We start from the raw sequence: 112,771 nt of genomic DNA on the forward strand, positions 1-112,771 counted from the left end.
TGTGGCGCGGCGGCGGGCTGAGCCGTGACGCAGGACCATTCCCTTCCGCTTGATCTTCCGGCGAATGAGATCGCGTCGGGCGTCCGCGGCGGCCGGTTCTCGGCCGTCGACGTCATGCGGGAATCGCTGAAGCGGGCTCACGCGGCCCAGGACTTCTTCAACGCCTTCGCGCTGATCCGGGAGGAGGCGGCGCTCGCCGCAGCCCGCGAGGCCGACGAGGCGGTGCGGGCAGGCCGCCCGACTGGCTTCCTGCACGGCGTGCCGTTTGCGGCGAAGGACCTGACGCCGACTGCCGGTGACTTGACGACGCTCGGCTCGTGGAGCTCCGGCGACGTCGTTCCCACCGAGACGGCGTTGTGCGTGCGACGCCTTCAACAGGCCGGCGCCATCCTGATGGGAAAGACGACGACGCCGGAATTCGCGCATTCGAGCTTCACCTGGAGCCCGCGCTTTGGAGCGACCCGGAATCCGTGGGACCCGAGCCGGACGTCGGGCGGGTCGTCCGGCGGTTCCGCCGTCGCGGTCGCGACTGGCGTTGTTCCCTTCGCCGAAGGCTCCGACATGGGCGGCTCGGTCCGCATCCCGGCCTCGTTCTGCGGGGTCGTGGGGCTGAAACCCAGCCTCGGACGGATTCCCATGACGATCCTGCCGAGCGTGTTCGACGACATCTCCCATTTTGGGCCGCTTGCCCGCACGGTGGACGACGCCGTCGCGTTTCTTCAAGCGACCGCCGGCCCGAGCGACGAGGACATCCTATCGCTCCCGCTGACGTTCGCTCCCGAGCGCACCCACGACGGGAACCTTAGGGGCAAGCGCTTCGCCCTTTCGATCGATCTCGGCTTCTACGCCGTCGAACCGCAGGTCGAGTCGGCCATCCGGCGCGCGGCAGCCGCAATGGCGGAGGCCGGCGCGGTCGTCGAGGAGGTGGCGCTGCCCTGGACGCGCGCCCTGGTCGACGAGTGGTACGAGATCTGGTGCGTGTTCATGTCGGCCTACTTCGGCGACCGGCTCGACGCCTTTCGTGAGCGCATGGACCCCGCCATGGTCGAGATCATGCGGCGCGGCTTCGCCAAGGACGCGACGTCCTACAAGCGGATCGAGCTGCTCCGCACCGCGATGTGGCGCGACATGGCCCGGCTGTTCGAGACCTATGACGCGCTGCTCTGCCCGACTTGCGCGGTGACGGCCCCGCCGGTGGCGATGAAGGACGGCGACTACTTCGGCGAGGACGCGGCGGGGCGCCTGATCGGCCTCGACATGACGTGCCCGTTCAACCTTACGCCGCAGTGCCCGGCGATTTCCGTTCCGATCGGCCAAGCCGATGACGGACTGCCGGTCGGCTTGCAGATCGTCGGGCGGCGTTTCCAGGACGAAGCCGTCCTCGGCGTCGCCCGGGGCGTCGAGAGACTGCTTGCTGACAGCGCCGGGAGGTCTGAGGCTCGCTGACTCCAGCGCTCCGCCAGGCCGGGCCTTGTCCCGGGCGAGCAGTGGCTGAGACGTTCGTGCAGCGAGCCGCCCGCTTAGGGCGCACGAGGGCGGCCGTGCGCCTAGAGGATCGCCGCGACCTTGTCGACGAGATCCTCGAGCCTGAAAAGCGCGACGACGACGATTGCGACGCCGTCCCGCTCGAAAGATCGCCGATCGAACATCAAACGCTCCAGGTTCAAGTGAACCTGCCAGCGCTTCCTCGAACGGCGGCTAGACCCTGGGAAAAATGGTGCCCGAAACAGGGATCGAACCTGTGACCCCACCCGTGTGAAGGGTGTGCTCTCCCGCTGAGCTATTCGGGCGCCGATGCGGAACGGCCGTCGTTTACGCCGTATCGAACCGGATTTCAATCGCCGTCGCGCGCGAAGGCCGCGATCGATCGCCGGTCCCCATCGACGGGCTGTTCGGCGGCGGCCTCCCTTATGCGGGCCGTCCGTCGAGGGGAGGAGCGCTTGGCGGCGGATCGCCGCACGGCTAAGAGACGGGCATGACCACGCCCATCGCCCTCACCATCGCCGGCTCCGATTCGTCCGGCGGCGCAGGGATACAAGCCGACCTCAAGACCTTCTCGGCGCTGGGCGTCTACGGCGCGTCGGTGATCGTCGCGCTCACGGCGCAGAACACACGCGGCGTGACGGCGATCCACGACGCTCCGGCGGCCTTCGTCACCGCGCAGATCGACGCGGTGTTCGACGATCTGGCGGTCGGCGCGGTGAAGATCGGGATGGTGTCGCAGAGCGCGACGATCGAGGCGATCGCCGCCGCTCTGGAAGCCCGCGCCGTGGCCGAGGTGATTGCGGATCCCGTCATGGTCGCCGCCTCCGGCGCCAGGTTGCTGCAGCAAGACGCGGTCGAGACGCTGAAGCGCCGCCTGATTCCCCGAGCGCGTCTCCTGACGCCGAACTTGCCGGAGGCCGCCGCTTTGCTCGGCGGCGCGGCGGCCGGCGATGAGCGGGAGATGGCGGAGCAGGGCAGGGCGCTTCAGGCGCTGGGGGCTCGCGCCGTGCTCGTGAAGGGGGGGCACGCGGAAGGAGCCGACAGCGTTGACGTCCTTGTGGACGAGGACGGCGGCGTGACGCGTTTCGTCGCCGAGCGCCACGTCACGCGCAACACCCACGGCACGGGCTGCACCCTGTCCTCCGCCATCGCCGCTGAGATCGCTAAAGGGAGCAGCCTGATCGAAGCCGTGGCGACCGCGAAGGCCTACGTCAGCGCGGCGATCGCCGCCGCCGACGACCTGACGATCGGCGCCGGCCACGGACCGGTGCACCATTTCCACGCGTGGTGGCCCGAGCGCAGCTGATCCGCCGTCCGCGACAGGCCGGCCGTTAGCCCCCTGCCGGGGACGGCCGCTGTCGTGCCTCGAAGTCTCACACCACGAGGATGTCGGAAGCCTCGACCGTTGGCTTGCCGGTCAGCGTCGCAATCAGCACCGCGGCCTGCGTCTCGTCGGAGCCGTCCGCGTCGTAGAAGAGGCTCCCGGTGCGCGCGTCGTAGAGGATCCGCTGCTCCGATGTCGTCGCCTCGGACCCGACGCCGAAGGCGTCTTCGGTCAGCGCGCCGGCGGATAGGGCCGTGAAGATCGTCGAGTCGAAGGCGAGGACGTCTTCGGCATGGGCGAAGTCGACCACCCGATCCTGTTCGCCGACGGGCGAAGGGAAGTCGAACGCGAAGGTGTCGGCGCCGGCGTCGCCCCGCAGAACGTCCGCGCCTGCCCCGCCGATGAGCGTGTCGTCGCCCGCGCCGCCGAACAGCCGGTCGTTTCCGTCCTGGCCGAAGAATGTGTTCGCCGCAGCGTCGCCGGTGATCGTGTCGCCGAAACCGGAGCCCGCCACGGTTTCAAAGTTGGTGACGCCGCCCGTCCCGATGGCGCGGCCGGTCTCGAGGTTGACGCGGGCCGCAGCGCCGTAGAGCGAGTAGTCGAGCGCGTCGTCGCCGGCGCCGCCGTCGCTCAGGCCGCGGATGCTGGAGCCGGCGTCGATCGCAAGCACGTTGTCGCCGGAGCCGAACAGGATGGCGTTTCCGCCGCCGCCGAGAATGCGCCCGCTGTTGATGATGACGTCGTCGAAGTCGCTGACGATCTTGATGGCGTAGCTCGATCCGCCCTGGATCGTGCCGGCGTTCTCGATCGTGGTCTCGAACGGCGCGTCGCCCTGGGAGCTGTCGTCGATGAGAATGCCGAGGCCTGCGCCGTAGATCCGCGCGCCGGCGAAGTTCGTGATGTCGCCGCCGCCGGCTGCGATGCCTTCGGCGGTGTTCGGCAGACCGTCCGATCCGGTTCCGCCGGCGCCAAGGCCGCGGATGACTCCGTAGTTCTGGATCGTCGCCTCGCCGTCGATGTCGATCCCGTCGCCGTCGCCGTCGTTGACGCCATCCGGGCCGCCGCCGTTGTCGGCGCCGCTTGTCGACCCATTGATGTCCGAGCCTGCGGCGTCAGCGAAGAAGCCGGTGATCACGCCGTAGTTGACGACCAGCCCCGTGCCGTCGGACCCCACGCCGGAACCATTCCGGCCCACGATCGACCCGCTGGCCTCGTTGATCACGCCGACGGAGCTGTCCAGCCCCGCGTTGATCCCGTGGCGGTCGCCGACGATGACGCCGCCAGCGGCGTTAAAGATGAGCCCGCTCGCTCCATCCTCGATCTGCACGCCGTCGGCGCCCTGAACGTAGCTCGCCGCAGCACCCCCGCGGATCGCGCCGCTGTTGACGAGTTGCATGCCCCCGCCGATCCGGATGCCGTCGGAGATCTGGGAGACGATGGAGCCCGCGTTGTCGACGTTGGCGACAAACTCGCCGCTGGCGGACGCCAGATCGAGGGCCTGGCCTTCCGCGGAAACGATCTTGCCGTCGACCCCGTTGGTGATCTCCAGCGTGCCGGCGCTCACGGCGCCGGCCTGTATCTGGATCGCATCGTCGACGGCGACGATCGTGCCTTGGTTGTCGATGAGCGCTGTGAGATCGGCGCCGACCCCGCTTTCGAAGCGGATGGCGCGGCCACCCGAGGCCGTGTTTTCGATCAGGCCGTCGTTGTGGATCTCGGCGCCGTCCGGCGCGCTCGAGAAGCGCACGGTCTGGGCGTTGGCTGCGACCGAGAAAATCCCGTCGACCTGCAGCGTGTCGCCGCCCGTCATGGTGAGGCGGGCGGCGAGCGTTTCGCCGGCCGCGACCGAATAGGCCGTCATGAGGTGTCCCCGTGCGCTTACGCCGTCGGAGCGACGAGCGTCGATTCTCTAAAGCGCTGCGGACGTTAGTCTTGCCCCATGACGCGCCGGCGACAAAGCGGGTCCGCGCCGCCGCCGTCCTCGTCGGGCTTCAGCCGCCGTAAGGGACGACGGTCTGGCGCTGCTCGCCCAAGAGATCGATGCCAAGGGACACGACGTCGCCAGCCTTGAGGTACTGCGGCGGCTTCATGCCCATGCCGACGCCGGGGGGCGTGCCGGTGGTGACGACGTCGCCCGGGTCCAGCGTGAGGAAGTCGCTGATGTAGCTGACGAGATATTCGATGTCGAAGATCATCGTCGACGTCGAGCCGGTCTGCTTCCGCTCGCCGTTCACGTCCAGCCACATGCCGAGGTTCTGAAGATCCGGGATCTCGTCGAGGGTCACGAGCCAGGGCCCGAGCGGACCGAAGGTCGGGCAGCCCTTGCCCTTCATCCACTGGCCGCCGCGCTCCACCTGGAAGTGGCGCTCCGAGACGTCGTTGCAGATGCAGACGCCGGCGACGTGGGACAGCGCGCCGTCCTTCTCGACGTTTTCCGCTCTGTCGCCGATGACGAAGGCGATCTCAACCTCCCAGTCCACCTTCTGGTGGGTCTTGGGCAGGATCACGTCATCGTTCGGACCGACGATGCAGTTCGGCGCCTTGTTGAAGAGGATCGGCTCCTCGGGGATGGGAAGGCCGGTCTCGTGCGCGTGGTCGACGTAGTTCAGGCCGACGGCGACGAAGTGGCGAACGCCGCCGACGCAGGGGCCGAGCCGCGCGCCCGCGGGCGCGAGCGGAAGGGAGGCGGGATCGACCGCGCGGATCCTATTAAGTCCGGCGGCGGTCAGAGCCTCGCCGGCGATGTCGGGAACGATACCGCTGAGGTCGCGGATCGCGCCGTCCTTGTCGATGATGCCGGGCTTCTCAGCGCCTGCGGGACCGAATCGCACGAGCTTCATGACGTCTCCTCATTTCATCGGCGCGCGTTGTGCGTGACCTGAACTTTTGCGCGCGGATCATGCGGTCCGACCCGCGCCGCGGCAAGCCATAGCGCCGCAGGCTTAGACTTTCGACACCTAAACCTCGCGGAACGTTGCAAAATGTGGTGCCCCCGCGCCACTCCCGCGGCGAAACGGTGGCGGAATCTAGCGCGATGGTTGTTCGTTAGAATCCGCCGCGTCACGGTCGACGGACGCCGTCCAGCGAGACGGAATCAACGACCGGCTCTTTCGCAGGGTCGGCGCGCGTCGAGGGGAATGTTCATGGTCGCGACCTCCATCCGCCGTAGACGGCTCGTTTTGGCCGGCGCCGCCACAGCGCTGTTGGCGGGCGCCTCGTCGACCGCGTTCGCGGGGGCGTTCGGTCTGCGCGAGCAGAGCACGACCGGACAGGGGATGTCGTTCGCCGGCATGGCGGCGGGCGGCGGCGACTCGATCTCGGGGATGTTCTGGAACCCGGCGGTGGTGAACCAGGTCGCGACCTTCCAGAGCGAGCAGCACGTGACCGGCGTGTTTCCGTCGTCGAAGATCGACGTGAGCGACGCGACCAAGCGGAACATCGGCGCGGTGACAGGCGGGACGGGCGCCACCGGCGACTCCGGCGACATCGGGCAGGGCGCGCTGCTGGCGGCCGGCTACAACGCCTATCGGATCAGCGACAAGGTCGCCTTGGGTCTCGCCGTAACGGCGCCGTTCGGCCTGGTGACCGACCCGCACCAGTCTTGGGGCGGGCAGGTGCTCGCCCGCTCGTCGAAGGTCATGTCCGTCAATGTCTCGCCTACGCTCGGCGTGTCGGTCACCGACTGGCTGTCGATCGCCGGCGGCGTGCAGATCCAGTACTTCGATATCCGGCTGCGGCGCGCGACCGGCCTCCTGCCGACGTCGCCTTCGGCGACGCTGACCGGAGACGACGTAGGCTTCGGCTTCACCGCGGGCTTCACCGTGACGCCTGCGGAGGGCACCTCGGTTGGCGTCGGCTTCCGTTCGGCGATCAAGCACAAGCTCGAAGGCAAGCTCAAGACGCCGCTTGGCGATTCGAAGATTGACGCGGACGTCACGCTGCCTGAGACGGTCTCCGTCGGCGTGCGGCAGGCGATCACGCCCGAGCTCACGATCCTCGGCGGCGTCGAATGGACCAACTGGAGCCGTCTGAGCACGATTCACGTCAAGGCGCGGAACGGCGGCGCGACCTTGACCTCGCTTCCGTTCGAGTACGAGGACGGGTGGTTCTTCTCGGCCGGCGCGGAGTACGCCTTCTCGCCTGAGTTCACCGGGCGCGCCGGCGTCGGCTACGAACTTTCGCCGATCACCAACAAGAACCGTGACGTCCGCCTGCCCGACGCCGACCGGTGGTGGCTGTCGGCGGGCGGGACCTACAACTATTCCGACCGCCTGTCGTTCGACCTCGGCTACTCCTACGTCTTCGTTCCCGGCCGGTCCAAGATCAACGTCGACCTTCCGGCGCCGCTGCCGTTCGATTTCGAGGCGACCTCGAAGTCCAACGTGCACATCGTCTCTGCGTCGGTGCGCTACAAGTTCGGCGCAGAACCGGCTCCGGTGCTCGTCACCAAATACTGAGACGGATCAGCCGCCAAACTGAAAAGGCCCCCGGCGAAGCGCCGGGGGCCTTTTCAGTTTGAACGCCAAAACGGCAGCGCTGCGCGACCGTCAGAAAAAGGAAACGGCCCGAAGCTTGCGCTTCGAGCCGTCGCCGTCAGTCTTACTTACCAAATAAGATCGCGGCCAACCGCTGGAGCAGGCCTGGAGGCTTTGCTGCAGGCGGAGTCTGTCCAGGGTGGTTTCCGCTCTACGCGTTCGAAGCGAAGGGGTGCTTCGCGGTCGCCGACTGGGCGACGACGTCCTTGGCCTTCGGCTCGCCGGCGACGGCGCGCTTGAGGGCTTCCTTGGTCGCTTCGTAGTTGTACTGCTGGATCTTGGCGTCGTCCGCCGCTTCCCAGTGAATGAAGACGCCGACCGAAATGAACAGGTCGTCGGCCTCGTCCTCGGGGATCGTGCCGTCGGCTACGCAGTCGACGACAGCCTTAGCGACGCCGTACTGCGCCGGGCCAAACATCTGAACGGCCTGACGGGCGTCCTTGATGGTGACCTTGTTGAACAGGATCGTGTTCGGCTTGGCCAGCAGGTTGGGGGTCACCACCGCGAGAAGCGAGGTGAAGCCGTCCTTGTTGTTGGTCAGAGCGTTCACGAACGCCGACTCGGCGGTCGAGCCGCGCGGTCCAATGATCAGGTCGATGTGAGCGACCTCGTTGCCGTCGCCGACGAGCGACTCGCCGATCAGGGTCTTGGTGATCTTCGCCATAAGCATCCTCCCAGGTTAAGCCATGGTGTTGCCGGCGCACCCGATGAGCGCGCCGACCGATGCCCTAGGCTATCTTTGCGTCTGCGTTCGGTGGGAGCCGAACCGGTTGACCCGATAGCGCCATGCAGGGGCATGCGGCGCGCACACTAGTCGGGACTTCCCGGCGACCGCAAGCGCTTCTTAGGGAGCGCTCCATATGCCGCACGCGACGACCTGCCGCTTCGAGCGCCCTTGAAATCGTCGTCCGGCTGTCACTGCAATGCAACATAACGTTGTTGCGACGCAAAATAATAAGCGTAGGCTTAGGGTGCCCGAGGGGAGCCCTCTTGGGGTTCTCGCGCGCATGGGCGGCGCTGTGGCGCGCCGCGTCCAAAGGGAGCCTGACCGATGGATCTCGTCCTGATGGTGTGCCTTCTTGCGTCCCCGGAAACCTGCCGTGAAGAGCACGTGGCTATCGGCTACGAACTGGCCGATCCCCGCATGTGCATGGCCGGCGCTGTTCCCGTAATTGCGGAATGGTCCGAGACCAACCCGGACTGGCGCGTCGCGCGCTGGAAGTGCGGCCGTGCGTCGCGCGCCGCGGCGCTCGATAGCAAGATCGGCGCAAACTGAGCCGTAAGCTCTTCATCATAAGAAAAGAATAATACTTAGAAGAGTGGACGACGTACTTTCTCGTGTTTAGTCTTGCAGGCCAAGACTGGGACGGGATGCGCCCGATGCTGCGGTCCTTCGTTGTGGCGTCTTGGTCTTTTGACTGAGAACGTCGCGATGGGCGACGCGGCTCATCCGGGCGGCGCGGCGCGTCGGACCTCCGCGGAAGGGTGACGTTTCGTCTCCGGTCTTGGCGACGGATCTTGGATCCCAACGACATGTCCGCATCTCAAGCGGACCAACGCGGAGAGAACGATGCTCAAGAGATTGGCGGGCGCGGCGACTGCGGTCGCACTCGGCCTCGCGGCCGCGCCGGCGAGCGCGGCGGACCTCGCCAAGGGCCGCACGACCCTTCCGGACCTGGTGCTCGGCGAGGAAAACGGCAACGACTACGCCGTCAGCCAGAAAGACTACGAACTTGAGTCGGGCAAAGCCTATCAGCTCGACATCGTCTCGAAAGGAGGCAAGGAGTATAAGTTCTTCTCGCCCGAGTTGTTCCGTCATATCTGGATTAACCAGATTGTGATTAACCATCTCGAGATCCACGGGCCCGGCGCGCCGCACCATCTGGAGTGGGACGACGCCGGCGCGATCCGCATCGAATTCGTCGTGATTCGGCCCGGGGACTTCAAATGGTGGATCGACGGTCTCGAGTCGCGCGGCATGACGGGGACCTTCAAGGTCAAGCCGTGACGGCCGCTCAGAACAAGGCGCGCCAAGCGCCGATTTGCGAGAGGGAAGGAACGACTGGCATGACGAAGATGACGGCTCTGGCCGCGGCGTTTGCGGTGATCACGCTCGGCGCGGGCGCCGCCCACGCAGACGACGCGTCCACGTGCGATCAGGGGATCGCGATGATCGAGGCCGAACAGGCCAAGACGCATCCGGCCCCCGTCGCCGAGGCGCTCAAGACCGCGTTGCGGGTCGCGAAGCGCGAGAAGGGCGAGAAGGAATACGACGAGTGTCTCGACGCCGTCGCCGACGCCAAGAAGGCGCTCGGAGCCAAGTAAGTGACGCGTTCCACAGGGACGGCGGCGTCCGCGCCCCGTCCCATCGCTCCCCCGGACCGTCGACGGCCCCGCGCCGCCGGCTCTCCAGAAGGCGTTCGCCGGATGTGGCGCTCGATCTTCAGATCGCTTCGGGTCCGCATGGCCCTGCTGCTCGCAACGGCGGTGCTGACCACCGCCGCGGCGGGGCTGGCGGTCGCGCTCACCTTCAAGGTGGCGGACGACCACGTCGAGGAGCTCGCCTCCGCTCAGCGCCGGCTCGAACTGCTCTCGGCGATCTCCAGCCGCGTGGGCGACTATGCGCTCGTCGCGCTGCAGACCACGGAATCGCAAGGCCAGCCCGACCGGCTCTCGCTGCCGCGCAAGCGCGTGCAGGAGACCTTCGTGCGGCTGGACGAGGAACTCGCGCGCGCGGTGGCGAGGGCGCGTGACGAGCAGGGCGCGACGATGGTCGCGGCCCGCAGCCGCGTGTTCGCGCAGATGCGCGGACGCTTCGACTTTCTCGACCGGCAGGCCCTGCAGTCGATCCGGGAGGCGCGGGAGGGGCAGGGCGGCAACGTCGAGCGTCTGCGCGTCGCCCTCGACAGCTTCGCCGCGAGCTTCGGACCCGGGCTGTCCCAGGCGATCGGCGAGGAACGCGCCACCGCGCGCGAGGCTGAGGCCGCGATGGCGGGCCTGCGCTCCGCGCTGGTTCCCGGAGCGGTGATCGCGGCCGGCCTCGCGGCCTTGCTGGCCTTCGTCCTCTACCGCGCCATCGCACGGCCGCTGGTTTCGCGGATCTCCGACGTTGCGGCCGCTGCGGGCGAGATCGCCCGCGGCGACAGCGGGATCAGGCTGAAGGTGCGCGGTCACGACGAACTCAGCCTCGCCATGATCCGCTTCAACCGCATGGCCGCGCAGCTCGCCCGCCGCGAGCGTCGGCTGATGGAGGCGCAGGCGCGGCTGCAGGAGATCGTGGACGAGCGGACGGCGGAGCTGCGGGGCGCAAACGAGCGGCTAACCGACGCCGACCGTGCGCGCCGACGTTTCTTTACGGACGTCAGCCACGAGCTTCGCACGCCGTTGACGGTCATCCTGGGCGAGGCGGACGTGACGTTGCGCACCAAGGGCGGCGTCGAAGAGCTTACCGCTGCGCTGACCAAGATTAGGGGACGCGCGAAGGGCCTTCACCGACGCGTCGAGGACCTGCTTAGGGTCGCGCGTTCGGAGAGCGGGCAGCTCGAGCTCGAGCTCGAGCCGCTGTCGGTGAACGACCTTGTCGCCGCCGCGCGGGCCAGTCTCGAGCCTAACGCGCGCGCCCGCGGCGTGGCGCTGACCGCCGAGCTTCCGCCCTTCGATCTGCAGGTCGAGGCCGACGCCGACTGGCTGCGTCAGGTCGTCGAGGCGCTGATCGCGAACGCGTTGCGTCACACCGCCTATGGCGGCACGGTCCGCGTCATCGGCGGAATCGATTCGGAGGGAGCCGTCACGGTCGCGGTCGCGGACGACGGCGAGGGCATCCCCGAAGCCGATCTTCCTCATGTCTTCGAACGGTTCTACCGCGGCGCGTCCGAGCGCGAGGGCTCCGGTTTCGGCATCGGCCTCGCCTTGGCCCGCTGGGTGGTGGAGCGTCACCAAGGGACGATCGCGATCGAGAGCCGCACCGCCTCGCCGGAGCGCGCCTCCGGCACCACCGTTCTCATCCGCCTTCCCGCGCTGACCCATCGCCTCGTGATCGGAGCACGCTCATGACCATCCTGATCGTTGAAGACGACGCCGACATCGGCTCGGTCCTGCGGCGGGGCTTCGCGGCCGAGAGCTACGACGTCGAGCTGGTCGCCGACGGCGATTCCGCGCTGGCGGCGGCGTCCGGCAAGCCGCTCGCCGCGATCATCCTCGACGTGATGCTCCCCGGCCGGTCGGGCATCGAGGTCTGCAAGGCGCTGCGCGCCGCAGGCCAGACCGCGCCGATCATCATGCTGTCTGCGCGCTCAAGCGTTTCCGAGCGCACCGAAGGCCTGCTCGCCGGCGCCGACGACTACATGGTTAAGCCGTTCGATTTCGAAGAGCTGCTGGCGCGCGTGAAGGTGCAGGAGATGCGCCGCGAGAACGACGGGACGGACCAGCGTCACCTCATCGTCGGCCCCTTGGACCTCGATCTCGAGACCCGGGTCGCGACGAGCGCCGAGGGCTCCACCCGTCTCACCGAACGTGAGGTCGACCTGCTCGCCCTGCTCATGCGCCACGCCGGCGAGCCGCTGGCCCGCGCCGACATCTTCGCGGCGCTGTGGGCCGGGCACGGCGGCGCTTCGCTTAACGTAGTCGACGTCTACATCGGCTATCTACGCCACAAGCTCGCGGACGCGACGCCCGACGGCGCCCGGCTGATCGTCACCGTGCGCGGCCGCGGCTTCATGTACGCCCCGGACTGACCGCGCTCCTCCCATCTGCCGAGCGCCGCCGGCATGGCGCCGGGGCGTCCGCCGGGCCATAATGAGCGTATTCTGAGAACACGGAGCCCGCCGGTTGACCGCGCGAGAAGCTCCTTGGCAAGGGAAGCGTTCAAAATGTTGAAGTCAGTACGTCGGCGTGTCGCCGGCGCCGCGGCGTTGGCGTTGGTGCTCGCTGGGACGTTCGGGCCAGCCGCCCAGGCCGCGCCGACCCCCGAACAGTTGGTGTTCGAGCAGCCCTTCCTCGCGGCGTTCGAACCGGGCGCGTCGATCTCGTACCGGTTTTCCCGGGTCGCCGACGACGCCAACCTCGCGCCTTCGTTCGAGGACGTCGTGACGCTGAACGTCGTGAAGCCGGACGACGCGCGCGACGGCGGCAAGGCGGCCGTGGTCCAGCTGTTCTCCGGCCGAAAGGCCCGCTCGTTCGGCCCGATGCCCGTCACCTACAATCCGGTGGTGCTGGTCCTGCTCGAGCAGGACGTGGTCGAGATGCAGAAGGTTTTGGGCGGCAGCCCTTATTACATCCGAGGCCGGATCCGTGACGCGCTCACTTCGGCGGAGAAGGTTGACGAGGTGAAGGTCGACTACAAGGGCCAGTCGATCGACGCGTGGTCGATCAAGGTTTCGCCGTTCGTGAAAGACCCCAATCGCGCCAAATTGAAGGACTTCGCCGACCGGACCTACGAGATCACGTACTCGGACAAGGTGCCGGGCGGCCTTTACGCCATCCACACGGTCACGCCCAAGGCGGGCGCAGCGACGCCGCTGCTCGTGGAGACGCTGACCGTCACCGGCGAGAGCGAAACGGGAGCCAAGCCATGACGTTGAAGGTTTCGCTGATCGCGGCCGCGCTGTTCTGCGCGGTCGGAGCCGGCGCCGCGCAGGCGGCGGTCGGCGAGGATTACCCAACCGCCGAGAAAGCCGACTACATCTTCGGCTGCATGGCCGCTAACGGACAGACGCGCGAGTCGCTCGACCGCTGCTCATGCTCGATCGACACTATCGCCACCATCCTGCCCTTCTCCGAGTACGAGCAGGCCGAGACGGTCCTGCGCATGAACAAGGTGGCCGGGCAGTCGTCGGAAGTGTTCCGCTCGACCGGCCAGTTGCGCGACGTCGTCTCGACGATGCGGCGCGCGCAGGCCGAGGCCGAGGTGAAGTGTTTCCCTTGAGCCTCGCCGGCCGCCGGGTCGGGGCGGCGGCTGACGCCGCCGGCCTCACGACCGGGCCAAGTACGCTCCGATCGACGAACAAATCATCAGGTCGCGGGGACGCGCGCGCCCCGCGACCTGATGTTGGGAACTACGCTAAGCTCACGAGCCCGGCTTCTTCTGATCGAGCGCGCCCGAGAACTGCACGCCCTCGGTGTCGCTCGCGGCCACCGTCACTCCGCCTTTGCCGGCGGGATAAGTGAACGAGATGGCCGGGTCTTCGCTGAGCGAGATGCCGCCCTCCATCGTGAACACCGTTTCCTCGCCCTGCTTGACCACAATGTGATTCACGAAGCGAGCGGGAACGTAGGTCCGGTTGATAGGATCCATCTGCAGACCGGAGAAGTTCGGATGGCGGATCATGAGCTGCGCCTGCGACATGCCGGCGTTCGCTTCCGACGGCTTCTCCGAAGCCTTCTCGGTCACGCGGCGGAACTTCATCTCGCCGAGATGGGCCAGCGCCTGGTCCTCGTCCTTGAGCGCGGGGGCGGAGCAGCCGCCGCTCGCCTTCACGAAGCGGGCGGCCATGTGAAGCTTGCCGTCATCCGTCTCGACGACGGCGCGGACGGAGGAGTAGGCGTTGACGCGCAGCCGCGTCGACAGGGCGAACTCCTGGCGCTTCTGGCCGAGCGTGAACGTGGCGGCGACCGGCGACGGGTTTTCGTCGACGATCAAGGTCAGCTTCGCGATGCTGCGGGGATCGTTCTCGGGGAGCCTCACCTGCACGTCGATCGGAACCACCGCGGCGTCCTCCGCGCGCTTGGGCGCGTCGAGAATGACGAACGGGCTATCGGCCTCGATCGGACGAGCGCCGAACGCGTCCTCCTTGAAGGTCGCGAACGTCTTGTCGGTGTCCTCGGCGCGCGCCGGGGGCCCTGCCAGCGTGGCGGCGCAGCCCAAGGCTGCAAGCGCAAGAGCGCCGCGACGAAGGGCGCGAGCGGACGACGAGAAAGGCGACAGGCGCGTGGACATTGAGGTCTCCCGGATCGAACGCACGCTTCGCGTGTGTCTTGGTCGGTTTCCCAAACCATTGTACTACGAAACCATGCGTCCTGTCGGATGACTGGCCGAAGTGCTTAAAGCGCCTCTCAACGCACGACGGTGACGCGCTTCGCGGCTCGCGTCAGGCCGGTGTAGAGCCACCGGGCGCGGTGCTCCCGGAAGGCGTAGCTCTCGTCGAAGAGCACGACGTCGTCCCATTGCGAACCCTGCGCCTTGTGAACGGTGAGCGCGTAGCCGTAGTCGAACTCGTCCGACCGCCGGCGCTGGGCGAAGGGGATCGCCTCAGCGTCGCCCTCGAAGAAGGCCTTCAGCACCGTCACTGAAACGGAGCGGCGGCCGAGGTCGTCTTCCGGGCTCAGGTCCATCTTCACCTTGGTGGCGTCCGATGACTTCAGCCGCTGCACCTGGAACACGCCGCCGTTCAGCAGACCCTTGGTTTTGTCGTTCCGCAGGCAGACCAGCTTGTCGCCGACGGCGGGAAGGGGATCGAGCAGCCCCTTCAGCTCTCGCAGACGGCCATTGTAGAGCTTTCGCGTCTTGTTCAGACCCACCAGAACCTGATCGGCCGAGGTGACGTCCTCGGTCGTGATCTCCCGTCGCGACACGACGCGGCTTTCGCCGTAGGGGCCGTAGTCCAGCGTCCCGCCCTCGCGGATCGCGAGCGACATCCGAATGATGGGGTCGTCGACCGCCTGGCGATGAACCTCGGTCAGCATGGCGTCAGGCTCGGCCTCGGTGAAGAAGCCGCCGCCCTTCACCGGCGGCAACTGCGCCGGGTCGCCCAGCACCAGCACTTTGGTGCCGAACGACAGCAGGTCGCGGCCGAGCTCTTCGTCCACCATAGAGCACTCGTCGACCACGATCAGGTCGGCCTTGGCGGCGGCGCCGTCGCGGTTGATCGCGAAGGAAGGGCCCTCCTCGTCGCCGCCGCGCGGACGGTAGATCATGGCGTGGATCGTGGTCGCGCCTTCGCACCCTTTCGAGCGCATGACGAGCGCAGCCTTGCCGGTGTAGGCGCCGAAGGCGACGTCCCCGTCGAGATCCTCGGCCAGATGCCGGGCGAGCGTGGTTTTGCCGGTGCCGGCGTAGCCGAACAGGCGGAACACCTGCTGCCGCGGCCGTTTCAGCCAATCGGCCACGGAGGCGAGCGCCTCATCCTGCTGGGGGGACCACCGCACGAACCTTGCGACTCCTCGAGGGTGCTGACGACCGACGCCTTGTAGCAGAGTCGGCCGTCCCGGCGAGCGCAGCCCTTGCGCGTTCTGGTCCGCGCCGAACGAACCGGGGTATGGCTGGGCCGCGAACAGACGCGCCGCCGGTCGACGGCGGCGGAGGGGGAGATCTGGATGCCGATCCCGAAGGTGCTTGAAGGACGCCTCGCGCTGCCGGTGGTCGCGGCGCCAATGTTCATCGTGTCGGGGCCGGAACTCGTCGTCGCGCAGTGCAAGGCGGGAGTCGTCGGCTCGTTTCCCGCTTTGAACGCGCGACCGCAGGACCAGCTCGATCTCTGGCTTACGCGCATCCGCGCCGAGCTGGAGGCCTATGCGAAGGCGCATCCCGACCTGCCGGTCGCGCCCTTCGCGGTGAATCAGATCGTCCATGCGTCCAACGCTCGTCTGCGGCAGGACATGGAGACTTGCGCCAGGCATCGCGTCCCCATCGTCATCACCTCGCTGCGGCCGCCGAACGAGGTCGTCGAGGCCGTCCACGGCTGGGGCGGAATCGTCTGGCACGACGTGATCTCCGTCCGCCACGCGCGGAAGGCCCTGGAGGCGGGCGTTGACGGGCTGATCCTGGTCTGCGCCGGCGCGGGCGGCCACGCCGGCGCCCTCAGTCCCTTCGCGCTGCTGCAGGAGGTGAGGGCCTTCTACGACGGGCCGCTGCTGCTGTCCGGCGCGCTCGCGACCGGCCGCGCGGTGCTGGCCGCCCAGGCGGCGGGCGCCGACCTCGCCTACGTCGGCACCCGCTTCATCGCGACCGAGGAGGCCAACGCGGCCGAGGCTTACAAGCGGATGCTGATCGACGGCGCCGCGAGCGACATCGTCACCTCCTCGCTCTTCACCGGCGTGAGCGGCAACTATCTCAAGCCCTCGATAGCTGCCGCCGGCCTTGATCCCGACGCGCTGCCGGGCTCCGACAAGACCGCCATGAACTTCGGCGCGATCGACGCGAAGGCTTGGCGGGACGTTTGGGGCGCGGGCCAGGGTCTCGGCGCGATCACGGACGCGCCATCGGTCGAGACGGTCGTCGCCCGCATGCGGGCGGAGTACGCCGCAGCGCGAGCCGATCTGGCGGCGCGCTCCATTTGGTGATGCTCGTTAGCCACACTGCCGACTTTCGCGTCGGGCGGTGCTCGACTTTTCATCCTCCGTCGCTCATTTCACCGCCTAAGCGCGGGGGTCACCCGCGTCCCACTCACGTTTGGGGGGAAGCCATGCTTCGTCACCGTCTCGCCGTCGCCGTCTCGGCCGCGGCTCTCTCCGCCCTCGCCACCGGCGCTTTCGCCGCCGACCTCCCGGCCTACGAGCCGGCTCCGTCCATCGCCGTGCCGTCCTTCACCTGGACCGGCGCCTACGTCGGCGTCCAGGCTGGCTATGGTTGGGGCGACAGCAAGTCCCGTGCGCTCGGCGGAAGCGTTAAGACGAGCCCCGACGGCTTCGTCATTGGCGGCTACGCCGGCTACAACTATCAGTTCGACGGCTCGCCGGTCGTGATCGGCATCGAGACCGATTTCAACTACTCCGACGCGGACGACAAGCGGACCGTCTTCGGCTTCCGCGGCCGCAACGAGGTCAACTGGACCGGCGCCACCCGCGCTCGTCTCGGCTACGCGTTCGACCGGTTCCTCGTGTACGGAGCGGCCGGCGTCGCCTACGCCGACCGTGAGCTGCGCGTCGCTGGCGTGGGCAAGGACAGCAAGACCGCCATCGGCTGGACCGTGGGTGGCGGCGTTGAGTCGGCCGTTACGGACAACGTCGTCGTTCGCGCTGAGTACCGCTACTCCGACTTCGGCAAGGATAAGTTCCGCATCGCTGGTGTTCGCGCCAGCAGCGACTACACCGAGCACCGCGTGATGGCTGGCGTCGCTTACAAGTTCGGCTGGTAATCTCTCAGTCGGCTGAATTAAAAGGCCCTGCAGCGCGAGCTGCAGGGCCTTTTTCTATTCAAAGCAGTCAGCGCTGAGGTGCCGTTAGGCGCGCCCGGCCTTGCGCGGCCCGCGCTGAGACAGGGCAGACTTGATGACGCGCGACGCGGCGTCGACCTCGCGGGTGAACGCGGACTGGAGGCCCGCCAGCCAGGCGTCGATCACCGCCTCGGACTCGCCCGCGATCTTGAGGCTTGCGGCGCCCGCCTTGACGCGGCGGTTGATGCCCGCCCGAAGCTGAGCCCTCTGCTCGTCGGTTGGGTTCTCCCGGCTCTGGCGGATCGCGGCGCGCGCGAGCTCGAGTCCGACCGTCGCGCCTTCGGCGCGCGCCTCCGTCTCGCGATCTGTCGTCACCGCCGTCTCCCGAAGCCCGACTCGGGCAGACGCAGTCTTCGCTGATTCCTTCCCGGATCGCACGCGGCGGGCGCCGTGGTCGCCCCCGATGGCGCAGCCGGTCGGTCAAACGCGCGAGGTGGGACGTCAAATATTGGCCGCGTCGCGAAGCCGGTACCAGGATTCGACCAGAGGGACCGCGGGCTTCGCAAGCTTATGGAAGCGGTGGCTCGGGAAGGCGATGTCGCTGAAGGCGCTGGCGCCCTCGGGGCGCCCGAGCATCTGGAGCGCGATCTTCCGCCCGAAGTGCGTGGAGCGCGACACGCCGGTCCCGCAGTAGCCCATGGCGTAGTGCACGCCCTCGTCGGTCCGGCCGAGATGGGGAAACTCGTCGAAGGTGTAGCCGATCTGACCGCTCCACGCATGGCTGACGGCGACGTTCTCGAGCGCCGGGAACGTGCGCAGCAGATCGCGCGCGAGATGGGCGTAGGCGGCCGCCGAGGTCTTCGACGCCAGATGGTTCGACCGACCGCCCCAGATCAGGCGGTTTTCGCCCGGCGCGGGGCGGAAGTAGAAGAACACGCGGTTCGAGTTCCCGAACATGCGCTTCTTCGGGAAGATCGCGTCGAACAGCTCTTGCGGCATGGGTTCGGTCGCGATCTGCGCCGAGACGATCGGCACGATGCGCTTCGCGAAGAAGGCGCCGACATTCCTGGTGTAGCCGTTGGTTGCGACCAGAACGTCACTGGCGTCGATCGTCAGGTCGTCGAGGCGGACGGAGCGCCGCCCGTGTTCGGAGACGATGTCCCGGACAGCAGCGTTCCCGCAGATCACTGCTCCGGCCTTGATCACCCTGTCCATCAGGCCGGCGTGATAGCGTCCGGGATGAAGCCCCGCGTCCTGGGGCAGGAGGGCGCCGCCGTGGAACAGGTCCGAGCCGATCTCGCTCGCCTGCTCACACTTTGGGATCATGGCGGTCTCCACGCCGGCCCAGCGCGTGAGATCGGCCATGTCGCGGGCCATGCTCTCGTAATGCTCGGGCCGCATCGCGCCGCGGAAGCGACCGCAACGCGTGAAGCCGCATTCGATCTTTTCACTCGCGATCAGGGCTTCGATGCCGTCCAGCATCTCGACGCCTTCGCGCAGCAGGTCGACGGCCTTCCGTTCGCCCATCATCGCGATCAGCGTGCGGACGCGAAACTTCTGGTTCCCGCTGCCGACCTGGCCGCCGTTCCGGGTGCTCGCCCCGAAGCCCGGGACGCCGGCGTCGAGAACGACCACCTGACGACCGGCCCGGGCGAGAACCAGCGCCGCTGACAGGCCGGTGAAGCCGGAGCCGATGACCACGACGTCGGCCTTCGCCGGTGGTCGCGAGAAGCCGGACGACATCGGCGGGGCCGCAACCCACCAGTAAGGGGTCGCGCCGACCTGCCCGCGGGCGCGCCCGCGCGCGAGATCACCCAGGGTTGGGCCCTGCGCGCTGAACGCTGCGCTTGCCTGACTCCCAGACGTCGACATGCCCGCTCTCCCGCGCCACCCGAGCGGCCTTGATACACCGAAGACGCCCGCGTAGCGCCTGCCGCGCGGCGCTATCTCGCGTCGTCGAGCCGCCTCTCAAACGTTTCGGCGAGACCTATGATCCGGCCATCAGCCGCCCCCAGGCCGACCATGCTGAGCGCGGACGGCAACCCGTCCGTCCGAGGCGCGCCTGGGACCGACACGGCGCAGAGGTTCATCGGGTTCACATAGTAGGTGTAGGTCCCCATCACCGTGTTGCGCGCCATTGGGTCGGCGAGCAGCTCGTCGATCGTGAAGATCGTCGGAACCGTCGGGGTCACCAGCGCCGCGAAGCCGTCAAGGGCCATTTCGGCTGAGCGGGCGAGCGCGCGCATCCGGTAGATCGCCTCGAAGGCTTCGCGTGCGGAGTAGGCGAGGCCCGGCTCGATCGAGGCGCGCACGGCGGGGTGAACCCCGTCCGGCCGGTTGGCGAACACCTCGCCGTAGTCGACCAAGCGCTCGGCCACCAACGCCGATTGGAAGACGAGGCGCCCCGCCTCTTCGAACGGCGCGAAGTCGATTTCGACCAGCTCGAAGCCCAGCGCCTCCAGCGCGGCCAGATTGGCGTCGTGGGCGGCCCCCGCGGCGGCGTCGCCGAAGAAGCGAAGCTGGTCGCGGCGTGGAACGGCGATCCGCGCGCCGGGTTCCGGCGGCGTCGACGCCAGGTCGACGGCGTCGGCGTCGCGCCGGCTCCAGGGATCGACGGGATCGAAGCCCGCGATCGTGCGCAGGATCTCGGCGGCGTCGGCCACCCGCTTCGCGAAGACCGGCACGCAGTCGAGGAAGCGGCTGTTGTAGACAAGCCCCTGCGTGCTCACGAGGCCGAGCGTCGGCTTCAGGCCGACGACGCCGTTGCAGGCGGCCGGCACGCGGCCCGAGCCTCCGGTGTCGCTGCCGAGCGAGAACGACACGATGTCGCGCGCGACCGCCACCGCCGAGCCGGAGCTGGAGCCGCCCGGGATGTAGGCGGGGTTCACGGCGTTGCGGCAGAGCGGATCCGGCGAGCGCGTCCCGTTCAGGCCGGTCGCGAACTGGTCCATGGTGTTCTTGCCGATGAGCACAGCGCCGGCGCGCTCCAGCACGCCGATCAGCGGCGAGCCCGCGCCGGGATCAAGCGCCAAGGCCGGGCAGTTCGACGTCGTCGTCATGCCCGCCACGTGGATGTTGTCCTTGACCGCGAAGGTCAGGCCCAGCAGCGGCAGGTCCTCGCCGGCGCGCGCGCGGGCCGCCGCGTCCTGAGCGCGAGCGCGCACGGTCTCTTCCCGCACAAGGGCGGTGAAAACGCCTTCGTCCGCCACCGCCGCCGCGCGCCGCCAGCTTTCGAGCGCGAGCGCGACAGGATCGGCGCCCTCCGCGAGAGCGGCGCGGACGGAGGCGAAGTCGAACGGCAACGCGTCGAGATCGGTCGGCGCGGGGCGCGTCTGCGGCGAGGCGAGGATCATCGCCGTCCCTCCCAGTGAACGATGCGGCGGCCCGCCCAGGCGAGGCCGCGGTCGGTCGCGAGGCCGATCAGGCCGATCACCGCGACGCCGGCGAAGACATAGGTCGTGCGGAAGAAGCTGGAGGCGTCGAGGATGAGGAAGCCGAGGCCGCGGTCGCCGCCGAGCAGTTCGGAGGCGACCAAAATGGTCAGCGCGGTTCCCATCGCGACCCGGAGACCGGTCATGATCTGCGGCAGCGCAGACGGCAGCACCACGAAGCGGAACACCTGCCAGCGGTTGGCCCCCATGGACTGCGCGGCGCGCAGCGAGTCGAGGGAAGAGGCGCGGACCCCGGCCTGGGCGTTGACCATCATGATCAGCAGGACCGACAGGAAGATAAGCAGGACCTTCGAGGTCTCGCCGACGCCGAACCACAGGATGAACAGCGGAATGAGCCCGAGAGGCGGGATGGGACGCAGCAGCTCGGCCGGCGCCAGCAGCACGGCGTCGATCAGCCGGGAGCGGCCGCGCAGCAGGCCAAGCCCGACTCCGAGCGCCGCGCCAGCGACGTAGGCCACCGACACGCGGGCGAGGCTCGCCGCGACATGCGTCCAGAGCGAGACGCCGGAGTAGCCGTTCGCAGCCATGTCGAGAAAGCTCGCCCAGATCGCGGAGGGCGGCGGCAGGATGATCGGCGAGGTCCAGCCGCGCGCGGCCGCGAACGCCCAGAGGGCCAGGATCGCGAGCGGCGACAGCGTCGCGACCAGAACGTAGCGCAGGCGCTCGCGGCGCTCGTCCGACCGGTTCAATGCCGCATCCTCCGGTAGATCGTCTCCCGCAGGCGCAGGAACGAGGGGTGAAGCCGGTTATCGGGCGAGGCGCGCGGCGTCGGCAGATCGACGTCGAAGGTGTCGTAGGCCCCGGCCTTGAGGTCGTTCAGCAGGAAGATGCGGTCGCCGAGGAACGCCGCTTCGTCGATCGCGTGCGTGACGAACAGGATGGTGCATCCGGTGCGATCCCGAATGCGCAGCACCTCCTCCTGCAGGCTCTCCCGGGTCTGAACGTCGAGCGCCGAGAAGGGCTCGTCCATCAGCATGACCTTGGGCTTTGCAGCCAGCACCCGGGCGAGGCCCACGCGCTGCCGCATGCCGCCGGAGAGCTGGTAGGGATAGGCGTCCTCAAACCCAGTGAGGCCGACGAGGGCCGCCATCTCCTCGGCGACCGCGCGGCGCTCTCCCTTACGGGCGCCCGCGCAGCGCAGCGAGAAGGCGATGTTCTCGGCGACCGTCATCCAGTCGAACAGCGCCGCGGCCTGAAACACCACGCCGCGGTCGGGACCGGGCCCCGTGATCTCGCGGCCGTCCACCACCGCGACGCCGGCCGTCGGCCGAAGGAAGCCCGCCACCATGTTGAGGATCGTCGTCTTGCCGCAGCCGGAGGGCCCGAGCAACGCGAGGATATCCCCCGGGGCGACCGCGAACGAGACGTCGCGCATGATGGTTCGGCCGTCGTAGGAGAAGCCGACCTTCTCGAACTTCAGCACCGGCGGCGCGCCGTCCGCCTTGGCCTGAAGCAGGGCGTCGGGAGGTTCGTGCGAAGGCAGGGGACGCGCCGCGGCCGTCACTGCGACGCGCTCGCGAGGTAGGCCTGGATCGGCTTGGTGTCGAACAGCCCGGCCCAGTCCTTCGGCTCGGCCTGAATCCGCTTCTGCTCAAGAAGGAAGCCGCCGATGCCCTGCAGGTGCTTCATCAGGCGGGAGTCAAGCTCCTGGCCCGGCGCGCCGAGAAAGTCGGCGGTCAGGGTCTCCCGGAAGGTCGGGTGCGCGACGCTCTGGCCTTCGACGAGCTTGTCGAACTGCTCCGCCGTCATGCCCACGCGTTTCGCCTCGTAGGCGCGCACCGCGGCGGGGTTCGCCTTGTAGTCCTGCTGCGCCTGGTCCCAGGCTTTCAGGAAGCGCCGCATGGTCTCCGGCTCTCCGTCCATGAAGGGCCGCCGCCCGACCCAGACGCCGCCGGTGATCATGCCGAGGCTCCTGGTGTTCGCGATCGGCTTCGCGCCCTCGCGCTCCATGGCGCCGACGTTCGGCTCCCATACGAAGGCGGCGTCGATCTGGCCGGCGACATAGGCCGGCGGCATGTTCGCGGGGGTGAGGTTGACGAGGGTGACGTCCTCAGACTTCAGCCCCGCCTTCGCGAGCGCCCGCAGCGTGTGGTAGTGGCTGGTGGAGCCGATCGCGACGCCGAGCCGTTTGCCCTTCAGGTCTTCCAGCTTCTCGATCCCCGCCTTCGGGTTGACGACGAGCCGGACGTTGGTGGCGTCGATCCGCTCCATGAACAGGATCGCAATCGGCAGCCCGTTGGCGTAGCCGGTGACGGACGGGAACTCGCCCATCCAGGCGAGGTCGATCTCCTCGCCCGCGAGCGCCGGCAGCATCGCAGGGCCTGCCGGGAACGGCTTGGTGGAGACGTCGAGCCCTTCCTTCTTGAACAGGCCGGAGCCGAGCGCGTAGCTCAGCAGCACGTTGATCTCGCCGGTCTGAAAGCCGAGGCGGATCGGTTTCGCGTCCTCAGCCGCGGCGGGGGCGGCGAGGCCGAGCGCGAGGCCGGCCAGAAGCACGAGACGGCGGCTCACGCCGATGGCTGCGCGGATCATCGAAGGTCTCCTGGAGGGGCGGGGCAGGGCGGCGCTCATTCGGCGACGCCGAGGATGTCCAGCATGGCGAGCGCGATCACCTTGGTGGCCGCGACCGCCTTGCCGATGTGGATGCTTTCGTTGATCGGAGCCCAGCCGTCGTCGCCCGGGCCGAAGGTCACGGCCGCCTTGCCGCGCTCGGCGAAGCGGATCGTGTCGTTGAAGGCGTTCTTGCGGTAGAGCTTCGGCTCGGTGCCCAGCGTGCGGACATAGGCCCGCCGCAGCGCCGCCGTCGGTTCAGCGTCGCCGTCCTGCTCGAGCGTGCCGTCGACGAACAGCGCTTCGGGGTAGGGCCGCGCCGAGGCGTCGAGCTCCGGATCGTCCCGCATGGCGTTCGCGATAACGGCCTCGATGTCGGCCATGACGCTCTCCGCCGTCATGCCGGGCAGGATCCCGACGACGCCCAGCACGGCGCGGCAGACGTCGGGCGTGAACTGCATCTCGCGCGGAACGCCGCCAGCGATGCGCAGGATGGTGGTCCGTGGGGGCGTGCCACCCGCAAGCTTCGCCGGCGTGTGAGCGAAGGTCATCGTCTCGAGCGCCGGCAGCAGCCGGGCCATCTTCGCGACGGCGTTGACGCCGGTGTCCGGCCGCCAGAGATGGGTCTTGGTCCCGCGCGTCTCGACCTCGACGAGGAAGTTGCCGCCGTTCGCCACCGCGACGCCGAGGCCCCAGCTTCCGTCCTCCGCCGTCCATCCGGTCGGCTCGCAGACGATGACGCAGTCGGCGTCGAGGCCCTTTTCGTCGAGCAGGAAGATCGAGCCGTCCGGGCCGTTTTTCTCCTCATCCGCGGTGTAGACGCAGGAGAGGTCGCCCTTGAGCCGAACGCCGGCCGCGAGGATCGCGCGCGTCGCGAGCAGCGTGCAGGCGAGATTCCCGCGGGTGTCGGATGTGCCGCGGGCGTAGAGCCGGTCGCCGTGGCGCTTCGGCCGGAACGGATGGCCGCCGGTCATGGTCCAAGCCGACCAGTCGCCCGCGGGGTAGGTGTCGAGATGGTCGTTCAGGATCAGCGACACGCCGCCGCCTGCGCCGGGCAGCGACGCCACCACGTTGGGCCGGCCCTCGCGCTTGGTCGGCAGCTCGACCGCGAAGCCCATGTCCCTCAGCAGGTCGGCGATGAACAGCGCCGCGCCCTCTTCGCGCCCTGACGGCTGGTCTGGGTCGAGGGGGTTCTCAGCCTCCGGCTGCCCCGCAGGGATGAGAGCGCAGGCCAGGTCTAGCCAGGCCTCCTCGGTGACGCCGTCGAGAACGCGGCGTTCGAGATCGGTCATGGCGGCTGGGGAAACGAGGGCGGTGGTCATGCTGGAGCGATCTACCAGATTCAATCGATCGGTTGAGTCGATTAGTTTCCTTGTTCGGCAATAAGGGCGATCGCCGACTTCCGCGCCCTTAAGCGCAAGCCCCGTGCCACGCCTTCGCAGGCGGTCGTTCGCCGAGGCGCGGCGCCATCGCCTCCTGGGAATCAGGGGTTTCGACGACGGTGGGCGAAGTGTCAGAAAATTTCCTCAGGGGGCGGGATGGCGCCTGGACGGGCGCCCGCTGGACGCAATCCGCGATGTTGCGCGCCGCCTCAGCCTGCGCGGTCGCCGCCGGTGGCGAGCGCCACGATCGCGTCCGGCTTCAGGATCCGAAGCACGCCTCGCTTCTGGCTGAGCGTCCCGTCCTTCTGCAGTCGGTTGAGGCTGATCGTGACCCATTGCCGGGTGGCTCCGATCAACGCCGCGATCTCCGCATGGGTGAAGGACGCCGCGATGGCGACGCCCTTCGCGGGGTCGTCGTCCGGCACGCCATGGATCTGCATCATGTGCAGCAGCACATGGGCCAGCCGTTCGCCGAGCGAGCGGGTTCCGAGCATCTGGGCCAGCGAGGAGTAGCAGCGGGCCTTATAGGCGAGCGCATCGATGATGCCGAGGGCGAGGTCGGGCACCTCGCGCGCCAGCGCCCGCAGGCCGGCGCCGGGAAGGTGCAGCGCTTCGGTGGGGCGAGCCGCTTCCGCCGCCCAGATGTGGCGGCCGCCGCCGAAAACGTCGGGTCCGCCCACGAAGGCGCCGGGCCGCCAATAAGCCAGCGTGATCTCGCGGCCCTGCGGCGCGGCGTAGAAGCTGCGGACCAGCCCGCGCTGGATCAGCATCACGCCGTCATGCGCGTCGCCCTGCCGGAAGATGGCTTGGCCGCGCTCATACGCGATCCGCCGCCCGTGCGCCTCGACCCGCGCGCGATCCTCGGGCGCAAGAGGCCCCAGCATGCCCGGCGCGGCAGCCGCGTCGGCCTGCTCCTCGGAGAGGAGCATGTCGCCGGAACTTTGCTCGGTGCCGTTCATGCGAACCCGTCCTCGCCGCAGACGATCCCGCGACGGCGCCTCATGACTATCGGCGGCGGCGCAGGGCTCATCAAGCTCGAGCGCGTCAGCCGCGAGCGTCGATCCAGGGCGGCAGGACGAAGCGATCGGTGTTGAAGGGCTCTGGCGCGATCAGCGCAAGCGGTTTGCGGTAGTCCTGGATCTGGAAGAACAGGTGCGGCAGGCCGAGCGACGGGTCCTGGGAGACCACGGGGTAGGGCGCCGCTGCCTGCCACTGCTCGTCGTAGCGGATCGTGCCGGAAACGCTGCGGTAGATCACCGCCTTCAGCGCCTTCGCCACCTTCCGGTTTTGCTCGAAGCCCCCCGGCCCGGCCGAGCCGCCGGCGAGGGAGGCGGCGAGCACGTAGTGATGCAGCGCGCTGTAGGACTGGCAGCCGATGTGCGGCGTCGAGCCCTCGCCGAAGCGGGCGACGTAGCGGGAGGCGAAGCTCCTGCCCATCTCGTCGCGCAGCAGGCCGATGACCGTGCTCGTGAGCACGCCGACGCCTTTGCTCTGCGCGACGTCCGAAAACGACTGGTGCATGGCGCCGTACTGCAAATAGACGAGGCTGTCGGTCGGCCGCTCCATGAACTGCAGCTGAAAGCTTGCGAGATCGCCCGAGTAGAAGTGGGTGTTGGCGATCACCGCGGGCTTCGTCGCACGGATCGCGTCGAGCGCTTCGCGCCAGTCGGAGGTCGGCGTCTGCACGAGCTCGGGGCCGAAGCACACGCGCCAGCCGAACTTGGCGGCCGATGAGGCCATCGCCTGGGCGATCACGATGCTGTAGGGCTTCGAGCCGGAGACGATGGCGATGCGGTTCGACGACGGCTTCCACTGGCCCGTGTCCCGCAGCCACGAAATGAACTTCAGGAAGCCGGGCCCGTACCAGTAGTCGGCGGGGTCGGTCATGAAGCACCCGAAGTAGCGTTCGGGGTCGCTCATCACCGTGTCGTGGTGCTGCAGCAGCGTGTTGGCGTGGATGTAGATCACGCCGGCCTCCGCCACCGGCTCGTACTCCGAATTCTGGGGGCCAATGTTGTAGCCGTTGACGATGGCGTGGACCTTATGCGTCCCGATCAGCGTGCGGGCCGCCGCCACCACGTCCTCGGCGCCTTGGCGTCCGGTGTCCGCGAAGATCGGCTTGATCGGGCGGCCAAGAAGTCCGCCGCGGGCGTTCACCTCTTCGGCCGCAAGGATGACGCCCTTGCGGAACTCGGCGCCGTCGGCCGCGGAAGGCCCGGTCAGGGGGACCATGCTGCCAATGGGGATGAAGGCGTCGACCACGGCGTTCGTCCTTTGGCGTTTCGGTGTTCAGGCGGGGTCTTGTTCGAACAGCAGGTGGTGCATCATCACCCTGAGCCGGGGCGGGCTGACGGGCTTCACCATCAAGGGGAGACTCGCGGCGCGGACCCGCTCCACCACGCCGGGCTCGGCGTCGGCTGTGATGATGCAGGCGGGGATTTCCGCTTCCGACACGCCGCGGACGTGGGCGATCACGTCGAGGCCGGTGCTTTTGCGGATGCTGTAGTCGGCGATGATGAGCCGTGGCCGGAAGCCGCCGGCGACGATCGCCGCAGCCTCCTCGGCCCCCGCCGCGGAGCGCCGGTCGACGCCCCAGCGGTCGAGGAGCTGGCCCATCGCCTCCCGGAGCGCGTCGTCGTCTTCGACGAGCAGGATCGGCGCTCCGACGAACTCTCCGGCGACCGCCTCGTTCACCTCGGTCTCCACGACCTCGCTATGCCAGACGTTGCCGAGCGGCACGAACACAGAGAAGCGGGACCCGACCCCCGGCGCGGACTGCAGCTGGATACGGTGACCGAGCAGGTCCGACAGGCGCTTGACGATGTTGAGGCCCAGGCCGAGGCCTGTTTTCTCCAGCCGCCGGTCGTCCGCCGCGCGGAAGAACTCGTCGAAGATCCTTTCCTGGTCCTCCGGCGCGACGCCGCGCCCGGTGTCCACCACGTCGATGCGCAGCCCGTCGCCCCGCCGGCGGCAGCCGACCAGCACCCCGCCGACATCGGTGAAGCGAAGCGCGTTGGCGACGATGTTGCTGAGGATTCGTTCGAGCAGCGCGCGGTCGCTGGACACCGCGGCGCGGGCGCCCACGATCCGCAGGCGCAAGCCCTTGTCCGCGGCCTGATGCCGGAACTGAATTTCAAGACGCTCGAACAGGGTCGAAAGCTGGAACGTCGCGATCCGCGGCTTGATCCGGCCGGCGTCCAGCTGTCCGATCTGCAGCAGCGCGCCGAGCAGGTCCTCCATCACGGACACGGACACGTCCATGCCGTGCAGCAGGTCGCGCCGGCGGGCGTCGTCCGTCTCCCGCATGCAATTGAAGATCATGATCTTCAGCGCCGCGAGAGGTTGCCTCAGGTCGTGGTTGGCGGCCCGCAGAAAGCGCGACTTCGCCTCGTCGACGGCCTCGGCCTTCTCCTTCGCGGCGAGAAGCGTCGCCTCCCGGCGCTCCGCGGCCGTCACGTCTGAGAGCATGGTGGCCGCGCCGCCGCCGTCGATGGGGGCGACCGACATCCGGACGACCCGCCCGTCCGCCGACTTGTAGTCGGCTTCGCTTTCTTCGCCGAAGGCCGCCGCCTGTTCTGTGATCCAGATATCCGGCGGGACTGGCAGCCTCCACTCCCGGGAGGCCGCGACGGCTGTCAGGAAGCGGGCGTAAGGCAAGCCGACGGGCAGCGCGAAGTCGAAGCTTTGGCGAAACGCACGGTTCGCGAAGAGGAGGGCGCCCGCCTCGTCCCAGACCGCGGCGCCGTTCGGCAAAGCGTCGAAGCCGGCGAAAACGCGACCGGGGTCCGTCTCCGCCGCGCCGTCTCCGTCAGCCACGGCCGGGGTTGGCGCCGCCGAACAGGCTCATGGCGTAGTGCAGAGCCGCGGATCTGTCCGGGAGGTTCAGCTTCTTCATCGCGTTGCGAAGGTGGACGCGAACGGTCTGCTCCGCGACGCCGCAGGCTTCTGCGATCTTCCGCACGGAGGCCCCGCGTCCCAGCAGCTCCATCACCTCGCGTTCCCGTTCCGTCAGGGCAGGTCCGTCCGACGCCGGCTCGGGGGTCGCGGCGGCTGGCGCTCCGGGGGCCGACCGCTCGATGATGCGGCGCGGGAACGAGACCTCGCCGGCGAGGACGCGCTCCAGCGCGCGCTCCACCTCGGGCGCGCCGGCGGACTTCGGAATGTAGCCAATGACGCCGTGCTCGACCGAACGCATGACGTGCTCGACATCCTCGTGCACGGAGACGACCACCAGCGGGACGGTCGGGAATTCTTTGCGCAGCCGGCGCAGCCCCGCGAAGGCCTCGAATCCCGGCATCACCAGATCGACGAGCATGAGGTCGACGTCGGGATGGCGCTCCAGCGTCTCCGCGGCCTCCGCGAAGCTCTCCGCTTCGTAGATCTCGATCGTCTGCTCCAGCCGCTGCATGACCTGCTTGAGCGACTGCCGGACCATCCAGTGATCGTCGGCGATGACCACTTTCAGCCGCCCGCCGGCGGGGACGGCGCGCGATGCGTCGGGACGTGGCGCGCGGTCGAAGTCGCCCGCGCCGCCGCGGCGCCTCGGCTTGGGGTCGACGCTCTCGAAGGAGTTCAGCATGAGTCTCGATCTAAACGAATTGGCTAGCTTACTCAACAGCCACTTTCGGCGATGTCTGCCTCATACATGGGCAAGCCACAGCCCCGATACAAAGGCGGAGGAGCAGTCACCACCAGAAAATTCGTTTCGTCAGACGAAATGCGGTTGACACTCCAAAATGGCTCCGCCTAGCCTCTAGCCCAGAGAGCTAGACGTAATGCGTAGTGATCTCGCGATCGTTTAACGCGACCCATGGGGCGGCACGATGAAAGACATCACGCGGCGGACACTTGTGAAGGCGACGGCGGCGGGCGGCGCCGCGGCGGCGCTCTCGGCTCCCTTCATCTCGCGGGCCTGGGCGGCGGAGCCGATCCTGCTCGGCGTTCCGACGTCGCAGACCGCCGCGGCGGGCGTGGCGGACGACCTCGATCACCTCAACGGCACCACGCTGGCGATGGAGGAGATTAACGCCGCCGGAGGCATCCTGGGGCGGCCGCTCAAGCTCTATGTGACCGACGTCGACAAGCTCTCTCCCGAGAGCTGCCAGCAGGCGATCGCCGCCTGCGTCGACGCCAAGGTGCATGCGATCTCGAACGCCTTCGTGTTCGTGCCGATCCCCGCGATGGACGCCTCCGCCAAGTACAAGTGCCCCTATCTCAACGGCAACACCCAGCGCGCCGCCACCGAGGCGTTCAAGAAGAACCCGGACAAGTACAGCCATGTCTTCCAGACCGACCCGTCGGAAGTGCACTACGGCTACACATACCCGATCTGGCTGAAGGCGATGGAGAGCTCCGGCGCCTGGAAGCCGAAGAACCGCAAGGTGCACATCGTCCAGGAGCAGGTCGCCTACTGTCAGACGATCTCGCGGGCGGCCCAGGAGGCGTTGAAGAAGAGCGACTTCGAGGTCGCAAAGATCACCGACATCCAGTTCCCGGTGCAGGATTGGGGTCCAGTGATCCAGGAGCTCAAGGAGGTCGACGCCGGCGCGATCATGATCGACCACTGGGTCGCCGCCGAATACGCCGCCTTCTGCAAGCAGTTCCAGGCCGACCCGGTGCCCAACTCGCTAGTCTACCTGCAGTACGGCCCGTCACAGCCGGAATTCCTGACGCTCGCCGGCGAGGCGGCAAACGGCTTCTGCTGGTCGACGGTGCTCGGCGTCTACGCCGACGAGAAAGGCAACGCCTTCCGCGCCAAGTACAAGAAGCGGTTCCCCGGCATCATGGGCCTCGTCTACACCGGCAACGGCTACGACATCGCCTACTACCTCAAGGCCGCCTGGGAGGCGACCGGCGACCCGTCCAACTTCAAGGCCGTGTGCGACTGGATCCGCACCCACCCCTACCGCGGGGTCTGCGGCTACATGGACATGAACAACAAGTACCAGGAGTCCGGGCACTTCCCGGACAACGGTTTCGCTGTCACGGCGACCGAACTCGAGAAGGGAATGAGCCAGCTCTACGTCCAGGTCCAGGACGTCGAACATAAGATCATCTACCCCTACGAGATCAAGGAATCGGCGCTTAAGCCCGCGCCGTGGTGGAGCTGATGGCGGCGCCTGCGGCGCGCGTTTCGGACGCGCCGCTCTTCGCCTGCGAGGACATCACGCTCGATCTCGGCGGCCGCTCGATCCTGCATGGGATCAGCTTGGACGTCCGACCGGGCGAAGTGCTCGGCGTCATCGGACCGAACGGCGCCGGCAAGACCAGCCTGTTCGAGGTTCTTTCCGGCCGCATGCGGCCGAAGAGCGGGCGGGTGACCTTCAAGGGCGAGGACATCACCAAGCTGCCGCTGCACGCCCGCGCGCGCCTCGGCGTGGGGCGCACCTACCAGACCCCCGTTGTGCCGGATGAACTGACGGTCGGCCAGACCTTTAAGGCCGCCCGTCAGGCCTACCGCCCTTACCTGACGCGCCTGGACGCCGAGTACGGCGCCGAGCTCGTGCATCTGCACGTCGATCACGACGAGGCGACTGCGCAGCTTGAAACCATGAACCGGCGGAAGCTGCTGCTGGCGTGCCTCCTCATGCGGCGACCGGCGGTCCTGCTGATGGACGAGCCCGCCGCCGGCCTCATCAACTCCGAGGTCGACGAGATCGACCACCTCATCCGCATGCTCTCGAAGGAGATGAACGTGGCGATCGTCATCGTCGAGCATCGGATCGAGCTGCTGGAGACCATCGCCGACCGCGTGATGGTCATGGACGCGGGCGCCGTCATCGCATCGGGGTCGCTCGCGGACATCCTGACCGACCCCAAGGTCCACGCGGCCTACTTCGAAGGTCCCGGCGAAGGGGACGACGCGTGAGCGCGCCCGCGGCCGTCTCCCCGGCGGCGGCGCCGGAGCGGCGCGAGATCCTGAGGGTCAAGGGCCTGTCCGCCGGCTACGGCCCGATGCGCGTCATCCACGACCTCGATCTGTCGGTTTATTCGGGCGAGCGGGTCGGCATCGTCGGCCTGAACGGCCATGGCAAGTCGACACTGTTCTACGCCATCGCCGGGCTCACGGGCTGGCAGCGCGGCTCGATCCTGCTGAACGGCGTCGAGGTCGGCCGCACGCGCAGCCAGGGGCCGGGCCGCTACACCCACCTCGTGGTCCGCCAGGGCCTCGCGCTCATCCCGCAGGGCGACGAGATCTTCCACGGGCTCACCGTCGAGGAGCACCTCGACTCCGGCGCCTTCACGCCCCGAGCTTGGAAGGAGCGGAGAGAGCGCAAGGAGAAGATCCTCAAGATCTTTCCGCCGCTGGTGAAGCTGATGAAGACCCCGGTCGGCCGGCTGTCCGGGGGAGAACGGCGCATGGTCTCGATCGGTCGCGGGCTGATGGCGGAGGCGTCGCTGTTCCTGGTCGACGAACCCTCGCTCGGCCTCGCTCCCAAGATCGGCAAGGGCGTGATGGAGGCGCTGTTCGATGTGGAGCTCGGCCAGTCCGCGATGATCATCGCCGAGCAGAACGTGGCGCTGCTCGAGGGCCGCGTCGACCGCGTCATCGGCATGCATGTCGGCAAGCTCAAGGGCGAGGCCTCCGCGTCGCTGTCCTTCCAGACCCGCCGGGAGCTCTGATCCCATGGACGTCGGTTTCATCCTGAGCAACGCGATCGTGCTCGCCTGCATCTACGGCACGCTCGCGATCGGGCTCTCCATCACCTGGTCCAGCGTCGGCCTGATCAATCTCGGCTACGGCTTCATCTTCGCGCTGTCAGGCTACGGCGCCTGGCTCGCCTCGCAATACATCTCGACCAACGGCGTCGTGGTCCTCACCGCGGGCGTCCTCACCGGCGCGCTCGGCGGGCTGCTGGTCTGCGCGCTCGCCTTCATCCCGATCCACGACAAGCCGAACTTCACCGTCCGCGGCCTGATCGCGACCCTCGCCATCAGCCTCATCGGCACACAGGCGCTGCTCTACTTCTTCGGGCCTCGCTCCAAGAACCTCCCGGACATCTTCGGCTTCTGGAAGGTGAACGTCGCCGGGATCGTGCTGACCTCCGACAAGATCGGCAACGTCGTGGTCTCCATCGTCGTGGTGACCGCGGTGCTGCTCTGGATGCGGTCGAGCCGGCGCGGGCTCGAGATCCGGGCGATGATGATGAACCCGCACGCCGCCTCGATCGTCGGCATCGGGGTGCGCAAGACCGGCTTCTACGTGATGGCGATCACCGGCGGGCTCGCCGGCCTCGCGGCGGTGCTGCTGTCCCAGACCTACTACATCTCGCCCTTCGGCGGCCTCGCGCCGATGATCAAGGGCGTCAGCATCGCGCTCTGCGGCGGGCTCGGCAGCGTCCGGGGCGCGGTGATCGCGGCGATCATCCTCGGTCTGAACGAGGCGCTCACCGCCCGCCTGCTTGGCGGTCAGTACGTCCTCATCACCCAGTTCCTCCTGATCATCCTGATCCTGCTCGTCCGTCCCCGCGGCATTGCGGGCATCCTCGACCGCGCTCGGGAAGCTTGAGCATGACCGGCCATATCTGGCGCAATCCGCTTTACTTCTGGGGCGTCGAAGGCGCGGAGAAGGAGGTCCCCTCCATCCCGCACAAGAGCCCGCAGGACGTCTGGGACGAGACCACTGCGTCCAAGGCGAAGATGCTGCCGGTCGGACGGCTGCGGTACTACTACAAGTGGCCCGGCCACGGCGGCCTGACCTGGCCGCGCTTTCGCTACTGGGGGACGCGCCGGCGGGCGCTGAACATCCGCAGCGTCTACAATCCGAAGACGATGCGTCTCGAGAAGACCATCGTCGACAAGCGGCCGATCTGGTGGGTGCTGGGGCTGCTCGCCTTCATGCTGGCGCCGCTGGCGATGCCCGCATCGTTCCAGAACACGCTGCTGACCGCCGGCGCGACCTTCTCGATCTACGCCGCGATCAACCTCTGCTGGATGCTGATCATCGGCACCGCCGGCATCTACTCGCTGGCGAGCTACGCCGTGGTGGGCGCCGCCGCCTTCGGGACGTCGTGGCTCTCGATCAACCTCGGGCTGCCGTGGTGGACGCTGCCGCTGGTCGGCGCCGGCGTCGGCCTGGTGTTCGGGATGATCATCGCCGTGCCGGCGATCCGGCTCGACGGGTTCTACTACGCGCTGCTCACCATTGGCCTGAACGAGCTCTGCCGGGTCTACGCGCTGCAGTCCAAGCAGTTCGGCTCGTCGACCGGCGGCCTCTACGGCGCCGACACCTACATCCCGCAGGGGTGGGACCAGTACGACCAGTCGCTGCTCGCCTACTACGCCTGCTTCGGCGTGATGTTGGCGGGCCTTGCGCTCTACCGGTTCATCGACGGCCGCAGGCTCGGCCGCATCCTGAAGATGGCGCCCGAAAAGCGCGAGGCCTTCGCGGAGGCGACCGGCGTCGACTTCCGGCGCGCCCGCATCTGGGTGTTCGTGATCTCGTCGATCGGGCTCGGCTTCATCGGCGGCTTCTACGCCGCGCATTACCGCGGCGTGTCGTTCTCGATCTTCAGCTTCGACACGGTGCTGCTCGGGCTCGCCATGCTCGTCATCGGCGGCATCGGCCGGGCTGAGGGCGCGGTCGTCGGCACCGCGATCGTGATCCTGCTCGACAAGGTGCTGCTCTCCACCGGTCCGCTCCGGCTGATCCTCATCGGCCTGATCATGCTCGGGGTGGTGCTGTTCCTGAAAGGCGGGCTGTTCGGCATCAAGGCCCAGTTCCGGGCCTGGCGCGACAAGAAGAAGAGCGAACGCCGGTCCATGCGGGCCGAGAAAGGAGGCGAGATGTTGCCTGAGGAAGCCACCGAGACGAAGGATAAGGATCTCCTTTACTGGCGCCGCTACGACAAGATGCAGCGCGAGTTCCTGAAGACGGTGATCTCGCCCGAGCTGATCGAGGAGCACCGCAAGAAGCCGCTCGGCCAGCACAGCGAGCCGCTGGAGCGCCTCCTGCTCTACTTCCGCCGCGCGCCCCAGAACGACAAGTACGCGATCGTGGCCGTCGAGCCGTTCAAGGCCTACCGCATCGTCGCCCTGTCAGGGCAGCGCGGCGTCGCCCCGCGCATCGTCGAGGACAAGATCTACACGTCGACGGACGAGGCCTATCACGGCGTCTTCCTCCGCCGCGTCCAGGATCTCCTCGAGTCCTGAGATCTCCTCGAGTCCTGATCATCGCCGCCGACGGCGCTCGGCGATCGCGTTTCGGAGCATGATATGGCCCAGGTGAAATTGTTCGGCTACGCCGACAAGATCTCGGTGAAGCCGGGCGACACCATCGACATTCACGTCTCGGCCGACGGCGTGGACACCGCCGACGCCAAGCTCGTGCGCCTGATCCACGGCGACGAGCATCCCGACGGCCCCGGCTTCATCGAGGAGGAAGTGGCTTGCGAAGCCGACGGCCCCTGGGCCGTGCGCAAGCAGTACACCCAGGTCGGCTCCTACCTGAAGGTCGACGACCCGACCAACGTGCTCGCGCTCGACGGGCCGATCACGCTGTTCGCCTTCATCTACCCCGGCATCCCGGACGCAGGCCTGAGACAATGTCTGCTCGCCCGCTGGAACAACGACCGCAACTTCGGCTACTCGCTCGGCATCAACCAACGCGGCCACCTGGAGTTCTGGGTGGGGCAAGGGGGCGAGGTCGATTACATCCAGGCGGAGGCCCCGCTGCTGGTGAAGATGTGGTACTTCGTCGCCGCTAGCTACGATCCCAAGACGGGCCGGACGGAGATCTATCAAGAAGGCGTCGCCAACCGGTACAACAGCCTGCTCGGCAAGGTCTGTCCGATCGAATACCGCAGCCATGTCACCGAGACCTTCCGGTTCCGGCCGAAGCACCTCGCCGAAACGCCGTTCCTGATCGCCGGCTCGCAGGATTTTCACGAGACCCGCGGCGCCTTCGTGTCCGAGACCTACTGCGGGAAGATCGACCGTCCCGGCGTCTACGGCCGCGCGCTGACCCGCGTCGAGCTGGACGAGATCCGGGACGGCAAGCCGCCGAAGCCGGACGGCCTCGTCGCCTATTGGGACACGACGGCGGGCTACACCGACCGGGGAATTGGCGACGTCGTGATCGATGTCGGCCCCCACAGGCTGAACGCCCTCGGCTTCAACCGCCCTGTGCGCGCCCAGACCGGCTGGAACTGGAACGGCCGCAACGACTGCTTTCGTCTGGCGCCGGAGGAGTATGGCGGGGTCGAGTTCCACTACGACCAGGTGGTGGACTCGAACTGGGACAAGACGCGCACCGTCCGCCTGCCGGACGACCTGAAGAGCGGCTGTTACGCGATCCGCCTGAGGGCGGGTCCGGGCAAGGGGCTTTCGGAAGAGCACGTCGTGTTCTTCGTCCGGCCGAAGACGCCGAAGGGCAAGGTCGCGCTGCTGTTCCCGACCGCCACCTATCTCGCCTACGCCAACGAGCATCTGAGCTTCGACGCGCAGATCATCCAGCCGATGACGGGGCAGCCGCCGATCGTCACCGAAATCGACATCGAGATGTACAAGAACTGGGAGTTCGGCTTCTCGACCTACGACAGCTGGGCCGACGGCAACGGGGTTTGTTACACGTCATACCGCCGTCCGATCCTGAACATGCGGCCCAAGGCGCGGATGTCGAGCATGGGCGTCACCTGGGCGTTTCCAGCGGACCTCTCGATCCTCGCCTGGCTCGAGACCAAGCGCTACGACTACGACGTCGTAACCGACGAGGACCTGCACCGCGAGGGCCTTGCGGCGATCGAGCCCTACGCCTGCGTGCTGACGGGATCGCACCCGGAATACACCTCCGAGCCGATGCTGGACGCGATGGAGGACTACGTCGCCGGCGGCGGGCGCTTCATCTACATGGGCGGCAACGGCTTCTACTGGAACGTGGCGTTCCGGGAGGAGGAGCCGTGGGTGATGGAGGTGCGGAAGCTCGACTCCGGTATGAGGGCCTGGCAGGCGCGGCCGGGCGAGCACTATCTCGCCACCACCGGGCAGAAGAGCGGGCTCTGGAAGAACCTCGGCCGCCCGCCGCAGAAGACCTTCGGCGTCGGGTTCATCGGCGAGGGCTTCGAGACCAGCCGGCCGTTCCGCCGGATGCCCGACAGCTACCACCGCACGGTCGACTGGATGTTCGACGGCATCGAGGGCGAGATCATCGGCGACTTCGGCCTCGCCTACGGCGGCGCGGCGGGCCTCGAACTCGACCGCTACGACCTCACGCTCGGCACGCCTCCGCATGCCAAGATCATCGCGTCCTCGGGCGGCCACAGCGACAACTACATGCTGTCGATCGAGGAGATCCTCTACCCCTATCCTGGACTCGCCGGCTCGCAGGACTACCGGCTTCGCGCCGACCTCGTGTACTTCCCGACGCCCAACAACGGCGCCGTCTTCAGCACCGGCTCGATCGCCTTCTGCCAGGCGCTGCCGATCAACGGCTTCGACAACAACATCTCGAAGCTGCTGAGCAATCTGGTCGACGCCTTCACCAAGCCGGGACTGCTGCCGGGATCGTTCTGGGTGAACGAGGAGAAGCAGTGGAAGTGAGGGCGGGCACAGGCCTCCGATCCTGCACTTCTTGAACGCTGCTCGGAAGCGTCGCCCTCAAGTCCAGCCATAACGGAAGGACGAAGCGGAATATCGCATCGACGCAGAGCGTCGCTTCGTTCGGCGTTGCCGGCGGGCGGCGCTAGAACTCGACGCCGGCCTGCGCCTTCACGCCGTCGCGGAAGGGGTGCTTGATCTGGGTCATCTCGGTCACGAGGTCGGCGATCTCGATCATCTCGTCCTTGGCGTTGCGGCCAGTGACGATCACGTGGCAGCCCTCGGGCCGCGCGGCGATGGCGGCGAGCACTTCCTTGAGATCGAGGTAGTCGTAGCGCAGCACGATGTTGAGTTCGTCGAGGATCACCATCTTGATCGAAGGGTCCGCGATGAAGCGCTTCGACATCTCCCACGCCTCTCGCGCGGCGCGGATGTCGCGCTCGCGGTCTTGCGTCTCCCAGGTGAAGCCTTCGCCCATGGCGTGCACCTCGACCTGCTCCGGGAACTTGCGCAGCAGGTCGCGCTCGCCGCTCTCCCACGGGCCCTTGATGAACTGCACCACGCCGACCTTCTGGCCATGGGCGATGGCGCGCATCGCCATGCCGAAGGCGGCCGTCGACTTGCCCTTGCCCTTGCCGGTGTGGACGATCAGCAGCCCTTTCTCGACCTGGCGCTCGGAGACGATCTTGTCCTGATGCTCCTTGCGCTTTTTCATCTTCTCGGCGTGGCGGGCGGGATCTTCGGTCATCGGGCTGGCTCCGTCGTCAGGCTGAGAAGATCGTTGTGGGCGCTGTTGCGGGTCGGTCGCCAGAAGCCGCGGCGCTCCGCCTCCAGAAAGGCGCGGGCCATGGCGGCGAGCGCCGCGGGATTCGCCTCCGCGATGAAGCCGCGCACCGCCTCGTCGCCGAGATAAGCGCCGTAGAGCGCGTCGAACTGGTGGGAGCCGACGGCGTCGGTAGTGGCGGCGAACCCTGAGAGGTTCGTCACGGTCGCAAGCATCTCCGCCGCGCCCTTGTGGCCGTGCTCGCGCATGGCGTCGATCCATTTGGGGTTCGTCGCCCGCGCCCGGACCACAAGGGCGATCTCCTCCTTCAGCGAGCGCACCACCGGCGTTTCAGTCCTGGAGGTGTCGAGGTGGTAGATCGCAGGCGCCGCGCCCTTCAGCGCCTCCACCGCCGCGGAGAGGCCGCCGGCGAACTCGTGGACGTCGTCGCTGTCGAGCAGGTCGAACTCGCGGGCGTCCTGGGTCTGCACCACGCCGTCGACCCCTTGCGCGATCGCGTTCAACTCCGCCCGCGCTGCCGTTCCCTCGACGCCCTGGGCGTAGGCGAAGCCGCTCGCCGTGAGATAGGCCTCGGCCAGATCGTCGCGGGTCTCCCAGGCGCCGGCGTCGAGCAGCGGCGCGAGGCCCGTCCCGTAGGCGCCGGGCGCTGCCCCGAACACGCTGTGGCCCGCGCGGCCGGCGGCGGCCTCGGCGCGCAGGCGGGCGCGGACCGGATTGGCCTCGTCGTCCTCGTCCAGCGCGCCGACGAGCCGCACGGCCTCGTCGATCAGGTCGATCTGGAACGGAAAGGCGTCGCGGAAGAAGCCGGAGATGCGGAACAGCACGTCCACGCGCGGGCGCTGAAGCTCGGCGAGGGAAAGCGGAACGAGCCCCACCACGCGCGACGAGCCCGCCTCCCACTGCGGCGCCACGCCCATCAGCGCGAGCGCCTGGGCGATGTCGTCGCCGCCGGTGCGCATGTTGGCGGTGCCCCAGGCGGAGATGGCGAGCCGGCGCGGCCACTCGCCCTGATCCTGAAAATGCCGGCGGCACAGCACGTCGGCCGCCGTCCGCCCCAGCCGCCACGCCGCCTCGGTGGGGGCCGAGCGCGGATCGAGCGCGAAGAAGTTGCGGCCCGTGGGAAGAGCGTCGAGCCGCGCGCGCGTCGGCGCGCCCGACGGCCCCGGCGCCACGAAGCGCCCGTCGAGCGCCCGCAGCAGGCCGTCGATTTCGGCCGCGCCTGAGACGTCGACGCGCGGCGCGACGAGGGTAGCGAGTTCATGGAGGACGGCGGAAGCGGCTGGGTACTGACCGAGATCCCACCCGCGCCGTCGTCCTCCGGCTTGACCGGAGGACCCGCCGGCGCCGTCGAGCTTAACGTCGGACGTGGATGGTCCGGTCAAGCCGGACCATGACGGCGGGGAGGAGGCTGACGGCGCGGTGATGAGATCGGGCGCGCCGGCCTCCACCAGCCGCAACGCCAGAAGCTCCAGCCGCTCCACCGTGTCTCCGGTCGTGCGCCACGCGTCCTCGGAAAGTCCGATCAGCGCCGCCGGCCGCGGACCGGTCCAGGGCGCGGCGAAATCCGCTGCGAGCGGGTCGAAGCCGCCGAGCCCAAGGTCGCTGGCCAAGGCCCGCGTCAGCGAGGCGTCCTCCGGGCGCGCGCCGCGGGGGGAGCGCACCAGCGCCGCCAGCAGCTCGGCGCGCCTCGCGCCGGTCGGAGAGCGGCCGAACACGTGCAGCCCGTTGCGGACCTGAAGCTCCTTCACCTCGCACAGGAAGGCGTCGAGCTTGGTCAGGGCGTCGTCCGGGTCGTCGGCGATCGAGAATCCGCAATCGCGGTCGAGGCCGAGGCTCGCCGCGCGGGCGAGGATCTCCTTGCCGAGACTCGCCGCCCGGCGCGGGTCGAGCCCCTGCGCCTCGGCGTACTCGTCCACCAGCGTCTCGACCTCGCGCAAATCCGCGGTTCCCTCCGCGCGGGCCAGCGGCGGCGTGAGATGGTCCACGATGACGGCGGCGGCCCGGCGCTTGGCGGCGGCGCCTTCGCCGGGGTCGTTCACGATGAAGGGGTAGACGTGTGGCAGGGGCCCGAGCGCGACCTCGGGGTAGCAGGTTTCGCTCAGCGCCAGCGACTTCCCCGGCAGCCACTCCAGATTGCCGTGCTTGCCGACGTGAACGACCGCGTGGACGCCGAAGACCTCGCGCAGCCAGACATAGAACGCGAGGTGGCCATGGGGCGGCGGCAAGTCCGGATCGTGGTGGGCTGCCTTCGGGTCGACGTCGAAGCCGCGCGAGGGCTGGACGCCGACGATCAGGTTGCCGTAGGCGCGCAGCGCGAGGCGGAAGCCGCCGGCCTGCGCGTCGAAAGTCGGGTCGCTCTCGGGCGGGCCCCAGCGGTCAAGCATCTTGTCCCGGGCCGCGGCGGGCAGGGCCGCGAGGAAGCGACGATACGTGGCGACAGGAAGGAGCGTCGCTTCCGAATAGAGCGCGTCATGCCCCGGCTTGTCCGGGGCATCCAGGGTCGCTGAAACGCTCGGCGCCGAAACTGGATTTCCCGGACGAGCCGGGGAATGACGAGCCTTCCTTTGACCCGTCGCGCCGACGGAAGCTGCAAGCGCCGCCGTCATCGCCTGCACGACGGCGGCGCCGGTCTCCGGCGCGCCGTCCGCGGCGTAGCCGGCGGAGCGCAGGGCGTCGAGCATCACGGCCGTGCTCTGGGGCGTGTCGAGACCGACACCGTTGGCGAGGCGCGCCGCGCCGGTGGGATAATTGGCGAGTATCAGCGCGACCCGGCGGTCGGCCCGCGGCGTGGTCCGCAGCCGCGCCCAGTTCGCCGCAAGATCCGCGACGAAGGACACGCGATCCTCCGCGGCCTCGAAGGCGACGATCTCGGTCTCGGTCGCGGCATCAACGCGGCCAGCGGTCTTGAAGGCGACGGCGCGGGTGAAGATGCGGCCGTCGATCTCGGGCAGCGCCACGCCCATGGCGAGATCGCGCGCCCCGAGGCCTCGGGGGGAGGCCTCCCAAGTCGGGCGGTCGATGGCGGCGAGCGCGACCTGCAGCACGGGCGCGTCCGCCGAATCGAGCGGCGTCGCAGCCCAGACCGCGCCGGGCTTCGACACCGCGAACACCGTCGTGTTGAGCACCACGGCGGGCCGGACCGTCGCGAAGGTCTCGCGCACGAAGGCGGCGGCTGCGGCCTCCTTCAGTGAGGACACGAAGATCGGCAACGGCCCGAGGCCGCGGGCGAGCAGCGCCGCGATGAGCGCGTCGATCGCGACGACGTCGCCGGCCTGATACTGCGCCCTGTAGAACACGATCGGCGCCGCATGCGCGCTTGACCAAGTCGGCTGTCGCCGACTTGGTCCTCCAACGTGTGCCAACTCGGGAACACGCGGGTTGGCCGGCCACTGCGCGGCGATTGAGTCGAGGCTCGGCGCGGCGAGGCCCGGCCAGTAGAAGCCGGCGGCCGGCGTCGCGACGGGCTCGGCGGCGACTGGCGCTCCGTCCACCCAGGCGCGGCATGCCTGGAGCGCGGCGGCGAGGTTCGCAGGCCCGCCCTCCACCAGCAGCCGCCACAGCCGGTCGGCCTCGTCCGCCGGCACGGTGGAGCGCGCGATCAGGTCGGGATCGGCGTTGTGGCAGCCGGGCATGACCGCGAGCTTGATGCCATGGCGCCGCGCGATGCGGACCGCCTCCTCGACCCCGTAAGGCCAGTAAGAGGCGCCGCCGAGCAGCCTGAGCACGAGCAGCTTCGAGCGCGCGGCCGTCTTCTCGAGGAAGAGGTCGACCGACAGGTTGTGGCGCAGCTTCTGCAGGCTCGCGAGCCGAAGCGACGGCGCGTCCGCTCCAAGGCCGGCGTGCGCGCGGGCGAGGCCGGCGATCTCCGTGTCGGCCGCGGACACGATCACGACGTCAGCCGGCGTCAGGTCGAGATCGACCGCCTCCGTCCCGTCGCCGATCGGCTGTCCCTGCGCCTTCAGGAGGTGCATGCGTTTGGAACTCCTTGTTCCGAGGCGCGGGTCAGCCCGAGCCTGGCAGCGGTTCGCCTCGGCAGACGCATCGTCATGCCCCGGTTTATCCGGAGCATCCAGACCCGGCGTTCGCACGCGGGCGCGGAACCGTCGGCGGCGACGTGGATCTTCCGGACAAGCCGGGGGATGACGGCAGAGCCCTGCCGCGGGTCGCTGACGCTCAGTTCACCGCCAGCGCCCGGGCGATCGCGGCTTGGTCCACGCCCTTCTCGCCGATCACGACGAGCCGGCCCAGCCGCGCCTCGCCCGGCTTCCACGCCCGGTCGAAATAGGCGTCGACCCGCGTCCCGACCGCCTGCACCACGAGCCGCGCGGCCTTGCCGGCCACCGGCACGAAGCCCTTCAGCCGCAGCACCGGGTGCGCCTCCAGAACGCGGCGCACCCGCGCCTCGAGTTCGCCCGCGTCGGCGGCCTCCGGCGTTTCGGCGATGAAGCTCTCGAAGTCGTCATGGTCGTGTTGCACCTCGCCCTCAAGCTCATGGGTCGTGGGGCGGGCGTCGATCTTGTCCTCGACGCCCGAGGCGAGGCCGAGCAGCACGTCCGCCGGCAGGTCGCCGTTGGCGGCGGAGACCACCCGCACGCCGGCGCTGGAATGCGCCAGCACGTCGGTCTTCACGGCTTCGATCTCGGCGTCCGACAGGCGATCGGCCTTGTGCACGATGATGAGGTCGGCGGAGCGGACCTGGTCCTGGAACAGCTCCTCGATCGGGTCCTCGTGGTCGACGTTGGGGTCGGCGGCGCGCTGGGCGGCGACCGCCTCCTCGTCATGGGCGAAGCGGCCGTCGCGGACCGCCGGGCCGTCGACCACGGTGACCACGCCGTCCACCGTCACGCGGGTCGCGATTTCCGGCCAGCGGAAGGCGCGCACCAGCGGCTGGGGCAGGGCGAGGCCGGAGGTTTCGATCACGATGTGGTCCGGCTGCGGCGACCGCGCCAGGATCTTCTCCATGGTCGGGATGAAGTCGTCGGCGACGGTGCAGCAGATGCAGCCGTTCGCGAGTTCGACGATGTCCTCCTCGCGGCAGGCCTCGCTCTCGCAGGCGCGCAGCACGTCGCCGTCGATGCCGACGTCGCCGAACTCGTTGACGATCAGCGCGATCTTCCGGCCGCCGGCGTTCTGCAGCAGGTGGCGGATCAGCGTGGTCTTGCCGGCGCCGAGGAAGCCGGTGACGACGGTGGCGGGGATCTTGTGGGACGCGGTCATGAAGTTGGCTCCTTCGGGAGCTTGAGATCGAGAGGGAGGCCCGCCGCCACCAGCGTCACGCGGTCCGCGATGGCGGCCACGCGCTGGTTCAGCCGGCCCTGATGGTCACGGAACGCGCGGGCGAGCGCGTTCTCGGGGACGATGCCGTAGCCGACCTCGTTGGAGACCAGGACGACGGGACCTCGCGCGGCGTCGAGCGCCGCGAGCAGGCCGTCGGCTTCACGCTCCACGTCAAGGTCCGCCAGCATCACGTTGGTCAGCCACAGCGTCAGGCAGTCGACCAGCAGCGCCGTCTCGGGCGCGGATTCGGCGACGACGACGTCGGCGAGCGCAAGCGGCGCCTCGACCGCGCGCCAGCCCGCGCCTTCGCGGTCGGCGCGGTGACGGGTGATCCGCTGCCGCATCTCGTCGTCGAAGGCCTGCGCCGTCGCGAGATAGACGAGGTCGAGCCCGGTCGCCGTCGCGAGACTCTCGGCGAAGCGGCTCTTTCCGGAGCGCGCGCCGCCGAGGACGAGGGTGACGGTCCCGCGGCGCGCGGGGGCGGGCATCGGCCCGTCAGGCCGCGGCGAAGCGCCCGCGCAGGGCGCCGGCGAGGACGCCGATCGCCGCCCAGAACACGAAGCCCGTGACGATCACCGCCACCACGAAGTCGTGCTCGAGGTCGCGCGGGATGGCCGGGGCTTCGGTCGCCTGCGGCGCGCCGATCACGTGCGGGGCGGCGATGAGCACGATGGCGCCGAGCGCCGTTAGGGGCGAGCGGCCGTAGGCGAGCAGGGCGAGGCCGGCGGCGGTCGCGACCGCCGTGCCGATCCACCAGATCTGGCGGTCCATCAGCGGCGCGCCCTCGACGCCGGGCGCCTCCGGCGGCAGGCCGATGGAGGGCGCGAGCGTGAACACCGCGAAGCCGGCGAGGCCCCAGAACAGGCCTTCACGCCACGAGGTCAGCCCGCCCTTGAGCTCGCTTGCGGCCACCAGCAGCAATGCGAAGCCGACGCCGCTCACGACGTTGGCGGCGAGCGTCCAGAGGAAGCGCTCGGCCCCGTCGGCCGGCGCCCAGCCGTCGCCGTGGTCGTGGGCTTCGTGGGCCTCGGCCGCCGCGACGTCGGCGGCGGACGCCGCGAGGTGGTCGTGGGCGCCCATGGCGTCATGGTGATGAGGTTTCGGGGCAGAGGCCTCGGTGCGCGCCTGCTCGAAGCCCTCCGCCTTCACGATCAGCGGCTGGGTGCCGAACTGCTGGACGACGGTCAGGACGACGCCCGCGCCGAAGCCCACCAGCGCCGCGAGAAGGACGATGGTGCGAAAGAGGGTCATCTCGGTCGTTCCCTCAGTGGCAGGGAAAGCCGATGGAATGCCTGTGGTCGTGCGCCGCGTTGTGGGCCGCGGCCATCTGCGCGAACCCGGTCCCGCCGATCACGACCACCCCGAGGAGAAAGGCGCAGACGATCGGCAGCGCGCGGGTCGCCGAGAGGGCTCCGGCGCGGGTCGGGGAGCGGGTCAGGTCGGTCATCACAGGCCTCATGTGCCCTCCCACCGAGGGCGTTGGCGGTTGCTCGCGGTTCCGGCAGGTGTCCTGGCTCGCGGGTCGCGGCGGTCGCGCCGGCCTTCCCAGGTCGAAACCCAGTGGCCCTGGTCCTTGGCGCGCCGCTCGCCGCTCACAGTTGCGGGGGCAGCTCCGGATTCGGAACGCGCCTAGCGCTCCCCACCGGATTCCCTCAGAGGTCCCGAAGGACGCCGAAGCGAATGTCCGAGGCGTAGCAGACGGCGGAGGGCGGGACAACGGAAAGCGCAGCCGCCGTTCGTAGGATGAGCCGTTGCGAGCCCCGACTCACCCGAACTTCCGGTCGTAACGAAGAGCCGCGTCGAGCAGGACCTGGGCGCCTGCGGCGCACTGCTGCAGCGTCGAGCTCTCGGCCTCGTTGTGGCTGATCCCGTCCTTACAAGGGACGAAGATCATCGCGGTGGGCGCCACTCGCGCCACGTAGGCGGCGTCGTGTCCGGCGCCGGACACCATCCGCCGGCAGCCCTGGCCGAAGGCCTCGGCCGCGGCCTCGACCGCGGCCACGCATTCGGCGTCGAAGATCGTCGCGGGCTGGTCCCAGATGCGCACCGGCGCGCCTTCGAGCCCGAGGTCGGATGTGATCTCCGCGACCGCGTCGATGAGGTCGGCCTCCATGGCCGCGACCTTGGCGTCGTCCGGGGAGCGGAAGTCGACGGTGAGGAAGACCTCGCCGGGCGAAACGTTGCGGGAGTTCGGCTTGACCTCCATCAGCCCGACCGTGCCGACGCAGTCCGGCCGCGCCCGACCGATGCGGTCGACCGCCGCCACCACGCGCGCGGCGCCGACCAGTGCGTCGCGGCGGAGCCGCATCGGCGTCGCGCCGGAATGGGCGTCCTGGCCGACGAGCGTGATCTCGTACCAGCGGATGCCCTGAACGGCCTCGACCACGCCGACCATCTTGTCCTCGTCCTGGAGGATCGGGCCCTGCTCGATGTGGAGCTCGAAGAAGGCGGAGAACGCGCGCGCCCCGCAGGGCTCCTCGCCGCGATAGCCGATGCGGTCGAGCTCGGCCCCGAAGGTCGCGCCCTCGCGGTCGGTCTGGGCGAGCGCCGTCTCCTTCGCGATCGCGCCGGCGAACACGCCCGAGGCGAGCATCGCGGGAGCGAAGCGCGAGCCTTCCTCGTTGGTCCAGTTGACCAGCTCCAGCGGCGCGTTGGTCTCGTATCCGGCGTCGTGAAGGGTGCGGAGCACCTCGAGCCCGGCGAGAACGCCTAGGACGCCATCGAATTTGCCGCCGGTCGGCTGGGTGTCGAGATGCGACCCGAAGGCGATTGGCGCGAGGTCGTCGCGGCGACCTGGGCGGCGGGCGAACATGTTGCCCATGTCGTCGACCGTCACCGCGCAGCCCAGGGCCTCGCAGGCGGCGCGGAACCAGTCGCGCACCTGCCGGTCCTCGTCGGACAACGTCAGCCGCCGCACGCCGCCCTTGGGCGTGCCACCAAAGGCCGCCGTCTCGTGAATCGCGTCCCAGAGCCGCCGGCCGTCGACGGCGAGATTGTGGGTGGTGGGCGTCGCCATGGGATGCGCCTCCGAAAGGTCAGTAGCCGAGCAGGGCGGCGACGATGCCGACCGGCGAGGGCGATAGCCCTCGACCGACCGCGACCGCCTCCCAGACGAACAGGACGAGCGCCGTCGCGCCGAAGGCGACGCCGAAGCGGCGAAACGCCTCGCCCGACCGGCTGGCGGAGGCGGAGCGGGCGAGCATGACCGTCGCGGCGCCGAGCGCAGCGGCCACGAGGACGACGACGATGGCGTAGCGCAGGTTCGCCGCGCCGCGGATCTGCGGGCTGTGCCCGAGGCCCACGACCGAGAGCGCGATCAGGCTGATGAAGCCGAGACCCCAACCGAAGAAGGCGGCGCGGCTCAGAGGGCGGTCGTCGGAGGGACGAGGCGCCGGGGCGCCGTTGGGGAGCGTCATTTCAATCCAGCGTACGCAGCACGTCGGCGAGCGTGCCGACCAGTTCGTCGATCTGCGCTTCCGAAATGATGAGCGGCGGGGACATTGCGATGATGTCGCCGGTGGTGCGGATCATGATCCCCTTTTCATAGGCCTTCAGGAAGGCGGAGAAGGCGCGCTTGGTCGGCTGCCCCGGGATCGGCTCGAGCTCCACCGCGCCGACGAGGCCGATGTTGCGGATGTCGACGACGTGGGGGAGGCCCTTCAGCGCATGCAGCGCGTCGGCGAAGCGCTCTCCGGTCTCGCTGGCGCGGGTCAGCAGGCCTTCTTCGGCGTAGGTGTCGAGCGTCGCGAGGCCCGCTGCGCAGGCGAGCGGGTGCGCCGAGTAGGTGTAGCCGTGGAACAGCTCGATGACGTGCTCCGGGCCGTTCATGAATGCCTCGTAGATCGCCGAGGACACGAACACTGCGCCCATCGGCACCACGCCGTTGGTGACGCCTTTGGCGGTCACCATGATGTCCGGCGTGACGCCGAACCAGTCGGCGGCGAAGGGCGCGCCGAGGCGGCCGAAGCCGGTGATGACCTCGTCGAAGATCAGCAGCAGGCCGTGCTTGTCGCAGAGCGCGCGCAGGCGTTCGAGATAGCCCTTGGGCGGCAGGACAACGCCGGTCGAGCCCGCGACCGGCTCGACGATGACGGCCGCGATGGTGGAGGCGTCATGCAGCGCGACGAGGCGCTCCAGGTCGTCGGCGAGCTCCGCTCCGTGCGCCGGAATCCCGCGCGAATAGGCGTTGCGCTCGCGGTCGTAGGTGTGGCGCAGGTGGTCGGTTCCGGGCAGGCCGGGGCCGAACGCCTTGCGGTTGGTGACGATGCCGCCGACCGAGATGCCGCCGAAGCCGACGCCGTGATAGCCGCGCTCGCGGCCGATCAGCCGGAACCGGCCGCCCTCGCCGCGCACCTTCTGGTAGGCGAGGGCGATCTTCAGCGCGGTGTCGACCGACTCCGAGCCGGAGTTGGTGAAGAACACATGATCAAGGCCCTTCGGCGCGAGCGCGGTGAGGCGGCTCGCGAACTCGAAGGCCTTGGGGTGGCCCATCTGGAAGGCGGGCGCATAGTCGAGCTCCGCCACTTGCCGCTGCACCGCCTCGACGATCTTCGGCCGCGCGTGGCCGGCGTTGACGCACCAGAGCCCGGCGGTGCCGTCGAGAACCTGCCGGCCGTCCGCGGTCGTGTAGTGCATGTCCTTGGCGCCCACGAGCAGGCGCGGCGCGTCCTTGAACTGCCGGTTGGCGGTGAACGGCATCCAGAAGGCGTCGAGGTTGTTGGTCGCCGCGGGGGCGAATGCGGCGGCGGAACTCGGGGACATGACGGCTGATCCGGTCTCGAAGACAAGCGAAGGCGGCAGGGTGGGCCGCCCGCGCCCGCCGGGTCAAGGCGCGGGACGGCATGGCTCCCGCGCCGGCCTCGCGCCGGTTCGGTTCCCGATCGCGTGATCGCCGCGCACGGAGCGAAGCCTCGCGTCGTAAGAGGACGGACCGGGCGACGATGGCGCCGCCGCTCGCGCTGGATTATGGTTGTTGTCAGGAGATCGCATGCGCACGTCGTTCATCGCCCTCGCGGCCCTCGCCGCGGTTGGAGCCGGCGCCTACGCCGGATTGAACGAGCTGCTGCCGTCTCCCGTCCAAGGCGCTTTCGACAAGGTCGCCGTGGCCGCAGGCCGTTCCGGCTCCAGCGCCGCCGCGAAACCGGCTCCAGCCTCGGCGCCCGGCGTCGCCGTGGAGGCCGTCCCGGCCAAGCCCCAGACGGTCTCGTCGCGCTTCGCCTCCGTCGGCTCTCTGGTGTCCGAGGAGTCGGTGCAACTCGCGGCCGAACAACCCGGCCGGCTCGTGTCGATCAACTTCAAGGACGGCGACCGGGTGGCGGCGAACGCGCCGGTGCTCAAGTTCGACGACACGCTGCTGATGGCGGAGCTGCAGGATCTCGAAGCGCGCCTGGCGCTCGCCGAGGCCAACTACAAGCGCGCCCAGTCCCTGTCGAAGTCGGGCTACGCCACCGACACCGCCCGCGACCAGGCGATCGCCGACCGCGCGATCGCGAAAGCGGCGGTGGAGCTGGTGAAGGTGCGGCTCGGCAAGACCGAGATCCGCGCGCCGTTCGATGGCGTCGTCGGCTTCCGCCTCGCCTCGATCGGCGCCTATGTCCCGGCGGGCCAGCCGATCGTCAATCTCGAGAGCATCGACACCCTGAAGGTCGATTTCCGCGTGCCCGAGACGCGGCTCGCCGACGTCAAAATCGGCTTGGCCGTCTCAGTGTCGGTCGACGCATATCCTGGCCGGACCTTCAAGGGGAAGATCTACGCGATTGACCCGCTGGTCGACGTCAACGGCCGCGCGCTCAAGGTCCGCGCCCGTCTCGACAACGCGGACCGTCTGCTGCGCCCCGGCCTGTTCGCCCGCGTCGACGTGACGGCGGACGAGACGCAGTCGGTGGTGGTGATCCCGGAAAGCGCGCTCGTGCCGCGCGGCTCCGAGAATCTCGTCTACCGGGTGAAGGACGGCAAGGCGGTCGAGACGACCGTGAAGCTCGGCGAGCGCAGGGTGGGCGAGGTCGAGATCGTGGACGGGGTCTCGGGCGACGAGATGGTCGTCGTCGCCGGCCAGCAGCGGCTGAAGGACGGCGCCGCGGTGCGGGTCGTCGATCCGGCCCGGCAGGCCGCCGCGGCGCCCGCCAAAGCCGCCCGCTGAGGCGGGGGCCGCGCCGCCATGAAGATCGCCGAAACCTGCATCCGCCGCCCCGTTTTCGCGACGGTGCTCAGCCTCGTCATCCTGCTGGTCGGCTTCGTGTCCTACCAGCGGCTGGCGGTGCGTGAGTATCCGAACGTCGACGAACCGACGGTCTCGGTCACCACCGCCTATCCCGGCGCCGCGGCCCGGATCATCGAGAGCCAGGTCACCCAGGTGCTCGAGGACTCGATCTCCGGCATCGAAGGCATCGACGTCATCGAGAGCCAGAGCCGGCAAGAGTCGAGCCGTATCACCGTGCGGTTCAATCTCAACGTGAACCCGGATGTGGCGGCGAGCGACGTGCGCGACCGCGTGGCGCGCGTGCGCCAGAACCTGCCCGACGAGATTGATGAGCCGGTCATCGCCAAGGTGGAGGCGGACGCCCAGCCGGTCATGTATCTGGCGTTCCGGTCCGACCGGATGAACCAGCTGGAGCTCACCGACTACGTCAACCGCTACGTGCTCGACCGCTTCAAGATCCTGCCCGGCGTCGCCGACATCCAGATCTTCGGCGAGCGCAAATACGCGATGCGGATCTATGTCGACCGCAACCGCCTCGCGGCCTACGCGCTCACCGTCCAGGACGTCGAGACCGCGCTCGCCCAACAGAACGTCGAGATTCCCTCGGGCCGGATCGAAAGCGCGGACCGCGAGTTCTCGGTGCTGTCGCGCACCGGGCTGCAGACGCCCGAGGAGTTCGGGAACATCATCGTCAAGGTGGCGGACGGCGCCCAGGTGCGCCTCCGCGACGTCGCCAAGGTTGAGCTCGGCGCGGCCGACGAGCGGAAGCAGTCCCGCTACGATTCCGGCCCAGCGGTCGCGATCGGCGTCATCAAGCAGGCGACGGCGAACCCGCTGGAGGTATCGCAGGGCGTCCGCAAGGCGCTGCCCGAGATCCAGGAGGCGCTCCCCGAGGGCGTCACCGTGCTGCTGAACTACGATCAGGCCGTCTTCATCGACAAGTCGATCGAGGCGGTGTGGCACACGATCGTCGAGGCGATCGTGCTTGTGGTCCTCGTGATTTTCTTCTTCCTGCGCACAGTCCGCGCCTCGCTGATCCCGGTGGTGACGATCCCGGTCTCGCTGGTCGCGACCTTCGCGATGATGCTGGCGTTCGGCTTCACCGTGAACACGCTGACGCTGCTCGCGCTGGTGCTCGCGATCGGCCTCGTGGTCGACGACGCGATCGTGGTGCTGGAGAACATCTACCGCCACGTCGAGGAGGGCATGAAGCCCATCGACGCCGCGATCAAAGGCTCGCGCGAGATCGGCTTCGCCGTCATCGCGATGACGGTGACGCTCGCCGCCGTCTACGCGCCGGTCGCCTTCTCGCCGGGCCGTACGGGGCGTCTCTTCACTGAGTTCGCGCTGACGCTCGCGGGGGCCGTGATCGTTTCGGGCTTCGTCGCGCTGACGCTGACGCCGATGATGTGCTCGCGCATGCTGAAGCACGATCCGAACCCCGGCCGCGTCTTCATGGCGATGGAGCGCGGCTTCCGGGCGACCGAGCGCGGCTACAAGCGGCTCGTCGGCGCGGCGCTGAAGGCGCGGGTGCTCGTCGTGCTGTGTGCGCTCGGCGTCGCGGGCGGGGCGGGGCTGCTGTTCACGAGCCTCACCTCGGAGCTCTCGCCGGTCGAGGACCGCGGCATCCTGCAGATCCGCGGCCAGGCGCCCGAAGGCTCCACCATCGCCTACAGCACCCGGTACACGGAGCAGCTCGAGGCGATCCTGCGCGCCACGCCGGAGGTCGACGGCTATCTCACCATCATCGGCCAGCCGCTGATCGCGAACGTGCTCGGCCGGGCGCCGCTGAAGGATTGGAGCGAGCGCGACCGGTCGCAGCAGCAGATCATGGCGGAGCTGTCGAAGAAGCTGCGCGACATCCCCGGGCTTGCGCTGTTCACCACCAACCCGCCGGCGCTCGGCCAGCGCGGCGGCGCGCGGCCGGTGCAGTTCGTGCTGCAGACCTCCGGCGCCTACGAGGATCTGGACCGAACCGCCAAGGCCTTCGTCGCGAAGATCTCCGAAAATCCCAACCTCACCAACATCGAGAGCGATCTCGAGCTGAACGCGCCGGAGCTCAGGGTGGAGCTCGACCGCGCCAAGATCGCCGATCTCGGACTGGACGTCGCGATGGTGGGCCGAACGCTCGAGACCATGCTGGGCTCGCGGCAGGTCACCCGCTTCGAGCGCGACGGCGAACAGTACGACGTCATCGTGCAGCTCGCCAACGCCGACCGCGCGACGCCGGAGACGCTGTCGACGATCTACGTCCGCACGCCCGATCGAGACGGGCGGGGCGCGCAGATGATCCAGCTCTCGAACCTCGTGAAGGTGGCGGACTCGGTCGCGCCGCGGGAGTTGCGCCGCTTCAACCAACTGCGCTCCGCGACCATCGAGATGAACCTCGCCGGCGGCTACGCCATGGGCGAAGCGCTGGCCTATCTCGAACGGATCGCGACCGAGACGCTGCCGGAGACCGTGCAGACCGACGTCAACGGCCAGAGCCGCGAGTACGTCGCCTCCAACCAGAGCCTCGGGCTGATCTTCGGCCTCGCCATCCTGTTCATCTACCTCGTGCTCGCCGCGCAGTTCGAGAGCTTCGTCGATCCCTTCATCATCCTGCTGACCGTGCCGCTCTCCATGACCGGGGCGCTCGGCGCGCTCTGGCTGACGGGGGGCACGCTCAACGTCTATTCGCAGATCGGCCTCGTGACGCTGATCGGCCTGATCACCAAGCACGGCATCCTGATCGTGGAGTTCGCGAACCAGCTTCAGGAGCAGGGCAGGGGCCGCCGCGAGGCGGTTGTGGAGGCCGCGGCGCTGCGGCTGCGGCCGATCCTCATGACCACGGGCGCGATGGTGCTGGGCGCCGTGCCGCTGGCGCTCGCGACCGGAGCCGGCGCCGAAAGCCGGGCCCAGATCGGCTGGGTGATCGTCGGCGGCATGACTTTCGGCACGCTGCTGACGCTGTTCGTGGTGCCAGCCGTCTACAGCTTCCTTGGCCGGAAAGCGGGTGTTCCCGAGGCGCACGTCGCGCCGGCTCTGCCCGCGGCCGCTCCCGCCGAGTAGGGCCCGCGCGCTTGCGGCCCTGGGCGGGGAGGGCTACAGGCTCGCTCCGAACCCCCGCACGCCGAAGAGCTTGAAGGACAGCATGTCCGTCCCCGCGCCGCAGACCGATCCCGATCGGATCAGCGACCTTTCGCGTCGCGAGACCCGCATCGACGAGCCGTTCCGCTCCCGCGTCGGTCGTCTGAAGCGGTTCGGGCGGGAGTTCCTGCTGCCGCATGCCCGGAATCTCGTCGTAGCGGTCCTCGCGATGAGCGTTTTCGCCGGCACGGTCGTGGCTTTGCCGTGGCTGTTCAAGTCGCTCGTGAACGACATCCTCGTGCGGCGCGACGCGGGCGCGCTCTACGAGATCGTGGGCGTCGTGCTCGTGCTGTTCGGGTTGCGGGCCGCGGCGGGCTATCTGCAGCAGTACATGCTGTCGCGGGTCTCCAACCACGTCACGACCTCGCTGCAGAACCGGATCTCGAACCACCTCCTCGGCCTCGACCTGGCGTTCTTCCAGAAGAACAGCGTCGGCCAGATCATCGCCCGCGCCACCGACGACGTGAACGTGCTGAACAACACGTCCACCAACATCGTCGTCACGCTCGGGCGCGACTTGGTCACCTTTGTGGGCCTGGTGATCTACGTGCTGTGGGCGAGCCCGCAGTGGTTCCTGCTGGCGCTCGCGGGCGGCCCGCTGATCGCCATCCCGGCGGTCATCGCCAACCGCAAGCTCCGGGCTCTGATGCGGCACGGCCAGCAGCTCGGCGGCGAGATCCTCCAGGCCTTCGAGGAAGCGCTCCACGGGATCCGCGGCGTCAAGGCCGAGAACCACGAGGACGTGGAGCGGAAGCGCCTGCGCGACGTCATCGTGGGCCGCCGGAAGATCGGGCTCAAGGTGGCGCGCACCCGTGCGGCGCTGTCGCCGATCGTCGACGTCGTCACCGCCCTAGCCCTCGTCGGCGTGTTGCTGGTAGGCGGATCCCAGGTCATCGACGGCTCCAGCGACGCCGGCGAGCTGATGGCCTTCGTAAGCGCGCTGATGCTGCTCTACGAGCCGCTCCGCCGCCTGCTGCAGGTGAACGCGCAGCTGCAGATCTGCGGCGTGTCGATCGCGCGCATCTACGAGATCCTCGACCGCCGGCCCCGCATCGTGGATGCGGCCGGCGCGGTCGCGCTCGCCGATCCGTCCGGGGCGATCGTCTTCGACGACGTGAGGTTCGGCTACGATCCGGCGAAGCCGGTTCTCGACGGCTTCTCCGTAACGATCCCGGCGGGCGCCTCCATCGCCTTCGTCGGCCCCTCCGGCTCCGGCAAGACGACGGTGCTCAACCTCGTCGCGCGGCTCTACGAACCTTCGGGCGGCCGCGTCACGATCGGGGGCCAGGACATCGCCGGTGTCACGCTCGCCTCGCTTCGCGAGTCGATCGCCCTCGTCAGCCAGGACGTGCTGCTGTTCGACGCCAGCGTGCGGGCGAACATCGCCTATGGGCGGCCTGACGCGACCGACGCGGAGATCGAGGCGGCGGCGCGAGCGGCCATGGCCCACGAGTTCATCGAGCGGCTGGAAGGCGGCTACGGGTTCCGCGTCGGCCCGCGGGGAACGCGCCTCTCCGGCGGCCAGCGCCAGCGCGTGGCGATCGCGCGGGCGCTGCTGAGGAACGCGCCGATCCTGTTGTTGGACGAGGCGACCTCCGCGCTCGACGGCGCGATCGAGGCTCAGGTGCAGGCCAACATTTTCGCCGCGCGAAAGAATCGAACCACGCTGATCATCGCCCATCGGCTGGCGACGGTTGTCGCCGCCGACCTCATCTGCGTCGTCCGCGACGGCCGCGTGGTCGAACAGGGCGATCACCGCACGCTCCTCGGGGACGACGGCGAATACGCTGAGTCGCACCGCCTCCAAAGCGGCTGAATCCGGGCTCCTCCGCGTGCGCCGCGACTTGCGAAAGCGCACGAATCCTGTCCTCGCCCCGGCAAAATCCCGCGTTCGGGGGCCGGCTCATCCCAGTTTCGTGTTCTTCCAGCCACAGCGTGTGGCAAAGGCCCGGCGGGGAAGCGTCACAATCGTGATCGCGCTTGCATGCCACCAGTCCGTGAATATGGTCGGAATGCGACGTCGGGGGGGCGCCCCGGCCGCATTTACGGATCGTCCGCAGCGGGCGATCGCTTCCGGGGCGACCGGCGAAGAGGCCAAACGGTTTCGACGCTTACGGGCCTTCCAGATCTGGGGTTGGAGGAACGACATGAAACTGGTCAAGAGCCTCGTGCTTGGCTCTGCCGCCGCCTTCGTCGGCGTGACGGGCGCTTCGGCGGCCGACCTGCCGCTCGCTGAGCCGGTCGAATACGTGAAGGTTTGCGACGCCTACGGCGCCGGCTTCTTCTACATTCCGGGCACGGAAACCTGCCTGAACATTGGCGGCTATGTCCGCGCCGAGTACTCGGTCGGCGAAGTGTCCAAGACGCTCGGCGGCGTCCGTCCGAACAACGCAAGCGGTTTCCGCGCTCGCGCTCGCTTCTGGTTCGACGCTCGCACCGAGACCGAGTACGGCACCGTTCGCACCTACATCCGCGCGCAGTTCCAGCGCGACTCGGGCAGCGTGAACAACGTCGCCACCACGGCGACCGGTTCGGACGACTCGATCTTCGACAAGGCCTTCGTGCAGTTCGCGGGCTTCACCGCGGGTCTCACGGACTCCTTCTGGGACTTCAAGCCGTACCCGACCTTCACGAACCCGTTCGTGTCGGACCGCACGCTGGCCCTTATCGGCTACACCTTCGACTTCGGCGGCGGCTTCTCGGCTAGCGCGGCGATCGAAGACGGCACGGCCCGCCGCTCGAACGGCGGCGCGGTCTACCAGGAGCAGACCTACCCCGACTTCGTCGGCAACATCCGCCTTCAGCAGGGCTGGGGTGAGGCTCAGCTGTCCGGCTTCGCGCACCAGATCAACTCGTCGGCCGTCAACGACAGCGAGTGGGGCTACGGCGCTCAGATCGGCGCGAAGATCAACCTGCCGTTCCTCGCGAAGGGCGACTATCTGTGGGGCACCGCGGCCTACACCGAAGGCGCACTGTCCTACATTGGTCTCGGCAGCTCGGGCGACGCCGGCTTCGCCTCTGGCAATACGCAGAACATCGTCGGCGGCAACTCCGCTCCGGACTTCGTCATCAACGGCGGCGACATCGACAAGACCAAGGCCTACGCGTTCAACCTCGGCGTCCTGCACTACTGGTCGCCCAAGTGGCGTTCGGCCCTGCAGGGCACCTACGCCGACGTGAACGTCAAGGCGGCCGGCGCGGACTTCACCGCTTACGCAGTCACCGGCAACCTGATCTGGACGCCGGTCAAGAAGCTCGACATCGGCGCCGAGCTGAACTACATCAAGGTCAAGGACAAGGCCTCCAACTACACGCTGCGTGACGACGACGCCTTCATCGGCCGTCTCCGCATCCAGCGCGACTTCTGATCCTAGACGATCTGAAAAACGCTACGACGACCCCGCTTCGGCGGGGTCGTTTCGTTTGTGGTGGCCCCTTGGATGACTCGGAGCCGCTCGGATGGCTCCTCGCCCGGCGGAGGCCCATGAGATCTCGCCTCCGCGGACAAGCGCCGCGCGGATGAGACCGTCGACCCGCCACGAGAGCGCGACACAGATCAAGCATCGGAAAGCCGAGGCGCGTTTGGATGACGCGCGCGAGTTACGCGACGCCGAGACCGACTTTGGCGATAGCTTCGATCGGTGTTTGGTTCGCGTCTCCCACATCCAAGCGGAGACGTCGCATCAGGCGGCGATCGCGGCGCGGGTCGAGATCTAGCCCGCGCCTCGTACAGCGGCGGCGACGGATCCGGATCGCGGCCGCCCGTCCGAAGGACGCCACGCTAATAGGCTTTCGGACGACGTCGACCTCTATTTGACGGTGCGATCGGCAGTCAGCGGGAGCGGCGGGCGCGCCGGGCCGCCTTCATATGAAAAGAAGCGATGCTCAGCCGGCTAGAGACCGCCGGCCCGGCGTCTCGCTCGCGGCGAGAAACGCCGTGACGGCCGCGAGCGTCAAAGGGTCTCCGAGCTGTGGCGCGTGACCTTGTCCGGGCACGTCGAGGACCACGAGATCCGGCCTCCGCGCCTTCATGGCTCGCAGCGTCTCCCTGCTCAGGATGTCGGACGTCTCACCGCGGATCGCCATCAGCGGGACGCCGGCCATCCCGTCGAACAGCGGCCACAGGGTCGGCAGAGGCTTTTCCAGATCGAGCGACTCGAGCGAGCGCATCAGCGCCGGGTCCGTGAGCGGGGCGAGACCGCCCTCCGCCGTCTCCCGCCATGTGCGCCGCGCCATGCGCCGGAACTCGGCAGGCCCGAGCGCCGGGAAGCGCGCGCCGAACAGGTCGACCACCGCGCTCTCCGCTTCGTCCCAGGTCTTGGGCGCGGTCGCCGCGGCGAGGTAGCTGCGGATGCGGAGCAGCCCCTGCGGCTCGATCACGGGGCCGACGTCGTTGAGGATGACCGCGTGGCCGAAGCCGGGGCGCAGAGCGCCGAGGGCCATGGCCTGCAGTCCGCCGCGGGAGGTCCCGATCAGCGCCGCGTGAGCGAGGCCGAGCGCGTCGGCGACGGCGAGCACGTCGCTGGCCTCGACCCGCACGTCGTATCGCGCAGGTTTTGGGTCCCGATCCGAGAGGCCGCGCCCCCGCGCCGAGATGGCCACGACGTGGCGGCCGCCCCCGGCCGGAGAGGCGAGATGGTCGGCCAGTTCGTTGAAATCCTCGAGGCCGCGGGCCAGACCGGGCAGGCACACGACGGGCAGGCCGTGCGGCTCGGGGGGCGACCAGGCGCGGACATGCAGCCGCAGGCCGTGCGTCGTCGCGATCCGGCGATCGACGACCTCGGTCGTCATCGCGGGACGTTCGTCACTGCGCTCCGCCTGCCGCCATGTCGCGCTCGATCAGAAGCGCGGTGCGACCGTTGAGGCGCGTGCGATAGACCTGCGTGTTCTCCATCACCCGCTGGACGTAGTTGCGGGTCTCGGTGAAGGGAATGCGCTCGACCCAGTCCACCGCGTCGGTGTCGGGTTTGCGGGGATCGCCGTAGCGCTGGACCCACTCCATCACGCGGCTCGAACCGGCGTTGTAGGCGGCGAACACCATGACGTAGGAGCCGCGGAAGTCGCGGTTCAGCTCGCCGAGGTGAGCGGCGCCGATCTGGGCGTTGAACGCGGCGTCGGTCGTCAGGCGGCGGGCGTCGAACGCGACGCCAGCGTTCTTCGCGGTCTTGGCCGCCGTCGAGGGCAGCAGCTGCAGCAGGCCGCGGGCGTTGGCGTGGCTGACCGCCTTCGGATTGAACGAGCTTTCCTGCCGAGCGATCGCGTGCACCACCGGCGGCTCGATCGAGGGGCCGACGGGGCGGAAGCTCGGCACGCCGCCCGTGGGATAGGCGAGGGCGTCCATGGGATAGCCGTTGTTGATGCCGGCCTTGCCGACCACAAGCGTGGTGCGGGGGTCCTTGTAGCGCTGGGTCAGCTCGCCAAGCAGGGTGAGTTCGCCGGGGCTGCGGAGGTCGTCGGCGAGGCCCGCCGCCATCGGCAGCGCAAGCTCCGGTTCGCCTGCGCGGTAGAGTAGATCGATCGCGCGCACGGCGACGCGCGAGCCGAAGGTGGCGCGGTCGGTGGAGGTCGGGCTCGGCAGGGCGCGGATGGGCAGGTTCTGCAGGCCGAGCCGGGCGCGCGCGATCTGGCCGTAGTAGCTGGTGACGTGGCGGGCGGCCTTCTCATAGGCGGCGCGGGCGCCGCCCTGGTCGCCGGAGGCCTCGAGCGCCCGTCCCTGCCAGTAGAAGGCGCGCGACAGCGTGCCGGGGATGGTCGCCTCGGCCTGCACGCGGGCGAAGTGCCGGTACGCGGTCTTTGGATCGCTCAGCGCGCGGAGCGCGATGAAGCCCGCCAGCATGTCGGTCTCGACGCGCTCGCTGTCGCTGGAGGCCTCGGCGTGGCGGATCACCTCGTAGGCCATGCGCGCGTCGCCGATGTCGAGCAGGTCGCGGGCGACGACGCGCCGCTCCACCGACCAGGCGTCGGAGTCGACGAGGGCGGCGGCGCTGGTCGGGGCCTTGGCGAGCGCGGCCGCCGCCTCGCGCGGGCGGTCGGCGCGGCGGTTGAACTTGGCCACGGCGAAGAGATAGCCCGGGTCGGACCGACCGGCGCTGGGCACGGCGGCCAGCGCCGCCGCGGCGTCGGGTCGCTTGCGGATGACGGCCGCGCGGGCCTTGGCCACAGCCACGTAGGGGCCGCCGACGCGGGCCGCGGCGCGCAGGCCCGCATCCACATTGTCGTTGAGAAACTGCTGCTCCGCGCGGGCGCGGTGGTCGGACGCGCTGAAGAACGAGCCGAACGTCGACAGCGCCTGGCCTTCGAGCGCGCCGTCGAGATCGTCGCGGCGCCAAGCCTCGCGGGCGAGCGCCGCCCCGGCGTCGCGCTGGCCGGCGGCGACCAGCGCGCGGGCGAGCGCGAGGCGCCCCTCGGGGCGCTGCGGCTTGCCGTTGGCGGCGAAGAAGCCGCGCACCGTCGGCGCGGCGACGTTCTCAAGCCAGAGCGCCTCTTCCGCCCGTCGGCGCACCATGCTCGCCTGCGGCCAATCGCGATGGGCGCGCAGGAAGGCTTCGATGCGGGGATAGCCGACCTGCCGAGACGAGAACCGGATCGACAGCCAATCCAGCAGCGCGATCGCGCCGGGATCCCGCAACGAGCCGCGAACGCTCATGGCCCCGCCGAGGTCGCCCTTCTGGAACGCGGCGATCGCCGTCTTGATCGCGGCGACGTCGCCCGCCTGCACGCTGGCGGTCGGGGCGGAGCGGCTGGCGGAGGGTATGGCGCCGGTGGTCGGGGGATCGTAGGCGACCAGGAACTCGCCTTGAATCTGCCCGCTGGAAGCCGCGGCTTCGTCCCCGCTGCCGACTTCGGCGAGCGCGGGCAGGGCGGCGAACAGGCTGACGGCGGCTGCGCCGCGAAGGAGGGCTCTCAACGCGAACATGGCTCTCGACTTCGGGTGTTCCGCAGGCGGCTGTCGCCAGCGGTGTCAGGTCTAACTCGCTTCAATTTCGCCGGATTAGGCTTTACGAAGACCTAACTTTGGCGCCGCTGGTGTGGCGAAGACGCGTCCCCCGCGCACGATCGCGCGAGCGACCACTTTGCGCGAAGCCCCGTCGCTTGTATCAAGAGCGCCCGAATGCGAGGCGCGTCCCGCCTCATGCCCGCCTGGCGCGGGCTTTCCGCCTTGAGCCGTGAAAGCCGTCCCGCATGACTTCGACCCCGATTTTCCGCGGCTCCATGCCGGCCCTCGTCACCCCGATGACGGACGACGGCGGCCTCGACGAAGGCGCGTTCCGCGCGCTGGTGGATTGGCAGATCGCCGAAGGCACCCACGGCCTCGTGCCGGTGGGCACCACCGGCGAAAGCCCGACCCTGACCCACGACGAGCATAACAAGGTCGTGGAGTGGTGCGTGCAGGAGGCTCGTGGCCGCGTCCCAGTGATCGCGGGCGCAGGCTCGAACTCGACCGCCGAGGCCGTCGCCCTGGCGCGCCACGCCGCGAAGGCCGGCGCGGACGGCGTGCTGGTCGTCACCCCTTATTACAACAAGCCGACGCAGGAAGGGCTCTACGCCCACTTCAAGACGGTCGCCGAGGCGACCGACCTGCCGCTGATCATCTACAACATCCCGGGCCGCTCGGTGATCGACATGTCGGTCGAGACCATGGCGCGTCTCTACGAGATCAAGCAGGTCGTCGGGGTGAAGGACGCCACCGCGAACCTCGCGCGCGTCACTCAGCAGCGCGAGAAGCTGGGGCCGGACTTCATCCAGCTGTCGGGCGAGGACGTGACGGCGCTCGGCTTCATGGCGCACGGCGGCCACGGCTGCATTTCGGTGGTGGCGAACGTCGCCCCGGCGCAATGCGCCGCGCTGCAAGAAGCCTGCTTCAAGGGCGATTACGTCACCGCGCTCGCCTATCAGGACCGCCTCGGCCCGCTCCACAGCGGTCTGTTCTGCGAGACGAGCCCTGGTCCCGTGAAGGTCGGGCTGGCCATGCTCGGCCGCTGCTCGGAAGTCATGCGCCTGCCAATGGTGCCGGTCGCCGACAAGTCCCGCGTCATCGTGCGCGCCGCCATGGTTTATGCGGGCCTTATCGCGGGGAACGCGTGACCCCACATTCCCGCCCATGAACGCCAAGGCCCCCAATCCGCGCTACAAGATCGCCGCCGAGAACCGGAAGGCTCGCCACAATTACGAGATCGGCGAGACGTTCGAGGCCGGCATCGCGCTCGCCGGAACCGAAGTGAAGTCGCTGCGCCTGGGCAAGGCGACGATCGGGGAGGCATACGCCGCGGAGTACGGCGGCGAGCTGTTCCTCTATAACTCCTACATCCCCGAGTACCTGCAGGCGAACCGTTTCAACCACGAGACGCGGCGCCCGCGGAAGCTCCTGCTGCACAAGAACCAGATCAACAAGCTGGCCGGCGCCGTGACCCGTGAAGGGCTTACGGTGGTTCCGCTCAAGATCTACTTCAACGAGCAGGGCCGGGCGAAGGTCGAGATCGCGCTCGCCCGCGGCAAGAAGCTCCACGACAAGCGCGAGGCCGACCGCGAGCGGAGCTGGAACCGCGACAAGGCCCGCATCATGCGGGCGCGGGGATGACGCCGCACGCGGAACGCTGGGCGTTCCGCGCGGTCGTGGGCCTCGCCGGCCTCGTCCCGGTGGGCGGCGGTCTCTACGGCGTCCTTTCCGGCGCGGCCGCCTTCGACGGCGCGTCGAGCGCTGCGCTCGACAGCCACGTCCGCTATCTCTCAGGCTTGCTGCTCGCGATCGGCGTCGCCTTTTGGACGACGCTCGGCCGGCCGGAGCGTTATGGCCGGCGCTACTGTCTGCTCACCGCGATCGTCGTCGCCGGCGGCCTCGCCCGCCTTTACGGCGCCGTCGTCGACGGAGCGCCGCCCCCACCGATGCTGTTCGGGCTGGCGATGGAGCTCGTCGTCACTCCGGCTGTGTGCTGGTGGCAGACGCGGATTGCGTGTTCGGCGGCTCAGGTGAGGTAGGCTCGCACCCGCGCGAACACAGCCTCGAACATCTCGGTCGTGAGCACGCCCGTGTTCGTGTTGTAGCGGGAGCAGTGGTAGCTGTCGAAGAGCGTGACGCGGCCGAGCGCGTGCTCCGCGCCGTGCCGGAAAGGCGCTGCGGCCAGCCGCACGCCGAGCGCCCGGAGCGTGCTGTCGTGGGCGATCCGCCCAAGCGCGACCACTGCGCCGCCCTCCGCCACCGCGGCCAGCTCGCCCGAAAGATACGGTCGGCAGGTCGTGATCTCAGGTCCCGTCGGCTTGTTCTCCGGCGGCACGCAGCGCACGGCGTTTGTGATCCGCGCCCCTGAGAGCCTCAGGCCGTCGTCCGGCCGCTCATCGTACACGCCCTCGGCGAAACCGAAGGTCAGCAGGGTCGCGTAGAGCAGGTCGCCGGCCCAGTCGCCGGTGAACGGGCGCCCCGTGCGGTTCGCCCCCTGGAGGCCGGGAGCGAGGCCCACGATCAGCAGGCGCGGGCGCTCGGGCCCGAAGGATGGGACCGGCGCGTTATGCCACTCCGGCCGGCGCGTGCGTTGCTCCTCGCGGAACGCCACGAGGCGCGGGCAGGCCGGGCAGTCGCGCGGCGGTGCGAGGACGGAATTTTCGGGCATGGAAGAAATCGCAGGTTGGAGATCGGCCGACGGTTTGGGGCGGGCCGGCCGGCTTAGTTCAGTCTGGTCGTTTTGATGAGAAGATGGGGCGACGAGATCGTAACATTCTCCCCCCATCCCCATAACGCGATTTCGTCCGAAGCCAGCAGCCGGAGGGCGTCTGGAAGAACGCGAACGGATCCAATTTTGGCTACCGCCATATTGTGAATTTGACGTTGCAGCTTGCGGAAAGTCGAGGTGAACATCTTCCAGTCTACGTCATCGAGGTATTCGTCAGAATAAATTGAGCGGCTGCGTGCGCCGGCCGGATTCCAGGCGCTGAAGACGGAGTTCTGAAGACATTTCGGAGAAGTTCTCATCCATCCATACCACGTGCAGTTGATCAGCGCGGGGCCGATCAGTTGCTGAAGTAGTATGTTGCCCGGCTCCGGAGGGTTACGATCGTCGCGGGGCGTGAGATCAAGAACGGGAGCGCCACCGGCCAACGAGGGGTGCAGCTTTAGAGAAATGTACGGCTCCGCGGCCCGGGCCTCTCGGACTTCCTCGGCCGAGAAGAACTCTCGGAGCGGCCTATCTCCATGAACCGCAGCTTCGTAAACGCGCATCCCGGGCAACGCGAACGCCAACTTCCAGACCTCTAACTCGTCGATCTCCGTCGCAAAAAAGCTGATCTGCATCCTGCGGAGCTCCGCCCGGGTGCGGCCGCCCTTACGGCTCCGGCGTGGTGTCGATCGGCGGATGCCGGCGGGCCTCGCGGGCTGCGCGTTCGCCCGGGTCGCGGCCGATCTTGGCGCCGAGGTCGGCGAGGTCGAGGAAGTGGTCGGCGCGGCGGCGCAGGTCGTCGGCGATCATCGCCGGCTGGGTCGTCACGGTCGAGACCACGGTGACGCGCACGCCCCGGCGCTGCATCGCGGCCACCAGCGGCGTGAAGTCGCCGTCGCCGGAGAACAGCACCATGTGGTCGATGTGCTCGGCCATCTCGAGCGCGTCGATCGCGAGCTCGATGTCGAGGTTGCCCTTCACCTTGCGCCGGCCCTGACTGTCGGTGAACTCCTTGGTCGGCTTGGTGACCACGGTGTAGCCGTTGTAGTCGAGCCAATCGATCAGCGGGCGGATGGTCGAGACCTCGAGGTCTTCGGCCATCGCCGTGTAGTAGTAAGCGCGAATCAGGTAGCCGCGGCCCTGGAACTCGCGGAGCAGGCGACGGAAGTCGATGTCGAAGCCGACGCCGCGCGCCGTCGCGTAGAGGTTGGCGCCGTCAATGAACAGGCCGAGACGCTCGTCGGAATAGAACATTGTCGGGCAATCTTTCCAAAATGGCGTGCGAAGCCCGCGCCGGGAAAGGTTCCGGAGTCGCAGGGTGTTCGACGCAGCGCGGGGGATGCTGCGGAGCAAAACGCTCTACGTTATGGTCCTTGCCACAGGAACGGGCTCACGGTAAAGACCGCGGTCAATCCAGAAGCACAGTCATCAAGAGGAGCGGACGCCCCATGGCCCGCGTCACCGTCGAGGATTGCATCGACAAGGTCGAGAACCGGTTCGAGCTCGTTCTGCTCGCCGGCCATCGCGCCCGGCTGATTTCGTCCGGCTCGCAGATCACGGTCGATCGCGACAACGACAAGAACCCGGTCGTCGCGCTCCGCGAGATCGCGGAGGAGACCGTCGCTCCGGTCGACCTCAAGGAAGACCTGATCCACTCGCTGCAGAAGTACGTCGAGGTCGACGAGCCCGAGGCCGAGACCGTGCCAGCGCTGACCAGCGCAGCCGGCGGCTCCGAGGACGACGGCAACGTCTCGTTCGACCGCATGACCGAGGAAGATCTGCTGCGCGGCCTCGAGGGCCTGGTTCCCCCGGCGGAGACCGACGACGAGGAGTGAGCCGGCCCGCGCCTGCTTCCCACCGTCGAGTTTGCGCCGCAGCGTCCTCCGGACCTGCGGCGCTTTCGCGTTTTGAGCCATCCGAAACTTGTGCGCGGCGCGTAACCCGCCGATATCTCACGTCGTCGGCGCGGCTTAGCGTCTTACCAGTCCTGGCGTACGCTCCATGATGCGGCAATACGAGCTCGTCGAGCGCGTAAAGGCCTACAACCCAAACGCGAACGAGGCGATTCTCAACCGCGCCTACGTCTACGCGATGAAGGCGCACGGCTCGCAGAAGCGCGCGTCGGGCGATCCCTATTTCTCGCATCCGCTCGAAGTCGCGGCGATTCTCACTGACCTGCGGCTCGACGACGCGACGATCGTCGCCGCGCTGCTGCACGACACGATCGAAGACACCGACGCCACGCGGGACGAGATCGACGCGCTGTTCGGCAAGCAGATCGGCGCGCTGGTCGAGGGTCTGACCAAGCTCAAAAAGCTCGACCTCGTGACCAAGGAGGCCGCCCAGGCCGAAAACCTGCGTCGGCTGCTGCTCGCGATCGCAGCGGACGTGCGCGTGCTGCTGGTGAAGCTCGCGGACCGGCTGCACAACATGCGCACGCTGCATTTCGTGCCGCCCTCGAAGCGCGCGCGCGTCGCCCAGGAAACGCTCGACCTCTACGCGCCGCTCGCGGGCCGCATGGGCATGCAGGGCATCCGCGACGAGCTCGACGACATCTGCTTCCGCACCCTGTTCCCCGAGGCCTACGAAACCATCGTGGGGCGGCTCAACCGGCTGCGGGAGCGCAACGTCGACGCCATCGCGGACATCCAGAGCGGCTTCGAGGAGCGCTTCGCCGCCGCCAAGATCCCGGCCGCGATCACGGGCCGGGCGAAGAAGCCCTATTCGATCTGGCGCAAGATGGAGCGCAAGTCGGTCGCGTTCGAGCAGCTGTCCGACATCTTCGGCTTCCGCATCCTCGTCGCCGACGTGCCGACCTGCTACCGCGCGCTCGGCGTCGTGCACTCCGGCTGGCCGACCGTGCCCGGCCGCTTCAAGGACTACATCTCGACGCCCAAGGAGAACGACTACCGGTCGATCCACACGACGGTCGTCGGACCCGGCCACCAGCGCGTCGAGCTGCAGATCCGGACCGAGGCGATGCAGCGCTTCGCCGAATACGGCATCGCGGCGCACGCGCTCTACAAGGACGGGCTCGGCGGCAACAACGACGCGCTCGCTCGCGAAAGCCGCGCCTACGGCTGGCTGCGGCGCACCGTCGAGCTGCTGGCGGAGGGCGACAATCCTGAGGAGTTCCTCGAGCACACCAAGCTCGAGCTCTTCAACGACCAGGTGTTCTGCTTCACCCCGAAAGGCCGCCTCATCGCGCTGCCGCGGGGCGCGACGCCGATCGACTTCGCCTATGCGGTCCACACCAACGTCGGCAACGGCTGCGTCGGCGCCAAGATCAACGGCCATGTGGAGCCGCTGGTGACCGAGCTGAAGAACGGCGACGAGGTGGAGATCATCCGCTCCGACGCCCAGGCTCCGCCTGCAGCTTGGGAGTCGGTCGTCGTCACCGGCAAGGCGCGCTCGGCGATCCGCCGTGCGACGCGCGCGGCGGTACGCGCGCAGTACGCCGGCCTCGGCCGGCAGATCGTCACCCGCGCCTTCGAGCGCGCCGGCAAGACCTACGCCGACGAGAAGCTGAAGGCCTTCCTGCACCGGCTCGCGCGCGCATCGGTGGACGACGTGCTGGCGGCGGTCGGGCGCGGCGAGATGGCGTCGCTCGACGTGGTGCGCGCGGTGCATCCGGAGGTGAAGGACGACCGTCCGCCGCCAACCTCGCTCGGCATGCCCGCGCCCGCGAACGGCTGGTTCGGCCTGGAGCAGGCCGGCGCGCTGCGGTTCAAGGCGCCGGGCGTGGAGTCGGCCGACGCGCCGCAGCCCTCGATCCCGATCCGCGGCCTGCGCGGCGACCTGCCGGTGCGTTTCGCGCCGGACGGCGGCGCCGTGCCCGGAGACCGCATCGTCGGGATCCTGGATCCGGGGCAGGGCATCACGATCTACCCGATCCAGTCGCCCGCGCTGAAGGACTTCGACGACCAACCCGAGCGATGGCTGGATGTCCGCTGGGACGTGGACCTCTCGCGCCGCGAGCGGTTCCCGGTGCGGATCAAGGTGACCTCGATCAACGAGCCCGGCTCGTTCGCGCGGATCGCCACCGTGATCGGCGCCTATGAGGCCAACATCGACGACGTGCGGATGATCTCGCGCTCGCCGGACTTCCACGACATCCTGATGGACCTCGGGGTGTTCGACGTGAAGCATCTCGGCGCGATCATCGCCGACCTGCGCGAAGCGCCGTCGGTCAGCAACGTCGAGCGCGTGAACGGCTGAGCGGCTCGTAAACGAAGAAGAAGACTGTCATGGCGGAAACGATCAGGCTCGGCGTCAACATCGACCATGTCGCGACGGTGCGGAACGCGCGCGGGCGCGCGCACCCCGATCCGGTGCGCTTCGCCAAGCTGGCGGTCGAGGCGGGGGCCGACGGGATCACCGCCCACCTGCGCGAAGATCGCCGCCACATCCGCGACGCCGACATGGACGCGATCCGCGCGGAGATCGCCGCGCCGCTGAATTTCGAAATGGCCGCCACGCCGGAGATGCTGGCGATCGCGCTCAGGGTGAAGCCGAACGCCGCGTGCCTCGTGCCGGAGAAGCGCGAGGAGCGCACCACGGAAGGCGGGCTGGACGTCATCGGCCAGAAGGCGACCGTCGCCCCCGCCGTGAAGGAGCTGACGGCCGCGGGCGTCCGCGTCTCGCTGTTCGTGGAGCCGGACGAGGGCGCTCTGGAGCAGGCCGCCCTGATGGGCGCGGCGATCGTCGAGCTTCACACCGGCTCGTGGTGCGACGCGCTTGCGGCCGGTGAGACGGAGCGCGCCGTTCGTGAGTTCGAGCGGTTGCGGGCCGGCGCGACGCTGGCCGCAAGTCTCGGGCTCGAGGTGCACGCCGGCCACGGGCTGGATTACGCCAGCGCGGAGCGGATCGCCGAGCTGCCCGAGATCGCCGAGCTCAACATCGGCCATTTCCTGATCGGCGAGGCGATCGCGGTCGGACTGGGCGAAACGATCCGGGAGATGAAGGCGGCGATGGCGCGGGGCCAGGGGCGGAGGTCCGCGTGATCCTCGGAATCGGCGCCGACCTCTGCGACATCCGGCGGATCGAGCGCACGATCGAGCGCTTCGGGGAGCGGTTCCTCGCCCGCGTCTTCACCGACGAGGAGCGCGCCCGGGCGGAGGCCGGCAAGACGCCGGCGGCCACCTACGCCAAGCGCTTCGCGGCCAAGGAAGCCTGCGCAAAGGCGCTCGGCGGCGGCATCGGCGACGGCGCGGCCTGGCGCGACATGGGCGTCGAGAACCTCGACGGCGGGCGCCCCACGCTCGTCCTCACAGGCCAGGCGAGGGCGACGCTGGCGCGGTTGACGCCGGCCGGCTGCGACCCGGTGATCCACCTGACCCTGACCGACGAACACCCCATGGCCCAGGCCTTCGTCGTCATCAGCGCGATCCCTCGTCCGGGCGCATGCCCGTCCGTCCAGCAGGCTTGATTGCCACCGGCCGCGCCGGGGGCTATCACCACCGCGGCCGCGGCCATAGTGCGCCTGCGACTCTTCACGGAAAAGCGATGAGCGTGACGACCGACAAGAAGCAGAACGCCGAGGGCGGATTCCTCGAGATCCTGAAGATCTGCGCGCAAGCGCTCCTCATCGCGATCGTCATCCGCACGCTGGCCTTCCAGCCGTTCAACATCCCGTCGGGCTCGATGGAGAAGACGCTGCTGGTCGGCGACTATCTCTTCGTGTCGAAATACGCCTACGGCTACAGCCGGTACTCACTGCCGTTCGGGCCGCCCGTCGGATCGGGCCGCCTGTTCGGCTCGATGCCGCATCGCGGCGACATCGCGGTGTTCAAACTGCCGACCGACAATTCGACCGACTACATCAAGCGCGTCATCGGCCTGCCCGGAGACCGCATCCAGATGCTGGACGGCGTGCTGCACATCAACGAGAAGCCGGTGCCCAAGGTCCGGATCGACGACTACGTCGTGACGGCGCCCGACGGCTCGCCGCAGCGCATCCCGCGCTACCGCGAGACGCTCGACAACGGCGTGTCCTACGAGGTTCTCGACATGGTCGAGAACGGCTTCCTGGACAACACGCCGGTCTACACGGTGCCCGAGGGGCGCCTCTTCATGATGGGCGACAACCGGGACAACTCAACCGACAGCCGCGTGCAGTCGGCCGTCGGCTACGTGCCGTTCGAGAACCTCGTCGGCCGCGCCGAGCTGATCTTCTTCTCGGTTGACCGTGGGGAGGCGGCCTGGGCGTTCTGGCGCTGGCCGTGGAGCGTGCGCTGGACGCGCCTCGGCACGTCGCTGAGATGACGAAGCGCGGCGTCGCGCACGCCGAGGTCGAGAACAACCTCGGCTACGTCTTCCACGACAAGGCGCTGCTGGACCGCGCGCTGACCCACATTAGCGGGGCGCGTTCGTCCGAAGGCCGGCTTGGAAGCTACCAGAGGCTCGAATTTCTCGGCGACCGCGTGCTCGGCCTCGCCGTGTCCGCGATGCTGCTCAGGGGCTTCCCGAAGTCCGACGAGGGCGAGCTGTCGCGCCGGCTGGCGGAACTGGTGCGGGCCGAGGCCTGCGCGGAGGTGGCCGCGGCGATGCAGCTCGGACCGCACATCCGGCTCGGATCGGGCGAAGCGAACTCCGGCGGGCGCAAGAAGAAGGCGATCCTGTCCGACGTGTGCGAAGCTGTGGTCGGCGCCGTGTTCCTCGACGGAGGCTACGAGCCGGCGGCCGCGCTGGTGGAACGCTATTGGAGACCGCGGATGCTGGCGCCCAGCCGGCCGCTGCGCGACCCGAAAACCGGGTTGCAGGAGTGGGCCCAGGGCCGCGGCCTGCCGACGCCGGTGTACCGCGAAGTTGGGCGCTCCGGCCCCGACCACGACCCGCATTTCCAGGTTCTGGTCGAAGTCGAGGGGCTTGGCGAAGCCGAAGGGGAGGGGCGCTCCAAGCGCGCCGCCGAACAGGCCGCCGCAGAAGCGCTGCTCGCCCGTGAGGGCCAGGGAACGACGGAGACGACGCATGGCTGAGGACGACCGGGCCAACGAACCGGGTTTTGCGGGAGCCGACGCCGAAGGCGCCACCCGCTGCGGCTTCGTGGCCCTCGTCGGCGCGCCGAACGCCGGGAAGTCGACGCTGCTGAACGCGCTCGTGGGCGCCAAGGTCTCGATCGTCAGCCACAAGGTGCAGACCACGCGGGCGCTGATCCGGGGCCTCGTGATCGAGAACGGGGCGCAGATCGTGTTCGTGGACACGCCCGGCATCTTCGCTCCCAAGCGCCGGCTGGACCGCGCGATGGTGACGACCGCCTGGGGCGGCGCGGGCGACGCCGACGTGGTCGCGCTGCTGCTGGACGTCCGCAAGGGCCTCGACGACGACAACAGCGCGATCCTCGCTCGGCTGGCGGACACCAACCGCCCCAAGATCTTGATCCTGAACAAGATCGACCTGATCAAGCGCGAGGCGCTGCTCGCCCTCGCCCAGGAAGCCGCCGCGCGGGTCTCGTTCGACCGCGTGTTCATGGTCTCCGCGCTCAAGGGCGACGGCGTGCGCGACATGGTCGCCTATCTCGCCGACGAGATGCCGGCCGGCCCGTGGCTCTACCCTGCCGACGACATCTCGGACCTGCCGCTCCGGGCGCTCGCGGCCGAGATCACCCGCGAAAAGCTGTTCCACCGACTCCACGACGAGCTGCCCTACGCCTCGACCGTCGAGACGGAGAAGTGGGAGCAGAAGACGGACGGGTCGGTGCGCGTCGAGCAGACGATCTATGTCGAGCGCGAGAGCCAGAAGCGGATCGTGATCGGTAAGGGCGGCCAGACCGTGAAGCAGATCTCGACCGAGGCTCGCAAGGAGATCTCCGAGATCGCCGAGACCACCGTGCACCTCTTCCTGTTCGTGAAAGTGCGCGAGAACTGGAGCGACGATCCGGAGCGCTACCGCGAAATGGGGTTGGAATTCCCCAAAAGCTGATCAGGGCCCTTCGCGGCGTCTGAGCTCGGACACGGCGAATAAACCGGGAAGCGACGAGCCGCCCCGCCCGGACCACGCTCGCGTCGTCCTCCGGCTTGACCGGAGGACCCACCTTAAGCGCAGAACTCCACGTCGGACGTGGATGGCCCGGTCAAGCCGGACCATGACGGCGCTTGGGTCAGACCCGCTCGCGCTGGATCAGAACGCTCGACGCCGTCGCGAACCAACGGCCCGAATAGTACGGGCCTTGAGCCGAGGCTCTTGGTTCACCCCCGGTAGGGCGCGAACCAGCCGAGGCCATCCTCGGTGACGCCCGCGGGGCGGTACTCGCAGCCCACGAAGCCGTCGTAGCCGAGGCGATCGAGCGCCGCGAAGATCGCGGTGTCGTTGAGCTCGCCGGTGTTCGGCTCGTTGCGCTTCGGCACCGAGGCGATCTGAACGTGGCCGACGATCGGCATCATCGCCTCGAGCGAGACCAGCACGTCGCCGTGCAGGATCTGGCGGTGGTAGACGTCGTACTGCAGCTTCAGGTTCGGAAGCTTGAGCTCGGCGATCAGCGCCGCGGCCTTGTCGAAGTCGTTCAGGAAGTAGCCGGGCATGTCGCGGCCGTTGATCGGCTCCAGCACCAGGTCGAGGCCCTTCGCCGCGAGCTTCTCGGCGGCGAAGATCGCTGCGCGCCGGTAGGCGGCGTTGGCTGCGGCGTCGTCGGCGGCGATCAGGCCGGCCATCATGTGCAGCCGCTTCACGCCCGTCGCCTCGGCGTAAGTCAGAGCCACGTCGACGTTGGCGTCGAACTCCGCCTCCCGGCCCGGCAGCGCCGCGATCCCGCGCTCGCCCGCCGCCCAGTCGCCGGGCGGCATATTGAACAGCGCCTGGGTCAGGCCCGCGGCTTGGAGCTTCGCCGCCACCACGTCGGGTGCGAAGTCGTAGGGGAACAGGAACTCGACCGCCGTGAAGCCGGCGTCGGCCGCGGCGGCGAAGCGGTCGAGGAACGGCCGCTCGTTGAACATCATGGTCAGGTTGGCGGCGAAGCGGGGCATTGGGACCTCCCGAAAACGAACTGCGCGTGGATGCCTGTCGCGCGTCATGCCCCGGCGCGTCCGGGGGATCCAGGCCTGTTTTGGCTAGCGGCCCGAGGACTGGATGCCCCGGACGAGCCGGGGCATGACGAGGAGCTTGTCCCCAGGGCGACGTCGAGAGACCCTCAGCGGTTCACGAGCTTCGCGGGCGTCAGGTAGATCGCCAACGCCCCGAGCGCGAGCGAGCCAGCGAGCATGTACATGCCGGCCGCGGTGCTCTGGGTCGCGTCCCGCAGCGCGCCGATGGCGTAGGGGCTGACGAAGCCCGCAAGGTTGCCGACCGAGTTGATGATCGCGATGCCGGAGGCGGCGGCCGCGCCGCTGATGAAGGCGGTCGGCAGCGACCAGAACAGCGGCGAGCAGGTCAGCACGCCGGCGGCCGCGGCCGAGAGCGCGATGATGCCGATGAGCGGGCTCCCCGTGGTGGCGGACACCACGAAGCCGGCGGAGGCGATCAGCGCCGGGATGATGAGGTGCCAGCGGCGCTCACGCATCCGGTCCGCGCTGCGGCCGCACAGGATCATCACAACGACCGCGCAGAGGAACGGGATGGCGCTGACGGCGCCGATCATCAGGTTGCCCTGGATGCCTGCGCCCTTCACCAGCGTCGGGAGCCAGAAGGTCAGGCCGTACTGGCCCATCACGATGCAGAAGTAGATGAAGGCCATGCCCCAGATGCGCGCGTCCCTGAACACCGAGCCAAGCGAGGCTTCCTGGACCTTGCCCTTCTGGTCGGCCGCGATCTCGCGCTGCAGCAGCGCCTTCTCGTCGCTCGTCAGCCACTTCGCGTCCGAGATGCGGTCGTCGAGGTAGAAGTAGACGACGGCGCCGAGGAGCACGGCCGGGATCGCCTCGATGACGAACATCCACTGCCAGCCCTGGTGGCCCGCGACGCCGTTGAACGCGTCCATGATCCAGCCGGACAGCGGATTGCCGAAGATGCCGGAGATCGGGATCGCGGCCATGAACACCGCGATGATGCGGGCGCGCCGGTGCGAGGGGAACCAGTAGGTGATGTAGAGGATGATGCCGGGGTAGAAGCCGGCTTCGGCCAGCCCCAGCAGGAAGCGCAGGACGTAAAACTGAACCGGGGTCTCGACGAACCAGAAGGCGGCGGAGACGAGTCCCCAGGTCACCATGATCCGGGCGATCCAGACGCGCGCGCCAAGCTTGTGCAGCAGGATGTTCGACGGCACCTCGAACAGGAAGTAGCCGATGAAGAACAGGCCGGCGCCGAGGCCGAACACCGTCTCGCTGAAGCCGAGGTCGCCGGACATCTGCAGCTTGGCGAAGCCCACGTTCACGCGGTCGAGGTAGGCGATCACATAGAGCAGCATGAGGAACGGCACGATCCTCATGAACACCTTCTTGTAGGTGCGGGCTTCGAAATCGGCCGTCGCGGCGGTCGCGCCGGGGAGGGTGGCGTCAGTCATTCGTCGTCGTCCTTAGGCGGGAGGCGCCGGCGCGTCGTCGTTCGCGCGGCGGTTCGCGGAAACAGGGCGGATGTCGGGGGATCAGGTCTTGGCGCCGGGCAGCTCGAGGCCGGCGATCTGGGCGAAGAGGCGCGCCACGGAGGCGTCGTCGTCGCGGCCCATGCCGGCCGCGGCCGACATCAGGAACAGCTGGAGGCCGGCGCCGGCCATCGGCGTCGGGAACTTGGTCGCCCTCGACATGTCGGCCACGATGCCGAGGTCCTTGACGAAGATGTCGATCGCGCTGCGGGGCGCGTAGTCGCCGTCGAGCACGTGGGGGATGCGGTTCTCGAACATCCAGGAGTTGCCGGCCGAGGCGGTGATGACCTCGTAGACCTTGGCGATGTCGAGATCGAAGCGCTTGGCGAAGGTGATGGCCTCGCAGGCGGCGGCGATGTGCACGCCGGCCAGCAGCTGATTGACCATCTTGAACGCGGCCCCGACGCCCGGCGCGTCGCCGAGCTCGTAGAGCTTGGCCGCCATGGCGTCGAGCGCTGGCCGGGCGGCCGCGAAGGTCTCAGGGGAGCCGGAAGCGAGAATGGTGAGCGCGCCTTCGGCCGCGCGCTGGGCGCCGCCGGAGATCGGAGCGTCGAGGTAGAGCAGGCCGAGCGCCTCGGCGTCCCTTGCGAGCCCCTTGGCGTCGTCGGGCGACATGGTTGCGGAGGCGATGATCACGGCGCCGGGCTTCGCGGCCTTCGCCGCGCCGTCGTCGCCGAACAGGACCGCCCGGGTCTGCGCGGCGTTGACCACCACCACGACGATGATGTCGGCGTCGGCCGCGGCTTCGGCGGGGGAGGCGGCGCCGGCGCCGTGCTCGGCCGCGAAGCGCGCCACCGCGTCCGCGTTGACGTCGAACCCTGTGACGGCGTGACCGGCGCGCGCAAGCGAGGCGGCCATTCCGAAGCCCATCGACCCCAGGCCGATGAGACCAATCTTCTTCGCCGACGCAGACTGAGCGCTCATGCCGTTTCCTCCACGTTTTTGGTTGAAATCGTCTTATGACAGCGCTGTCATGTCTGCAACAGTGATAATGACAGCGCTGTCATTTCGCTATAAGCGGATCTGAATGCTTCGCGCGTCCCTTTAAGGACCTGCCCATGTCCGACCACCGCCGCCGCGCCAGACCGTCGTCAGCCGTCACGCTGGCCGACGTCGCGCGCGCCGCCGGCGTCAGTGAGATTACCGTGTCGCGGGTGGTCCGGGCGCACGGGCCGATCGCGCCGGAGACCCGCGCCAAGGTCGAGGCGGCGATCGCGCGCGTGGGCTACGTGCCGAACCGTCTTGCAGGCGGGCTCGCGTCCGCGGGCTCCGATCTCGTCGGCGTCGTGCTGCCCTCGCTCTCGAACAGCGTGTTTCCGGACGTGCTGCGCGGCCTGACCGCGGCGCTCGGCGCCGGAGGCTTGCGCGCCGTTATGGCCGTCACCGACTACGACCTCGACGCCGAGCGCGACGCCGTGGCGGCCCTGCTTGCCTGGCGGCCGGCGGCGCTCGTGGTGGCGGGGCTTGAGCATCGGCCCGAGACGATCGAGATGGCGAAGGCCTCGGGCGTGACCGTGATCGAACTCATGGACATTGAGGGCCAGCCGATCGACCTCGCGGTCGGCATGTCCCACACGGCAGCCGGCGCGGCCATGGCGCGAAGGCTGGTCACGCGTGGGCGCACCCGCATCGGCTATGTCGGCCACGGCGCGCGAGACCTGCGGGCGGCCAAGCGACGGGCGGGGCTCGAAGCCGCTCTCGCCAAGATCGACCTGCGGCTCGAAGGCGCGACGGTGGTTCCCGGCCCCTCGTCGGTCGCGGCCGGCCGGGACGCGCTCGCCGCGCTGCTGGCGGAGCGTCCGACGCTCGACGCCGTGGTGTTCTCCAACGACGACATGGCGCTCGGCGGCGCCTTCCACTGCATGGCGGCGGGCGTCCCCGTGCCCGAGCGGCTCGCGCTGATCGGCTTCAACGGGCTCGATCTCGCCGCCGCTTTGCCGCGCCCGCTGACCACCGTCCGCACCGCGCGCGAGCGCATCGGACGGATCGCCGGCGAGCACGTGCTGGCCCGTCGCCGCGGCGAGGAGCCGCCGCCGGTCACCGACACCGGCTTCGAACTCGTCGCGGGCGGAACCGACTGAACCCGCCCCGCGGACAACAACAAACTCTGGAGGCCCAAAGAATGCTGCTCGGATGCATCGCCGACGACCTGACCGGCGCGACGGATCTCGCGCTGATGCTCGCCCGCGAAGGCCTGCGCACGGTCCAGACCACCGGCCTGCCGGCGGACGACCTCGCGCTCGACGACGTGGACTGCGTCGTCGTGGCGCTGAAGTCGCGCACCATTCCGGCCGCGGAGGCGGTGGAGCTTTCGCTCGCCGCGGCCGACCGCCTGCTGGCGCTCGGCGCCAAGCGGCTGTTCTTCAAATACTGTTCGACCTTCGATTCGACCGACGAGGGCAACATCGGCCCGGTCGCCGACGCCCTGCTGGAGAAGCTCGGCGCGACCTTCACCATCGCCTGCCCGGCCTTCCCGGCGAACGGCCGCACGATCGAGCACGGTCTGCTCTACGTGAACGGCGTGCCGCTGGCCGAGAGCAGCATGAAGGACCACCCGCTCACCCCCATGCGCGACAGCGACCTCGTCGCCGTGCTCGGCCGCCAGACCAAGCGCACGGTCGGCCTGGTCGACGCGGCCGACGTCGCGAAGGGCGCCGACGCGATCCGCGCGGCCTACGCTCGCGAGGAGGCGGCCGGCCGATCCTACGCCATCGTCGACGCGGTGAAGGACGAGGACCTGCGCGCGATCGGGGAGGCTTCCGCCGATCTCCCGCTCGTCACCGGCGGCTCGGGCGTCGCCATGGGCCTGCCGGCGGCCTGGGCGAAGGTCGGCCTCGTCGCCGAGCTTTCGACGCCTGCCGCAAAGCTCGACGCGCCTGAGGGCCGCCGCGTGATCCTCGCCGGCTCCTGCTCCACCGCGACGCGCGGCCAGGTGGCGGCCGCCCGCGAGGCCGGCGTGCCCGACTTCAAGGTCGACCCGCTCGCCATCGCCTCGGGCGCGATCGCGGCCGAGGACGTCGCGAAGTGGGTGATCAGCCAGAAGCCCGACGGCCTCGCCATGGTGTGGTCGAGCGCGGATCCGGAAGAGGTCAAGGCCGCGCAGGCGAAGCTCGGCCGCGACGCCGCGGGCGCGCTTGTCGAGCATCTGCTCGGCGACGTCGCCGTCATCCTGGCCGACAGCGGCTTCACGCGCTTCCTGGTCGCCGGCGGCGAGACCTCCGGCGCTGTGGTGCAGGCGCTGAAGGTTTCCGCTCTCGCCATCGGCCCCGAGATCGATCCCGGCGTGCCCTGGACGCTCGGCCTCGGCGGCCGTTCGGTCGCGCTCGCGCTGAAGTCAGGCAACTTCGGCGCGCCGGACTTCTTCCTCAAGGCCTGGGAGAAGCTGGCGTGAGCGAGGAAACCAAGCTCCGCGACAAGCTCTGCGCCTGCGGGGCCTCGCTGTTCCGCCGCGGCCTGACCTTTGGCTCCACCGGCAATCTCTCCGTGGCGCTGCCGGACGGGGGCTGGCTGATGACGCCGACCAACGCCTCGCTCGGCGATCTCGACCCGGCGCGGCTTTCCAGGATCGACGCCGACGGCCGGCATATCGGCGGCGACAAGCCGACCAAGGAGGCCTTTCTCCATCGCGTCATGTACGGCAAGAGGGAGGAGGCGAAGGCGGTCGTGCATCTGCACTCCACGCATTCCGTCGCCGTGTCCTGCCTCGACGGGCTCGACTGCGCCAACTGCCTGCCGCCGATCACCGCCTACTACGTCATGCGCGTCGGCCGGCTGCCTCTGGTTCCCTACCACGCGCCCGGCGACGAGGCGCTGGCCGCCGACGTCGAGAAGCTGGCCGGCGAGCACCACGCCGTGCTGCTCGCGAACCATGGCCCCGTGGTCGCCGGCACCAGCCTGGACGCGGCGATGTACGCGACCGAGGAGCTGGAGGAGACAGCCAAGCTGTACCTGCTGCTCCGCGGCCAGCGCGTGCGCCCGCTGACCTGCGAGCAGGTCGAAGAGCTGCGCGAGAAGCACGCGCTCTGGTGAGAGCGGTCGGCCGCGGCCGCCTTCGCCAGCCTCCCTCATTCCCCGGTTTGTCCCAAGGCTCCAGGCAAGATCGCCGGTGGCTGCGTCAAGGATCTGGATGCCCCGGATAAACCGGGCATGACGGGCAAACCCCGAGTTCGACCTGCACGCCTCCCTCCGCTCAAGTCATGATCACGCGCGCGTTAGTCGAGTGCGCGCCGTCTTCACGTTCGCGTAGACCAATTGTTCCCGGTCGCGTTTTACCTAAGTCTAGTTTCAGCACAGACCTCGAGATAAACTTAAGCGCCTGCTAAGAAGGGGCGCCTCGCGACGGTCTGCGCATGCAACGACCAGAGGAGGGACGAACCCATGAACATCCGGAAGACCACCGCCCTGACGGCCGTCGCCTTCGGCGCGCTGACGCTGGCCGCGGCGCCTGCCTTCGCGGTGACGGTCACGAACGGCGCCGAGAAGGCCCATAAGGTCACCGTCGATCTCGGGAACGAAGAGCCGGTGACCGAGATCGCGCCGGGCAAGTCCGCGAAGCTCGACTGTCCCGAGGGATGCGAACTGCGCGTCGACGCCCTGAGCTACGGCTACCCCGCGTCGTCCGGCGACAAGCTGACGATCGGCAAGGATGGAACCATGGCCTACGCCGGCCAGGAGGACGCCCAGGAAGCCCGCAATGAAACGGGCAAGGCGGGCAACAAGCCCCAGTAAAGACGTCCGAGCTTCGAGCCACTACCCCGACTTCAACGCCGGCCGCTCCCCGCGGTCGGCGTTTTTTGTTCAAGCGCCGTCGGGACCCTCAGCCCAGCAGGTCGGCCAGCGTGAGCGCGACCACCTTGGTCGCCTTGCGAAGATCTTCCAGCACGAGCTTTTCGTCCGCCCGGTGGCCGTTGGCTTCCAGCAGGGTGCGGGGGCCGGCGCCGTAGAGCACCGTCGGGATCCCGGCCGAGCTGTAGAGCCGCGCGTCGGTGTAGATCGGCACGCCGTTCGCGGGGATGTCCTCGCCGATGACGGTCCTCGCGTGCCGTTGCAGCAGCTCGACCAGCCGCTCGTGGCCCGGCTCCGGCGTCAGCGGCGTCGCGAGCAGGATGCGGCGGGTCTCCACCGTGACGCCTGGCAGATCCGCGGCTGCGGCCTCGATTGCGGCGACGAGGTCGCGCTCGACCGCCGCAGGCGTCTCCTCGGGGATCATCCGGCGGTCGATGCGAAAGCGCACCTCGTCGGGCACCACGTTGGTGTTGATGCCGCCCTCGATCAGGCCAACCACCAGCGTTGGACTTTCGATACCGGGCACGGTCGAGCGCGTCGCCTTGTAGTTCTCGCGCAGGGCGTAGATCGCGGTGAGGAGCTTGGTCGCCGCCTCCAGCGCGTCGACCCCGGTGTCAGGCCGGGCGGCGTGGGCGGAGCGGCCGCGCACGACCACCTCCAGGTGCAGGCAGCCGTTGTGCGCGATGACGACGTTGTAGGCGAAGCCCGCGCTCAGCGCGTAGTCCGGCTTCGACAGGCCCTGCTCGAGGATCCAGCCCGGGCCGACCGCGCCGCCGGTTTCCTCGTCGTAGGTCAGGTGCAGCTCGACCGCGCCTTTGAGCGGCGCCTTCTCCTCGATCAGCGCCTTCAGCGCGAAGGCGTAGGTCGCGAAGTCCGACTTCGAGACCGCGACCCCCCGGCCGTACATCACGCCGTCCCGAATCTCCGCGCCGTAGGGGTCGGTCGTCCAGCCGGCCCCGGGCGGCACCACGTCGCCATGGGCGTTGAGCGCGACGGTCGGGCCCTCGCCGAAGACGTGCCGCACGATGAGATTGGTCGCGGTGATCATGCCGGCGGCCTCGACGACCGCCTGCGGCACGACATGCCGCTCCACGCTGAAGCCCAGCGCCTCCAGCTCGCGCGCCGCCATCTCCGCGTGCGGCGCGCAGTCGCCGGCCGGGTTGTCGGACGGCGTCCTCACCATGGCGGCGAGAAACGCGACCTGCGCTTCGTGAAGGGCGTCGACGCGGGCGACGAGAGCGTCTTCGGAGGCGACAGCGGCTTGGGACATGCGGGCTCCTCAAACGGGGCAGGGAGGGCGATCACAGCTCGCCCGGCGACCGGTGCAAGCGTTGGATTCAGCCGAGCCTACACTAGCCTTGCGCCCCAAGCCGCCCGATGACGACGCCGGCGAGCGCATGGCGGGGCGGGAGCAGAGCGACGTCGTCGGCGAGCGGGCCCGCGCGCGTCACGTCAACCCCGCGTCATCCCGGAGGTGCCCGTCGGGGATCAACCGCCGCTGATAGCCGTCAGGATGAAGACGTCCGCGCCGGGCGCGAGCGGCGTGTCCAGGCGAACCCGTCGGCCGTCCACGAACACGTTGATGTGCTTGCGGATTTCAGGCCGCGAGTCGCAGATCCGGTCTCGCATTCCGGGCCATCGCGCCTCGAGCGCGTCGACCAGCTCCGCCACCGTCGCGGCCTCGACCTCCAGGCGCCGCTCGACTCCGGGAAACAACGCGTCGAACAGCGCCGGCAGGCGGGCGCAGACCGGGCGTGGCAGGGCGTCGCGCATAGGTCGCTCCGGGCCTCAGACCGTCGCCACAAACGTTTCGACCGAGGAGATCGTGGGCAGATGCTCCGCGATCCGCTTCCAGGCGGCGCCTTCGTCACGGCTGGCGTAGACCTCGCCGGAGCCGGTTCCGAAGTAGACGCCGGCGGGCGCCAGCCGGTCGGTCGCCAGCGCCTGCCGCAGCACGTTGAAGAAGGCGTTCTGCTGGGGCAACCCTTCCCGCGCCGCGGTCCATGCCCCGCCGCCGTCGTCGGTCCGCCAGACGGCGGCCTTGGCGTCGGGCATGTAGCGTCCAGCCGTATCGCCGTTGAGCGGGACGAGGAACAGGCGCTCGGGGTCGCGTGGATGGACCGCGGCGGGAAAGCCGAAGCTTGACGGCAACCCTTCCTCGACGCTCGCCCAGGAGCGGCCGCCGTCGTCGCTGCGATACATCCCGCAGTGGTTCTGCTGGTAGAGCCGTGCGGGCCTTCCGGGCGCCATGACGAGACAGTGCACGCACTGGCCATGCTCGGGGTAGTTCTGGCCCTCGGGCATGAAGTCCGCCCGCGTCCCCCGGTTGCGCGGCTCCCAGGTCGCGCCGCCGTCGGCGGTGTGGAACACGCCCGCGGCCGATATTCCGACCCAGATCTGCTTCGGATCGTCCGGGTGCAGCACCAGCGAATGAAGAATGAGCCCCGCGCCGCCCGGATTCCACTCCGGCCGTGAGGGGGTGTTCTGCAGGCCCTCTACATGCGACCACGTCTCGCCGTCGTCGTCGCTGACGAACAGCCCCGCGGGCTCGACGCCCGCGTAGAGCCGCCCGTGTCCCATCGCGAGGCTCCAGACCGAGGCGACCGGCTCTTCGCCGGCGGCGTAGGCCAGGCCGCGGCTCGAATGCGTCCACGTCGTCCCGCCGTCGGTCGACCGCCACACCGCCGGCCCGAACCATGCGTTGCCGCCCGCGCCGTAGAGCGCGCCCGTGGCGGGATCGGCGATCACATGGTTGATCGGCCAGGTCTCGCAGTAGGGGCCGCGCAGGTCCCAGGCGACCCGCGCCGCGTCGCTTTCCAGGATGAACACGCCTTTCTTGGTGCCCAGCAGCACCTGTACCGTCCCTGTCATCCGAGCCTCCTCATCCCTCAGGCTGCGCGTTGATCATCCACGCGACGCCGAAGCGGTCGGCGACCATGCCGAAGGCGGGCGAGAAGAACGTGGGGCCAAGCGGCATCCGCACCTCGCCGCCCGCGCTCAGAGCCGCGAAACGGCGTTCCGCTTCGGCCGGGGCCGCGACGGTCAGAGACAGCGCCACGCCCTCTAAGCGCGCGGCCTTGGCGCAGTACCCGTCGGACATCATCACCACGCTGTCGCCGATCTTGAGGCAGGCATGCATGACGTTCGCCTCTGCGCCCGCGGGAATAGCGCCCGGCGGCAGAGGCTCGGGACTGTCGGAGAAGCGCATCATCGCGACCCGCTCCGCGCCGAGAACCTCTTCGTAGAACGTCATCGCCTCTTCGCAGCGGCCTTCAAAGAACAGGTAAGGCTGTATGTGCATCGCGCGTCCTCCCGAGACGTCGGCTCCGATGCGACAAGGACGACGCGGCGGCGCGGCCGCCGACACGGCGCGCGAGTTTTTCAGGAAGTAGCGACGGGTGAGGGTTCCTGGGCGGCGAAGATGCTTGGTCCGCGCTGACGCTGCTTCGCGAGCGCGAGCGGCCGCACAGACAACGCCACAGGCGCGAGCGGACCATGTTGCTGAGGGCGCAGGGTTTGAAGAGTTGGCTGGGGGACCTGGACCTTAAATACGGGTGTTACGACTCGCTAGAAGCGCTCGGAATTGAATGATTTTTATTGTGCTTCATGGGACACACTGTTACGACTCGGTGTCACGAGTTGCAGTCCCGAGCACCTTCCATGAGCGCCGACACGAACATCGTTCGCCGACAAGGATCGTCGGTCTATTACGCCCGAACGGCCGTCCCGCTGCACCTGCGCGAGCATTACCGCGGGCCGGACGGGAAGCCTCGTCGCGAGCTGTGGAAGTCGCTCGGCACGAAGGATCGCCACGAGGCCCGCCGGCTCGGCCTACGCGTTCTCTCAGCGTGGGCAGACGAGTTCGCGGTGAAGCGGACAGAGCTGGAACACCGCATCCCGATGACCGACGCCGACCTTCAAGAGGCGGTTTGGTCCCGCTACTGCGCGTTGGTCGAAGCTGACGAGCGCTTCCGTCATGCGACGCCGACCCCGGAGCAGCTCGACGAGCTTTGGGATCAGCTTCAGCACGAGTTCGGCGGATCACCCGGCGACGAGAGCGCGACCGCTCATCGTGTTTGGGAGCTGATCCGCGACCGCTTCGAGATTGATCAGGCGGAACGGGAAGCTCGGCGGCAGGCGCTGGCGGCGGGACTGGCGCGGGGGCAGACGGCCGCCGTCGCCAAAGTGGCTCGCGACGTCGCGACCAAGATGCGGCTCGACGTGAAGTCGGGGACCGCCGACGAAAGGAAGCTCGGCGCGGGCCTGATGCGCGCCGAGCTGGAAGCTCTAAAGCGCAGCTCCGAGCGCGACGTCGGCGACTTCACCGGAGAGCCGCGCGACGCGCTTGTGCGCCGGCCGTCGATTGAACGGGCGAAGGCCGGCGAAGGGATCATGGACCTCTTCGAGAAATACGCGAATGAGAACCCAGAGAACTGCCGCGCGGATACGCTTCGCCAATCACGGCAGTCCGTCGAGCTGTTCGTCTCAACGCTTCCGCCGGGCTCGCCGGCGAGGGCCATCACGAAGAAGGCAGTGCGCGAGTGGAAGGAATTGCTGCTCGACACGCCCGTCCGCGCGAGTGACACGAACATATTTCGCGGCCTCGCGCTGCGCGAGATCGTGGCGAAGAATAAGGCGCTCGGGAAGGGCGCAAAGCCGAAGATTGCGCCCAAGACGATCAACCGCCATCTGAGCGCGCTTGGCGCATTCTCGACGTGGCTCGACTTTCACGAGCATATCGACGGCAATCCGACCGTCGGTCATTACATCAAGATCGACAAGGACACGCCGCCGGAAACCTACACGCCCGAGCAGCTTCAGACGATCTTCTCGTCGCCCATGTTCGCCGGCGACGTCGAGCGCGACTACCGCTTTTGGGTGCCGTTGGTTCAGATGTTCACGGGCATGCGACAGGGCGAAGTCGCGCAGCTCTTGGTCAAAGACGTGATCGAGCAGCACGGCCGAGCGACCGTCTTCATCACGAAACGGGGCGGCGGGGGCAAGACGCTGAAGACCGCGGGAAGCGAGCGCGTGATCGTCCTGCATGACGAGTTGAAGCGGCTTGGTTTCTTGAAGCATGTCGAGGCCATGCGCGAGGCTGGCGAGGAACGGCTCTTCCCGACCGCGACGAAGAACGACCGGGGCCAGTGGATCGACGCTTTCAGCCGCGAGTTTCCGCGCGAGTTGACCCGCCTCGGAGTGAAGCAGGGCAGGGGGCTTAGCCTTCACACCTTCCGCCACAACGCGACGGACGCCATGCGTGCCGCAGGTTTCGTAGATGAAGAGATCGCCCCCGTGCTCGGGCACGCGAAGAAGAAGCTCATGACGTCCGGCTACGGCCGCGTGCCCGAGGATAGGCTGTTGCGCGACGCAAAGCTCGTCGATGCCATCGCTTATCCCGGTGTTGATCTCAGCCACCTATACTCCGTCTAACAGGAAATTTTCCTATATAGCTATTTTTTCCTAGACGCAGGAGTCGCCGTCAGTCACACTTAATCCCAACAGATTTTGGGATTGAGATCGCGTGTCTAAAAGCGAGAAGAGGAAGTCGAAGAGCAGGGGCGTCGAGCGCAAGAGCGCTCCGAGCGTCCTCAATCTTTGGGGACTCGACGCCTTCCTCGCAGCGAACACTATCGCCGGCCCTGTCATTACACCCGAGACCGCGATGCAGTGCACGGCTGTCGCCTGCGCCGTCTCGCTGATCGCCGACACGGTCGGCAACCTGCCCGCCAAGCTCTACGTCCGCGATGACAAGGGCGGGAAGCTTCCCGACGCCGACCATCCTGCCTATGCGCTCGTCCATGACGACGCCTCGGCGGACGTCTCGGCATCTGCGCTGCGCACCCAGCTCACGACTGACGCCCTACTGCACGGCAACGGCTACGCCTTCGCGAACCGTCTTGAAGACGGCCGTGTCGTCGAGTTCGTGCGCCTCGATCCCCGCGCCGTCACCGTCCATCAGGACACGCTCTCGGGCGAAGTCAGCTATCGCCTGTCGTCCGGCTCGGCGCACCGCATCCTCGCTCGCGACGAAGTCCTGCACATTCCGGCCTTCAGCCTCGACGGCGTGAAGGGCACGTCGCCGGTCCATCTCGCCCGTGAAGCCATCGCCCTCAGCCTGATCATGGAGCAGCACGCCAGCCGTCTGTTCGCGGCCGGCGGGCGTCCCTCGGGCATCCTGACGACCCCGGAAGACCTCGGCGACGACGGCGTGAAGAACATCGCCGAAAGCTGGCACGCCGCTCATGGTGGGCAGCAGTCCGGCAGGACCGCGATCCTCGAAAAGGACATGAAGTTCCAGCCGCTCGCCTTCAACAGCGTCGACAGCCAGTTCCTTGAGGTGCGCACGCATCAGCTCGACGAGATCGCGCGGGCCTTCCGCGTGCCGCCGAGCATGCTCTTCAACCTCGGGCGCGCGACCTGGGGAAACACCGAGCAGATGGGCGCGCTGTTCCTTCAGCTTACCCTTCTGCCGTGGCTTCGCACGTGGCAGGACGCCTATCGCCGGCTGCTGCTGAGCGAAGACGAACGCCGCACCCATCTCGTCGAGTTCGTCATTGACGACCTGCTGCGAGCCGACGCCGCCACCCGCGCGACGGCCTATGCGCAGTATCGCGCCATGGGCGCAATGACGAAGAACGAAGTCCGCGCCGGCCTGAACCTCCCGGCGCTCGACGGCGGCGACACCCTCGACAATCCGAACATCACCACGGCCCCGGCCGCCAACTCGGCGCAGGAGGTCGAAGCCGCGTGATCCCGTTCCGCGCCACCCTCGACGTCGAGCGCGCCTTCGTGCTCACGCCGCACGCCATCGGCGAGCTTGAGAAGGCGACCGGCGTCGGTATCGGCTCGCTTATCCATCGCGTTCCGACCGGCCACTTCGCCCATTCGGAGATCGTCGAGACGCTGCGCCTCGGGCTCATCGGCGCAGGCACGCCTGCCGAAGACGCCGCGAGCATCATCGCCGGCTTCATGGTGACCAAGCCGCTCGCCGCCGCCTTCCTGATCGCGGCCGACCTTCTCGCCGCCCTCTACAGCGGGCCGGCCTCTGACACCCCGGAACAGGACGACGCCGATGGAACGGCTTGAGATCAAGGCCGCGCTGTCGGTCGACGAAGCCGGCACGATCACGGGCATCGCTTGGCCCTTCAATGAGGGACCGGACCAGCTCGGCGACTTGATCGCCCCCGGCGCGTTCACGATCGCGCCCGACATGCCGATGCTGTTCGCGCACGACCCGGAAGACCTCGTCGGCATCTGGACCGAGGTGAAGGAGACGCCCGAAGGGCTGCTCGTCGCGGGCCAGCTCGACGTCAAGGAACGTCGCCGCGCCCGCGCTGTCCGCTCGCTCATCACATCCGGCCAGATCGGCGGCCTGTCCATCGGCTACCGCACGAAGGCGTTCACGCCCCGCGCTGGCAAAGGTCGCGTCATCTCGGCGCTCGACCTCGTCGAAGTCTCCGTCGTCCGCAACCCCGCCCATCCTCGCGCTCGGATCACCGGCGCGAAGTCCGCTTCGTCCGCTCTTGCGATCGCCGAAGCCATCTCCCGCGCCGCTTCGGCGCTTCGCATCTGAAAAGGAACTGCCTGAAAATGACCTCGCATGTTCGCGCCCTCGCCGGCGCTATTGAACTGAAAGACGCCGAAGGCGACGCCGCCGGCATCGTCAACGCGGCGCTCGCCGAGCTGCGCAGCACGATCGACGACCGTCTGAAGGCCGTCGAGACCAAGTCCGACGCCACGGCGCTCATCGGCCGCCTCGACAAGCTCGAGGCCAAGCTGAACCGCCCGGCGATCGTCACCGGCCGCGACGAGCTGTCCGCTGAGCGCAAGGCGTTCACGGGCTACGCCCGCCACGGCGATCAGCGCCCCGACCTCGTCGAGGTGAAGACGCTCACCGTGTCGGCCGACGCGAACGGCGGCTACCTCGCGCCCGACGAGTTCGCGAACGAAATCCTGAAGCTCACGACCGAGTTCAGCCCGATCCGCGCCTACGCCAACGTGACTACGGTCGGGGCCGACAAGATCCTGTTCCCGCGCCGCACCGGCTCCGTCGCCGCGTCGTGGGTGGCCGAAATTGATCCGCGCACCGCGTCTCAGCCGAGCTTCGAACAGGTCGCGATCGAGAACTTTGAGCTGGCGACCTACACCGACGCCAGCGTGAAGCTGCTCGAAGACAACGCCTACAACCTCGAAGGCTTTCTGTCCGCTGAGTTCGGCGAGCGCTTCGGCATGGCTGAGGGCCTCGCCTTCGTGAAGGGCACGGGCGCCGGACAGCCGAAGGGCCTGCTCACGGCCGCGGGCATCGCCGAGATCAAGACGGGCGTTGCGGCCGACTTCCCCGCCACGAACCCGGCCGACGTGCTTGTGAAGATGTTCCACGCTCTTCCGACCGTCCACTCGGCGCGCGGCTGCTGGATCATGAACCGCAAGACCCTTGGCCTCGTGCGCCTCTGGAAGGACGCGCAGGGCCGCTATCTCGTCAACGATCCGAAGGACGGCGGCTTCTCGACGCTGTTCGGCCGTCCCGTGATTGAGGCGACCGATATGCCGGACGTCGCCGCCGGCGCGTTCCCGATCATGTTCGGCGACCTCAGCGGCTATCGCATCGTCGACCGCGTCGGGCTGTCGTTCCTGCGCGACCCCTACAGCCTCGCGGGCGTCGGACAGGTCCGTTTCCATGCTCGCAAGCGCACGGGCGCGGACGTTACGCATCCCGACCGCTTCGTGAAGCTGAAGGTCGCGGCGTGATCTGATGACGCTCGCGGCGCGCGATATCGTGGTTGAGATCGGAGGCAGCTCCATCCGCCTCTGGCCGACCCTGCGCGCCGCAACGCGCCTTGAGCGCGAGCACGGGCTTCAGAAGCTCGGCTTTCTGCTCGCCCAGGGCAGCATCTGCGCGACGACGGCGATCCTCGCCGAGCACGTCGACCATGTCCCGGCGATCACCGTCGCCGACGCCATGCGCCTCGCGCCCGACCTTCTGCTGCACCTCACGCAGCTTGCGGACCTCGGCGAGCAGCCCAAGGGAAAGGGCAAGCCGACCGGCCAGCCCACGACCCTCGTCGACCTGCACCGCCAGCTTTTCGGCCTTGGCACCGGCGTTCTCGGCTGGACCCCGGCCGATACCTGGGCGGCTTCGCCCGCCGAAATCGTAGCCGCCTATGACGCCCGCCGCGAGCTGCTGACGGCGCTGTTTGGCGCTGGCGAGCAGAACGTCGCCGACGCCCCCGACCATCCGAATTTCAAGGCTGATCCCGACCGCCGCGCCAAGCTGAAGGCGCTGGGCGTATGACCGGCCTTTCCTATCAGGGGGCTCACTCTGACGGCTCCGCGACCAGCCGAACAACGGAAAGCATCCTCCGCGCCCCCAGCTCATTGCAGCGTTATGCGGCGGTCAAGGATGCACGGTCGCACCCCTATTCCTGCGAGGCGTTCTGATGCCCTCGCGTCCGGCCCGCATCTGTGTCTGTGGCCGTGTCGTCGCTGCCGGCACCGTCTGCGCCTGTCAGCGTGCTCGTAAGGCGCAGCACGACCGCGCCCGCCCCAACGCCAATGCCCGAGGCTACGGCACGAAGTGGCGCGCTGAGAGCGCCGCCTTCCTCGCCGCGCACCCCGTCTGCTCCCGCTGCGGCGCGCCCTCGACCGTCGTCAATCACAAGGTCCCGCACCGCATGAGCGCCGCCCGCACGGCTCCCGAGCTGGCGACCGCTCAGAAGCTCTTCTGGCGTCGCTCCAACTGGGAACCCGTCTGCGCCCCTTGCCACAACGGGCCGATCCAATCGGAAGAAAGGTCTGCGTCGTGATCCTCACCCATGCCGACGTCACTCAGCCCGTGGAGGAATGGGCGCTCGACTACGGCATCACGCCCGAGCTGATCGAACACCGCATGGCGCGTGGGTGGACCACGGCCGCCGCGATCGAGACCCCGATGGATGCGCCGAAGGGCTGGCGTCTCCCTAAGCTTGTCGCATCCGCTCCGGACGAAAAGCCTGCTCGGCACGGCAATTCGTCGATCATCGTTGAGCATGACGGCCGCGCCTTGTCGCTTCGCGAGTGGTCGGCTCGCCTCGGTATAGCTCACGCCACCCTCTACGCCCGGCACCGCCGCGGCATGTCAGCCGATCGCATCGTTGCGCCATCCGCCGGTCGCGGCGGGTATCGACATGGTCGAAGAGCCGGGGGTGGCAAGCAATTTTTCAGCAACGCCGCGGAGACCGGCGCCCCCGTCACGCGCAAGATTGCGCCTAAATAGAGTTTTTCGGACTGTGATCGTTTCGCTTGAAGACCTGAAGACCTCCCTCGGCATCGAAGACGCGGCCGACGATGCGCTGCTGACGAGCAAGATCGAGGCCGCCGAGGCGTGGGTTTCGTCCTACATCGGCGCGACCCTTAGCGCCTCTTCGCCTGCGCCGGTGCTCGAAGCCGTGCGCCACGTTGCCGAACATCTCTTCGAGGGCGGCGAGCCGACCTTCCGCAGCGCCGCGACCAGCCCGATCCCGGCCGTAGTGCGCGATCTCCTGCGCCCCTATCGGACGTGGTTTTTCTGACATGGCGAGCATCGATCAGCAGCTCGCGAAGCTCGAAAAGCGCCTTCTTTCGATCCCGAAGGAGCTGAAAACCGGCCTTCAACCAACCCTCGACAAGGCCGCCGCCGAAGTCGCGGCGTCCGCCAAGACGCTCTCGCCCGGCGACGACGGCACCCTTGCCAGCACGATCCGCGTCGAGTCCGGCCGCCATGAGCTGTCCCGCGCCATTGTGGCCGGCGGCGCAGCGACCACGAAGCCCGTCGAGGATGGGCAGGACGGGTCTTACGACTACGCCTTCGCGCAGGAGCTTGGCACGCAGCACCAGCAGCCGAACAAGTTCCTGCTGCCGGCGATGCGCATCCGCTTCCAGCGCAACCGCCGCCGCATCACCCGCGAGGCGGGCAAGATCATCCGCGGCCTGTGGGGCCGCCCGTGAGCGCCGAGCTCGCCCTTCAACGGCACGTTGTCGCCGCGCTCAGGTCCGCGCCCGGTGTGACCTCGCTCGTGCCGGCGACGAACATCGCCGACGAGCACGGCCGCCCCGAACGCTTCCCGGCGATCCGCCTCGGCGAGAGCGCCAGCTTCCCGGCCGACCTCGACGAGAGCTTCCACGACCTCGTCAGCTTCGACGTCGTCGTGTGGAGCGCGAGCGCCGGCACCGGCGAGGCCAAGACGATCGCCGCCGCCATCCGCGCGGCGCTGCCCGTTGGCATCTGGCGCGTGCCGGGCCTGCGGCACTGCCGCGCCAAGATTGCCGGACAGCACGTCACCCGCGACGCCGCGAAGGACACCGTGCGCGCCGTCGTCGCCTTCGACGTGGTGGCGCAGTCATGAGGGCGGGCGCGCTGCGCGAGCGGCTGACGATCCAGCGCCTTGCGGGCGTCGTCACGAACGACCTCGGCGAGGCCGCCGGGCAGTGGGAGACCGTGAAGGCGATGCGCGGCCAGCTCGTCGAGCAGACCGCCAGCGAGAGCGTCGAGGCGTCCGGGGTCGCCGCCGTGACGTCGTTCGTCTTCCGCATGCGCTTCCTGCCCGGCCTGACGGTCGCGCACCGCATTGTTCATGAGGGGCGGACCCTCGACGTCGTAGAGATCAAGGAGCTTGGCCGTCGCGGCGGGCATGAGGTGCGTTGCACCGTGCGGGGCCTGTCGTGAGGGGCAGAAAGCCTGCGACCGTGGTCGCCGGCACCGCAGCCGTCGCCGCCGTCCCGCGTGCGCCAACCTGGCTGTCTGCCGACGCAAAAGCGGAATGGCGGCGCGTCGCCCCGATCCTCGTCGAGCGCGACATCCTCACCGAAGCCGACCTCGGAACGCTGGAAAGCTACGCGACGTCGACCGGCGTCGTCCGCGAAGCGCAGCGCGCCATCTCGCGCGACGGGCTGATCATCGAGACGAGCGACGGGCCGAAGCGCCATCCGGCCTTCGGCATGATGAACGCCGCCATGACGACCGCGCGCCTTTGCGCCGCCGAGCTTGGCCTTACGCCCGTCTCCCGGTCCCGTCCGACCGTGCGCACCGACGCGCCGGCCGACGACGACTCGCCGTTGAACGTCCGATGACGCGGCCGAAAAGCACCTATCCCGCGTGGATTTACGACGGCAGCGACATTCCCGATCCGCTCGGGCATGGCGAGCGCGCCGTCGAGTTCCTGCGCCGACTGAAACACCCCAAGTCGCCGATGAAGGGCCGGGCGTTCCAGCTCGACGCATGGCAAGAGCGAATCATCCGGCGCATCTATGGGCCGCGCGACGCCGCCGGCCTGCGCGTCGTGAAGGAAGTGTTCCTCCTGCTGCCGCGCGGGAACCGTAAGACGTCGCTGTCGGCGGCGCTCGCCCTGCTGCACACGATCGGACCCGAGGCCGTGTCCGGCGGCGAGGCGATCTTCGCGGCCGTCGACCGTGCGCAGGCGGGCATCGGCTTCGACGAGGCGAAGGGCATCGTGCGGGAAGACCCGCGCGTCGCGAAGGCCGTCCGCATCTATGACGCCTTCAACTCGGCGAAGAAGATCGACTTCCCGGCAAAGGGCTCGACCCTGCGCGTCATCTCCAGTGACGCCGCCGCGCAGCACGGCAAGACGCCGAGCTTCGTGCTCGCCGACGAATTGCACGTCTGGCCAAACCGGCTGCTCTGGGAGGCCATGCGCACCGGCCTCGACAAGACCGACGACACGCTGCTCGTCGTCGCCACGACCGCAGGCCGGGGACAGACGAACACGGCATGGGAAGAGATCGAGCGCGCCCGCGCCGTCGCGCGCGGCGAGCTGGACGACCCCTCGCTGCTACCGATCCTGTTCGAGGCGCACCGCGACGACGACTTCCGCGACGAGGCCCTTTGGCATCGCGTGAACCCCGGCCTCGCGCACGGCTATCCGAGCCTAGACGGCATGCGCCGGGCCGCCGCCCGCGCCGAGCGTAGCGCCGCCGAGCGCGAGAGCTTCCGTCAGCTCAAGCTCAACGTCTGGCTTGATAGCCAGACCGACCCCTTCGTGGACATGCAGGTTTACGACGAGGGCGCGGAGGCGATCGACGTCGCGGCGCTGAAGGGCGCGCCGTGCTGGATCGGCGTCGATATGAGCACCACGACCGACCTCACGGCCGTCGTCGCGGCGTTCCGCGACGGCGAGCGCTTCACCGTCCTCCCGCACTTCTTTTGCCCGGCGGACAACCTGCGCGCCCGCGCCGAGAACGACCGCGTGCCCTATCCGACGTGGGCCGACGACGGCTTCCTGACGCCGACCGAAGGCAGCGTCGTAGATTATCGCGCCGTCGAGGCGTGCATCCGCGACCTCTGCCGTCGCTTCGACGTGAAGGAGATCGCCTTCGATCGCGCCCACGCCATGCCCGTCATGACCCCGCTGCTCGACGCCCGGCTTCCCGTCCGCGAAATGCCGCTGGACCCGAGGTCGCAGAGCGCCGGACTCGCCACGATCGAGCGCGCCATTCTCGGCGGCAACCTGCGCCACGGCGGACATCCCGTCCTGCGGTGGTGCTTCGACAACATCCAAATCTACACCGGCTCGACCGGCCTTCGGACCATGCACAAGGGCAAATCCCGTGAGCGGATCGACGGCGCGTTCGCCGCGTGGATGGCCGTCCATCGCGCCTCGCTCGGCGAGGAACACGTCTCACCCTACCGCCGCCGCGGTCTCTACGTGATCTAAGGAAATCAGGAATTGGCTACGGAAGAACAGCGCCTTCTCGTCCTCGTCGAAGCGCGCGTTGACGGGCTTGAAAAGCAGCTCAAGAAGGCGAACGACACGGCGCGGAGGAACTTCCGCGAGGTGGGCGACCACGCCGGCAGCGCCCGCAAGCGGATCGAGGGCGACACCCGCGCCGCCGCCGAGAACGCGAACAAGGCGCTGGCGACGATCGGCGCGAAGGGCATCGACTTCGGCAAGGGCTTCGCGGCCGGCGCGCTGGCGGGCGGGCTCGCCGCCGTCACGGCCGCCGCGAAGACCGCGATCAGCTCCGTCGCCGAGCTGAAGCGCGAAGCCGAGCGCGCGGGCGTCGGCACGGCCGCGTTCCAAGAGCTGTCCTTCGCCGCCCGTCAGTCCGGCGTCACCGTGGACGCCCTTACGGACGGGCTGAAGGAGATGAACCTTCGCGCCGACGAGTTCATTCTGACGGGCAAGGGCTCGGGCGCGGAGGCGTTCCAGCGCCTTGGCTACAACGCCGAAGACCTCAAGCGGAAGCTGAAGGACCCGGCGGCGCTGTTCGTCGAGATCATCGGGCGGCTGAAGCAGCTCGACGAGGCGGCGCGCATCCGCGTCGCCGACGAAGTGTTCGGCGGCACCGGCGGCGAGCAGTTCGTCCGCTTCGTCGATCAGGGCGCGGCGGGGCTCACGCGCCTGCGCGAGGAAGCCCGCGCGACCGGCGTCGTGATCAAGGATGACGTGGTCGACAAAGCCGTGGAGCTGGACCGGAAGTTTCAGAAGCTCGTCGACATCGTCAGCGGCAACTTCAAGAGCGGCGTCGTCGAGATCGCCGGCTATATCGAGGATTGGGCCTCGGGCGTCGGCAGCTTCATCAGCATGCTCGAAGGCGGGCTCGCGTCGATCGGCAACAGCGTCGTCTTCCGCAAACTGAACGATTGGTTTGGCGGCGATCCCGCCGCCGCGGGCATCACGATCATCCCCCAGGGCGAAGGCGCGGACGTCGGCAGGGCTGTCGGCTCGCGCTTCGCGACCGCTATCGGCGCGCTCGACAAGCTCGGCAAGTCCGCGCGCGAGGCGTCCGGCAAGCTCGACGACATCACGCTGCCGCCGCAGGGCATGCCCGTGGCGGGCGCGTCGCAGGCGAGTCCCTTCGCCAGTGGCGACGCCGTCTCGCAGTTCGTTCGCCGCGTCATCGCCGCCGAGAGCGGCGGCAAGGCGGACGCCAAGAACCCGAACAGCTCGGCGACCGGCGTCGGGCAGTTTGTGAAGGACACGTGGCTGCGCCTGTTCCGGGAGGCGTATCCGACCGAAGCGCGCACGATGGGCGAGAGCGCCATCCTCGAGCTGCGCAAGGACGCGGACATCTCGAAAAAGCTGATCGAGACCTATGCCGCCGAGAACGCCACGGCGCTCCGCAACGCCGGCCTCGCCGTCACGGAAGCCAATCTGCACCTCGCGCACTTCCTCGGCGCGGGCGGTGCCGTGAAGGCGCTGAAGGCCGACCCCCGCGCCTCGGCGCGCGCCGTGCTCGGCGACGCCGCTGCGAACGCCAATCCGACGATCATCGGCGGCGGCCGGTCGGTCGGCGACGTGCTGGCCTACGCCGATCGCCGGGCGAGCAGCACCCGCGTCGCGGCCGGCGACCGCACCGACGCCGAGAAGGAGTCCGAGCGGCAGGCGGCGGCCGTGAAGCGCGTGACGGAGGCGCTTGGGCTCGAAGCCGACCAACTCGGCAAGACGGCGCAGCAGCAGGCGCTTCTTCAGGCGCTTCAGCAGGCCGGCGTGTCGCTGAACAGCGCCGAGGGGCAGGCAATCCAGACGAAGGTGCAGCAGCTCTATGCGCTGAAGACCGCCCAGGAGAAGGTTGAGCAGTCCGCCGAAGCCGAGAAGCGCGCACGCGAGACACTGGCCGATATGGGCGCGAACGCCACGACCGGGATCATCTCCGACCTGCGGAACGGCGTGAGCGCCGCCGAGGCGTTCTCCAACGCCCTCGGACGGATTGCTGATCAATTGATCGAAATGGCCCTGAAGCAGATTTTCCAGAATGCGTTCGCCGCGCCGACCGGCGGCGCGGCCGGCGGGGGCGGGGTCGGCTTCCTCGGTTTCCTCGGCACCGTGCTCGGCTTCGCTGACGGCGGCGAGATCAAGGGGCCGGGCACCGGGACCTCGGACAGCATCGTCGCTCGCGTCAGCAACGGCGAGTTCGTGGTGCGCGAGCGCATGGTGCAGAAGCATCGGCCGCTTATCGAGGCTATCAACGCCGACAAGCTGCCGGCCTTCGCTACGGGCGGGCTCGTCGGCGGGGCAGGGGCGGCGGGCGTCATGCCGCTGCCGGCTCCTGTCGCGCCCCAGCCGATCAGTGGAGCGTCGCAGGCGGTCACTCAGGTGGTGAACATCTCGACGCCGATCACGGTCAACGGCGGCGGCGGCTCGCCTGAGCAGAACGACGAACTGGCGCGCCGGATCTCCAAGGAGTTCGAGGGCAACGTCCGCGGGATCGTCGCAAGCGAGTTGCGGACTCAGATGCGGCCGGGAAATATGTTGAACGTCAGCAGGCGCTAAAAGAAAACGGCTGGGCAATGCCCAGCCGTCAAATTTAATGTCATAAAGTAAAAGATTGGGTAAAAAAGTATAAATTACTTGAGATGATACGAAACCGCAGAGGGGGCAATGTCTAGCATCTCTGCAATCTCAGAGTTTTTGTAACCAGCCTTATGCGCTTCGCGAATGATTGCTATGCCGGCTTCAGTCAATCGGCCGCTATCCTTCTTCAGAAGGCCGACGATCATAGTTTTGTGCCTCATTGTCATTAGCATCTCCTCAGAGAACCGTTTAAACTCGCGCTCCGTCACCATCCGCGCCGGCCCCCAACCAAGGCGGAGATCACCATATGAGCCAAAAATGACCGATCAGCAAGCAAAAATGGTTCAGAAAAATAGAATTGCATGGCGGGGCTCTCAATCGTTCATTTCCCAAGGATTCCTGCCTATCGGCGCAGGCAGTATCTCGCAATTCTGAATTTCTGCCAATCGGCTAGACGAGTGCGCCAAAGCAGGCGCTGGACGCAAGGACTGGACGGCGCTGAAATGCGCGCATGAGCGACGCCGCACAACCGATGACCCGTGAGGAATTGAACGACTTACGGGGCTTGCTCGATGGCACCCGAGTTTTCAGACCGCCCCGCAAGTTGGATTTCGACCACGAGGCGTTGTTCGGCGCTTTGGGTCGGGTGGAGCTGAGCGTCTCTCCTATCCAACTCAAAGAAGGCCTCTTTCTTCAGAAGACCTTTGCCCATGTCTTTAGCGCGCCGATGGCGGCTTTCTCGCCGCCGCCGTTGAACCGCGGCCCGCACCCAGCACCGTGGGCGGTTGTGCATGGTCGAGGGGAAGCCGAAGACTTCGTGGCGGAGATCGTCCTTGAAGCAGGCGCAAAACCGCTTCCCTATGAGCGCCTCGAAACCGTCAGAATGGTAGCGGCGCTTATCCGACTTCTCGCCGCTCAGCCTGTCTTCGTCGCGTCCATCGCTCCGGTTTCTATGGGCGGAGGGGAAGCCCACAAGGCACATAATCCAATCTATGGCTTCGAGCGAACGCCGCACTGGCACTTTGGCGGCGTAACAATCGACGAAAAATACGCAGAATTGCTAAGGACGTTTCTCGATCCGACAAGCTTAATATTGAAAGATGACAGCGCTTATAGAGCCTTCGTCATGCTTGACGGGATTTGGTGGCTCCCCACTACGACAGCAATGATGGTCGCCATCTGGACATCCGTGGAAACGATGCTCAGGCCGGGACGCCGGGACGTGACCAAGCGCCTTGCAGATGGGGTGCGGCGTTACGTCGGGCAATCGAAGAGCGACGGCGACCGCCTGTATAATGAAACCGTGCGGCTCTACGAGTCTCGCGGCCAATCTGCGCATGCGGGTCGGTCGCCGGCTATTGAGGACGTCCATGCTTCATTTGTCATCGCGCATGACGTGATGCTTCGCGCCATGCATGAAGGCCAGCTCCCCGACCTCGATAACCTCACGCCCGTTTGGGCGACTTAATCTGCTCACCATCGGCGAGCAGATCGAAGGGCTTCCAAACGCCAGACGTTTCAAGGCGATCCGCGTAGGCGAGCAGCCGCCGCAGCTGACGGACGCGGTCTTCGTCGCCCGCGAGCCGATCCAGCGATGGCATCTTGGCGGCGATGTCCTTGGGCTTCGGTTCGTCCTTCGTGTCGATCCGAAGCCTCTCGCGCGTCGCCCACGCACGCACGATGTCGATCTGGCTTCCTCTAGTTTTGACGAGGAACTGCGAGCATCCCTTCGCCGCGGCAGCGTGCATCAACTGCATACGGCGCGCCTTCGCCTCCGTGTTCACGCGACCGGCCATGAGCATCTCGCGCCCGGCGAGGGCAGCATAGGGCTTAGGAGCACGGGCCTTCTCGGCGGCGCGTCGGTCGGCGCGCTCGTCTGCGTGTTTCCTTTTGCGGCGCGCCTCGCGATCCCCATCGAGGGTCGCCCGCGCGTCGAAGACAGCAGACTTCGCCTCTTCCTGCGCGTCGCGCTCTTCCGTCTCTTCGAGCGCGGCGTTGACTTCAGCCCCGGACAGATTTCGGACAGCACCCGGCGACGCCATCGCATCAATGCGAGCGCGCTGCGCTCGATCAGCCTCTTCGCCGATCCGGTTGAGATCGGCGAGGAGGTTGTCGAGAAACGGATCGGCGGGCGAGCCGGACGTCACTGATCAGGCGGCCTTCTTCGGCAGGTGCATGGCGGCCTTGTCTGAGATTTCGCGTGCGATCTGCCGGGCGCGGTGAACGCCGACACTCCAACGCTTGTCGCCGGACGTGATCACAACCGCCGGGCCGTGACGCTCAATCGTAAGGAAGTCACCGTCCTCAGACAGGTCGGCGAGCGCACCTCCCTTGGTGGCGATCCTCTCGACGTTCACAGCGAAGGCGGCGGCAAGCGAAGCCGGGACTTCGATGCCCGAGCCGTCCAGCAGCGCGAACCGCGTCGGCACGCCGGCTGCGTCGAGATCAATAAAGACGCCGGGATCGGGCTCTTCGCCAAAGGTCGCCTTGTGATCGGCGTCGATCAACTCGGCGAGATAGGCGGCAAGCGGAAGGCCGCGGTGACGAGCGAGGCGGCGGGCGCGTTCCCCGACCTCCGGGGAGACATTTGCAGACGTGTATTTAGCCATGAGGGTTCCTTTCATCTAACCGCAACAATCGTAGTGGCTATTTGGAAGATAGGCAAGGAATATTTCCGTAGCGGACAGATTTCGGACAGCACCAAAGCGAGGGTGGGCGATGGCTTGGCGCAAGCCGGGCGGACAGATTTCGGACAGCACGCGCGACGGTGGGTCGCCGTTTCCTTAACAGGATCAACGGATCGGTGCTGTCCGAAATCTGTCCTGATTTCCGTTAAGAAAGAGAAGGAAGAAAAAGGAAGGAAGAGAAGAAAGGTTGGCGACGGCTGAGCCGTCGCCCTCGCTCAACAGTTTCGTCGCCGGGAAGGGCAGGCTCGTTCCCTGTCCCGGCTCCTGTGGGCTTCCCTCGCCCGCACCGGCGCCGTGCAGGCCTTCCGTCATCCCCGTCCCGGCGTCATGAAGCGCCCAGCTCTGACGGAGGAACGTCCGGCACCGACGTGCCTCGACGTGACTCAGGCGTGGCCGTGGGCGCCGATTCCACGCCCTCCGGCTACCCCATGCCGCCCTCAACGAAGAACGGCTCTCACGGGCCGCCTGAGTCCGTTCTGGGGCCTGCGCTCCTAGCTTGTCATGAGGCCGGTCGCCGACGGCCTTCGCCCTGCGTCAGCCTGACGCGGACGCAGCCTCGACCCGCTCGCTATAACGAAATCAAACCGGTCTAAATCGCTCGCCTCTCAAGTAATTGAGAAGCAAATGATCAATCAAATTTGATTGATGCATCCGTATTTATGCTTATGTGATGCAGAATTGACGAAGACCGCGAACGGTCTCAAACGGGTCGCGTCAACCGCACATCGGGGAAAACGAGTGCCAATGCATAGGGAATATCAGGCCGACGACCGCTACGATGCGCTCGTCGACGCGATCATGGACCTTGAACCCGATCCCATTCACGGCTTCGTCGACCGAGATCAGATCAAAATCATGCTCGCCGAGCACGGCATCTTTCCGCTTCGGATGGCGATCCCGATCATCGAAGACGAAGCGCGCGACCGCGAGATTGAGCTTCGGCGCGGCTATGTCGAGCGGCCGGTCAGCATGCCGGCGCCGGTGGACGCAATGGTGTAGCGGCCACAACCTCCGGTAAGCAAAAGTTCCATGACTTCCTAGTGGCGTCTCCTCGCTTCGTTTGAGATCGTCACTTCGAGCCCGTCGAGCGGCGGGGATCAAGCAAAGCCAAGCACTGAAAGACACGGGCGAAGCCATTCCTCTTTGCCCGTGAACGACACTTCGCGCCTTGAAAGGGCAGATATGAAGAAGATGGACAAGGAAATTGCTGCATTGGTCGAGCAGCTCATTGAGCAGCACAACTCGCTTATCACCACGCTTCAGGACGAGGCGCTTCCCGAGGGCCGGGTGCGTGAATTTGTTCACCGCTACAACCTGAATGCGGCAAACTTTCGCGAGCAGCTCGCCTACCAGACCGGGGCGATCGAATACTACATCGGCGAGCGATCGGATCGCTGGCAGGAAAGCGAGCGCGGGCAGGCATATCAAGCGTGGCACGACGAACTCGACAATCAGCCGCTCGACGAGATCGACATGGACGACCTCGATGAGTTTGACCCCAAGGGACTTCAGGAGATCGACACCTACGAATTTCCTTGGAGCGTGGAGCAGTTCCTATGAGCGCGACGCTTCCGACCGCTGCGTTCCTCACCGAGTGCGATCCGCCGATGCGCGAGGCGCTTCTTTGTGCGCACGCGGAACGCGTCTATCGCGACGCGGCCCGTGCTCTCGCGCCCCGGCGGGGCAATCTCCCGGCAACCGATACGCGCCACGATCTGATCTGGCGGGAGCGGCTTGACCGACAGTTGGTCCGCCGCCGGCTGCATCGGCTCTATGAGCGGGCCGATGCCTTCGGCGTGAACGTCGGGCAGCCTCCGCATCGCCCAGTTCAAGAGCAGGTGGCCGCAATGCCTAGGGACGATCTTGAGCAATTGCTTGAAGACCTAGCCGTCTGATCTCACAGAGACGCCCGCCCTAACCGGCGGGCGTTTTTGCTTCCGTTAGAACACGCTCCACCCGCTCTGCTCGATACGTATCGCGCTGGTGGATTAAGTCTTTGATCGTCTTAGAGACATCCGCGGGCAGCGGAACGTGGTTCCATCCGATTTTTTTTCCGAGACGGTCGAGGAACGCTTCGGCTTCCAGAACCATTCGTGCCGCATGGTCATCGATATGACCCATGGCGCCCAAAGGCCCTTCGTGCTTCCAGGTATCCGACGCATCGTAGTTGATCTTTGATACGCGGCGTCCGAAATCATAAAGGGTGAAAGCTTCGTCGTGATCGATCTCTGAGAGTAATCTGAAATCACCTAGAGCAGCCGGGGGCTTTGGCATCTTTTCCATGCCAGTCCCGTTCCCGCGTTGGGACCAATCTTCGTAGGCGTCCTTGTTAAACAAGATTGAGCGGGCGCAGTCGTCCCGAAATGCTTCCATCTGGATGAAGACCGTTATCCGCTTGGCCTGAAGGTCACGCGCCGCGTCGTCCGCGCGTTGGCGCTCTTCGCGGCCGAGTTGCCATTGAACCGTGCGCCAAGCGACAAGCGCCGCGAACAGCGCGGCCGTCATCGCCAGCAGGCCCGCCGCAAGCTCGTCGCGCCCCGCCCAAATCGCATGCCCTACGGCCTGCGGCACAAACGCGAGAATGCCGCCAAATGTGAGCCCCACGAATGCGCGGCCTATCTCAGCGAATACGCGTGCAGGCATTGCGCCAACCCTGATACGGCGGCCCGCCCGCTGTCACGGGGTGGTCCGATTGTCCGGGGGCGGAACATACAAGCGATGACAGCCCGCGTCATTCCGCGCGTAGCACCCGGCAAAGTGCTACGACCAAGCCCAAAAGCGCAGGTTGAAAATCATTATAATTCAGTGACTTAGGAGAAGTGGCTGGGGGACCTGGATTCGAACCAGGACTGACCGAGTCAGAGTCGGTAGTTCTACCGTTAAACTATCCCCCACCGTGCGGTCCGTCGCCGAGGCGCGGGCGCTGCGAGCGCCCGTGGTAGGAGGGCGTCGCCGTGGTGCGCCCCCTTTAGCGGGTTCGGGCGGGGCGGGCAAGGGCTTCGCGCGGGAAAGAGCTTCGGCGCGCGAACCGCGCGTCATTCCACCGCTCGAAACGAAAAGCCCCGGCGGGCGCAAGGCCGGCCGGGGCTTCGGGGCGATACGCCGTGGGTCGCGGCTCAGGGCGCGCCGATCACCATGTGCGTGAACGGCGGGAGATAGGCCTGCGCCATGATGAGGAGGCCCATCAGGCTCGCCAGCGCCAGCGAGTGCAGGAAGACGTAGCGCAGGATGTCGCCCTCGTGGCCGTACCAGCGCGTCGCGGTCGAGGCGACGACGATAGACTGGGCGTCGATCATCTTGCCCATGACGCCGCCCGAGGAGTTCGCGGCGGCCATCAGCGTCGGCGACAGGCCGAGCTGCTCCGCCGAGATCTTCTGCAGGGACCCGAACAGCACGTTCGAGGACGTGTCCGAGCCGGTCAGCGCCACGCCGAGCCAGCCCAGGAACGTGCCGAAGAACGGGTAGAGCCAGCCGGTCTGCGCGAAGGCGAGGCCGAGCGTGGCGTCGACGCCGGAGTAGCGGGTGACGAAGCCGAGCGAGAGCATCGCCGCGATGGTGAGCAGCGAGAACCGCACGAGAACCAGCGTCTTCCAGTAGGTCTTCAGCATCGCGAGGGGCGAGAAGCCCATCACGAAGCCGGCGATGATCGACGACAGGAAGATGCCGCTGCCGGTCGCCGACAGCCAGTTCAGGTTGTAGACGGCGGCCTCCGGCTTCGGCGCAGGCACCACTGGGGGCACGCGCTGGATCAGCTGGTCGACGTGGGCGACGGGGAACTTCAGGATCGAGATTCCGTCGAGGAACGCCTTCACCTGCGGGATGCCCCAGCAGAACACCACCACGGAGAGAATCAGCCAGGGGATCCAGGCCTTGACGACGTCGCCGCGCGGATGCGTGGGCGCCACATGCGCGCCACCGCCGCCGCCGGCCCGGCCGATCGAACCGCCGCCGCCGGCGAGCGCCGGCGCCGCGCCGTCGGCCGAGGTCCAAATCTGCCGCGGCTTCCAGACGCGCAGGAACAGCGTGAGCGCCAGGATCGAGGCGATCGCCGCCACGACGTCGACCAGCCACGGGCCGTGGTAGTTCGAGACGAGATACTGCGGGATAGCGAAGGTCACGCCCGCGATCAGGATCGCCGGCCAGATCTGCGCCATGCCGCGGAAGCCGGCGAAGGCTGCGATCAACCAGAACGGTACGAGGATCGAGAAGAACGGCAGCTGGCGGCCGATCATCGCCGACAGGTCGAGCAGCGGGAGCCCGGTGACGGCGGCGAGCGCGATCACGGGCGTGCCGAGCGCGCCGAAAGCGACGGGCGCGGTGTTCGCGATCAGCGAAAGACCGGAGGCGGCGAGCGGCGAGAAGCCGAGGCCGATCAGGATCGCGCCGGTGACAGCGACGGGCGTGCCGAAGCCGGCCGCGCCTTCGAAGAAGGCTCCGAAGGAGAAGGCGATCAGCAGAAGCTGCAGCCGGCGGTCATCGGTGATGCCCGCGATCGAGTCCTGCAGGATCTTGAAATAGCCTTTCTCGTTCGTGAGTTGGTAGAGAAAGATGATGTTGAGGATGATCCAGCCGATCGGGAGCAGGCCGTAGGCTGCGCCGTAGAGCGCCGTCATGCCCGCCTTGTCGGCCGGCATGCCGTGCGCGAACACGGCGATCAGCAGCGCGGCGGCCAGGCCGGCGAGCGCCGCGGTGTGCGCCTTCATATGGAAGACGCCGATGCCGGCCAGCAGCACGACGATCGGAATGGCGGCGACGATCGTCGAGATGACCGCGTTGCCGAACGGGTCGTAGACTTGAGACCACATAAGCGGTGGCTCCCCCTTTAACGGTTCGCGGCCGGTCGCGGGCGCGCCGGCCGTCGTTCTTCACGTTTGCGTGGGAGAAGGTATCCGAGTCTGTTGGGCGGCTGACCACGAAGGCGGACCGGCGCCCCTAGACTTTCGTCGGATCCTCGGGCGTCGGCGGTCGGTCCAGGCCTTCGCCTTGCGGGGCTGTGATCGACTGCTATGCTTGAGCTCAACGAGGGTGCTCAACAGCGGCCACGACTCGCCAGGGGCGTCGCTCCAGGCTGGAGGCGGCCCGAAGGACGGATTTGGTGGCCGAGCAGGTCGCGTCGCTCGGCGGCGCAGAACGAACGACCGGACGGCCGGCGACGGTGGACGACGCCGTCAGGCCAGCGACGCCGGTCTACGCCGCGCTTGATCTCGGCACGAACAACTGCCGTTTGCTTGTCGCCCGCCCGGACCGCGACGGCGGGTTCCGCGTTGTCGACAGCTTCTCGCGCATCGTGCGCCTGGGAGAGGGCCTCGCCCACACCGGTCGGCTGTGCGACGAGGCGATCACCCGCGCGGTCTCGGCGCTCGGAGTCTGCCGCGATAAGATGACCGCGCGCGGGGTGTCTCGCGCCCGTCTGATCACGACCGAGGCGTGCCGCCAGGCGGACAACGGCGAGACGTTCCTTAAGCGGGTCCATGACGAGACCGGGCTCGATCTCGAGATCATCGATCGGGCGACTGAGGCGCGCCTCGCGGCCGCCGGCTGCGCCTCGCTCGCGGATCCCGCCGCCGGCGGCGTCATTCTGTTCGACATCGGCGGCGGCTCGTCCGAGGTTGTGTGGCTCGAGCGCAAGCGTGGCGGCGGGCCCGGCGCCTTGGCGATGCGGGCCTGGGTGTCGCTGCCGGTCGGCGTCGTCACGCTGGCTGAGCGCTACGGCGGCGTGAAGGTCACGACCGATGTGTTCGAAAACATGGTGGGAGAGGTCGGGCGGCTGCTCGAGTCCTTCCCCGAGCGCGAGACGCTTGCGGCCTCGCTCAGCGACGTGCACCTGCTCGGCACCTCCGGCACCGTCACCACCATCGCCGGCGTGCATCTCGGCTTGCCGCGCTACGAGCGGAGGCTGGTGGACGGGCAGTGGATGGCGTCGACCGACGTCACCCGCGTCGTCGAATCGCTGCGCGAGATGTCGTACGACCAGCGCTGCCAGAACCCCTGCATCGGACCCGACCGCGCGGACCTCGTGCTCGCGGGCTGCGCGGTGCTCGAGGGCATCCGGCGCGCCTTTCCCGTGGCGCGGCTGCGCGTCGCCGACCGGGGGTTAAGAGAAGGAATACTCGTGGAGTTGATGCGCGAAGACGGCGTCTGGCGCCGTCGCGGCTCCCGCCGGCGGGGTCGCCGCGGATGAGCGTCGCGGGCAAAGGCGGCGGCAAGGGCGGCGGGTCCGGCAAGAGCGGCGCCGGCAAGGGCGGCTCGGGCGGCGGGGGCGGCGGCGCCCGCAGCATGGGGGTGCGCGTCCACACCGCGCGCAAGCGCAGCCACGCCTCGACGCTGTGGCTCAACCGGCAGCTGAACGACCCCTACGTGCAGGCGGCGAAACGGGATGGATACCGCTCCCGGGCGGCGTTCAAACTGCTGGAGATCGACGACCGGCATCGCCTGCTGAAACCGGGGCAGAAGATCGTCGATCTCGGAGCGGCTCCAGGCGGCTGGAGTCAGATCGCCGCGGCCCGCATCGGCGCGGCCGAGGGCCGGGGCAAGATCGTCGCGATCGATCTCCTTGAAATGGAGCCCATCCCCGGCGTCGATTTCATGGTGCTCGACTTCCTCGACGACGCCGCGCCTGACAACTTGAAGGCGAGGCTCGGCGGCAAGGCCGACGTCGTTTTGTCTGACATGGCGGCTAACACCGTCGGCCACCAGCGCACCGATCACCTGCGGATCATCGGCCTCGTCGAGGCCGCGGCGGCCTTCGCGAGCGAGATCCTCGCGCCCGGGGGCGCCTTCCTGGCGAAGGTGTTCCAAGGCGGAACGGAAGGCGATCTGCTGGCCGCGCTGAAGCGCGATTTCGCCAAGGTGCAGCACGTTAAGCCGCCGGCGAGCCGCAAGGACTCGTCGGAGCTCTACGTCATGGCCACCGGCTTCCGTGGGCGAAGCCACGAGAAGACGGAGGCGGAAGGGGACTGAGCGTCATGCCCCGGTTTATCCGGGGCATGACGCGAGGACCTTCAGAAAAAGCGGCGGGGTCTAGGTTAGCGCGCCCGTTGTTCAGCTGGCGCCCGCAGTCGCCGCTCCTACTTCACCGCCGCGCAGGCGATCCGGGCGCCCGCGCCGCCGATCGGCTGCGAGATGTGGTCGTCTTTCTCGGCGTGGATGATGAAGGCGCTGCCGTCGGCGTCCTTAAGCTCGTCGAGCTTGATCAGGCCGGTGTAAAGGGCGGCTTGGGCCGAGCCGTCCGATAGCACGATCAGGTTCGGCAGGTCTCCGGGCTCGGGGCCGTTCGGGTTGAGCAGGCCGTGCTTGCCCTCGGCGTGGCCGGCGTGAGAGCCGGACTTCTTGTATTCGCCGACGTCGGAGCAGTCGCCGGTGGCGTGGAAGTGCATGCCGTGCTTGCCCGCGGGCAAGCCTCCCGCGACGATCGCGACGTCCATCAGCACGCCCTTAGGCGCGGCGGTCAGGCTGAGGTCGCCGATCTTCTTGCCGTCCTTGCCCTGGATCTCGTAGGTCTCGGCCTTCGGCGCCTCGGCCTTGGGCGTCTCAGGCGTCTGGGCCAGCGCGGCGAGCGGCGCGACCGCGAGCGCTCCGGCGAGCAGCATGGGGAGAGGACGGATCATCGGTGGCCTCCTGTCAGCTTAGAGCGTTGCAGCGCCGAGGTCGGCGCCCGTCTCGCACGGCCAATCCCCTCAGCTCCGCATTGGTTCCCTTTTACGCCGCCGACGGCGTTCCCAGAGGCGTGAGCCGATGACGGCGTTCGGCCTGCCGCGAAGCGCCGCGACGCTCGGCGCCGCGTTCGAATGCGCGGGCGAGGGCATCCACACCGGCGTCCGCTCCGAGGTGCGCGTCACGCCGGCCGCGGCCGGGCAGGGGATCGTCTTCCGCCGCGCCGCTGGATCAAGGGTCGCCGAGATTCCAGCGCTCTGGACCAACCGTCGGTCCCGCCCGCTGTGCACCGCGCTGCAGGTGGGCGAGGGCCCCCTGGTGCGCACCGTCGAGCATCTGCTTGCGGCGCTGACGGCGATGCGGATCGACGACGCCGTCGTCGAGATCGCGGGCGAGGAGCTTCCGATCTTCGACGGCAGCGCAGCGCCGTGGTGCGCGCTGATCCGCACTGCTGGCCGCGTCGAACACGACGCGCCCCGGCGCTACCTGCGGGCGCTAAAACCCGTCGAGCACGTCAACGGCATGCGGCGGCTCAGGATCGAGCCGGCCGACGCGCATCTCCTGTCGGTCCACATCGAGCTCAACCATTTCGGCCCGCTGGACTGGTGCGGGCCGGTGACGCCGGAAACCTTCGAGCGTGAGCTCGCGCCGTCCCGCAGCTTCGGCCGGGTCACCTGGACGATCCCGGCGAAGATTCGCGGTCTCTGGCCGTTCGGCGAGCCGTTGCTGCGCGGCGCCACCACGAAGAACACCGCGGCGCTCTGGAAGAACACTGCGATCGGCGGCCTGCGCATGCCGGACGAGCCGGTGCGCCACCGCGCGCTCGACCTCGTCGGAGACCTCGCGCTCGCAGGCCTCCCCCTGCTCGGGCGCGTGACGGCCGCCCATCCCGGCCACGAGCACAACTACGCGCTTCTGGCGGCGCTGATGAGCGACCCGACCGCTTGGGACGTGGTGACGCTCGACGAGGACGGGGCGCCGCGGGCCGCGGGCTGAGCGTTCAGCCGCGGTCGCGCGCTGCGGAGACCGGATCGGGGGCCGGCGGGCGGTGGCCGGAGACCTCGTCGCCGGCGTCGGGCGACAGCCTGGCGAAAATGAGCGCCGCCGTCGCCGAGATGACGCCTATCAGCAGGAACGCCGTGGGGAAGTCGGCCGCCGCGAGCTCGTGGCCGCCGCGCCAAGCCATCGCGCCTTCGAGCGCCATGGCGCCGGAGGTCACGCCAAAGGACAGCGACACCTGCTGCGCGACGCTCGTCAGGCTGGTGGCGCGGCTCATGCGCGCCTGATCGATGTCGGCGTAGCCCAGCGCGTTGACGCCCGTGAACTCCAGCGACCGGAAAAAGCCGCCGACCAGCAGCGCGGCGAGCATCACCAGCGTCGGCGTCGTCGGCGTGAACAGCGCGGGCGCCGTCATGAACGTCGCGGCGATGAGAGCGTTCGCGGTCAGCGTCGCGCGGAAGCCGAAGCGTTGCAGGATTGGCTTCGCCGCGAACTTCATGAACAGCGCTCCGAGCGCCGAGGCGAAGGTGAGAAGCCCGGATTCGAACGCGGTGAGGCCGAAGCCGATCTGCAGCATCAGCGGCAGCAGGAAGGGCGCCGCGCCGATGCCGATGCGGAACAGCGAGCCTCCGAGGATCGCGATCCGGAACGTCGGGATTCGGAAAAGCTCGAGGTCGAGGATAGGGTGTTCGGCGCGCCGGGCATGGAACAGGTAGGCCGTCAGCGAAGCGCAGCCCGCGAGGAAGATCGCGACCACCAGCGGCTTCGGCAGCACGTCGAGGCCGAGCGTCGTCGAGCCGGTCACGAAGGCCGCGAGCCCGAAGCCCGACAGCACGAAGCCGAGCGCGTCGAACGGCGTGCGCTCCTCCGCCTTCACGTCGGGGATGTAGAGCGTGGCGAGCACGAAACCGACCGCGGCGATGGGGAGATTGATCCAGAAGATCCACCGCCAGGAGAAATAGGTCGTGATGAAGCCGCCGACCGGCGGCCCGACGACCGGCCCGATCAGCGCGGGGATGGTCAGCCAGGCGAGCGAGCCGACGAGCTCGGACTTCGGAACGGTGCGCAGAATCACGAGCCGCCCGACCGGCACCATCATGGCGCCGCCGAGCCCCTGCACGATCCGTGAGCCCACGATCTCGGCCATCGAACTCGACAGCCCGGCGAGCGCCGAGCCGAGCGCGAACACCGCGATCGCGGTGCGGAACACGAGCCGCGCGCCGAGCCGATCCGCAAGCCAGCCCGAGACCGGGATGAACACCGCGAGGCTCAGCAGGTAGGAGGTCAGGGCGAGCTTCAGGTCGATCGGGCTCTCGTTCAGCTCGCGCGCGATCACGGGCAACGCCGTCGAGAGCACCGTCGAGTCGAGGTTCTCCATGAACAGCGCGCAGGCCACGATCAGGGGAACGAGGATGCGGCTGGGAATGGCGGCGGGGGCGCGGGGCTGCATGGGATCGCTCTGGGAGAACGGCCGCAGGACGGCGGCCGCGCGCCCTTGAAGCGCGAAGCGATCAAACGTTCAACCCGCGCGCGCGTCGGGTCTGCCGCGCGCGTTCCTCGCCCGGCGACGCTCCGCTCTGCGCCGCCGTCATTTGCGCGCGGCATGGGTCGTGCTAAACGTCCGCGCCACTTCCCCCAACCCGCGTCCTCACGGACGCGACGCAGCGGGGCCGGGCGCCGACGGACGGCTCCCGGGCGCTTCGGCGCACACGAGGAGGTTTGGCATGGCGCGCATCGAAGACGTACTCGCCCGTGAGGCGCTCACCTTCGACGACGTGCTGTTGCGGCCGGGCCTCTCCGAGGTCATGCCGGGCGAGGTCGATCTCCGCTCGCGCGTCACCAAGACCATCAGCCTCAACATTCCGATCATGTCCTCCGCCATGGACACGGTGACGGAGGCGCGGCTCGCGATCGCCATGGCGCAGGCCGGCGGCATCGGCGTGATCCACCGCAACCTCGAGCCCGAGGAGCAGGCGGCTCATGTGCGGCAGGTGAAGAAGTTCGAGAGCGGCATGGTCGTGAACCCGGTCACGATCGCGCCGGACGCCACGCTCGCTGAAGCCTTCGAGCTCATGGCCCGCAACGGCATCTCCGGCATTCCGGTCGTCGAAGGCTCCGGTCGGTCCGGGAAGCTCGTCGGCATCCTGACCAACCGCGACGTGCGCTTCGCCACCAACATGCGCCAGCCGATCTCCGAGCTGATGACGAAGGAGAACCTCGTCACGGTGCGCGACGGCGTCAGCCAGGACGAAGCCAAGCGTCTGCTGCACCACCATCGCATCGAAAAGCTGCTGGTCGTCGACGACGCCTATCACTGCGTCGGCCTGATCACGGTGAAGGACATCGAGAAGGCGGTCGCGAACCCCAACGCCAACAAGGACGCCCAGGGCCGCCTGCGCGTGGCGGCCGCGACCACCGTCGGCGACAAGGGCTTCGATCGCGCCCAGGCGCTGATCGACGCCGGCTGCGACCTGATCGTGGTCGACACCGCGCATGGGCATTCCCAGCACGTGCTGGACGTCGTCGCCCGGATCAAGCGCCTCTCCAACGAGGTGCAGATCGTCGCCGGGAACGTCGCGACCGGCGCCGCCACCAAGGCGCTGATCGACGCCGGCGCGGACGCGATCAAGGTCGGCATCGGGCCGGGCTCTATCTGCACCACCCGCATCGTCGCCGGCGTCGGCGTGCCGCAGCTCACCGCGATCATGGAGTCGGTCGAGGCGGCGAAGGCGCAGGATATTCCGGTCATCGCCGACGGCGGCATCAAGTACTCGGGCGATCTCGCCAAGGCGATCGCCGCCGGCGCCGACGTCGCCATGGTCGGCTCGCTGCTGGCCGGCACCGACGAGGCGCCCGGCGAGGTGTTCCTCTGGCAGGGCCGCTCCTACAAGTCCTATCGCGGCATGGGCTCGGTCGGCGCTATGGCTCAGGGGTCGGCCGACCGCTACTTCCAGGCGGAGGTGAACGACCGCCTGAAGCTCGTGCCCGAGGGCATCGAGGGCCAGGTGCCCTACAAGGGCCCGGTCGGCGCCGTGCTGCACCAGCTCGCCGGCGGCCTGCGCGCCGCCATGGGCTACGTCGGCGCCGCCACTGTGCCCGACCTGCACGAGAAGGCCGAGTTCGTCCGCATCTCCGGCGCCTCGCTCCGCGAGAGCCACGTCCACGACGTGACGATCACCCGCGAAAGCCCGAACTATCCCAGCATGGTGTAGTCTCGGGTCTTTCGAAGCTGACCGGAGACGTGGCGATGGCGGACATCACGATCACGAACGTCGATGACGCGGCCGTCCAGAAGATGCTGGAGCATGCGGCGCGTACGGGTCGGACTCTGGACGCGGTCGCACGGGACGTTCTGCTGAAGGCGCTGCACGCTGCGCCTTCAGAGCGACTTGCGGCCGCCGACCGCGTGCGTGCGATGACGCCGGCGCCGCTCCTTACCGACGCCACTGAGATGGTGCGCGAGGATCGCGATCGACGATGAGCCTCATCGTCGACGCGAGCGTCGTGGTCAAATGGTATGTCGACGAAGTCCGAAGCGCGGAGGCGAGGCGTCTTCTGGCTGGCGACGATCTGCTCGCCGCCCCCGCGCATGTTGAAGCCGAGGTCGGTCAGGTGCTTCGCCGACGCGTGCAGTCTCACGAAATATCCATCGCGCAAGCGCTCGCCGCCGTGGAGCTCTTGCAGGACACCCTGGTCCTGATCCCGATCTCCGGGCTGATGCCGGCGGCGATCGAAATGGCCTGCGGAGCTGGCGTTTCCGTCTACGACTCGCTCTATGTCGCCGCCGCGCTGACATGGGGGGCGCCGCTCGCGACTGACGACGGCAAACTGATCGCTGCGATCGAGCGATCGCCCTTCGCGGGCCGCGTCGCCTTCCATCGGCTCAACGCTTTCGGCTGACGCATACATGACCATCCAAGCCGTCCTGGCGCCGCTGTTCGCGCAGGTGCTCCTCACCTTCGGGCTTCTGCTCTGGATGGCGCAGACGCGGTTCACCGCCGCGCGCGCCGGGCAGGTGACGCCGACCAAGGGCTCCCCCCGCACCTTCGGTTGGCCGGAGAAGGCGCAGAAGGTCGCCGACAGCTACCACAACCAGCTCGAACTCCCCGTCTTCTTCTACGTGCTGGTGATCCTCGCCCTGATCACCAAGGAAGCCGACCTGCTGTTCGTCGCGATGTCCTGGGCCTTCGTCGTCTCGCGCTACGCCCACGCCTATGTCCACACCGGGCGGAACAGGCTGATGACGCGCTTCCGCTGCTACCTCGTCGGCGCGCTCGTCCTGCTCGCCATGTGGGCGATCTTCGCCATCCGCATTCTGGCTTCCTGACCATGACCCCCGCCGCCCACGCCGCCGCCGCGATCGACGTCCTCGCAGAGATCGAGACCCGCCATCGTCCTGTGGCCTCTGCGCTGAAGGACTGGGGCTCGGCCCATCGCTTCGCAGGCTCAGGCGACCGCGCGCGCATCGCGAGCCTGGTCTACGACGCGCTGCGCCGCCGCTCGTCGCTCGCCTGGCGGATGGGCGCGGAGACGCCGCGCGCGCTGGTCCTCGGCGCGCTGGCCTTCGTGCGAAGGACGCCCGTCAACGACCTTGCCGCGGCCTTTGCGGCGAGCCCCCATGCGCCGGAGCCGCCGACCGAGGCCGAGCGCGCCGCGATGGCCGCCGCGACGCTCGACGGAGCGCCGGCGCATGTGCGCGGCGACTATCCTGAGTGGCTCGACGCCGGCTTCGCCCGCGTCTTCGGCGAGGAGCGGGCGGAGGAGGGCGCGGCCCTGGCCGAGCGCGCTCCCCTCGACCTGCGCGTCAACGCCCTCAAGGGGGATCGGGCCAAGGCGGAGCGCGCGCTCGCCCACTGGAAGGCCGCGCCGACGCCGCTGTCGCCCTTCGGCCTGCGCGTGCCGCTCACCGACGACGGCCGCGGCCCGCCGGTGCAGTCGGAGCCCGCGCATCTGAAGGGTCTGGTCGAGGTCCAGGACGAAGGCTCGCAGCTCGCGGCGCTGGTCGCGGGCGCGGCGCCGGGCATGCAGGTCGTGGATTTCTGCGCCGGCGCCGGCGGCAAGACGCTCGCGCTCGCCGCGACCATGGACAACCGCGGTCAGATCTACGCCCACGACAACGACGTCCGCCGGCTCAAGCCGCTGCACGAACGGGCGGAGCGGGCGGGCGTGCGCAACATGCAGGTGCGCGCTCCCCGCGGGGACACGGACGTGCTGGCCGATCTCGCCGATCGCGCCGACCTCGTGCTGGTCGACGCGCCCTGCACCGGCGCCGGCACCTGGCGCCGCAACCCAGACGCCAAATGGCGGCTGAAGCCCGCGGCGCTCGAGGCGCGCATCGCCGAACAGGACGCGGTGCTCGCCGCCGCCGCGCCGCTGGTGAAGCCGGGCGGCCGTCTCGTCTACGTCACCTGCTCGGTGCTTTCGGCGGAGAACGAAGACCGCCTTGCGGCCTTTCGGGCGCGGTTCCCCGCGTTCCGTCCGGTCCCGGCCGTCGAGGCCGCGGTCTCGGCCGGACTGCCCGCCCTTGGCGCCTTCGCGACCGCCAGCGGCGACGCCCTGCTGCTCGGTCCCCGCCGGTCTGGCACCGACGGCTTTTTCGTCGCCGTGCTGACGCGGGGTTGACCGGTTTACGCGTCGATCCATCTCCGCTAGACGACGCCGGCCGCGGCTGGTCGTCAGCAGGGGCAGGTGGAGACCATGCGGACTATGGGCAACGTGCTGAAGATCTTCGCCCTGCTGATCCTCGCGGCGGGCGGGTATTTCGCGTGGTACGCCGCTTACGCGCCGAACCCTAACGACCAGATCGGCCTCGCCATCACGCGCTGGATGCCGGCTCCGATCCGCGACTGGGGCTGCGGCAAGCTCAATGAGCGGTTCCCGAACCAGGCGCCGACGGAATGCAGCGCGGCGGCGCAGAGCACGTCGATCTGACAAGCTGCGCGTAATTTTCGCGGGCGTCATGCCGCCTGCGCCGTTGCCGCGGTTGAGGCGGCGATGTAGGCAAGCGCATGATCGCAGACCCCTCCCACGACCGCATCCTCATCATCGACTTCGGGTCGCAGGTGACGCAGCTCATCGCGCGCCGCGTGCGCGAGACCGGCGTCTATTGCGAGATCGTCCCGTTCAACACGGCCGCCGAGGTCTTCCCGACCTTCGGCGCCAAGGGCGTCATCCTGTCCGGCGGCCCGGCGTCGGTCGCGGACATGGGCACGCCGCGCGCGCCGCAGGCGGTGTTCGAGAGCGGTCTGCCGGTGCTCGGCATCTGCTACGGGCAGATGACCATGGCGGAGCAGCTCGGCGGCGTGGTCGAGAGCGGGCACCATCGTGAGTTTGGCCGCGCCGACCTCAACGTGGTCGCGCCGTCCAAGCTCTTCACCGGCGTCTGGGAGGCCCAGAGCCGCAACCAGGTGTGGATGAGCCACGGCGACCGCATCACGCAGATGCCGCAGGGCTTCCGGATCGTGGGCGTGTCGGAGAACGCGCCGTTTGCGGCGATCGCGGACGAATCCCGGCACTACTACGGCCTGATGTTCCACCCCGAGGTGGTCCACACGCCCGAAGGCGGCAAGCTGCTCGCAAACTTCGTGCGCGACATCTGCGGCTGCGTCGGCGACTGGTCGATGGCGGCCTATCGCGAGGAGGCGATCGCCAAGATCCGGGAGCAGGTCGGCAAGGGCCGAGTGATCTGCGGCCTCTCCGGCGGCGTCGACTCGGCCGTCGCGGCGGTTCTGATCCACGAGGCGATCGGCGACCAGCTCACCTGCGTGTTCGTGGATCACGGCCTGATGCGCAAGGCCGAGGCGGAGGAGGTCGTGAACCTGTTCCGCGGGCACTACAACATCCCGCTCGTGCACGTTGACGCCGGCGACACCTTCCTGTCGGCGCTCGAGGGCGAGCACGACCCCGAGACCAAGCGCAAGACCATCGGCCGGCTGTTCGTCGAGGTGTTTGAGGCGGAGGCCAAGAAGATCGGCGGCGCCGACTTCCTGGCCCAGGGCACCCTCTATCCCGACGTCATCGAGAGCGTGTCGTTCTCCGGCGGACCCTCGGTCACGATCAAGTCGCACCACAACGTCGGCGGCCTGCCCGAGCGCATGAACATGCAGCTCGTCGAGCCGCTGCGGGAGCTGTTCAAGGACGAGGTTCGCGCGCTCGGCAAGGAGCTCGGCCTGCCCGACGCCTTCGTCGGCCGCCACCCGTTCCCGGGCCCGGGCCTCGCGATCCGCTGCCCCGGCGACATCACCCGCGAGAAGCTCGACATCCTCCGCGAGGCGGACGCGATCTATCTCGAGGAGATCCGCAAGGCCGGGCTCTACGACAAGATCTGGCAGGCCTTCGCGGTGCTGCTGCCGGTGAAGACCGTCGGCGTGATGGGCGACGGCCGCACCTACGAATACGTGCTGGCGCTCCGCGCGGTGACGTCCGTCGACGGCATGACGGCGGACTTCTACCCCTACGACATGAACTTCCTCGGCCGGGCCGC

At 68.5% G+C, this 112,771-nt stretch carries 109 protein-coding genes, 2 tRNA genes and 1 riboswitch (1 of these 112 cut by a window edge); of the genes, 65 read left to right on the top strand and 46 right to left on the bottom strand.

Going from position 1 to position 112,771, the window contains the following annotated elements; translation table 11 throughout:
• Window positions 1–24: 24 nt before the first annotated feature.
• On the top strand, window positions 25–1,446 hold the full coding sequence (locus METY_RS08320; protein WP_244593571.1) for an amidase: 1,422 nt from the start codon (window positions 25–27) through the stop codon (window positions 1,444–1,446).
• A gap of 269 nt (window positions 1,447–1,715) precedes the next feature.
• On the opposite strand, the gene METY_RS08325 is transcribed toward METY_RS08320, so the two are convergent.
• Window positions 1,716–1,790: transfer RNA gene (locus METY_RS08325), tRNA-Val, on the bottom strand.
• 185 nt (window positions 1,791–1,975) lie between these two features.
• Between METY_RS08325 and thiD the strand changes: the two genes are divergently transcribed.
• Window positions 1,976–2,791 (top strand): bifunctional hydroxymethylpyrimidine kinase/phosphomethylpyrimidine kinase, encoded by an 816-nt coding sequence (gene thiD, locus METY_RS08330; RefSeq protein WP_103120929.1) that lies wholly within the window; start codon window positions 1,976–1,978, stop codon window positions 2,789–2,791.
• A 67-nt stretch (window positions 2,792–2,858) separates the two neighbouring features.
• Here thiD and METY_RS08335 read toward each other — a convergent pair whose 3' ends face one another.
• Window positions 2,859–4,670: a hypothetical protein gene (locus METY_RS08335; protein ID WP_103120930.1), complete on the bottom strand. Its 1,812-nt coding sequence runs from the start codon at window positions 4,668–4,670 to the stop codon at window positions 2,859–2,861.
• A 130-nt stretch (window positions 4,671–4,800) separates the two neighbouring features.
• The gene (locus METY_RS08340; RefSeq protein ID WP_103120931.1) at window positions 4,801–5,649 is read right to left on the bottom strand and encodes a fumarylacetoacetate hydrolase family protein; all 849 of its coding nucleotides are present in this window, start codon (window positions 5,647–5,649) and stop codon (window positions 4,801–4,803) included.
• A 303-nt stretch (window positions 5,650–5,952) separates the two neighbouring features.
• Here METY_RS08340 and METY_RS08345 point away from each other — a divergent pair, with 303 nt between their 5' ends.
• Entirely contained in the window at window positions 5,953–7,266 is a 1,314-nt protein-coding gene (locus METY_RS08345) for an OmpP1/FadL family transporter (protein WP_160147328.1), read from the top strand.
• Window positions 7,267–7,495: 229 nt separating this feature from the next.
• Here METY_RS08345 and fae read toward each other — a convergent pair whose 3' ends face one another.
• Window positions 7,496–8,008 (bottom strand): formaldehyde-activating enzyme, encoded by a 513-nt coding sequence (gene fae, locus METY_RS08350; RefSeq protein ID WP_020184978.1) that lies wholly within the window; start codon window positions 8,006–8,008, stop codon window positions 7,496–7,498.
• A gap of 387 nt (window positions 8,009–8,395) precedes the next feature.
• Here fae and METY_RS08355 point away from each other — a divergent pair, with 387 nt between their 5' ends.
• From METY_RS08355 to METY_RS08385, 7 genes are all read left to right on the top strand, one after another.
• Window positions 8,396–8,620 (top strand): hypothetical protein, encoded by a 225-nt coding sequence (locus METY_RS08355; protein WP_103120933.1) that lies wholly within the window; start codon window positions 8,396–8,398, stop codon window positions 8,618–8,620.
• 294 nt (window positions 8,621–8,914) lie between these two features.
• Window positions 8,915–9,352, top strand: coding sequence for a hypothetical protein (locus tag METY_RS08360; RefSeq protein WP_103120934.1), 438 nt, complete (start codon window positions 8,915–8,917; stop codon window positions 9,350–9,352).
• Window positions 9,353–9,411: 59 nt separating this feature from the next.
• Window positions 9,412–9,669: a histidine kinase gene (locus tag METY_RS08365; protein ID WP_103120935.1), complete on the top strand. Its 258-nt coding sequence runs from the start codon at window positions 9,412–9,414 to the stop codon at window positions 9,667–9,669.
• Between the two features lie 102 nt (window positions 9,670–9,771).
• The gene (locus METY_RS08370; protein WP_103120936.1) at window positions 9,772–11,397 is read left to right on the top strand and encodes a sensor histidine kinase; all 1,626 of its coding nucleotides are present in this window, start codon (window positions 9,772–9,774) and stop codon (window positions 11,395–11,397) included.
• A complete protein-coding gene (locus tag METY_RS08375; protein ID WP_103120937.1) occupies window positions 11,394–12,077 on the top strand; it encodes a response regulator transcription factor in 684 nt (227 codons plus the stop codon). The genes METY_RS08370 and METY_RS08375 overlap by 4 nt, the downstream gene beginning before the upstream one ends.
• 135 nt (window positions 12,078–12,212) lie before the next feature.
• Window positions 12,213–12,917, top strand: a complete 705-nt coding sequence (locus METY_RS08380) for a hypothetical protein (protein ID WP_146035689.1) — start codon at window positions 12,213–12,215, stop codon at window positions 12,915–12,917.
• Window positions 12,914–13,267, top strand: coding sequence for a hypothetical protein (locus tag METY_RS08385; RefSeq protein WP_103120939.1), 354 nt, complete (start codon window positions 12,914–12,916; stop codon window positions 13,265–13,267). Before METY_RS08380 ends, METY_RS08385 begins: the two co-directional genes overlap by 4 nt.
• Window positions 13,268–13,408: 141 nt before the next feature.
• Here METY_RS08385 and METY_RS08390 read toward each other — a convergent pair whose 3' ends face one another.
• Complete coding sequence (locus tag METY_RS08390) at window positions 13,409–14,278, bottom strand: quinoprotein dehydrogenase-associated SoxYZ-like carrier (RefSeq protein WP_103120940.1); 870 nt, start codon at window positions 14,276–14,278, stop codon at window positions 13,409–13,411.
• Window positions 14,279–14,394: 116 nt separating this feature from the next.
• Window positions 14,395–15,486, bottom strand: a complete 1,092-nt coding sequence (locus METY_RS08395) for an ATP-dependent DNA helicase (RefSeq protein WP_103120941.1) — start codon at window positions 15,484–15,486, stop codon at window positions 14,395–14,397.
• Window positions 15,487–15,654: 168 nt separating this feature from the next.
• Here METY_RS08395 and METY_RS08400 point away from each other — a divergent pair, with 168 nt between their 5' ends.
• Window positions 15,655–16,620 (top strand): NAD(P)H-dependent flavin oxidoreductase, encoded by a 966-nt coding sequence (locus tag METY_RS08400; protein WP_103121148.1) that lies wholly within the window; start codon window positions 15,655–15,657, stop codon window positions 16,618–16,620.
• 122 nt (window positions 16,621–16,742) lie between these two features.
• Entirely contained in the window at window positions 16,743–17,414 is a 672-nt protein-coding gene (locus METY_RS08405) for an outer membrane protein (RefSeq protein WP_103120942.1), read from the top strand.
• 84 nt (window positions 17,415–17,498) lie between these two features.
• Here METY_RS08405 and METY_RS08410 read toward each other — a convergent pair whose 3' ends face one another.
• The 11 genes from METY_RS08410 to METY_RS08460 all read right to left on the bottom strand — a co-directional run bounded on the left by METY_RS08410 (window position 17,499) and on the right by METY_RS08460 (window position 29,395).
• Window positions 17,499–17,807 (bottom strand): hypothetical protein, encoded by a 309-nt coding sequence (locus tag METY_RS08410; RefSeq protein ID WP_103120943.1) that lies wholly within the window; start codon window positions 17,805–17,807, stop codon window positions 17,499–17,501.
• Between the two features lie 126 nt (window positions 17,808–17,933).
• Window positions 17,934–19,304, bottom strand: coding sequence for an NAD(P)/FAD-dependent oxidoreductase (locus METY_RS08415; protein WP_103120944.1), 1,371 nt, complete (start codon window positions 19,302–19,304; stop codon window positions 17,934–17,936).
• Window positions 19,305–19,375: 71 nt separating this feature from the next.
• The gene (locus METY_RS08420; protein WP_103120945.1) at window positions 19,376–20,785 is read right to left on the bottom strand and encodes an amidase family protein; all 1,410 of its coding nucleotides are present in this window, start codon (window positions 20,783–20,785) and stop codon (window positions 19,376–19,378) included.
• Entirely contained in the window at window positions 20,782–21,573 is a 792-nt protein-coding gene (locus tag METY_RS08425; RefSeq protein WP_200819629.1) for an ABC transporter permease, read from the bottom strand. The genes METY_RS08420 and METY_RS08425 overlap by 4 nt, the downstream gene beginning before the upstream one ends.
• Entirely contained in the window at window positions 21,570–22,388 is an 819-nt protein-coding gene (locus tag METY_RS08430) for an ABC transporter ATP-binding protein (RefSeq protein ID WP_200819630.1), read from the bottom strand. The genes METY_RS08425 and METY_RS08430 overlap by 4 nt, the downstream gene beginning before the upstream one ends.
• Window positions 22,385–23,416: a taurine ABC transporter substrate-binding protein gene (locus tag METY_RS08435; RefSeq protein WP_103120946.1), complete on the bottom strand. Its 1,032-nt coding sequence runs from the start codon at window positions 23,414–23,416 to the stop codon at window positions 22,385–22,387. The genes METY_RS08430 and METY_RS08435 overlap by 4 nt, the downstream gene beginning before the upstream one ends.
• Before the next feature lie 35 nt (window positions 23,417–23,451).
• Window positions 23,452–24,756, bottom strand: coding sequence for a M20 family metallopeptidase (locus tag METY_RS08440; protein ID WP_103120947.1), 1,305 nt, complete (start codon window positions 24,754–24,756; stop codon window positions 23,452–23,454).
• 269 nt (window positions 24,757–25,025) lie between these two features.
• On the bottom strand, window positions 25,026–25,775 hold the full coding sequence (locus tag METY_RS08445; protein WP_103120948.1) for a Crp/Fnr family transcriptional regulator: 750 nt from the start codon (window positions 25,773–25,775) through the stop codon (window positions 25,026–25,028).
• An 85-nt stretch (window positions 25,776–25,860) separates the two neighbouring features.
• Complete coding sequence (locus METY_RS08450; RefSeq protein ID WP_103120949.1) at window positions 25,861–27,078, bottom strand: ABC transporter substrate-binding protein; 1,218 nt, start codon at window positions 27,076–27,078, stop codon at window positions 25,861–25,863.
• Between the two features lie 27 nt (window positions 27,079–27,105).
• Complete coding sequence (locus METY_RS08455; RefSeq protein ID WP_103120950.1) at window positions 27,106–28,632, bottom strand: ATP-binding response regulator; 1,527 nt, start codon at window positions 28,630–28,632, stop codon at window positions 27,106–27,108.
• On the bottom strand, window positions 28,625–29,395 hold the full coding sequence (locus METY_RS08460) for a response regulator (RefSeq protein WP_103120951.1): 771 nt from the start codon (window positions 29,393–29,395) through the stop codon (window positions 28,625–28,627). The genes METY_RS08455 and METY_RS08460 overlap by 8 nt, the downstream gene beginning before the upstream one ends.
• A 244-nt stretch (window positions 29,396–29,639) precedes the next feature.
• Between METY_RS08460 and METY_RS08465 the strand changes: the two genes are divergently transcribed.
• From METY_RS08465 to METY_RS08490, 6 genes are all read left to right on the top strand, one after another.
• Window positions 29,640–30,926: an ABC transporter substrate-binding protein gene (locus METY_RS08465; RefSeq protein ID WP_103120952.1), complete on the top strand. Its 1,287-nt coding sequence runs from the start codon at window positions 29,640–29,642 to the stop codon at window positions 30,924–30,926.
• Complete coding sequence (locus tag METY_RS08470; RefSeq protein ID WP_103121151.1) at window positions 30,926–31,684, top strand: ABC transporter ATP-binding protein; 759 nt, start codon at window positions 30,926–30,928, stop codon at window positions 31,682–31,684. Before METY_RS08465 ends, METY_RS08470 begins: the two co-directional genes overlap by 1 nt.
• On the top strand, window positions 31,681–32,439 hold the full coding sequence (locus tag METY_RS08475) for an ABC transporter ATP-binding protein (RefSeq protein ID WP_103120953.1): 759 nt from the start codon (window positions 31,681–31,683) through the stop codon (window positions 32,437–32,439). The genes METY_RS08470 and METY_RS08475 overlap by 4 nt, the downstream gene beginning before the upstream one ends.
• Before the next feature lie 4 nt (window positions 32,440–32,443).
• Window positions 32,444–33,325, top strand: a complete 882-nt coding sequence (locus METY_RS08480) for a branched-chain amino acid ABC transporter permease (RefSeq protein ID WP_103120954.1) — start codon at window positions 32,444–32,446, stop codon at window positions 33,323–33,325.
• Window positions 33,326–33,327: 2 nt separating this feature from the next.
• On the top strand, window positions 33,328–34,968 hold the full coding sequence (locus METY_RS08485; RefSeq protein WP_103120955.1) for a branched-chain amino acid ABC transporter permease: 1,641 nt from the start codon (window positions 33,328–33,330) through the stop codon (window positions 34,966–34,968).
• A 63-nt stretch (window positions 34,969–35,031) separates the two neighbouring features.
• The gene (locus METY_RS08490; protein WP_103120956.1) at window positions 35,032–37,353 is read left to right on the top strand and encodes a N,N-dimethylformamidase beta subunit family domain-containing protein; all 2,322 of its coding nucleotides are present in this window, start codon (window positions 35,032–35,034) and stop codon (window positions 37,351–37,353) included.
• A gap of 142 nt (window positions 37,354–37,495) precedes the next feature.
• On the opposite strand, the gene cobO is transcribed toward METY_RS08490, so the two are convergent.
• From cobO to METY_RS08535, 9 genes are all read right to left on the bottom strand, one after another.
• Window positions 37,496–38,098 carry a cob(I)yrinic acid a,c-diamide adenosyltransferase gene (gene cobO / locus METY_RS08495; RefSeq protein ID WP_103120957.1) on the bottom strand — a complete coding sequence of 201 codons (603 nt, stop codon included), beginning with the start codon at window positions 38,096–38,098 and terminating at the stop codon, window positions 37,496–37,498.
• Window positions 38,095–42,105 carry a cobaltochelatase subunit CobN gene (cobN, locus tag METY_RS08500; RefSeq protein ID WP_103120958.1) on the bottom strand — a complete coding sequence of 1,337 codons (4,011 nt, stop codon included), beginning with the start codon at window positions 42,103–42,105 and terminating at the stop codon, window positions 38,095–38,097. The genes cobO and cobN overlap by 4 nt, the downstream gene beginning before the upstream one ends.
• Before the next feature lie 202 nt (window positions 42,106–42,307).
• Window positions 42,308–43,351, bottom strand: coding sequence for a cobalamin biosynthesis protein CobW (cobW, locus tag METY_RS08505; RefSeq protein ID WP_103120959.1), 1,044 nt, complete (start codon window positions 43,349–43,351; stop codon window positions 42,308–42,310).
• Complete coding sequence (gene cobU, locus METY_RS08510) at window positions 43,348–43,899, bottom strand: bifunctional adenosylcobinamide kinase/adenosylcobinamide-phosphate guanylyltransferase (protein ID WP_103120960.1); 552 nt, start codon at window positions 43,897–43,899, stop codon at window positions 43,348–43,350. Before cobU ends, cobW begins: the two co-directional genes overlap by 4 nt.
• A 7-nt stretch (window positions 43,900–43,906) precedes the next feature.
• The gene (locus tag METY_RS08515) at window positions 43,907–44,662 is read right to left on the bottom strand and encodes a CbtA family protein (RefSeq protein ID WP_103120961.1); all 756 of its coding nucleotides are present in this window, start codon (window positions 44,660–44,662) and stop codon (window positions 43,907–43,909) included.
• A 13-nt stretch (window positions 44,663–44,675) separates the two neighbouring features.
• A complete protein-coding gene (locus METY_RS08520) occupies window positions 44,676–44,858 on the bottom strand; it encodes a CbtB domain-containing protein (protein WP_103120962.1) in 183 nt (60 codons plus the stop codon).
• 36 nt (window positions 44,859–44,894) lie between these two features.
• Window positions 44,895–45,099, bottom strand: a riboswitch (cobalamin riboswitch).
• Window positions 45,100–45,176: 77 nt separating this feature from the next.
• On the bottom strand, window positions 45,177–46,427 hold the full coding sequence (locus tag METY_RS08525) for a Zn-dependent hydrolase (protein WP_103120963.1): 1,251 nt from the start codon (window positions 46,425–46,427) through the stop codon (window positions 45,177–45,179).
• 19 nt (window positions 46,428–46,446) lie between these two features.
• Window positions 46,447–46,827, bottom strand: a complete 381-nt coding sequence (locus METY_RS08530) for a hypothetical protein (RefSeq protein ID WP_103120964.1) — start codon at window positions 46,825–46,827, stop codon at window positions 46,447–46,449.
• 1 nt (window position 46,828) lies between these two features.
• A complete protein-coding gene (locus tag METY_RS08535) occupies window positions 46,829–48,172 on the bottom strand; it encodes an aspartate aminotransferase family protein (RefSeq protein ID WP_103120965.1) in 1,344 nt (447 codons plus the stop codon).
• A 226-nt stretch (window positions 48,173–48,398) separates the two neighbouring features.
• Between METY_RS08535 and METY_RS08540 the strand changes: the two genes are divergently transcribed.
• The 5 genes from METY_RS08540 (at window position 48,399) to METY_RS08560 (ending at window position 56,456) form a co-directional block, all read left to right on the top strand.
• Window positions 48,399–49,550, top strand: a complete 1,152-nt coding sequence (locus tag METY_RS08540; RefSeq protein WP_103120966.1) for an efflux RND transporter periplasmic adaptor subunit — start codon at window positions 48,399–48,401, stop codon at window positions 49,548–49,550.
• A gap of 18 nt (window positions 49,551–49,568) precedes the next feature.
• The gene (locus METY_RS08545) at window positions 49,569–52,661 is read left to right on the top strand and encodes an efflux RND transporter permease subunit (RefSeq protein ID WP_103120967.1); all 3,093 of its coding nucleotides are present in this window, start codon (window positions 49,569–49,571) and stop codon (window positions 52,659–52,661) included.
• Between the two features lie 82 nt (window positions 52,662–52,743).
• Window positions 52,744–54,555 carry an ABC transporter ATP-binding protein gene (locus METY_RS08550; RefSeq protein WP_103120968.1) on the top strand — a complete coding sequence of 604 codons (1,812 nt, stop codon included), beginning with the start codon at window positions 52,744–52,746 and terminating at the stop codon, window positions 54,553–54,555.
• A 331-nt stretch (window positions 54,556–54,886) separates the two neighbouring features.
• A complete protein-coding gene (locus tag METY_RS08555; RefSeq protein WP_103120969.1) occupies window positions 54,887–56,107 on the top strand; it encodes a porin in 1,221 nt (406 codons plus the stop codon).
• Between the two features lie 151 nt (window positions 56,108–56,258).
• Window positions 56,259–56,456, top strand: a complete 198-nt coding sequence (locus METY_RS08560; RefSeq protein ID WP_146035690.1) for a hypothetical protein — start codon at window positions 56,259–56,261, stop codon at window positions 56,454–56,456.
• A gap of 168 nt (window positions 56,457–56,624) precedes the next feature.
• Here the strand turns inward: METY_RS08560 and METY_RS08565 are convergent, their stop codons facing one another.
• Together METY_RS08565 and METY_RS08570 are read right to left on the bottom strand one after the other, a co-directional pair.
• The gene (locus METY_RS08565) at window positions 56,625–57,530 is read right to left on the bottom strand and encodes an alpha/beta fold hydrolase (protein ID WP_103120971.1); all 906 of its coding nucleotides are present in this window, start codon (window positions 57,528–57,530) and stop codon (window positions 56,625–56,627) included.
• 13 nt (window positions 57,531–57,543) lie between these two features.
• Entirely contained in the window at window positions 57,544–59,655 is a 2,112-nt protein-coding gene (locus METY_RS08570) for a lytic transglycosylase domain-containing protein (RefSeq protein ID WP_103120972.1), read from the bottom strand.
• A gap of 266 nt (window positions 59,656–59,921) precedes the next feature.
• Here METY_RS08570 and dapA point away from each other — a divergent pair, with 266 nt between their 5' ends.
• Genes dapA through METY_RS08585 form a run of 3 tightly spaced genes read left to right on the top strand, consistent with a single transcriptional unit; the run spans window position 59,922 to window position 61,715 of the window.
• Window positions 59,922–60,824, top strand: a complete 903-nt coding sequence (gene dapA, locus METY_RS08575) for a 4-hydroxy-tetrahydrodipicolinate synthase (protein ID WP_103120973.1) — start codon at window positions 59,922–59,924, stop codon at window positions 60,822–60,824.
• A gap of 16 nt (window positions 60,825–60,840) precedes the next feature.
• A complete protein-coding gene (gene smpB, locus METY_RS08580; protein WP_103120974.1) occupies window positions 60,841–61,317 on the top strand; it encodes an SsrA-binding protein SmpB in 477 nt (158 codons plus the stop codon).
• Window positions 61,314–61,715 (top strand): DUF4345 domain-containing protein, encoded by a 402-nt coding sequence (locus METY_RS08585; RefSeq protein WP_103120975.1) that lies wholly within the window; start codon window positions 61,314–61,316, stop codon window positions 61,713–61,715. Before smpB ends, METY_RS08585 begins: the two co-directional genes overlap by 4 nt.
• On the opposite strand, the gene METY_RS08590 is transcribed toward METY_RS08585, so the two are convergent.
• Genes METY_RS08590 through METY_RS08595 form a run of 3 tightly spaced genes read right to left on the bottom strand, consistent with a single transcriptional unit; the run spans window position 61,703 to window position 63,640 of the window.
• Window positions 61,703–62,344 (bottom strand): uracil-DNA glycosylase, encoded by a 642-nt coding sequence (locus METY_RS08590; protein ID WP_200819632.1) that lies wholly within the window; start codon window positions 62,342–62,344, stop codon window positions 61,703–61,705. The two genes, METY_RS08585 and METY_RS08590, sit on opposite strands and share 13 nt — an antisense overlap.
• A 53-nt stretch (window positions 62,345–62,397) precedes the next feature.
• Window positions 62,398–63,021: a hypothetical protein gene (locus METY_RS20830; RefSeq protein WP_146035691.1), complete on the bottom strand. Its 624-nt coding sequence runs from the start codon at window positions 63,019–63,021 to the stop codon at window positions 62,398–62,400.
• A 31-nt stretch (window positions 63,022–63,052) separates the two neighbouring features.
• Complete coding sequence (locus METY_RS08595; protein WP_103120976.1) at window positions 63,053–63,640, bottom strand: LabA-like NYN domain-containing protein; 588 nt, start codon at window positions 63,638–63,640, stop codon at window positions 63,053–63,055.
• 194 nt (window positions 63,641–63,834) lie between these two features.
• Here METY_RS08595 and rpoZ point away from each other — a divergent pair, with 194 nt between their 5' ends.
• The 7 genes from rpoZ (at window position 63,835) to era (ending at window position 70,306) form a co-directional block, all read left to right on the top strand.
• Window positions 63,835–64,221 carry a DNA-directed RNA polymerase subunit omega gene (gene rpoZ, locus METY_RS08600; RefSeq protein ID WP_103120977.1) on the top strand — a complete coding sequence of 129 codons (387 nt, stop codon included), beginning with the start codon at window positions 63,835–63,837 and terminating at the stop codon, window positions 64,219–64,221.
• A gap of 166 nt (window positions 64,222–64,387) precedes the next feature.
• Window positions 64,388–66,604 (top strand): RelA/SpoT family protein, encoded by a 2,217-nt coding sequence (locus tag METY_RS08605; protein ID WP_103120978.1) that lies wholly within the window; start codon window positions 64,388–64,390, stop codon window positions 66,602–66,604.
• 29 nt (window positions 66,605–66,633) lie between these two features.
• A complete protein-coding gene (locus tag METY_RS08610; protein ID WP_103120979.1) occupies window positions 66,634–67,389 on the top strand; it encodes a pyridoxine 5'-phosphate synthase in 756 nt (251 codons plus the stop codon).
• Window positions 67,386–67,814 (top strand): holo-ACP synthase, encoded by a 429-nt coding sequence (gene acpS, locus METY_RS08615; RefSeq protein WP_103120980.1) that lies wholly within the window; start codon window positions 67,386–67,388, stop codon window positions 67,812–67,814. Before METY_RS08610 ends, acpS begins: the two co-directional genes overlap by 4 nt.
• A 77-nt stretch (window positions 67,815–67,891) precedes the next feature.
• Window positions 67,892–68,650: a signal peptidase I gene (lepB, locus tag METY_RS08620; RefSeq protein WP_103120981.1), complete on the top strand. Its 759-nt coding sequence runs from the start codon at window positions 67,892–67,894 to the stop codon at window positions 68,648–68,650.
• On the top strand, window positions 68,647–69,363 hold the full coding sequence (gene rnc / locus METY_RS08625; RefSeq protein WP_103121153.1) for a ribonuclease III: 717 nt from the start codon (window positions 68,647–68,649) through the stop codon (window positions 69,361–69,363). Before lepB ends, rnc begins: the two co-directional genes overlap by 4 nt.
• Complete coding sequence (era, locus tag METY_RS08630) at window positions 69,356–70,306, top strand: GTPase Era (RefSeq protein WP_103120982.1); 951 nt, start codon at window positions 69,356–69,358, stop codon at window positions 70,304–70,306. Before rnc ends, era begins: the two co-directional genes overlap by 8 nt.
• A 266-nt stretch (window positions 70,307–70,572) precedes the next feature.
• On the opposite strand, the gene otnI is transcribed toward era, so the two are convergent.
• The 3 genes from otnI to ltnD form a co-directional block, all read right to left on the bottom strand.
• Window positions 70,573–71,346: a 2-oxo-tetronate isomerase gene (otnI, locus tag METY_RS08635; protein WP_103120983.1), complete on the bottom strand. Its 774-nt coding sequence runs from the start codon at window positions 71,344–71,346 to the stop codon at window positions 70,573–70,575.
• A 164-nt stretch (window positions 71,347–71,510) separates the two neighbouring features.
• Entirely contained in the window at window positions 71,511–72,818 is a 1,308-nt protein-coding gene (locus tag METY_RS08640; protein ID WP_103120984.1) for an MFS transporter, read from the bottom strand.
• A gap of 81 nt (window positions 72,819–72,899) precedes the next feature.
• Window positions 72,900–73,820, bottom strand: coding sequence for an L-threonate dehydrogenase (gene ltnD / locus METY_RS08645; RefSeq protein ID WP_103120985.1), 921 nt, complete (start codon window positions 73,818–73,820; stop codon window positions 72,900–72,902).
• 134 nt (window positions 73,821–73,954) lie between these two features.
• Between ltnD and METY_RS08650 the strand changes: the two genes are divergently transcribed.
• The 4 genes from METY_RS08650 to METY_RS08665 all read left to right on the top strand — a co-directional run bounded on the left by METY_RS08650 (window position 73,955) and on the right by METY_RS08665 (window position 77,624).
• Window positions 73,955–74,977: a LacI family DNA-binding transcriptional regulator gene (locus METY_RS08650; RefSeq protein ID WP_103120986.1), complete on the top strand. Its 1,023-nt coding sequence runs from the start codon at window positions 73,955–73,957 to the stop codon at window positions 74,975–74,977.
• 41 nt (window positions 74,978–75,018) lie between these two features.
• Window positions 75,019–76,287, top strand: a complete 1,269-nt coding sequence (gene otnK, locus METY_RS08655; RefSeq protein ID WP_103120987.1) for a 3-oxo-tetronate kinase — start codon at window positions 75,019–75,021, stop codon at window positions 76,285–76,287.
• A complete protein-coding gene (gene otnC, locus METY_RS08660) occupies window positions 76,284–76,925 on the top strand; it encodes a 3-oxo-tetronate 4-phosphate decarboxylase (RefSeq protein WP_103120988.1) in 642 nt (213 codons plus the stop codon). The genes otnK and otnC overlap by 4 nt, the downstream gene beginning before the upstream one ends.
• A gap of 348 nt (window positions 76,926–77,273) precedes the next feature.
• Entirely contained in the window at window positions 77,274–77,624 is a 351-nt protein-coding gene (locus METY_RS08665; RefSeq protein WP_103120989.1) for a hypothetical protein, read from the top strand.
• Window positions 77,625–77,712: 88 nt separating this feature from the next.
• Here METY_RS08665 and METY_RS08670 read toward each other — a convergent pair whose 3' ends face one another.
• From METY_RS08670 to METY_RS08685, 4 genes are all read right to left on the bottom strand, one after another.
• Window positions 77,713–78,951: an ArgE/DapE family deacylase gene (locus METY_RS08670; protein WP_103120990.1), complete on the bottom strand. Its 1,239-nt coding sequence runs from the start codon at window positions 78,949–78,951 to the stop codon at window positions 77,713–77,715.
• Window positions 78,952–79,169: 218 nt separating this feature from the next.
• The gene (locus tag METY_RS08675; RefSeq protein ID WP_103120991.1) at window positions 79,170–79,454 is read right to left on the bottom strand and encodes a MoaD/ThiS family protein; all 285 of its coding nucleotides are present in this window, start codon (window positions 79,452–79,454) and stop codon (window positions 79,170–79,172) included.
• A 15-nt stretch (window positions 79,455–79,469) separates the two neighbouring features.
• Window positions 79,470–80,552 (bottom strand): WD40/YVTN/BNR-like repeat-containing protein, encoded by a 1,083-nt coding sequence (locus METY_RS08680; RefSeq protein WP_103120992.1) that lies wholly within the window; start codon window positions 80,550–80,552, stop codon window positions 79,470–79,472.
• A 10-nt stretch (window positions 80,553–80,562) separates the two neighbouring features.
• A complete protein-coding gene (locus tag METY_RS08685; protein WP_103120993.1) occupies window positions 80,563–80,982 on the bottom strand; it encodes a VOC family protein in 420 nt (139 codons plus the stop codon).
• Between the two features lie 305 nt (window positions 80,983–81,287).
• On the opposite strand from METY_RS08685, the gene METY_RS08690 reads away from it, so the two are divergent.
• The 14 genes from METY_RS08690 (at window position 81,288) to METY_RS08755 (ending at window position 93,928) form a co-directional block, all read left to right on the top strand.
• A complete protein-coding gene (locus METY_RS08690) occupies window positions 81,288–83,114 on the top strand; it encodes a site-specific integrase (RefSeq protein ID WP_244593580.1) in 1,827 nt (608 codons plus the stop codon).
• A 91-nt stretch (window positions 83,115–83,205) separates the two neighbouring features.
• Window positions 83,206–84,435, top strand: coding sequence for a phage portal protein (locus METY_RS08695; protein ID WP_103120995.1), 1,230 nt, complete (start codon window positions 83,206–83,208; stop codon window positions 84,433–84,435).
• Entirely contained in the window at window positions 84,432–84,770 is a 339-nt protein-coding gene (locus METY_RS08700; RefSeq protein ID WP_103120996.1) for a gene transfer agent family protein, read from the top strand. The genes METY_RS08695 and METY_RS08700 overlap by 4 nt, the downstream gene beginning before the upstream one ends.
• A complete protein-coding gene (locus METY_RS08705) occupies window positions 84,757–85,257 on the top strand; it encodes an HK97 family phage prohead protease (RefSeq protein ID WP_103120997.1) in 501 nt (166 codons plus the stop codon). Before METY_RS08700 ends, METY_RS08705 begins: the two co-directional genes overlap by 14 nt.
• A 17-nt stretch (window positions 85,258–85,274) precedes the next feature.
• A complete protein-coding gene (locus tag METY_RS08710; protein ID WP_103120998.1) occupies window positions 85,275–86,432 on the top strand; it encodes a phage major capsid protein in 1,158 nt (385 codons plus the stop codon).
• 4 nt (window positions 86,433–86,436) lie between these two features.
• The gene (locus METY_RS08715) at window positions 86,437–86,976 is read left to right on the top strand and encodes a phage tail assembly chaperone (RefSeq protein ID WP_103120999.1); all 540 of its coding nucleotides are present in this window, start codon (window positions 86,437–86,439) and stop codon (window positions 86,974–86,976) included.
• Between the two features lie 507 nt (window positions 86,977–87,483).
• Entirely contained in the window at window positions 87,484–87,936 is a 453-nt protein-coding gene (locus METY_RS21210; protein WP_200819643.1) for a hypothetical protein, read from the top strand.
• Between the two features lie 13 nt (window positions 87,937–87,949).
• On the top strand, window positions 87,950–88,231 hold the full coding sequence (locus METY_RS08725) for a head-tail connector protein (RefSeq protein WP_244593572.1): 282 nt from the start codon (window positions 87,950–87,952) through the stop codon (window positions 88,229–88,231).
• A 1-nt stretch (window position 88,232) separates the two neighbouring features.
• Window positions 88,233–88,646 carry an HK97-gp10 family putative phage morphogenesis protein gene (locus tag METY_RS08730; protein ID WP_103121002.1) on the top strand — a complete coding sequence of 138 codons (414 nt, stop codon included), beginning with the start codon at window positions 88,233–88,235 and terminating at the stop codon, window positions 88,644–88,646.
• The gene (locus METY_RS08735; protein WP_160147330.1) at window positions 88,643–89,044 is read left to right on the top strand and encodes a DUF3168 domain-containing protein; all 402 of its coding nucleotides are present in this window, start codon (window positions 88,643–88,645) and stop codon (window positions 89,042–89,044) included. Before METY_RS08730 ends, METY_RS08735 begins: the two co-directional genes overlap by 4 nt.
• The gene (locus METY_RS08740; protein WP_103121004.1) at window positions 89,041–89,364 is read left to right on the top strand and encodes a head-tail adaptor protein; all 324 of its coding nucleotides are present in this window, start codon (window positions 89,041–89,043) and stop codon (window positions 89,362–89,364) included. Before METY_RS08735 ends, METY_RS08740 begins: the two co-directional genes overlap by 4 nt.
• Window positions 89,361–89,768: a phage terminase small subunit P27 family gene (locus METY_RS08745; RefSeq protein WP_103121005.1), complete on the top strand. Its 408-nt coding sequence runs from the start codon at window positions 89,361–89,363 to the stop codon at window positions 89,766–89,768. Before METY_RS08740 ends, METY_RS08745 begins: the two co-directional genes overlap by 4 nt.
• Window positions 89,765–91,369 carry a terminase large subunit gene (locus METY_RS08750; RefSeq protein ID WP_103121006.1) on the top strand — a complete coding sequence of 535 codons (1,605 nt, stop codon included), beginning with the start codon at window positions 89,765–89,767 and terminating at the stop codon, window positions 91,367–91,369. Before METY_RS08745 ends, METY_RS08750 begins: the two co-directional genes overlap by 4 nt.
• Window positions 91,370–91,381: 12 nt before the next feature.
• A complete protein-coding gene (locus METY_RS08755) occupies window positions 91,382–93,928 on the top strand; it encodes a hypothetical protein (RefSeq protein WP_103121007.1) in 2,547 nt (848 codons plus the stop codon).
• 74 nt (window positions 93,929–94,002) lie between these two features.
• Here METY_RS08755 and METY_RS21770 read toward each other — a convergent pair whose 3' ends face one another.
• Window positions 94,003–94,221: an ArsR family transcriptional regulator gene (locus METY_RS21770; RefSeq protein ID WP_146035693.1), complete on the bottom strand. Its 219-nt coding sequence runs from the start codon at window positions 94,219–94,221 to the stop codon at window positions 94,003–94,005.
• A 239-nt stretch (window positions 94,222–94,460) separates the two neighbouring features.
• Between METY_RS21770 and METY_RS20840 the strand changes: the two genes are divergently transcribed.
• Window positions 94,461–95,417, top strand: a complete 957-nt coding sequence (locus METY_RS20840; RefSeq protein ID WP_146035694.1) for a hypothetical protein — start codon at window positions 94,461–94,463, stop codon at window positions 95,415–95,417.
• On the opposite strand, the gene METY_RS20845 is transcribed toward METY_RS20840, so the two are convergent.
• Both METY_RS20845 and METY_RS08780 read right to left on the bottom strand, forming a co-directional pair.
• On the bottom strand, window positions 95,395–96,096 hold the full coding sequence (locus METY_RS20845; RefSeq protein WP_146035695.1) for a hypothetical protein: 702 nt from the start codon (window positions 96,094–96,096) through the stop codon (window positions 95,395–95,397). The genes METY_RS20840 and METY_RS20845 overlap by 23 nt on opposite strands.
• A gap of 3 nt (window positions 96,097–96,099) precedes the next feature.
• A complete protein-coding gene (locus METY_RS08780; protein ID WP_146035696.1) occupies window positions 96,100–96,573 on the bottom strand; it encodes a hypothetical protein in 474 nt (157 codons plus the stop codon).
• Between the two features lie 741 nt (window positions 96,574–97,314).
• On the opposite strand from METY_RS08780, the gene METY_RS08785 reads away from it, so the two are divergent.
• From METY_RS08785 to METY_RS08795, 3 genes are all read left to right on the top strand, one after another.
• Window positions 97,315–97,635, top strand: a complete 321-nt coding sequence (locus METY_RS08785; protein ID WP_146035697.1) for a hypothetical protein — start codon at window positions 97,315–97,317, stop codon at window positions 97,633–97,635.
• Between the two features lie 183 nt (window positions 97,636–97,818).
• Window positions 97,819–98,196 (top strand): hypothetical protein, encoded by a 378-nt coding sequence (locus tag METY_RS08790; RefSeq protein ID WP_103121014.1) that lies wholly within the window; start codon window positions 97,819–97,821, stop codon window positions 98,194–98,196.
• The gene (locus METY_RS08795) at window positions 98,193–98,531 is read left to right on the top strand and encodes a hypothetical protein (RefSeq protein WP_103121015.1); all 339 of its coding nucleotides are present in this window, start codon (window positions 98,193–98,195) and stop codon (window positions 98,529–98,531) included. Before METY_RS08790 ends, METY_RS08795 begins: the two co-directional genes overlap by 4 nt.
• Before the next feature lie 19 nt (window positions 98,532–98,550).
• Here the strand turns inward: METY_RS08795 and METY_RS08800 are convergent, their stop codons facing one another.
• From METY_RS08800 to METY_RS08810, 3 genes are all read right to left on the bottom strand, one after another.
• The gene (locus tag METY_RS08800) at window positions 98,551–99,279 is read right to left on the bottom strand and encodes a hypothetical protein (protein ID WP_146035698.1); all 729 of its coding nucleotides are present in this window, start codon (window positions 99,277–99,279) and stop codon (window positions 98,551–98,553) included.
• A 177-nt stretch (window positions 99,280–99,456) separates the two neighbouring features.
• Window positions 99,457–99,530, bottom strand: a tRNA-Gln gene (locus METY_RS08805).
• A gap of 222 nt (window positions 99,531–99,752) precedes the next feature.
• Window positions 99,753–101,441, bottom strand: coding sequence for an L-lactate permease (locus tag METY_RS08810; RefSeq protein ID WP_103121017.1), 1,689 nt, complete (start codon window positions 101,439–101,441; stop codon window positions 99,753–99,755).
• 287 nt (window positions 101,442–101,728) lie between these two features.
• On the opposite strand from METY_RS08810, the gene METY_RS08815 reads away from it, so the two are divergent.
• Both METY_RS08815 and METY_RS08820 read left to right on the top strand, forming a co-directional pair.
• Entirely contained in the window at window positions 101,729–102,817 is a 1,089-nt protein-coding gene (locus METY_RS08815; protein ID WP_103121018.1) for a Ppx/GppA phosphatase family protein, read from the top strand.
• Window positions 102,814–103,596 carry an RlmE family RNA methyltransferase gene (locus METY_RS08820; RefSeq protein ID WP_200819634.1) on the top strand — a complete coding sequence of 261 codons (783 nt, stop codon included), beginning with the start codon at window positions 102,814–102,816 and terminating at the stop codon, window positions 103,594–103,596. Before METY_RS08815 ends, METY_RS08820 begins: the two co-directional genes overlap by 4 nt.
• A 107-nt stretch (window positions 103,597–103,703) precedes the next feature.
• Here the strand turns inward: METY_RS08820 and METY_RS08825 are convergent, their stop codons facing one another.
• Window positions 103,704–104,243: a superoxide dismutase family protein gene (locus tag METY_RS08825; protein ID WP_103121019.1), complete on the bottom strand. Its 540-nt coding sequence runs from the start codon at window positions 104,241–104,243 to the stop codon at window positions 103,704–103,706.
• Between the two features lie 127 nt (window positions 104,244–104,370).
• Here METY_RS08825 and METY_RS08830 point away from each other — a divergent pair, with 127 nt between their 5' ends.
• Entirely contained in the window at window positions 104,371–105,285 is a 915-nt protein-coding gene (locus METY_RS08830; protein ID WP_103121020.1) for a UDP-3-O-acyl-N-acetylglucosamine deacetylase, read from the top strand.
• A gap of 4 nt (window positions 105,286–105,289) precedes the next feature.
• Here METY_RS08830 and METY_RS08835 read toward each other — a convergent pair whose 3' ends face one another.
• A complete protein-coding gene (locus tag METY_RS08835) occupies window positions 105,290–106,738 on the bottom strand; it encodes an MFS transporter (protein WP_103121021.1) in 1,449 nt (482 codons plus the stop codon).
• Window positions 106,739–107,012: 274 nt separating this feature from the next.
• Between METY_RS08835 and guaB the strand changes: the two genes are divergently transcribed.
• The 7 genes from guaB to guaA all read left to right on the top strand — a co-directional run.
• Window positions 107,013–108,500: an IMP dehydrogenase gene (gene guaB, locus METY_RS08840; protein ID WP_103121022.1), complete on the top strand. Its 1,488-nt coding sequence runs from the start codon at window positions 107,013–107,015 to the stop codon at window positions 108,498–108,500.
• 35 nt (window positions 108,501–108,535) lie between these two features.
• A complete protein-coding gene (locus METY_RS08845; protein WP_103121023.1) occupies window positions 108,536–108,769 on the top strand; it encodes a hypothetical protein in 234 nt (77 codons plus the stop codon).
• Window positions 108,766–109,188: a type II toxin-antitoxin system VapC family toxin gene (locus METY_RS08850; protein ID WP_103121024.1), complete on the top strand. Its 423-nt coding sequence runs from the start codon at window positions 108,766–108,768 to the stop codon at window positions 109,186–109,188. Before METY_RS08845 ends, METY_RS08850 begins: the two co-directional genes overlap by 4 nt.
• Window positions 109,189–109,195: 7 nt before the next feature.
• Window positions 109,196–109,615 carry an MAPEG family protein gene (locus METY_RS08855; protein WP_103121025.1) on the top strand — a complete coding sequence of 140 codons (420 nt, stop codon included), beginning with the start codon at window positions 109,196–109,198 and terminating at the stop codon, window positions 109,613–109,615.
• A gap of 2 nt (window positions 109,616–109,617) precedes the next feature.
• Window positions 109,618–110,910, top strand: coding sequence for an RsmB/NOP family class I SAM-dependent RNA methyltransferase (locus METY_RS08860; protein WP_103121026.1), 1,293 nt, complete (start codon window positions 109,618–109,620; stop codon window positions 110,908–110,910).
• A 75-nt stretch (window positions 110,911–110,985) separates the two neighbouring features.
• Window positions 110,986–111,219 (top strand): hypothetical protein, encoded by a 234-nt coding sequence (locus METY_RS08865; RefSeq protein ID WP_146035699.1) that lies wholly within the window; start codon window positions 110,986–110,988, stop codon window positions 111,217–111,219.
• A gap of 77 nt (window positions 111,220–111,296) precedes the next feature.
• Window positions 111,297–112,771, top strand: the 5' portion of a protein-coding gene (guaA, locus tag METY_RS08870) for a glutamine-hydrolyzing GMP synthase (protein ID WP_103121028.1). Its footprint extends 88 nt past the window's final position; only the first 1,475 of its 1,563 coding nucleotides appear in the window; its start codon is at window positions 111,297–111,299; its stop codon lies beyond the right edge, outside the window.

Origin of the sequence: Methylopila sp. Yamaguchi (assembly GCF_002897035.1) — a bacterium.
GTDB lineage: Bacteria > Pseudomonadota > Alphaproteobacteria > Rhizobiales > Methylopilaceae > Methylopila.

Coding starts and splice junctions, on each gene's coding strand:
- thiD (WP_103120929.1), top strand. CDS start 1,976: ATGACCACGCCCATCGCCCTCACCATCGCCGGCTCCGATTCGTCCGGC.
- METY_RS08335 (WP_103120930.1), bottom strand. CDS start 4,670: ATGACGGCCTATTCGGTCGCGGCCGGCGAAACGCTCGCCGCCCGCCTC.
- METY_RS08340 (WP_103120931.1), bottom strand. CDS start 5,649: ATGAAGCTCGTGCGATTCGGTCCCGCAGGCGCTGAGAAGCCCGGCATC.
- METY_RS08345 (WP_160147328.1), top strand. CDS start 5,953: ATGGTCGCGACCTCCATCCGCCGTAGACGGCTCGTTTTGGCCGGCGCC.
- fae (WP_020184978.1), bottom strand. CDS start 8,008: ATGGCGAAGATCACCAAGACCCTGATCGGCGAGTCGCTCGTCGGCGAC.
- METY_RS08355 (WP_103120933.1), top strand. CDS start 8,396: ATGGATCTCGTCCTGATGGTGTGCCTTCTTGCGTCCCCGGAAACCTGC.
- METY_RS08360 (WP_103120934.1), top strand. CDS start 8,915: ATGCTCAAGAGATTGGCGGGCGCGGCGACTGCGGTCGCACTCGGCCTC.
- METY_RS08365 (WP_103120935.1), top strand. CDS start 9,412: ATGACGAAGATGACGGCTCTGGCCGCGGCGTTTGCGGTGATCACGCTC.
- METY_RS08370 (WP_103120936.1), top strand. CDS start 9,772: ATGTGGCGCTCGATCTTCAGATCGCTTCGGGTCCGCATGGCCCTGCTG.
- METY_RS08375 (WP_103120937.1), top strand. CDS start 11,394: ATGACCATCCTGATCGTTGAAGACGACGCCGACATCGGCTCGGTCCTG.
- METY_RS08380 (WP_146035689.1), top strand. CDS start 12,213: ATGTTGAAGTCAGTACGTCGGCGTGTCGCCGGCGCCGCGGCGTTGGCG.
- METY_RS08385 (WP_103120939.1), top strand. CDS start 12,914: ATGACGTTGAAGGTTTCGCTGATCGCGGCCGCGCTGTTCTGCGCGGTC.
- METY_RS08390 (WP_103120940.1), bottom strand. CDS start 14,278: ATGTCCACGCGCCTGTCGCCTTTCTCGTCGTCCGCTCGCGCCCTTCGT.
- METY_RS08400 (WP_103121148.1), top strand. CDS start 15,655: ATGCCGATCCCGAAGGTGCTTGAAGGACGCCTCGCGCTGCCGGTGGTC.
- METY_RS08405 (WP_103120942.1), top strand. CDS start 16,743: ATGCTTCGTCACCGTCTCGCCGTCGCCGTCTCGGCCGCGGCTCTCTCC.
- METY_RS08415 (WP_103120944.1), bottom strand. CDS start 19,304: ATGTCGACGTCTGGGAGTCAGGCAAGCGCAGCGTTCAGCGCGCAGGGC.
- METY_RS08420 (WP_103120945.1), bottom strand. CDS start 20,785: ATGATCCTCGCCTCGCCGCAGACGCGCCCCGCGCCGACCGATCTCGAC.
- METY_RS08435 (WP_103120946.1), bottom strand. CDS start 23,416: ATGATCCGCGCAGCCATCGGCGTGAGCCGCCGTCTCGTGCTTCTGGCC.
- METY_RS08440 (WP_103120947.1), bottom strand. CDS start 24,756: ATGACCACCGCCCTCGTTTCCCCAGCCGCCATGACCGATCTCGAACGC.
- METY_RS08445 (WP_103120948.1), bottom strand. CDS start 25,775: ATGAACGGCACCGAGCAAAGTTCCGGCGACATGCTCCTCTCCGAGGAG.
- METY_RS08460 (WP_103120951.1), bottom strand. CDS start 29,395: ATGCTGAACTCCTTCGAGAGCGTCGACCCCAAGCCGAGGCGCCGCGGC.
- METY_RS08465 (WP_103120952.1), top strand. CDS start 29,640: ATGAAAGACATCACGCGGCGGACACTTGTGAAGGCGACGGCGGCGGGC.
- METY_RS08470 (WP_103121151.1), top strand. CDS start 30,926: ATGGCGGCGCCTGCGGCGCGCGTTTCGGACGCGCCGCTCTTCGCCTGC.
- METY_RS08480 (WP_103120954.1), top strand. CDS start 32,444: ATGGACGTCGGTTTCATCCTGAGCAACGCGATCGTGCTCGCCTGCATC.
- METY_RS08485 (WP_103120955.1), top strand. CDS start 33,328: ATGACCGGCCATATCTGGCGCAATCCGCTTTACTTCTGGGGCGTCGAA.
- METY_RS08490 (WP_103120956.1), top strand. CDS start 35,032: ATGGCCCAGGTGAAATTGTTCGGCTACGCCGACAAGATCTCGGTGAAG.
- cobO (WP_103120957.1), bottom strand. CDS start 38,098: ATGACCGAAGATCCCGCCCGCCACGCCGAGAAGATGAAAAAGCGCAAG.
- cobN (WP_103120958.1), bottom strand. CDS start 42,105: ATGCACCTCCTGAAGGCGCAGGGACAGCCGATCGGCGACGGGACGGAG.
- cobW (WP_103120959.1), bottom strand. CDS start 43,351: ATGACCGCGTCCCACAAGATCCCCGCCACCGTCGTCACCGGCTTCCTC.
- cobU (WP_103120960.1), bottom strand. CDS start 43,899: ATGCCCGCCCCCGCGCGCCGCGGGACCGTCACCCTCGTCCTCGGCGGC.
- METY_RS08515 (WP_103120961.1), bottom strand. CDS start 44,662: ATGACCCTCTTTCGCACCATCGTCCTTCTCGCGGCGCTGGTGGGCTTC.
- METY_RS08520 (WP_103120962.1), bottom strand. CDS start 44,858: ATGACCGACCTGACCCGCTCCCCGACCCGCGCCGGAGCCCTCTCGGCG.
- METY_RS08525 (WP_103120963.1), bottom strand. CDS start 46,427: ATGGCGACGCCCACCACCCACAATCTCGCCGTCGACGGCCGGCGGCTC.
- METY_RS08530 (WP_103120964.1), bottom strand. CDS start 46,827: ATGACGCTCCCCAACGGCGCCCCGGCGCCTCGTCCCTCCGACGACCGC.
- METY_RS08535 (WP_103120965.1), bottom strand. CDS start 48,172: ATGTCCCCGAGTTCCGCCGCCGCATTCGCCCCCGCGGCGACCAACAAC.
- METY_RS08540 (WP_103120966.1), top strand. CDS start 48,399: ATGCGCACGTCGTTCATCGCCCTCGCGGCCCTCGCCGCGGTTGGAGCC.
- METY_RS08545 (WP_103120967.1), top strand. CDS start 49,569: ATGAAGATCGCCGAAACCTGCATCCGCCGCCCCGTTTTCGCGACGGTG.
- METY_RS08550 (WP_103120968.1), top strand. CDS start 52,744: ATGTCCGTCCCCGCGCCGCAGACCGATCCCGATCGGATCAGCGACCTT.
- METY_RS08555 (WP_103120969.1), top strand. CDS start 54,887: ATGAAACTGGTCAAGAGCCTCGTGCTTGGCTCTGCCGCCGCCTTCGTC.
- METY_RS08560 (WP_146035690.1), top strand. CDS start 56,259: ATGAGACCGTCGACCCGCCACGAGAGCGCGACACAGATCAAGCATCGG.
- METY_RS08565 (WP_103120971.1), bottom strand. CDS start 57,530: ATGACGACCGAGGTCGTCGATCGCCGGATCGCGACGACGCACGGCCTG.
- METY_RS08570 (WP_103120972.1), bottom strand. CDS start 59,655: ATGTTCGCGTTGAGAGCCCTCCTTCGCGGCGCAGCCGCCGTCAGCCTG.
- dapA (WP_103120973.1), top strand. CDS start 59,922: ATGACTTCGACCCCGATTTTCCGCGGCTCCATGCCGGCCCTCGTCACC.
- smpB (WP_103120974.1), top strand. CDS start 60,841: ATGAACGCCAAGGCCCCCAATCCGCGCTACAAGATCGCCGCCGAGAAC.
- METY_RS08585 (WP_103120975.1), top strand. CDS start 61,314: ATGACGCCGCACGCGGAACGCTGGGCGTTCCGCGCGGTCGTGGGCCTC.
- METY_RS08590 (WP_200819632.1), bottom strand. CDS start 62,344: ATGCCCGAAAATTCCGTCCTCGCACCGCCGCGCGACTGCCCGGCCTGC.
- METY_RS20830 (WP_146035691.1), bottom strand. CDS start 63,021: ATGCAGATCAGCTTTTTTGCGACGGAGATCGACGAGTTAGAGGTCTGG.
- METY_RS08595 (WP_103120976.1), bottom strand. CDS start 63,640: ATGTTCTATTCCGACGAGCGTCTCGGCCTGTTCATTGACGGCGCCAAC.
- rpoZ (WP_103120977.1), top strand. CDS start 63,835: ATGGCCCGCGTCACCGTCGAGGATTGCATCGACAAGGTCGAGAACCGG.
- METY_RS08605 (WP_103120978.1), top strand. CDS start 64,388: ATGATGCGGCAATACGAGCTCGTCGAGCGCGTAAAGGCCTACAACCCA.
- METY_RS08610 (WP_103120979.1), top strand. CDS start 66,634: ATGGCGGAAACGATCAGGCTCGGCGTCAACATCGACCATGTCGCGACG.
- lepB (WP_103120981.1), top strand. CDS start 67,892: ATGAGCGTGACGACCGACAAGAAGCAGAACGCCGAGGGCGGATTCCTC.
- rnc (WP_103121153.1), top strand. CDS start 68,647: ATGACGAAGCGCGGCGTCGCGCACGCCGAGGTCGAGAACAACCTCGGC.
- era (WP_103120982.1), top strand. CDS start 69,356: ATGGCTGAGGACGACCGGGCCAACGAACCGGGTTTTGCGGGAGCCGAC.
- otnI (WP_103120983.1), bottom strand. CDS start 71,346: ATGCCCCGCTTCGCCGCCAACCTGACCATGATGTTCAACGAGCGGCCG.
- METY_RS08640 (WP_103120984.1), bottom strand. CDS start 72,818: ATGACTGACGCCACCCTCCCCGGCGCGACCGCCGCGACGGCCGATTTC.
- ltnD (WP_103120985.1), bottom strand. CDS start 73,820: ATGAGCGCTCAGTCTGCGTCGGCGAAGAAGATTGGTCTCATCGGCCTG.
- METY_RS08650 (WP_103120986.1), top strand. CDS start 73,955: ATGTCCGACCACCGCCGCCGCGCCAGACCGTCGTCAGCCGTCACGCTG.
- otnK (WP_103120987.1), top strand. CDS start 75,019: ATGCTGCTCGGATGCATCGCCGACGACCTGACCGGCGCGACGGATCTC.
- METY_RS08665 (WP_103120989.1), top strand. CDS start 77,274: ATGAACATCCGGAAGACCACCGCCCTGACGGCCGTCGCCTTCGGCGCG.
- METY_RS08670 (WP_103120990.1), bottom strand. CDS start 78,951: ATGTCCCAAGCCGCTGTCGCCTCCGAAGACGCTCTCGTCGCCCGCGTC.
- METY_RS08675 (WP_103120991.1), bottom strand. CDS start 79,454: ATGCGCGACGCCCTGCCACGCCCGGTCTGCGCCCGCCTGCCGGCGCTG.
- METY_RS08680 (WP_103120992.1), bottom strand. CDS start 80,552: ATGACAGGGACGGTACAGGTGCTGCTGGGCACCAAGAAAGGCGTGTTC.
- METY_RS08685 (WP_103120993.1), bottom strand. CDS start 80,982: ATGCACATACAGCCTTACCTGTTCTTTGAAGGCCGCTGCGAAGAGGCG.
- METY_RS08690 (WP_244593580.1), top strand. CDS start 81,288: ATGGGACACACTGTTACGACTCGGTGTCACGAGTTGCAGTCCCGAGCA.
- METY_RS08705 (WP_103120997.1), top strand. CDS start 84,757: ATGGAACGGCTTGAGATCAAGGCCGCGCTGTCGGTCGACGAAGCCGGC.
- METY_RS08710 (WP_103120998.1), top strand. CDS start 85,275: ATGACCTCGCATGTTCGCGCCCTCGCCGGCGCTATTGAACTGAAAGAC.
- METY_RS08715 (WP_103120999.1), top strand. CDS start 86,437: ATGACGCTCGCGGCGCGCGATATCGTGGTTGAGATCGGAGGCAGCTCC.
- METY_RS08730 (WP_103121002.1), top strand. CDS start 88,233: ATGGCGAGCATCGATCAGCAGCTCGCGAAGCTCGAAAAGCGCCTTCTT.
- METY_RS08740 (WP_103121004.1), top strand. CDS start 89,041: ATGAGGGCGGGCGCGCTGCGCGAGCGGCTGACGATCCAGCGCCTTGCG.
- METY_RS08750 (WP_103121006.1), top strand. CDS start 89,765: ATGACGCGGCCGAAAAGCACCTATCCCGCGTGGATTTACGACGGCAGC.
- METY_RS21770 (WP_146035693.1), bottom strand. CDS start 94,221: ATGGTGACGGAGCGCGAGTTTAAACGGTTCTCTGAGGAGATGCTAATG.
- METY_RS20840 (WP_146035694.1), top strand. CDS start 94,461: ATGAGCGACGCCGCACAACCGATGACCCGTGAGGAATTGAACGACTTA.
- METY_RS08780 (WP_146035696.1), bottom strand. CDS start 96,573: ATGAAAGGAACCCTCATGGCTAAATACACGTCTGCAAATGTCTCCCCG.
- METY_RS08790 (WP_103121014.1), top strand. CDS start 97,819: ATGAAGAAGATGGACAAGGAAATTGCTGCATTGGTCGAGCAGCTCATT.
- METY_RS08795 (WP_103121015.1), top strand. CDS start 98,193: ATGAGCGCGACGCTTCCGACCGCTGCGTTCCTCACCGAGTGCGATCCG.
- METY_RS08800 (WP_146035698.1), bottom strand. CDS start 99,279: ATGCCTGCACGCGTATTCGCTGAGATAGGCCGCGCATTCGTGGGGCTC.
- METY_RS08810 (WP_103121017.1), bottom strand. CDS start 101,441: ATGTGGTCTCAAGTCTACGACCCGTTCGGCAACGCGGTCATCTCGACG.
- METY_RS08820 (WP_200819634.1), top strand. CDS start 102,814: ATGAGCGTCGCGGGCAAAGGCGGCGGCAAGGGCGGCGGGTCCGGCAAG.
- METY_RS08825 (WP_103121019.1), bottom strand. CDS start 104,243: ATGATCCGTCCTCTCCCCATGCTGCTCGCCGGAGCGCTCGCGGTCGCG.
- METY_RS08830 (WP_103121020.1), top strand. CDS start 104,371: ATGACGGCGTTCGGCCTGCCGCGAAGCGCCGCGACGCTCGGCGCCGCG.
- METY_RS08835 (WP_103121021.1), bottom strand. CDS start 106,738: ATGCAGCCCCGCGCCCCCGCCGCCATTCCCAGCCGCATCCTCGTTCCC.
- guaB (WP_103121022.1), top strand. CDS start 107,013: ATGGCGCGCATCGAAGACGTACTCGCCCGTGAGGCGCTCACCTTCGAC.
- METY_RS08845 (WP_103121023.1), top strand. CDS start 108,536: ATGGCGGACATCACGATCACGAACGTCGATGACGCGGCCGTCCAGAAG.
- METY_RS08850 (WP_103121024.1), top strand. CDS start 108,766: ATGAGCCTCATCGTCGACGCGAGCGTCGTGGTCAAATGGTATGTCGAC.
- METY_RS08855 (WP_103121025.1), top strand. CDS start 109,196: ATGACCATCCAAGCCGTCCTGGCGCCGCTGTTCGCGCAGGTGCTCCTC.
- METY_RS08860 (WP_103121026.1), top strand. CDS start 109,618: ATGACCCCCGCCGCCCACGCCGCCGCCGCGATCGACGTCCTCGCAGAG.
- METY_RS08865 (WP_146035699.1), top strand. CDS start 110,986: ATGCGGACTATGGGCAACGTGCTGAAGATCTTCGCCCTGCTGATCCTC.